Raw genomic sequence first — 112811 nt, 5'->3', positions numbered from 1 at the left:
GGCAGCACGCAGGGCGACAGGAACGAGATCAGCCCGGCGAGCAGAGCGACCGGGATCGCCAGCCAGAGCGCTCCCGAACCGATGATGTCCTGGGGATTCACGCGCTCTCCGCGAGCGCGTCCTTGACGAGCGTGGACAGGATCGAGGTCCCGTCGATGGGTCCGATGATGCGGGCGGCGACGCGGCCCTGCTTGTCGAGCACGAGCGTGGTCGGAGTGGCCTGGATGGGCGTCTCGGCCGCGAAGGCGAGCTTGGCCTGCGCGGTGTCGACGTCGATCAGGCTCGGGTAGGTGATCTCGAACTCGGTCGAGAAGGCCTTGGCCGTATCGGCCTGATCGCGAGTGTTGATGCCGACGAACGACACACCCTGGTCTTCGTACTCCTGCCACACCGACTCGAGATCGCCGGCCTCGACGCGGCACGGAGCGCAGCCGGCGTACCAGAAGTTCACGACCGTGACCTGGCCCGCGATGTCGGCGCTGTCGAAGGCCTCGCCGTCTTCGGTGACGCCCGAGAAATCGATCGGCTCGCCGCGCTCGGCGACGGGGATCTCCTGGATCGCGCCATCGGCGGCGACGTAGCCGGTGTTCTCGCCGCTCAGGAACGACTCGCTCACGGCATCCGGAGCACAGGCGGTCAGGCCGACGGCAAGCACCGCGGCGAGCGCGGCTCCGACCGCACGCCGGGAACGGCGAGTGCGGGAGGGGCGGCCGCTGCGGATCGGGTGAATCCTCGAGGCGAGTGGCACGGTTACGAGTTTACGCCGAGGTTCCTATGGTTAGGCCGGACGCGGGCGCCGCCACCGGAGCCCCTCAGAACCGCGACAGCACGTCGTCGACGCCGGCCCGGAAACGCGGACAGGTGGCGATGTCGTGCGAGCGGCAGCGCAGCGCGTGCTCGGTCATCTCGCGCGAGCGACGCATCTCCTCCATGCGGCGGTCGATGTCGTCGATGTGCGACTGCAGCACCTGATGGCGCCCCCAACTGCTGTCGTCGAGCAGCACCGCGATCTGATCGAGCGTCATGCCCGCGGCCTTGCTGCGCTGGATCACGGCGATACGCACGACGTCGTCCTCGCCGTACCGACGGCGGCCGGCGTCGTCGCGAGCGGGGGTCAACAGGCCGACCGACTCCCAGTGGCGCAGCACGTTGGTGGGCAGATCGACGCGGGCGGCGACATCGCCGACGGACCACGGATGCTCGGCATGTGACTTCATCCCAACATGAAGTCACAAACGGAGCGTGGACGCAAGGTCCGCCGCTCGACCGCCGAAGCGACGCCGTCAGTCCCGGCACTCCCTCGTGATGAGGTCGGCGACCTTCTCGAGGAAGTCGCTCACCACCGCCGACTGCTCGGCGCTCAGGTCCGTCGCGATCCGGTGGACGGCGACCGCCGTGGCGTCGAGCCCCTCGGAGGGATCGATCCGCCGCAGGGGAACGAGAAGCTTCGAGCGACTGTCCGCGGGGTTCCGCTGCGTGGTGATGACCCGCGCGGTCTCGAGCTTCTCGAGCGCCTTCGAGATCGCGGCGGTCGTCACCTGCAACTCGGACGCGAGGTCACCGGGAGTGATCGCCTCGTTGCGATGGTCGGCCTCGGCGATGAGCCGGGTGATCTCGCGAAGCAGCGGACTCGGTCCACACGACGCCTGACGTCGACGCGCCAGCTGGTCCTCTGCCACGCGCACGCGCTCCACGGCGCGGGCGACGTCGAGCGCGTACGACTGATCGATCGCGTTCCAGATGGTGGCGGGAGCCTCCGCGGTGCTCACCTCAGTCCTCCTGATTGATCAGGGACAACCACTTCCCGAAGCGCTCCCCCTCGGCGCCCGCGCCATCCTCGTTCGCAGCGATCTCTTCCCGTTCGATCATGTCCCGCTCCCTCCGTGTGGTGCGACCATCCGGACAATGCTCGCAAATCTAGATTACTAGCCGAACTAGTGATGTCAACCTCGCGCCCCGTCGCTTGACTTCATCCCGACATGAAGTCACAGACTGATCGCGAACACAAGATCCACCGGTCGGAAGGACCCCTCATGTACGACGTGATCGTGATCGGCGCAGGCCCCGCGGGCCTGCAGGCGGCGCTGACGCTGGGACGGATGCATCGCTCGGCGCTGCTGCTCGACTCGGGCGAGTACCGCAACGGCACGGTGCTGCACATGCACAACGTCGCTGCGAACGACGGCACCCCGCCCGCCGACTTCCGGGCGACCGCTCGCGCCCAGCTCGCGGAGTACGCGGACGTCGAGGTGCGCGATGCCCGCGTCGAGCGGATCGACGGAGAACAGGGGGCGTTCACGCTCGAACTCGCCGACGGGGGCACGGTCGCGGCTCGGCGCGTCGTGCTCGCGACCGGCATGGCCGACGAACTGCCCGCGATCCCCGGGCTGCAGGAGCTGTGGGGCGTCGGGGCGTTCAGTTGCCCGTTCTGCGACGGGCACGAGCATGCGGGCAAGCCGATCGCCGTGATCGGCGAGGCCGCCCGCGCCGCCCACCTGATCGGACTGCTCGGCCGGATCGTGTCGTCGATCACGGTCTTCCCCGCCGAGGGTTCCTTCACGGAGGAGGATCGCGCGACCCTCGAGGCGCTCGGCGCCGTCATCGCCTCCTCGGCTCCCCTGTCGATCACGCGGGAGGGAGAGACGGTGATGTTGACCACCGCGGAGGGCGAAGCATCCGTCGCCGGCATCTTCGTCGCCTCGGTGGTCTCGCGCCAGCGCGCCCCGTTCGCCGAGCAGCTCGGACTCGCGATGCTCCCGTCCGGCGCGATCGAGATCGACGACTTCGGCCGCACCTCCGTCGCCGGGGTGTCGGCGGCGGGCGACATCGCGCACCGCGCCTCGCTGCCCGGCGCGATGGCCGCGGTCGCGCTGGCGGTCGCGGCAGGTCAGCTCGCCGCCGTCGGCCACATCCAGTCGCTGATGGCCGAGGGCGCGTAGCTCGCGCGGCCTCGGACGGGACGCCTCAGACGGCGCCGACGTCGACGGCGCCGCCCGTCGCCGCGGGTTCGGCGTAGTCGACCTCACGCCACACATCGCCGACCCGCTCGAACGAAGTCACGCTCGACAGGGCGCAGCGCCGGGTGCGCGGATCGTGCCGCAGCGGGAGTCCGGCGACCGACAGGTGCGTGATCCAGATCGGTGCCTGGTGCGACACGATCACCGCGTCGCCCGCCTCGGTGGTGTGCCAGAGCTCGTCCATCGCGGCGCGCATGCGCTCGGCGACGGAGACGTACGGCTCGCCCCAGCTGGGCACCGAGGGCTGCCGCAGATGCCACCAGTTGAGCGGGTTCATGAGCGAGCGGCGCATCTGCGTGCCCTCGAAGACGTTGGTCGGCTCGATGACGCGTTCGTCGAGCACCGGCTCGAGGTGGAAGCGCTCGGCGAACGGGGCGGCCGACTCCTGCGTGCGCTCCAGCGGCGAGCACCGCAGGGCCTCGACATCGCGACCGAGACCGGCGACGTGCTCGGCCGCGTCGAGCGCCATGCGCCGTCCGTCATCGCTGAGGTGGAAGTCGGGCAGACGGCCGTAGAGCACGCGGCCGGGATTGTGGACCTCGCCGTGACGGACGAGGTGCAGACGGGATGCCGGCACGTCAGGCCTTGCGGTAGCGGGAGTCCCCGAACCCGAGGATGAAGTACCCGATGAACGGGATCAGGAACAGCAGGAAGAACGAGAACGCACCACCCTTGCCGAAGCGATCGCCCACCTTGACCGCGACGACGATCGCGAGGATGACGTTGGCGATCGGCACCAGGTACAGCAGCACCCACCAGCCCGACATCCCGGCGATGCGCAGCAGGAAGATCGCGTTGACGATGGGGATCAGCGCGAGGATGCCCGGATACCCGGCCTTCGTGAACACCTTCCACCAGGCGATCGCCAGCAGCACGTAGAAGATGATGCCGATGACGCTCGTGGTTCCCGAGAAGAACGCGGAGACGAAATCGGGGACGACCGGTACATCGGCGGCGGGGACGAGGGCGAGTTCCATGGGAGCACCTTCCTTTTCCCTGCCACCCTACTGATCCCCTCCGCCCGCCGGAGACACGCCGCGCGCCCCCGTAGAATGGGCGGGTTCGCCCGTTCACAGAACAGAAGGAATACTCCGTGCTTCGCACCCACTCGGCAGGCTCACTGCGAGCCGAGCACATCGGTCAGACCGTCACCCTCGCGGGGTGGGTCGATCGCCGTCGTGATCACGGAGGAGTCGCGTTCATCGATCTTCGGGATGCGTCGGGCATCGCCCAGGTCGTCATCCGCGACGAGGAGATCGCCCACCCGCTGCGCAACGAGTTCGTGCTCAAGGTCACGGGCGAGGTGTCGCGCCGCCCCGAGGGCAACGCCAACCCGAACCTGCCCACCGGCGAGATCGAGCTCATCGCGACCACCGTCGAGGTGCTCAACGAGTCCGCTCCCCTCCCCTTCCAGGTCTCGACGGCGCTGGCCGACAGCGAGACCGTCGGCGAGGAGGCGCGCCTCAAGTACCGCTATCTCGACCTGCGCCGTCCGGCCCCGGCATCCGCCCTGCGCCTGCGCTCCGACGTCTACAAGGCGATCCGTGACGTGCTGCACGCCGACGACTTCACCGAGGTCGAGACCCCGACGCTCACGCGCTCCACGCCGGAAGGCGCCCGCGACTTCCTCGTGCCTGCGCGCCTGAGCCCGGGCAGCTGGTACGCCCTGCCCCAGTCGCCGCAGCTCTTCAAGCAGCTGCTGATGGTCGGCGGCGTCGAGAAGTACTTCCAGATCGCGCGCTGCTACCGCGACGAGGACTTCCGCGCCGACCGCCAGCCCGAGTTCACGCAGCTCGACATCGAGATGAGCTTCGTCGACCAGGAAGACGTCATCCGCCTGATGGAGTCGCTCGTCGTCGCCATGTGGAAGACGATCGGCGTCGAGGTGCAGACCCCGCTGCCGCGCTTGACCTACGCCGACGCGATGGCGAAGTACGGCTCCGACAAGCCCGACCTGCGCTTCGGCCTCGAGCTGGTCGAGGCGACCGAGTACTTCTCCGACACCACGTTCCGCGTCTTCCAGGCCGAGTACGTCGGCGCCGTGCGCATGCCCGGTGGCGCGGGCCAGCCCCGCAAGCAGCTCGACGCCTGGCAGGACTGGGCGAAGCAGCGCGGCGCCCGCGGCCTCGCCTACGTGCTCTTCAACGAGGACGGAACGCTCGGCGGACCCGTCGCCAAGAACCTGTCCGAGGCCGAGCAGGCGGGTCTCGCCGAGCTCGTCGGCGCCGAGGCCGGGGACTGCGTGTTCTTCGCCGCGGGCGCCACGAAGGAGAGCCGCGCCCTCCTCGGTGCCGCGCGCGTCGAGATCGGTCGCCGTCTGGGCTACCTGAACCCCGACGAGTTCGCCTTCACCTGGGTGGTCGACGCTCCGATGTTCGAGCCGGCGGCGGATGCCGTGGCCTCGGGTGACGTGGCCGTCGGCGCCGGAGCCTGGACCGCGGTGCACCACGCGTTCACCGGCCCGAAGCCGGAGTTCGAGGCGACGTTCGACACCGACCCCGGATCGGCCCTCGCCTACGCGTACGACATCGTGTGCAACGGCTCCGAGCTCGGTGGCGGCTCGATCCGCATCCACCGCGAAGACATCCAGAAGCGGGTCTTCGAGGTCATGGGCATCAGCGACGAGCAGGCCGATGAGCAGTTCGGCTTCCTGCTCGACGCGTTCAAGTTCGGCGCGCCGCCCCACGGCGGCATCGCGCTGGGCATGGACCGCGTGCTGCAGCACCTCACGAAGACCGAGTCCATCCGCGAGGTCATCGCGTTCCCGAAGTCGGGCAACGGCTACGACCCGCTCACGGCCGCGCCCGCTCCGATCTCGGCCGAGCAGCGCGCCGAGGCCGGCGTCGACTTCGAGCCGGAGGGCGACGAGGCCTGACCCTCTGCCCCCCCCTGTGGGGGATGCTTCGACAGGCTCAGTAACCCGGTTCCGGGTGCTGGGCCTGTCGCGTCCCCGGGTTCGACTTGAGCTGGGTCCCTGAGCCTGTCGAAGGGCCCTGCCCGAGAGACGGGGTCACTGAGCCTGTCGAAGGGCCCCGCCCCGCGAGACTGGGCCCCTGAGCCTGTCGAGGGGCCCCGCCCCTAGGAGGCCAGTCCGAGGGCCGGGGCGAGGTTCTCGTTCCACACGTCGACGCCGAGCTTGGCGATCAGGGCGATCACCACGACGAGGAAGACCACCCGGATGAACTTCGTGCCGCGCGAGATAGCCATGCGCGACCCCAGGTAGCTGCCCGCGACGTTGGCGACCGCGAGAATCCCTCCGAGCACCCACAGCACCGAGCCGTGCGGGATGAAGAGCAGCAGCGCACCGAGGTTGGTGGCGAGGTTGACGATCTTGGCCTTGGCGCTGGCCTGCAGGAAGTCGTAGCCGAGCAGCGCGACGAGCGCGATCACGAGGAACGTTCCGGTTCCCGGCCCGATCATGCCGTCGTAGAAGCCGATCACGAGACCGGCCGCGCCGGCCATGATGTGGTGCTTGTGCCCGTGGAAGCGCAGCATGGTCGCCGCGCCCATCTGCGGCCGGAAGGCGGTGAAGAGTGCGACGGCGAGCAGGGCCACGACGATGATCGGCTTGAACGCCGCGGCGGGCAGCAGCGTGGCCACCGCGGCGCCGCCGAACGATCCGGCGAGCGCGATGAGGGCCATCGGGATCGCGGTGCGGATGTCGGGTTTCGCCCGCCGGTAGTAGGTGACACTGCTGGTCGCGGTGCCGAACACCGAGGCGAGCTTGTTGGTCGCGAGCGCCTGGATCGGCGCGATCCCGGGGATGAGCAGCAGCGCCGGCAGTTGCAGCAAACCACCGCCCCCGACGACGGCATCGATCCAGCCGGCCGCGAAGGCGGCGATGACGACGAGCAGCAGCATCCCCCAGGTGAGCTGCTCGAGTCCGAGCACGGTGCCGATATCCACCCGGCCATGATTCCAGAGACTCGGGCGCGCGGCGATGTCGCCTCGGCAGACGACCGACCCGCGTACGCCCAGGCGCTTCTCGAGATCCTCGCCGAGCCGTCGAACGACCTGCTCGTCGTCGAGCTCGACAGCGCGATCGTCGGAACGCTGCAGCTCACCTCGATCCCGGGCATGGCGCGTCGGGGCGCCCGGCGGCTGCTCGTCGAGGCCGTGCGGGTGCGGAGCGACCTGCGGTCGTCGGGCATCGGATCGGCCGTGATGCGCTGGGTCGGCGAGCAGGCCGCACCCGCTGTCGGAGCGGCGATCGTGCAGCTCACCTCGGATGCCGCGCGCACCGACGCCCACCGCTTCTACGAGAAGTTGGGGTATATCGGGTCACATCTCGGTTTCAAATACACGGTCGAGACCGCCTGAGCTCCGCGCCAGGACGCGGCGCACCCCACCCCGCCACCACCCGGTCACCCTCCGTTCACCCACGCCGCTCCGGCCGGTAACTCACGGCCCATAGTTTCCTCTCGCAACCCGAACCGGCGCACCGCCGGTCACCCGAGAGGACACTCATGGCACGCTTCACCCGCCGCGCGCGCATCGGCGCCGGTATCGCACTGGTCACCACCGCCGCTCTGGCACTCACCGCCTGCTCCGGCGCCGCCGACGCGACCGACGCCGGCGAAGGATCGACCGACGCCGCGACCGCGACGTCCGTCGCCGACTTCGGCACCTTCGCCGACCTCGAGGCCGCCGCCAAGGCGGAGGGCCAGCTCAACGTCATCGCGCTGCCGCGCGACTGGGCGAACTACGGCGAGATCCTCGACCTCTTCGCCGAGAAGTACCCCGAGATCACCATCAACGAGGCTTCCCCCGACGTGTCCAGCGCCGAGGAGATCCAGGCCGCCGAGACCAACAAGGGCCTCGACACCGCTCCCGACGTGTTCGACATCGGCCTCACGGTCGCGCTCCAGAACACCGACTACTTCGCCCCTTACAAGGTGCAGACGTGGGACGACATCCCCGCCGAGCTCAAGGAACCGACCGGTCTCTTCGTCGGCGACTACGGCGGATACATGTCGGTCGGCTACGACTCGTCGAAGTTCGACGCTCCCGCCGAGCTCGCCGATCTGCTCTCGGCCGACTACAAGGGTGCCGTCGCGATCAACGGCGACCCGACCCAGGCCGGTGCCGCGTTCGCCGCGGTCGGTCTCGCGACCGTCCAGTCCGAGGGCACGCTCGACGACTTCCAGCCCGGCATCGACTTCTTCTCGGAGCTGCAGAAGGCCGGCAACCTGCTCAAGGTCGACGTGACCACGGCGACCGTCGCGAGCGGCGAGACCCCCGTCGTCTTCGACTGGGACTACCTGAACGCCTCGCACAAGGCCGACAACCCCAACTGGGAGGTCGTGGTCTTCGACGGCACCGGCTACGCGGGGTACTACAACCAGGCGGTCAACGTCGACGCCCCGCACCCGGCTGCGGCGCGCCTGTGGCAGGAGTTCCTCTACAGCGACGAGGTGCAGAACCTGTGGCTCGGCGGCGGCGCTCGCCCCGCGCGCATGGAGGCCATGACAGAGGCCGGCACGATCGACGCCGACCTCGCTGCGGCTCTGCCCGAGGTTCCCGAGGAGACGGTCGTCCCCACCGAGGAGCAGTCCACCAATGCCGGCACGCTGCTCGGTGAGAAGTGGGCAGCGGCGGTCCAGTGACGACTCTCGTCGACACGGGGGCGGATGCTCCGGCATCCGCTCCCGCTACCACCGCCGGGCCCGCGCACACCGCGCGGGCCCGGCGGTCCGCGCCTTCCTGGGCCTGGTTGGGCCTCGTGCCCTTCGCGGCCTACATCCTGCTGTTCCTGGCCGTGCCGACGCTTCTCGCGATCGGCTCCGGTTTCTTCACCAAGGACGGCTCGTTCACCTGGACCAACGTGTCGGCACTCGGCGATCCCGTCGTGCTGAACACGTTCGCCAACTCCGCCTGGATCTCGCTCCTGACCGCTGTCGTCGGCGCCGTCGTCGGTGCGCTCGTCTGCTACGCCCTGCTCGGGATGAATCCGCAGGGCGCGATCCGCTCGTCGGTGGATGCCGCGGCCGGAGTCCTCGCCCAGTTCGGCGGCGTGATGCTGGCGTTCGCCTTCATCGCGATGATGGGCATCCAGGGTGTGCTGACGGTGTTCCTCAAGGACACGTTCGGCATCAACATCTACGAGAACGGCACGTGGCTCTACGAACTGCCCGGTCTGATCCTGCCGTACATCTACTTCCAGATCCCCCTCATGGTCATCACCTTCATGCCGGCCCTCGCCGCGCTCAAGCCGCAGTGGGCCGAGGCGAACCTCACCCTCGGCGGCACGCGCACGAGCTTCTGGCTGCGCATCGGGCTCCCGGTGCTCGCCCCGTCGTTCCTCGCGAGCCTGCTGCTGCTCTTCGCGAACTCGTTCTCGTCGTACGCCACGGCCGCCGCTCTCGCGAGCCAGGGCTCGCAGATCGTGCCGCTGCAGATCCGTACCGCGCTCACGAGCGAGACCGTGCTCGGTCGTGAGAACCTCGCGGGCGCGCTCGCGCTGGGCATGATCGTGGTGGTCGGCGTCGTGATGGCCCTGTACTCGTTGATCCAGCGCCGGGCTGCGAGGTGGCAGTCGTGAACCGTCTCGCCCCCTCGCTCACGACCCGCTGGGTCATCGGCATCCTCGTCGGCCTCTTCTTCGCCATCCCGCTCGTGTCGACGTTCCTCTACACACTCCGCGACACCGAGAGCGGGCTCTCGTTCGACCACTGGCTCGCGCTGTTCGACCCCGCTGCATCCGCCGCGATCAAGCCGATCTGGACCGGGCTCGGCAACTCGCTCATCCTCGCCGTCGTCACCGTCGCGATCGTGCTGTTCCTGCTCGCGCCGACGATGATCCTGGTGAACCTGCGCTTCGGCAAGCTCAAGCCGATCTTCGAGTTCGCGGTGCTGCTGCCGATCTCGATCCCGGCGATCGTGCTGGTCGTCGGTCTCGCCCCGATCTACCTGCAGATCGGCCGCTCGGTGGGCACCGGCACGTGGACGCTCGCGTTCGCGTACGGCATCACGGTGCTGCCCTTCGCCTACCGCTCGATCCAGGCGTCGATCGACGCCGCCGACCTGCGCACGCTCTCCGAGGCCGCACGGTCGCTCGGGGCGAGCTGGCCGACGGTCGTGCTCAAGGTGCTGGCGCCCAACCTGCGCCAGGGCCTGCTGGCCGCGTCGCTCATCTCCATCGCGGTGGTGCTCGGCGAGTTCACCATCGCCTCGCTGCTGAACAGGCAGGTGTTCCAGACGGCCATGGTCGTCGTGCAGAAGCAGGACCCGTACGCGCCGGCGATCTTCACGCTGCTGGCACTCGCGCTCGTGTTCCTCCTTCTCCTCCTCATCGGTCGCGTCGCACGCGGCAACGGAAAGGCCCACTCATGACCATCGATCACGCACTCCCCCGCACCCAGGACAACCTGCTGCTCGCCGAGGCGGGCGAGGGCACCCGGGTGCAGCTGCAGAGCATCGTGAAGAGCTACGCGGGCAACCGCGTGCTGCACGGCGTCGACCTCGACATCGCCCCGGGTGAGTTCGTCTCGCTGCTGGGTCCGTCGGGCTGCGGCAAGACCACGCTCCTGCGCGTGCTCGCGGGCCTCGAGGGCTCCGACGAGGGCGCGGTGCTCCTCGGCGGTCAGGACGTCTCGCGCGTCCCGACCAACAAGCGCGACATCGGCATGGTCTTCCAGTCGTACTCGCTGTTCCCGCACCTGCGCGTCGCCGAGAACACGGCCTTCGGGCTGCGCCGCCGCGGGGTGTCGGCATCCGAATCCGCGAAGCGCGCGAAGGATGCTCTCGCCCTGGTCGGTCTCGCCGACTTCGCCGACCGCTACCCGCACCAGCTGTCGGGCGGCCAGCAGCAGCGTGTGGCGCTGGCGCGTGCCCTGGTCACCGAGCCCAAGGTGCTGCTCCTCGACGAGCCGCTGTCGGCGCTCGACGCCAAGGTGCGCGTGCAGCTGCGCGACGAGATCCGCCGCATCCAGCTGCGCCTGGGCATCACGACCGTGTTCGTCACGCACGACCAGGAGGAGGCGCTCGCCGTCTCCGACCGGATCGCCGTGATGAACTCGGGCCGCATCGAGCAGATCGGGTCGCCGGAGCAGCTCTACACGACGCCGTCGACCGCCGGTGTCGCCGCTTTCGTGGGCCTCTCGAGCATCGTCGCCGGCGTCGCCGAGGGCGACCACGTCGTCGTCTGGGGGCAGCGGCTGCCGCTGCAGACGCCCGCCGACGGCCCGGTCGACGTGTACCTGCGCCCCGAGAACGTGTTCTTCGCTTCGGAGGCGGATGCCGCGACCGACGCGATCGTCGAGGAGAGCACCTTCCTCGGCAGCATGCGTCGCACGCTCGTTCGCACCGAAGCGGGAGAGATCGTCCGGGTGCAGCACGCCCCCGGCATCCACCCCGCCTTCGGCGATCGCGTCCGCATCGCGGTCGCACCCGAGCCCGTGGCCGTGCACCCGCGCGCCTGAATCCCCCACACACGATGAGGCCCCCGGAGCATTCGCTCCGGGGGCCTCATCGTGTGCGAACGTCTCACAGCACGCGCGAGAGGAAGTCCTTCGTGCGCTGGTGCTGCGGGTTGCCAATGACCTCGCGCGGGTCGCCCTCTTCGACGATGTGACCGCCGTCCATGAAGATCAGGCGCGAGCCGACCTCACGGGCGAAGCCCATCTCGTGGGTGACCACGAGCATCGTCATACCCTCGTCGGCGAGCGTGCGCATGACCTGCAGCACCTCGCCGACCAGTTCGGGGTCGAGCGCCGACGTCGGCTCGTCGAACAGCATCATGTCGGGGTTCATGCACAGCGCACGCGCGATCGCGACGCGCTGCTGCTGCCCACCCGACAGATGCCCCGGATAGGCATCCGCCTTCTGCGACAGCCCGACTCGGTCGAGCATCGAGATTGCGATCTTCTGTGCTTCGGCCTTGCTCCGCTTCTTCACCCGCTGCTGGGCGACGGTGAGGTTGCCGAGCACATCGAGGTGCGGGAACAGGTTGAAGCTCTGGAACACCATGCCGATGCGGGTGCGCACACGGTCGATGTCGGTCTCGGGGTCGGTGATGTCGATCCCCTCGATCAGCACCTTGCCGCCGGTCGGCTCCTCGAGCAGGTTGACCGAGCGCAACAGGGTCGACTTCCCCGAGCCCGAGGGGCCGATCACGCAGACGACCTCGCCCTTGGTGACGGTGAGGTCGATGCCCTTGAGCACCTCGTTGTCGCCGAAGGTCTTGACGAGACCCTGGATGTCGATCGCCGGAGCGTGGACATCGATCAGTTCTGTGATCATCGTTCTCTCGCCATCCGTCGCTCCAGCCACGCGGTGTATCGCGTGAGCGGAATGGTCACCACCAGATACAGCAGGGCGCCGACGATCAGCGGCGTCGCGTTCGCGTTCGACGTGTTCGCGTCGCGGACGAAGGTGGTGAGCTCCTTCGACCAGATGAAGCTACCGGCGATGAACACGAGTGACGTGTCCTTCAGCAGGAGCACCAGCTCATTCGTCATCGGCGGGATGATGATGCGGAAACCCTGCGGGAGGATGATCCAGAACATCGTCTTCAGCGGCGACATGCCCAACGAGCGCGCCGCCTCCGTCTGCCCCTTCGGCACAGCCTGGACCCCGGCGCGGATGACCTCGGCGATGTACGCCGAGGCCACCAGCATGAGTCCGAGGAGTCCGGCGCCGACCGGCCCGCCCGGCACCTTCCACCCGAAGACGATCGGGACGATGAATGCCACCGAGAAGATCGTCAGAAGGGCGGGAAGGCCGCGGAAGAGCTCGATCCACGCGGTAGCCACCCACCGGAACAACCCGATGCTCGACAGCTTCATCATCGCGAAGAGGATGCCGAGCAGCAGACCACCCGTGAAGGCGATGATCGTGAACAGGATCGTGTTCCGCAGACCGATCGTGATGATGTCGGGGAAGAGCCTCGCGGCGACCTCCACGTTCAGGAACTGGGGGATCGCCCGTTCCCAATTGATCGACAGGGCGATCCCCGCGATGACCGCGAAGAACACCACATACATCACCAGGCGATACAGCTTGGTCCTGGTCGTCCGTTTCAACGCCATTGTGAAGGACCTCCGAAACTCCTACGCACGACGATCAGTTCGCGCTGAAGTAGGAGTCGTAGATCTTCTGGTACTCACCGCTGTCGCGCAGCTCCTGCAGGGCGGTGTTCACCGCGTCGACGAGCGCGTCCTTCTCGCCCTTGGCGAAGGCGAAACCGTAGGACTCCTCGGTGTCGTACGTCTCGACGATCTTGTAGGCGCTGTCGGCCTTCTCGTGCTCGATGTTGACCGGCTGATCCTGCAGAATGGCGTCGATCTGACCGGCCTGCATCGCGGGCCACAGCTCGCCGTCGGAGGGGTACTGCACGAGCTCGGCGCCCGTGGCGTTCTCGGTCGCGTAGGTCTCACCGGTGGTGCCCTGCTGGACGCCCACGTTCTTGCCGGCGAGGTCGTCGATCGACTCGATACCCGAGTCGGTGCGCACGAGCAGCGACTGCAGCGAGTCGTAGTACGGGTCGGAGAAGTCGATGTTCGCCTTGCGCTCGTCCGTGATCGTCATCGCCGAAGCTCCGAGGTCGCAGGTACCTGCGACGAGCGTGGTGCCGGACTGGAGCGCGTCGAAGCCCACGTCCTGGACGGCGAGCTTGAGGTCGAGCTTCTTCGCGATCGCATCGAGAAGATCGATGTCGAATCCGGAGTAGCCGCTCTCGGTGCTCGAGTCCTCGACCTCGAAGGGCGGGTAGGGCACGTCGGAGCAGGCGGTCAGCGTGCCCGCGCTGACGAGACCGTACTCGTCTCCGGCATCCGAGTCCCCGCTTCCGGAGTCGGTTCCGCCGGCGCAGCCTGCGAGCGCGAGGGTTGCGGCAGCCACGAGTGCGAGGCCGGCGAAGGTAGTGCGACGGTGCATAACAGCTCCTGAGAGTCGATGGCAGGGTAAGGCCCACCGAAGTGGGCCGATAGGTGAACATCCTGGCACGTGCCGGGTGGATGCCCTACTAAGAGTGCCCGATCCAGGATTACGGTTTTGTTTCGGTGCGTTACGCGTGCGGGGATCAGATCTCGAAGTCGACGGCGACCCGTGCACTCACGACGGACCGGATGTATCCCGACGCCTCGACGTGCGCGGGGTGCACCTGATACTCGTCGAGCGCCTCGACGGAGGCGAAGTCGGCGACGAGCACGACATCCCAGTTCGACTCCGGCAGCACGACGTTCGCGCCGGCCGAGATCGACAGCAGCTGCGGCACGACACCGTCGAGGGCGTTGAGGCGGCGGGCCACCTCGGCGGCCTGCGCGGCGCGCTCGTCGGCGTCCTCCGAGGCGAGTTTCCAGGAGACGACATGGCGGATGGTCATTTCAGGGCCTCCTCGAGGGCGGTGCGCAGTCGGTCCGGCGAGAGTCGCCAGTGCGCGTGCAGTTCTCCGTCGATCAGGACGACGGGGATCTTCTCCCACCACAGATCGAACAGGGCGGGGTCTTCAGTGATCGAGGCCTCGACGATCTCGATCCGCTCGGCCGCGGCATCCGGCAGCTCGGCGACGACGGCGTCGATGACCTCGGAGGCGACGTCGCAGAGGTGGCAGTCGGGCTTGCCGATGAGGGTCAGCGTGGTCACGCCGAGGGAACCTCGACCGCGCGTCCCTGCGCGATCCATTCGCCCGTGCCGCCCTCGACGTTGGTGGCGTCGTAGCCGCGGGCTTCGAGCGCCTCGACGACGCGAGCCGAACGGCCGCCGGCCTGGCAGATCACGTCGAACGATTCGGCCGGGAGCTCTTCGAGTCGGTTGCCGATCTCGGACATCGGGATGTTGACGGCGCCGGGCACATGGCCCGCCGCGAACTCGTCCTTCTCGCGCACGTCGATGAGCGGCGTGCCCGTGCGGTCGGCGAGTTCGGTGACGGTAATCGACTTCATGGCTTCCTTCGAGCTGCTCGGACCTTCGGCAGAGACACAAAGCGCCCCCATTCGACATGCTCCGAAGAGCTGTCGGGGGCGCTCGTGTCTTGGCCGCTTACTTCTTGTTGCGGCGCTGGTGGCGAGTCTTGCGAAGCAGCTTGCGGTGCTTCTTCTTCGCCATGCGCTTGCGGCGCTTCTTGATGACAGAACCCACGGAAACCTCACTAAGTCAGGGGGTTGGGCGTCGCGATGATCGGACGCCCGGGTACGGGCACGGAAAAATGCCTCGGATCAGTCTAGCAAACCGTCGGGCCTGCGCCGTCACACCGACGATGCGGACTCCCGCACGGTCAGCCGACGTCGGCGATCGGGCGCTGGAGGGCGTCCGCCACGGCGGACTCCGGCACGCGATAGCTGCGTCCGAAACGGATGGCCGGCAGGTCGCCGGAGTGCACGAGCCGATAGACGGTCATCTTCGACACGCGCATGATCCCGGCCACCTCGGCAACAGTGAGGAACCGGACGTCAGGAACTTCGGGCATCCCACATACCCCTTTCTCGAATGAGCACACTCTATGGGTTGGCAGTGACGCGTGTAAACCCTTGGGGCCGGTGTGAACAATGGGACTCACGGTGCCGTCGCTCGTCACAGCAGAGGCATAGCCTCTCTCCGAGGTTCACTCAGCCGGAAGTGTCACACTCGGCGCAGGACCGGGGCAGGCACCGCCTCGGGACACGCGGGCTGGGGCCCGCGGCATCGCCCCCGACGACAGCCCCCCGGTCGCCGGGGGCGAACTGTGTCGAGCGGGGTATCAGGCGCCGAGTCGCTTGAGGGCGGTGGCGACCACGTGCTTCGCGGATGCCGCCGCGCGCCCGACCACTTCCGCCGCGTGCGCGGCACTCTCGGGGATCGGGGCCCCGGGGTAGGCGATGTCGGGGGCGTCGTCGCCGAACGCGTCGACGAGGAAGGGCACCAGCCAGTCGTCGACGACCTCGAGCGGCTCGACCGCGAGGCTGTAGAAACGACGCTGACCGTCTTCGCGCACGGTGACCAGCTCGGCGTCGCGGAGCACCTTGAGGTGCTTCGACACCGTGGGCTGGCTGATGCCGAGGTCGGCGACGATCTGGCTGACGCTCGTGCCCGCTTCTCCTTCGGTGGTGCGCCGCAGGAGGAGCTGGAGGATGTCTCGCCTCGTACCGTCTGCGATCACGTCGAAGATGTCGGTCATGTGTTCAGGGTAGTCGTCCCCGGCACCGAGTACCATGACGAGGGCTCGGTCGCAGGTGCTGAGCCGGCGCCGATCTGCGGCGGAGGCAGACGAAAGGGGACGCGATGTCGGGCATCGTGTCTGCGTCGTCCCCCAAGCAACGCCTGCGCAATGCCGCCGCCCACGGCCGCCACATCCTCACCTCCTCGCCCTCGCGTCTCGCGATCGTGGTGTTCGCGCTGCTGATCCTCGTGTTCACGGTGCTGCTCTCGCTGCCGATCGCTGCGGCCGATCGCACCGTCACCCCGCTCAGCGACGCGCTGTTCACGGCCGTCTCGACCATCTGCGTCACCGGCCTCGCGACCGTCGACATGGCGAACCACTGGTCGCCGTTCGGGCACGTGGTCATCTTCATCGGCGTGAACATCGGCGGTCTGGGCGTTCTCACCCTCGCCTCCCTCATGGGCATGGTGATCTCGAAGCGCCTGGGATTGCGCGCCAAGCTCCTCGCCGCGGGCGACACCAACCCGATGCGCGCGCACGGCGGCGTCGTCAACGAGAGCCAGACGGTCCGCCTCGGCGAGGTCGGCCAGCTGCTGCGTACCGTCGCCTTCTCGGCCCTCATCATCGAGGGCGCGCTCGCCGTGCTCCTCTACCCCGGACTGGTGATGGCCGGGGTGAGTCCGATCGCCGCGCTCTGGGAAGCCCCCTACTTCGCCGCGATGGCGTTCACGAACACGGGCTTCGCCCCCAATGACGGCGGCGTCGCGGTGTTCGCCGACGACTACCTCGTGCTGTCGCTGCTGATGGTCGGCGTCTTCCTCGGAAGCATCGGCTTCCCCGTGATCTACTCGCTGGCCAAGCACGTCTGGCACGTCAAGCGCTGGTCGCTGCACACCAAGCTCACACTCGTGACGACCGTGCTGCTCTTCGTGCTCGGGGCCGCGGTCTTCCTCATCCTCGAGTACCAGAACCCGAAGACCTTCGGCTCGATGGATGCCGCCGACACGACGTTCCAGGCCTTCTTCCTGTCGGCGATGACCCGCTCGGGCGGTTTCAACGTGATCGACATGGCCGACCTCAACGGCTCGTCGCTCGTCGCCGCGAGCATGCTCATGTTCGTCGGTGGAGGATCGGCCTCGACCGCCGGCGGAATCAAGGTCACCACCCTCGCGGTGCTCGCGATCGCGGTGTGGTCCGAGGCGAAGGGTCGCCAGTCCGTCGAGGTGTTCGGCCGGCGCATCCCCAGCGACGTGCAGCGCGTCGCGCTCAGCGTCGTCGCCTGGGGAGCCACGATCGTCGCCCTGTCGACGATCGTCATCGCCCAGATCACGAAGGCCGACATCAGTCACGTGCTGTTCGACGTGATCTCCGCCTTCGCCACCGTCGGACTCTCGACGGGCCTCACCGCCGAGCTCCCCGACGCCGGCTCGTACGTGCTCGCCGCCACCATCTTCATGGGGCGCATTGGTACAGTGACTCTCGCCGCGGCAGTCGCCGCGACATCGCGATCGCAGTATTACTCACTGCCCGTGGAAAGGCCGATCGTTGGTTGAAGTCCTCCGGGGCGACGCTCCCGTCCTCGTCATCGGTCTCGGCCGGTTCGGCGCCGCCTGCGCGGGCGAACTCGATCGCCTCGACCGCGAGGTCCTCGCGATCGACGACAACCTCGAGCTCGTGCAGAAGTGGTCCGACCGCGTCACGCACACCGTGCAGGCCGACGCCCGCAACATCGAGGCGCTGAGTCAGATCGGCGCACGCGACTTCCAGGTCGCCGTGGTGGCGGTCGGCTCGTCGATCGAGGCATCCGTCCTCATCACCGCCAACCTCGTCGACCTCAAGGTCCCGCAGATCTGGGCCAAGGCCGTCTCGCAGTCGCACGGCAAGATCCTCGCCCGTGTCGGCGCGAACCACGTCATCTACCCCGAGCGCGAGGCCGGCGAGCGCGTCGCCCACCTCGTCAGCGGCCGCATGCTCGACTTCATCCGCTTCGACGACGACTTCGTGCTGGCGAAGATGTACCCGCCCAAGTTCATCCGCGGCGTCGGTCTGAACGAGTCCGGCGTGCGTACGAAGTACCGCGTCACGGTGGTGGGCGTCAAGAGCCCGGGCAAGCCGTTCCGCTACGCCGAGGCGAACACGATCGTCACGAACCACGACCTGATCATCGTCTCGGGCACCAACAGCGACATCGAGCGCTTCGCCGCCCTCGACCGCTGACGCGCACGACTCGTTCAGGTCGGGCGAGGGCTCAGGCGTCGATGTCGAGGGTGATGTCGACGACGTCGTCGATGCCGATGCCCTCGCCGTCCTGCAGAGCCTTCTTGATCGGGACGATGTAGCCGCCGTCCTTCGGCCAGAGCGACGTCGTCACACGTGTTCCGCCGATCGTGACGGATGCCGGGATCATCCCCCACCCGTAGGTGACGACCGCGGCGACCTCGCCGATCATCACCGCTTCGGCCTCGGGCACGGTTACGAAGTGGAACGGCGCGGGTCCGCGCCAGAACCAGATCTCGCCCGAGAATCGCAACCGCATGTTCAGGCCCCGGCGGCAAGCTCCCGAGCGCGCGCCAGCGCGGCCGCTGAAGCATCCGCGAACGTCTTCTCGAGGTGCGCATCCTGCAGCACCGCGATCGCACGCTCGGTGGTGCCCTTCGGACTCGTGACCCGTCGGCGCATCTCGCTCGGGGTCTCCCCCGACGCTTCGAGCAGCGCCGTCGAGCCGATGAAGGTCTGCTCCGCCATCAGGCGGGCGTCCGCCTCGCTGAAGCCGAGCCCGAGGCCGACCTTCGTCCATTCCTCGATGAGCAGGAAGACGTAGGCGGGGCCCGAACCCGAGATCGTCGAGAGCGCGTCGATCTGCGACTCCGGCACCTCGATCACGGCGCCGACCGTCTCGAACAGGCGGCGCACGAGCGCCATGTCGTCGGGCGTCGATGCGGGACCGGCGGCGAGACCGGTGACCGCCTTGCCGACCGTCGCCGGGGTGTTGGGCATCGAGCGGATGACGTGCACGTCGGCGCCCAGCGCGTCTGCGAACGTGGCCAGCGTCACACCGGCGGCGAGGCTCACCACGATGGCGTCCGGGGCGAGGTGCGGGGCGATCTCGCGGAGCAGATCCGGCACCATCCCCGGCTTCACGCCGACCAGCACGATTCGGGCGGAAGCGAGTGCTTCGCGGTTGCCGTCGGGGCGCTCTTCGAGGGCGATGGTCGTGACACCCGGAAGGTCGGCGAGGTCGGCGGCGCTCACCCGCGAGCGGTTCGTGGCGGTGATCCCGCCGTCGACGGCGACACCCGAGGCGACGACGCCGCGCAGGATCGCCCCTCCCATCGAACCGGCACCGAGGAACGCGAGAGCGGGGAGAGAGTCAGCCATGTCGTCATCCTACGGCGGGCGCACCTGCGATCCCCAGAGGGGGCGATCTAGACTCGACGCATGAGTGCATCCGGCGGCGGCAAGGCGATCATCGCAGCGTTCCTGGCGAACATGGGCATCGCGCTCGCGAAGCTCGTCGCCTGGCTGCTCTCGGGGTCCGCGTCGATGCTCGCCGAGGCCGTGCACTCGATCGCCGACTCCGGCAACCAACTCCTGCTCCTGCTCGGCGGACGCAAGTCGCGCCGCGAGGCCGACCGCGCGCATCCCTTCGGCTACGGCCGCGAGCGGTACGTCTCGGCGTTCGTCGTGTCGATCATCCTGTTCTCCCTCGGCGGCCTGTTCGCCATCTACGAGGGCATCGACAAGCTCACGCACCCGCACGAACTGGACCCCGTGTGGTGGTGGCTGCCGATCGTCGTGCTCGTGATCGCGATCGGACTCGAGAGCTTCTCACTGCGCACCGCGATCAAGGAGAGCAACCTCGTTCGCGAGAAGGGGCAGTCCTGGGTGTCGTTCGTGCGCCGCTCCAAGGCGCCCGAACTGCCCGTCGTTCTGCTCGAGGACACCGGTGCGCTGGCGGGTCTGAGCTTCGCACTGCTCGGCGTCGGGCTCACCGTCATCACCGGCAACTCGGTGTTCGACGCGATCGGCACGCTCATGATCGGTGTGCTGCTGGTGCTCATCGCGATCGTGCTGGGCATCGAGACCAAGAGCCTGCTCGTCGGCGAAGGCGCCACCACCGCCGACCTCGATCGCATCGTCGACGCGATCGCCGCCGGCGACGAGGTCGAGAAGCTCATCCACATCAAGACCCTCTACCTCGGCCCCGACGAGCTCATGGTCGCGGCGAAGATCGCACTGACCGCCGACAAGTCGGTGCGCGAGGCCGCCGACGACATCGATGAGATCGAGGCACGCATCCGCGAGGCCGTCCCCGCCGCACGCGTGATCTACATCGAGCCCGACGTGTACCGGCCAGCCCTCGATCCGGAGCCCCCGACGGACGCGTTCGTCTTCAAGTCCTCGGACTGACCGGCCAGGCCGCAGCGTCAGCGCTTGCGGGCGAAGAAGTCGCGGAGCAGGGCGGTAGCGGCATCCGCTTCGACTCCCCCGACGACCTCGGCCCGGTAGGGCAGACGGCGATCGCGCAGCACGTCGTACATCGACCCCGCGGCTCCCGCCTTGTCGTCCCACGCCCCGAAGACGACCCGTCCGATGCGCGCCTGCAGGATCGCTCCGGCGCACATGAGGCACGGTTCCAGGGTGACGACGAGGGTGTGCCCCTCGAGATTCCAGGAGCCGACGGATGCCGCGGCCCGGCGCAGCGCCTCGACCTCGGCGTGACCCGTGGGATCGTGCGTCTCCTCGCGGGTGTTGCGCCCCTCGGCGATGATGCGACCGGCGGAGTCGACGACCACGGCACCCACCGGGATCTCGTCCGCGGTGCTCGCCTCCGCCGCGAGCACGAGCGCACGGCGCATCGCGGGCAGGTCGGCGGCGGTCATGGATCGAGCCTACGACAGCGGCGTGCGGCGTCCGCCGCGCGCGGTGCATCCGATGTCGTGCCGGGCCGCTCGGCGCATTAGCCTGTATTCCATGCGTGTTCACGTCGCCGACCACCCTCTCGTCACCCACAAGCTCTCGGTGCTGCGCGATGCGCGTACCCCGTCGCCGGTGTTCCGCCAGCTGACGGAGGAGCTCGTGACGCTCCTCGCGTACGAGGCGACCCGCAACGTCAAGGTCTCCCCGATCGAGATCACGACCCCCGTCACGACGACGATGGGTGTGAAGATCTCCGAGCCCCGCCCGATCGTCGTGCCGATCCTGCGGGCCGGCCTCGGCATGCTCGAGGGCCTGGTCAAGCTGCTCCCGACCGCCGAGGTCGGATTCCTGGGCATGGTGCGCGACGAGGAGACCTTCGAGCCCACGACGTACGCCGAGCGTCTTCCCGACGACCTGAGCGACCGGCAGTGCTTCGCCATCGACCCGATGCTCGCCACGGGCGGCTCGCTCGCCGCGGCCATCCAGTTCCTGTTCGATCGCGGGGCGAAGGACGTCACGGCGATCTGCCTCCTGGGCACGCCCGAAGGCGTCGCAGCGATCGAGGCGCTCGTCGGCGACCGCGATGTGACGCTCGTGCTGGGTGCGCTCGACGAGCGTCTCAACGAGAAGGGGTACATCGTGCCCGGTCTCGGTGACGCGGGCGACCGCCTCTACGGCACGGTCTGAGCCGCAGGCGGCTGCTCAGCCCACGATGAGGCGGTACGCGCGCTCATCCCCGTAGTGCTCGAAGCCGGCGCGCGCGATGATCGGCGCAGAGGTCGAGACGCGCCCCTTCACCAGAGCCGTCGTGGCGCCCCATTGCGCCGCGATCCGGAGGCGCTCGGTCAGGACTGCACGGTAGGCGCCGCGTCCGCGACGGTCTTCGAGAGTCGCCGCACCCCAGAGACGGGCGAAGCCGTCGGCGAGTGTCCACCCTCCCGTGCTCACCGGCTGCCCCGCGAGGCGCGCGAGCACACGCCCGTGGGTGCGCGACTCCAGCGACGCGGTGAGCTCATCGAACTCGGCACGGAGGCCCTCGTCGTCGAGGGCGAGCTGCTCCCACACCGCGACGTTGATCGCGTCGACCGCTCGGATCTGGTCGAGGTCGGTGACCAGCTCGGCGATGGCCCCGTTCGGCGGAGGTACTACGGCCGCGACCTCACCGTCGATCGGTCGTGCGAACACCGCGACGGTGTCGATGTGTTCGGCTCCACGCCGGCGGAGCTCCTCCTCCAGATCGGGCGCGTCCGAGGGGTTGGTCCAGAACGTCAGGGTGTCTTCGCCCCAGCGCACCGTGCGGGAGATCGCGTGGTCGAGAACCTCGTCCGCACGCCGCGAGGAGCGCACCTGCGACCCTCGTACTCCCCCACCGAAGCGAGGGGGGTAGCGGACGAGGAGCAACTCCGCGTTCTCGCTCTCGGATCCTCGGGGAAACCACGCCCACTCCGCGGCTGCTCGAAGTATCTCGTCTCGGGTGTGCACCTTTTCTCCTCGGTCAGTCCGCCGCGCCCACGAGGCGGGCGAAGGCGCTGAGCCGCGCCACTCCCTCGGGCGTGTAGGGAAGATCATCGAGCAGTGCCGGCGAGTGGATCAGGTAGGCCACGCACTGTGCGCGGGAGATCGCGACGTTCAATCGGTTCTGCAGAAGCAGGAACTCGGGACCTCGCGGGGCATCGCGCCCGCTGGAGGCGGCGAGCGAGGTGATCGAGACGACCGCTTCCTTGCCCTGGAAGTTGTCGACGGTTCCGACCGGGACATCGCCGAAGCCCGCGGACGCGAGCGCCTCGTGCACGAGCTGGCGCTGCGCGTTGTACGGCGTGATGACGATGATGTCGGCCGGGGTGAGCGGGCGGGTCGTCACGTTGTCATCGTCGGTGTCGGCGTTGGCGCCGGCGCCGGTGTTGTCGGTGAACGTCCGACCGACGAGATCACGGACGATCCGCACGACCTCGGCGGCCTCCTCGGGCGACTGCGTCGCGTTGCCGCGATGTCTCAGCGGCACGACGTGGAGCCCGGGGTCGATGCCGTCGACGGATCGCTTCTCGGTTCCCGGTGCGGAGGCGAGCTTGCCGGCGTAGGCGAGTTTCGACACCGGCGCGGCGACGAACGGATGCATCCGCCAGGAGCGGGCGAGGAAGTAGCCGTATTCGGGGCGCACGACCGCATCGCCGTCCATCACCCATCCCAGTGCCGAGGTATCGACGGGTTCGGAGTGCGCCCCCTGGCTGACCTGCGGCAGTTGCTGCGGGTCACCGAGGAGCAGCAGGCGCTTCGCGCCCGCTGCGACCGCGATGGTCGACGCGAGCGAGAACTGTCCCGCCTCGTCGATCACGAGCAGATCCAGACCGCCACGCTCGACGCGGGCGGTGTTGCTGAAGTCCCAGGCGGTGCCCCCGACCACGACACCCTCATCGACGTGCTCGGCGAGGAAGGCCGCCATGCCGCTCTTCGGGATCACCGTGTACGCGGGATCGGAGTCGGGGTCCTTCGGCGCCTTCGCGACCTGCGCGGGCGCCACGCCGTCGGCGACGACTCGGGCGAGCAACGTCTCGATGATGGCGTGGGACTGTGCGACGACCCCGATCTTGAACCCGTGCTCGTTCACGAGCCGGGCGATCACGCGTGACCCCGTGTAGGTCTTGCCCGTTCCGGGAGGCCCCTGCACGGCGAGGTAGCTGCGGTCGAGGTCGAGCACGCCCCGGACGATGGCGTCGATCGGGTCGCCGGCGACGGCCTCCACCGGCGGAAGCGGCGCTCCCGAGCGTGTACGCGGCGGGATCCGGCGCAGGATGTCGGTCGCCGGATCCTCCGGGAATCCCGGAGCTGCGGCGTGCACGGCGTCGGCCCATTCGTCGATCGCTCCCTGCAGGGAGACGACCCGCGGCGGCGCGGCGGGCGTCAGGGCGAGGGGGAGCTCGTCCCAGGTCTGCCCCTGGATCGCCGTCTCGGTGATGAGGAATCCGTCGTCGAGAACCTCGGCCACCGACACGGCGTGCGGCACGTGCACCGCGCGCGAGGGGATGTCGACGTCGAACGGCGCCGGTGCCTCGTAGAGTGCGAACGGCTGCGCTCCCACACCCAGCGTCGTTCCCGGCGAGACCTCACCGCGGATCTCGATGTCGCGGGACATCACCCGACGTCCCTCGCCGATGCTCCACTCGCGGCGCACGACCGAGGAACCCGCATCGACGCGCACCACGTCGCGCGTGCCCTCCCACATCGTGACGGGCTCGCGGAGCCGCTGGAAGTGCGACACCCAGAAGCTCTTGGCCTCGCGCGGGAAGTAGTCGATCGCCGCTGCGGCGATGCGATGGACCTGGCCGTCCTGGCCCGCGTCGACGGCGCGCTCCGCGTCGGCGAGGAGGGCCACCGACCGCGGGGAGGGCTCGTAGATCACCTGATCGGCGGCGTCGGGAGGGGCAGGGCTGACGCCCTTCTGCCGCGCGATCTCGATCAGCCAGTTGCGCAGACGGCGCGTCGAGACGCAGTCGTAGCGGTTGTAGTCCGCGAGATCGGCGAGCACCGCGTCGGCATCGCTCTGCTCGCCCGCCGCCGCGAGCTCACGCGCGGCGACGTACTGCACGATCGAGTCGTCGCCCTTCTGCACGTCGCTCGTGCGCACGTCGTCGCCCATGTAGAGCGGCTCGAGCTTCTTGATCGAATACGAACGCGAACCGACGCGAACCGTGCGCAGCACCAGGGGGTAGAGGTCGACGAAGACCCCCTCACGGAGCAGTCGATCGACCTCGCCCTCGCGCACTCCGTGTCGCGCCGCCATCGCCACCAGGTGCGAGGTCTCGTAGGGCGCGTAGTGGTAGATGTGCATTCCGGGGTGGGCGGCCCGGCGCACCGCGACGAAGTCGAGGAAGGTCTCGAACGCGCGGCGCTCCTCGGCGAACGTGTGCGCCCAGATGGCCGTGTACTGGTCGGCGTTGTCGACCCAGCCGAAGAGATAGTCGATGCCCCAGTGCGACTCCCCGATCGGCGCCGGCTCCGTGTAGAGCGGGTCGCCTTCGAAGTCGAAGAAGATGTCGCCGTGGCTCGGCACCGGGAGGGTGTGGATCGCCGGCGCGTAGTGCACGTCGAAGGTGGGGGCACCGCTGGCATCGGCGCGGAGCTGCAGAGCGGCCTGCGCACGGAGCCCTTCGAAGGTGTCGACGTTCATTCCCGCCGGTGCCGCGGGCGCGGCGGCGAGCTCGTCGATCGTCGTGATACCCGCCGCACGCAGTCGGGCGCGCTGGACAGGACGCATGCGCGCGACCATCAACAGGTCGCGGTGCGCGATCACCTGTTCCTCGCACGTCGCACAGCGGCCGCAGGCGACGACCTGCAGATCTCCCCGGTCATCGCCCCAGGCGAGCGGTTCGCCCTCTGCTCCCGCATCGATGCGTCGATCGGAGATCAGCGCGCGCAGGCGGGCGCGACGCACCTGGAAGAGCGGGAGCAAATCGTCGACGGCGTGCGTGCTCAGCGTGCCGTCTCCCAGGATGAGATCGACCTCGTCGGCGCGCGGCACTCCCAGTCGATCGAGTTGATCGACGTATGCCGCGAGCTGCATCAACGCGGTGACGCGCGCCTTGCGCGCCAGTTTCGAGTCCTGCACCCGCCATCGGCCGTCGGCATCGCGTCGCAGGAAATCGGCGAACCCCACGAACTCCTCGGTGGCGAACGCCGCCTGGAAGACGACCTCCGCATCCGAACGCAGAGCCGCCAGGCTCTCCTCGACCGCAGCACCCAGCGCCGCGGCATCCGTCGACGACGCCTTCGCGATCTGGCGCACCGCGTCGTCACCGAGCTCGGCGACGTACCGCGCGAGCACGTTCCGCTCGTGGACGTCACCGAGCAGCGCCGCACGCGCGAGCGTCGCGTCTTCGGGCTCTTCGACCGCCGGAACCCGGCCCAGCTTGGCGTCGATCGCACGGCACCAGGCGAACTCGCATTCGGCTGCGGCCTTGAGGTCGCTGGCGCTCCAGATGACGCGCTGCGCCTGAGTGTCGATCCGCACGATGCTCCATTTCGTCGTGCTTCGACACTAGCTGCGGCATCCGACATCGCCGCCGCTCACGGCACCCGGGTCAGCGCCACCAGGTGTCGTCGGGCGTCACGGGGAGGTTGCGCTTGTGCTGGGTCGCGAGGTAGCGCGCTTCGATCCGGCCGGCCACGTCGGAGTCCACCGGGCGCCCCTCGAGGAAGTCGTCGATCTGCTCGTAGGTGAGTCCGAGCTCGTCCTCGTCGGCGCGTCCGGGTTGTCCGTCGAGCAGATCCGCCGTCGGCACCTTGAACGCGAGCCGGTCGGGGGCGCCGAGGAACTGCAGCAGCGCGCGACCCTGTCGCTTCGAGAGGCCGGAGAGCGGCAGGATGTCGGCGGCCCCGTCACCGAACTTCGTGTAGAAGCCGGTCACCGCCTCGGCGGCGTGATCGGTGCCGATGACGAGGGCGCCCTCGTGCCCGGCCAGCGCATACTGCGTGACCATGCGCACCCGTGCCTTCATGTTGCCCCGGTTGAAATCGCTGATGTCGCTGGTCACGGCGAACTCGATGTCCTCTTCGACGCCGTCGACGCCGTTCTGGATGTTGACCTCGACGGAGCTGTCGGCTGCGATGAAGGCGAGTGCCGCCTCGGCATCCGCTGCGTCGTGCTGCACCCGGTACGGAAGGCGCACGGCCAGGAAACGGGCTTCTCCGCCTTCGGCACGCACGCGCTCGACCGCGAGCTGTGCGAGGCGACCGGCGAGCGTCGAGTCCTGACCACCCGAGATCCCGAGCACGTAGCCTCGGGCGCCGGTGGTTCGGAGGTAGTCGGCGAGGAACTGCACCCGCCGTTCGACCTCGGACTCGGGATCGATCTCGGCGCGAACACCGAGGGCATCGGAGATCTGCTTCTGCAGGGACACGGCTTCCTCCACTCTTCCTCGTCCCAGTATCTCCCGGTCCTGTTACGGAGGGATGACGCATCGCGGATGCCCCGCGGCTTCGCGTCGCCCGCCGGCACCTGGCAGGATGGCGAGGTGAAACTTCTCGTCGCCGCCATGGCATCCGAACTCGAAGCGTTCCCCGAGAACCTCGAAGGATTCGATCAGCTCGTCACCGGCGAGGGCAAGATGCAGGCGACGTACGCCCTCACACGCGCGCTCGACGCGAAGCCCTACGACGAGATCGTCGTCGTAGGCACGGCGGGCGGGATCGATCCGGATCTCGACGCGAGCGTCCACGAGATCGGGAGCGCCCTGCAGCACGACGTGTTCGATCTCGACGGCATCGCGGGCCAGCACGTCTCACTTCCGGCGCGCGTGTCGACGGGTCGCGAGGGCGTGCTGATCGCGACCGGCGACAGCTTCGTGGGCGATGCCGGCATCACGGCGGTCATCCGCCCGTCCGGCGCCGGACTCGTCGATATGGAGACCTACGCGTACATCTGGGTCGCCGAGAAGTTCGGGGTGCCGATCCGGGCGTTCCGCGCGATCTCGGATCGCGCCGAGGAGGGCGCGCTGGTCGATTTCCGGGCGGCGATCGCCCGGTGCAGCGTCCAGCTGCGCGAGGTCATCCGGCAGGAGTACGGCGTCTGAACGGCGCCGCCGTCCGCGCATGTGCGCGCATGCCGCGTCTGCACGCCTGAGCGGATGCCGCGTCAGCGCGTCTCGATGACGCTGGGCCCGGCGCTCGTCGCACGTACGCGGAGCTGCGCCGGGATCTGATCCTGCATCGCCTCGACGTGACTGATCACGCCGACGGTTCGACCGCCCTGCCGCAGTTCGTCGAGCGTGCGCATCGCGACGTCGAGGGTGTCGGCGTCGAGAGACCCAAAGCCCTCGTCGATGAAGAGCGTGTCGAGACGGATGCCGCCGGCTCGGGCCGTGACCACCTCCGCGAGTCCGAGCGCGAGCGCGAGAGAACTCAGGAAGGTCTCGCCGCCCGAGAGCGACTGTGCGGGACGCGTCTGCCCGGTGAAGGCGTCGTGGACGACGATGCCGAGCCCCGATGCGGCGCCGCGTGCGGCGAGGGCGTCGGAGTGCCGGAGCTGGTAGCGGCCCGTGGACATATCGCCCAGCCGACGGTTGGCCGCCTCGACGATCTCCTCGAGCTCGGCGGCGAGCACGAAGGTCTCGAGCGTCATCTTTCGTGTGTTCGGACCCCGACCGGCGATCGAATCGGCGAGGTTCTGCAGCACGGCATGCTCGGCCATCTCCTCGGCGCTGCGATCGTGCTCGTCTGCGGCGGCCGCGGTGAGCGCCGTCAACCGTTCGAGCACACCCGCTGCGGCTCCGGCGGCGGAGACTGCGGTGATCCAGCCGGCTCGGGCGTCGGCGGCGGATGCTTCGAACGGCGCGATGTCGATCGGTTCGTCGGGGAGCGCACGCATCTCGAGCGGCAGGAGGATGCTCTTCTCCTTCTCGCGGCTCACGGCGTGCCGGGTGATCTTCTCCTCGAGTGCGTCGCACTCGCGCGGAGAGCGCAGGGCAGCGCGGGCGTCGTCGATCGTCTCGAAGGGCGAGTCGGCGAGTGCGCCCTGTCGAGCCGTCTCGGCCTCGGCGCGAGCGAGCTCCCGCTGTTCGAGGTCGCGGAGCGCGGAGGCGAGCGCGGTTGCAGCGGCGATGCCGTCGCTGGTGATCGCGATGCGCGATGCGACCGAAGGGAACTCACCTCGTGCCTCGATGATGCGCGCCTCGGCTTCTCGGGCACTCTGCTCCTGGGCGGCGAGCGTCTCGCGTGCCGCCCCCACTGCCGCCTCCGCGGCGGCGCGCTCGTCGTCGAGGGCGTCCGCTCGCGCGGAGATCGCGGCAATGGCGGCGTCATGGGTGGCGAGAGCGCTCTGCGCATCGACCGAGGATCGCCGCTCCGTCTCGAGCGCCTCGAGTTCGGCCAGTGCCGTCTCTGCGGTACGCCCCTCAGCGGCGGCCTCCGCTCCGGCGATCTTCTCGCGGAGCGACACGTGATGCTCGGAGGCGGCACGTTCGCGTCGAGCAGCCAGGTCACGCACGGCCTCGGCAGCCTCGACGTCGTCTGCCGACACCGGGTCGGCGTGCACGGCGGGAGCCGGATGCTCGCGCGACCCGCACACGGGGCACGGTTCCTGAGCCGTGAGAGTCGAGGCGAGTTCTCCCGCGAAGCCGTCGAGGCGCCGTCGACGCAGGGACGCGAGCGCGCTCTGAGCCGTCGCCAACTCGTCGGTCGCCTCCGCGAGCGCACGCTCGGCCGCGGCGCTCTCCTCCCGCAGCTCTTCGCGACGGCGCACGGCCTCCGCGCGGGTGATCGCTTGGTCGCGCCGTCGGGTGAGGTCGTCGAGACGGTCAGCGGTGCGCCTCGCTTCGTCACGGGCGTGGGTTTCCCTGGCGAGCTCGGCGGGCAGGTCGCCCTGCTCCCGGACGAGTTCGGCGACGCGTGCGGCGGCCTCACTCGCCGCGGCACGCGCGCGTTCGATATCCGTGTTGCGGGAAGCGGAGCCCTCCTCGAGCAGAGCGGCCTGCTCCCATGCGCCGCGCTCGCTCAGACGCTCGGCCACCCAGTCGTTCAGGAGTTCGACGGTGGGGGCGTCGAGACCCGCATCGACGGCGCCCCATTCGTCCTCCGCGATCCGCGCCGACTCCGCCGCGGACTCGGCGGCGCGTGCGGCCCGTTCGGCGGCATCGATCACTGCGCGGAGGGCCTCGGCGCTGCGCGCGGACGCGAGCGCGTTTCGATCCTCGTCGATCTGCGGCTGCTCGGCGTCCAGTATCGCGAGCGCGGCACGCGAACGGTCGCGCTCGCTCTGCGCCGCACGTTCTTCACGAACCTCGGCGAGTCGGGCATCCGCCGCCGCGAGTGCGCGCTCGGCATCGTCGCGCTCGGCACGGCGGCGCTCGCTGCGATACGCGGCTCGCGCCTCGGCGCGGCGGAGATTGTCGAGGCGTCCGCCCGTGTCGGCGGCGGGCACGTCCCGCGACGCCGCGGCTCCGGCCGTCGGCCCACCTCCGGAAGCGCCCGTGGACTCGGAAGCGAACGGCCCATCCGACGCCGCAGCCTCACCGGACGTCGCCGTCTCACCGGGGATCGCCGCCTCGGACACCGCGGACTCTGCGGTGTGCGCGCGCTCATCCGCTCCCAGCGCCTCGCGGGAGACGAGCGCCTCGGCCTCGTCGAGCCGCGCTCCGATGGTCGCCAGACGCAGGTCGAGTGCGCGCTCCGACGCTCGACGCCGCTCATCGAATCGCGTCTGCACGTCGTCGAACCGCTCGGTGCCGAACAGCCGGCGGAGAAGTGCCTGGCGGTCCTTGCTGTTCGCGAGCAGGAACTCCGAGAAGCGGTTCTGGGCGAGGAGGATCACCTGCAGGAACTGCTCGCGGCTCAGTTGGAGGATCTCGTCGAGTTCGTGAGCGACGTCGACGGCGCGGGCAGCTCGCCCGATCCAGCCCGACTCCGTGTGCTCCTCGAGAGCCACCGCCGGTGCCTGTTTGGTCAGACCGCCCCCGCGCTTGGCCGGGCGCAGGTACTCGGGCGAACGAGTGACCCGATAGCGACCCGCCGGGGTGCTGAACTCGATCGAGACCTCGGAGATGTCATCCGGCTCGCAGTAGTCGCTGCGCAGCCGCTTCTCGCCGCCCTCGTAACGCGGCACTCCGCCGTAGAGCCCGAAGCACACGGCATCGAGGATGCTCGACTTCCCCGCACCCGTGCGACCGGCGATCAAGAAGATGCCATCGTCGGCGAACGAGTCGAAGTCGACGACCTGGCGCGAGCGGAACGGACCGAATCCCTCGGCCTCCAGGCGGTGCAGGCGCATCTAGACGAGCGCCTCTGCGCGCACCCGGTCGTCGAGCACCTCACGGATGAGCTCGATCTCACGTGCCGTGGGCCCGTGGCCCTCGCGGACGTGCGCGAGGAAGGCGGCGATGCGTTCGTCGTCGCTCACGGCCTCGCGCAGACGCGCCGCGTACGACCCTTCACCGCTCTCGACCGTCGTCGCCGGCAGGTGCTGCACCAGTGCGCAGAACGGAAAGCGCTCACGGAGGCGGCGCATCGGCTCGGTCTGCGGAAGCGCGTCGGTGTAGGTCGCGCACACCCAATCCTCGGCGTGAGCCGCGACGTTGTCGTCGGAGAGGATCTCGTCGAGGGTGCCCGTCAGAGTGACGAGTCGGCGCGGAACCGGGAGGTCGAGCCACTCGACACCCGCGAGCCCGCTCTCTCCGATCTCGACGAGCCAGGAGCCGCGCGGCTTGCTCTGCTCGCCGAAGCTGTAGTGCAGGGGCGCTCCGGCATAGCGCACGCGGTCGCTCAGGCGGTTGCGGCCGTGGATGTGCCCGAGGGCGACGTAATCGGGGCCGTCGAACACCTCGAGCGGCACGACGTCGAGTCCGCCCTGGCGCACCTCGCGCTCGAGCCCCGTCGTCGCATCGACTCCGGCGGCGAAGCAGTGGGCGATCGCGACCGAGCGCCCGTCGTGACGCGCCATGCCCTCGCGGACGAGATGCATGGCATGCGCCATCGTCTGCGCCTGGGTGCGCAGGGGACGTCCCTCGGCATCTCCCTCGGGCCAGTGCTGGCGCACGATCGCGGGCTCGAGGTACGGGATCCCGAAGAAGTTCACCGGACCGTCGACATCGTGAATCGTCACCGGCGCGCCGATCGCCAGCGGATCGGTGAGCACGTGGATGCCCTCGCGCAGCAGCCGGGCCTGGAAACCGAGTCGGGCCGCCGAGTCGTGGTTGCCGCTCGTCACGACGACGCTCGCCCCCGTGTCGTGCAGCGCGACCAGCGCATCGCCGAGCAGGGTGTAGGCGGGACCCGATGGCGTCGCGGAGTCGAAGACATCGCCCGCCACGACCACGACGTCGACCGCGTGCTCCCTCACCTGCGCCGTGAGCGCTCCGAGCACCTCGGCCAGCGCGTCCATGGTCGAGTTGCCATGGAAGGTGCGGCCGATGTGCCAGTCGGAGGTGTGCAGGATGCGCATAATCACACGGTACGAAGGGCCACCGACATTCCGTCCGAGGCGTGCCGCAGCAGCCGTTCCCCGGCGGCGGATCGACGGGGCCGATCGTCGATCCGCCGCCCGATGGGCGACCGGCTCCGCTCAGTGCGCGGAGGGGACGGCCTCTCCGAGCGACGGCAGCAGCTCGCTCTTCGATCCGCGAACCATGGTCGCCGCGATCACCGAGGCGGCGACCATGAAGATCGATGCGGCGATGAACGTCCAGCCGTAGGCATCCGTGAGCCGCTCCGGACCGACCTCTGTCTGCGCGTGTCCACCGACCGCGGCCGCGTAGACCGCCGTGAACACCGACAACCCGATCGATCCGCCGATCTGCATCGCCGAGTTCGCGACCGCCGACGCCACCCCGGCGTCGTGCGGCGCGACCCCCGAGAGCGCCAGGTTCTGCAGAGGGATGAACACGAAGCCCATCCCGATCCCCAGCAGCACCAGCGCCGGGGCGATCTGAACGACGTACGCACCGTCCGGTGTGATTCCCGAGAGCGTGAACAGGCCGACCGCAGCGATCAGCGGGCCGACCACGAGCATCGGGCGCGGGCCGATCACGGGCAGCAGCTTGGTCGCGATCGGCGCGAGCACCATGGTCGCGATCGGGAGCGGGAGGCTCGCGAGCCCGGCCTGGAGCGCTCCCATGCCGAGAACGAACTGCAGGTGGAACGTCAGGTACACGGTCGCGCCGATCATGATCGCGCCGGCGACACCCTGGATGAGGAACGCGCCGCCGCGCACGCGGTCGGCGACCACGCGCAACGGGAGCAGCGGGTGCGCGACCCGACTCTCGACCCAGACGAAGAGTCCGAGGAGCACGCCCCCGAGCACGAGGAAGCCGATCGTCAGGGGCTGCGCCCACCCGCCCTCGGCGAGGCTGAACCCGTAGACGAGGGACCCGAGTCCGAGGGTGACGCTCAAGGCACCCGCGAGGTCGAGGCGCTTGCTGCCCTCGGCCGCGCTCTCGGTCAGCACGATCGCCCCACCGGCCACGCCGATCACGACGAAGACGAGGTTGACGAGCAGGCACCAACGCCAGTCGGCGAATTCGGTCAGGACGCCGCCGAGCAGCATGCCGATGGCCGCGCCGGTGCCGGCGACCGTGCCGAACACGGCGAAGGCGGTGTTGCGCTCCCGTCCAGTCGGGAACGTCACGGTCAACAACGCCAGGGCCGCCGGCGCGAGGAGGGCGGCGAACACGCCCTGCAGGCCTCGCGCGAGGACCAGCTCCCAGCCCTGCTGGGCGAGACCGCCGTAGAGGGAGGCGGCTCCGAAGCCGAGCATTCCGATCAGGAACGCCCGCTTGCGTCCGATGAAATCGGCGATCCGGCCGCCCAGGAGCAGGAGCGCTCCGAAGGCGAGGGCATAGGCCGTCACGACCCACTGACGCTGCACGTCGCTGAGATCGAGAGCGGCCTGAGCACGGGGCAGGGCGATGTTGACGATGGTGCCGTCGAGGACGACGACCAGTTGGGTCAACGAGAGGACGACGAGCGCCCACCATCGGGTCTGAGGGCGGGCGCGCAGGGATGACGACATGGAAAAACCTCCGGTGTCTGGTGAAGGATGCCGGAGGTTTCGAGCCTCGGACCAGCGCGCCGCGGGCGCCTGACCACCTCAGCCGACGGGGCTGAGCAGAGCTCGACTATAACAAGTCGATCGAGAGGTTCGTAAGCGGAAGGTCCCCTGACCCACCCTCGTCACGACGATCGGCACGCGGTGATGCGAGATGCGCGGTGCGCGATCACCTGTGCGGCGTGCGGGGCTGCGCGATGCGAGATCAGGGCTGCCCTCCGCCCACAGGTGCCGGGACTTGCCCCTCCCGGCGGGGGTTGTGCCCGCCTCGTCGTGACTACCGACTTCCGCTACTCCTCCAGGTCGTTCGTCCAGTTCGCCTGCTGGATCCGGTTGTCGAGTTCGCGCAGCTCCTGCGCGACCCGATCCGCGTTCGCCCTCAGCTCCGCTACGGGGAGCGCCGAGATCTGTCGCAGCTCCGAACGCATCTGCCGGGGGAACTGCGTGTTGCCGGATGCCGATGCCGCGGCATCCGCCAGCAGTGAATGCCGGAGCCGCAGCACGTCCCGCGTCGCGAGCGCGTCGGTCATCGTGCCGTCGGTGCCCAGATCGAGCCGTGCATTCGTGGCGTTGATCCGGCGGATCAGATCGCGCAGCCGTGCGAGATCGGCTTCGGCGTCGACCAGCAGTGCGTTCGCATCCTCGGAGGGCTCCTCCCCCTCCTGGAAACGGGCGTTCGCTGTGATCCGCGCGCGAAGCTGTTCGATCCGGCGCTGCAGATCGGCCCGTGCGGTGAGTGCCTCGGCGAGTTTCATACGCCCCATCCTTCCAAATCGACGTCGTAACACAACGTCACGGACGAGGCGGTCACCGTGAGCGCAGCAACGACGCCTTCTCGGGGTGCGCCGAGAACCAGTCGGCGACGTACCAGCAGACCGCGTCGACCTTGCGGTCGCCCCGCTCCTCGATCTCGGCGATCGCGCCCTCGACGACCGTCCCGGCATAGCCGTGGCCGCGGAAAGTCGGGATCGTGAACGCCCGAGTGAGCGCGATGGTGCGACCGTCGTCGCGGTAGTCGAGCACGCTCACGAGCTGCCCGTCGCGGGTCAGCGTGTAGCGGGAGGCGTCCTTCTCGTCGGTGAGGATGAAGCCGGAGGCGAGCGTCGATTTCGTCATCGGAACCACGTTACGCCCGCCGCGCGATCGTGTGGTCGTTTTGACACGGGCCGACACGATCGGACATAATCCCCCCATGACCACCAACGCACGCCCTTTGTCCGCCCAGGAGGCGAACGGGACTGCCGGGATGATGATGCCCGGTCGCGTTGGCATGTGTTGCCGAATGTGCAGCTGAACGAACAGCCACCCGCCCGACCCCGTCCCTCGCGATCTTCGAGGCAGGGGTCCCCGAGCATCCACCCTTTGCTCGCTTCCCGGCTCGCCCCGGTCATTCATGCAACGCATCAGAGCCCATCGGCTCACGTCCTGAGGACTTCATCATCATGTCGAACATCGCACTTCTCGAGCGTCCCGCCACCGCCCCGCTGCGCACCGTTCCCGCACGCACCGAGGCAGATGCACCGTTGAACACCGCCGCTGATCTTCCCGCCGCCCGTTCGCCGCGCGGCTTCGCCCTCTACGTCGGTCTCGACGAGATCAAGGCCGCCGAGGCCGGCGTGAGCCTTCCGCTGCTCGTCGACGCCCTCCGCCGCACGCTCGCCGAGCTCGCCCCCGGCGCCGAGACGCACGCCACGGTGGCCCTCGCCCCGCACGGCTCCGGCGGCAAGGACCTCGACGTGGTGCGTCTCGCCCTGCACGAGCCCGGTGCGATCGCCCGTACCAAGGCCGCGGCCGAGGACGACGCCGTCGACGAAGAGGGCGGCGTGACGGTCGACATCTCGCGCAAGCGCGTGCTCATCGACGGCGAGTCCGCAGCGTTCACCTACAAGGAGTTCGAGCTGCTGCAGTACCTCGTGCTCCGCGAGGGCCGCACGATCGAGCGCTCGGAACTGGTCTCGGCCCTGTGGCAGGCCCAGGACGACGAGACGCCCGGTGAGCGCACGATCGACGTGCACGTTCGCCGACTGCGCGCCAAGCTCGGCCGCTACGAGGACATCGTCCGCACCGTGCGCGGCATCGGCTACCGCTTCGATCGCCACGCCGATGTCGTCATCCGCTACGGACACGGCACCCCCTCGCCCGACCGCTTCTGACCCGCGCACCCATCGCTCTGTCGGACGCCCGACGTAGGGTGGGCGCATGACGATGACAGCGGATGCCGATGCGGCCGAGGCCGCGCGCGCTCCGCACGAGATCGTGTACCGACCGGAGCATCCGCTCGACCTGCTGCGGACCGTGGGGATGCTGCGTCGCGGGCGGAACGACCCCACGACCGTCATCGACGGCGGCGTCATCTGGCGCGCGCTGCGCACCCCCTCCGGCATCGCGACGATCGCACTCCGCGCCTCCTCGGGAGAGGTGCAGGCGACCGCCTGGGGCCCGGGAGCCGGCGATGCTCTCGACCGGGTCCCCCGGCTCTGCGGGGCCGACGACGACGCCGAGGGCTTCGATCCGACCCGGCATCCATTGATCGCCGATGCCGCCCACCGTCACCCCGGTCTGAAGCTCACGCGCACCGACGAGGTGTTCGACGCGCTCGCGTGCGCGATCATCGAGCAGAAGGTCACGGGCATGCAGGCCTTCGGCGCCTGGCGTTACCTCGTCACCCGCTACGGCGAGCGCGCCCCCGGCCCGACCCCGCGGCCGATGCACGCCGCTCCCCCGCATTCCGTCTGGCGCACGATCCCGTCGTGGACCTGGCAGCGTGCCGGCGTCGAGCCGCCGCAGTCGAAGACGCTCGTGCGCGCGGCCCAGCGCGGCGACAGCATCGAACGCGCCACGCGCGCAGCAGAGACCGGCGTCGACCGCGACCGCGTGCTCACCAGCCTGCCCGGGATCGGCCTCTGGACCTCGGCCGAGACGCGCATCCGCGCGCTCGGAGATGCGGATGCCGTGAGCGTCGGCGACTATCACCTGGCGCACCAGGTCGGTTATGCACTGACCGGCACGCGCACGGACGACGACGGCATGCTCGCGCTCCTCGCCCCGTGGGCGGGCCATCGGCAGCGGGTGCTCCGCCTCATCCACGCCAGCGGCGTGCAGGAGCCGCGCCGAGGTCCGCGCCTCGCACCCGAGGACCACCGCGCCCGCTAGCCCTAGGCTGTGACCATGAACCCGTCTCGTCGTCGACTCGCGCTCCGCCTCATCGTCACCGTCGGCCTGCTGGTGCTGGGCGTCGTGATCGGCCTGATCTTCCAGAACGTCTGGCTCGGCGTGCTGCTCGCCGCCATCGTCTGGATCGGGTGGTTCCTCGGCTACGAGTCGCGGCGCGGGCACAACGCCGGCGTCAACGACGAGGACCACGGCATCGAGCTCTGATGCCCCTCCTCGATCATCTCGGCATCACGGTCGCCGACCTCGAACGCGGGCGCGCCCAGTTCGCCCCGGTGCTCGCCGCGCTCGGCTTCGCGATCGGTCACGGCGACGATCACTCGCTCTCCTGGAACAAGGATGACGAGACCGAGCTGATCCTCATGGCACCGCGCGACGACGACCCCGAACCGCACCGTCACGGACGCGTCGGCTGGCAGCACCTGGCGTTCGCCGTCGGCTCCCGCGAAGACGTCGAACGACTGCACGCCATCGCCGTCACGGCCGGTTGGACACCCGTGCGCGAGCCCAAGGAGTACCCGCGCTTCACCGAGCGCTACTACGCGTCTTTCGTCGAGGACGACGGCGGCATCCGCATCGAGTTCATGCACAACCCTCCGCGCGACACCTGACACCGGCGATCAGACGACCGGCGACGCCTCGACCTCGGCGGGACGATCCGTGAACGCCGTCTTCGGTACGAAGACGAGAGTGACGGCAGCCACCAGGGCAGTGACGCCGCACACGATCCACACGGTGAAGTACCCGGCGAGCGACCCGGCGGTGCCCTCGGCCGCCGCACCGGCCGACTCGGCCACGCCGTTCAACAGCGCGATGCCGAACACGCACGATGCGATCGCCCCGCCCACGGTCTTGACCGAGTTCGTCAGGCCGGTCGCCACGCCCGTCTGCATGGCGGGTGCACCGGATGCCGCCGCCGCGGGAAGCGCAGCCACGAGCGCTCCGGAGCCGAGCCCGGCGATCACCATGTTCGTCACGACCTGCGCGTAGGTGTCGTGGAACGGCAGGAACAGCAGGAACCCGATCCCGACCAGGAGCGACGCGCCCATCAGCGTGAGCCGGGGCGTGGTGCGACGGGCGACCAGCGGGAACAGGAGCGCGCCGGCGATCATCGCGATGAGATAGAGCCCGATGATGAGCGAGGTCTGGAAGCCGGAGGTGCCCAGCCCGTAGCCGTGCACACCCGGGTCCGTGCGCGCGAAGGTCGACAGCGGAGCCTGCGCGCCGAGCACGCTGACGCCGAAGAGACCGGCGGTGAGGAACACCGGGCCGAGGGCCGGTGAGCGGAACATGCGCACGTCGATCAGCGGATCGTCGCGGCGGAGCTCCCAGAGCACGAACGGCACGACCAGCACGATCCCGAGCAGCACCACCGCCCACGACCACGGGTTCACGAGGCCGCCCTCGAGGCGCAGCAGGCTGAGTCCACCGGTGAAGCACACGAGGGCGAGCGAGATGAGGATGAGCCCGACCGTGTCGAACGCACCGCCCGTGGGGTCGGGCGACTCCTTCACCCCGAACAGGATGACGAAGAAGCAGACGACGATGAGGATCGCCGGCACGAGGAGCACGACCGTCAGCGGCAGCACGTCGACGAGTGCACCTCCGGCGAGCGCCCCGAGGATCGCTCCCCCCTCGAGGGCGGCGACGAGGAGACCCGCGGCCTTCGCGGTGATCGTGGAGCGCCCCTCCATCCGGCGCGACCGCGACCAGATCAGGGCGATCTCGAGCGGCAGCCAGACGACGTAGAAGCCCATGAGCGTCCACGCGACGAGGAAGACCCCGAACGAGTCGGTGAACGGCAGCACGAGTGCTGCCGCCGCGGTGAGGGCCGTCGAGATCAACAGCATCCGCTTGTGGCCGACCATGTCGCCGAGCTTCGCGAAGGCGGGCACCACCAGGGCCGACAGCATGAGCTGCGTGCCCTCGAGCCAGTTCACGTCGGCGTCGTGGATGCCGAGGTGCCGGGCGATGTCGGTGAGCATCGGGGTGTAGTACCCCTGCAGCACGCCACTGGTGAACTCGACGAACGCGAGGTAGCCGACGACGGCGGCCAGAGTGCCCAGTGTGCGCGTGCGCGTCATCGCGACTCCTGCTTCTCGTGGGGCCCCCGGACCCATCGAGGGGCGACTGAGATCACACTAGCCGTTCGAGGAGAGCGCGATGGAACCGCTCTCCCCGCGCGAGGGCGGCGATCTCGACGTTCTCGTCGACGCCGTGGATCGATGCCCGTTGCGCGTTCGACATCTCGAGGGGAGCGAAGCGATACACCGCTGGAGAGAAGCGATGGAAGTGCCGGGAATCCGTCGCCGCCATCATCACGTACGGCACGGCCGGCACGCCCGGATGCGAGATCTCGAGCGCCTCGGCGAGCAACGCGAACTGCGCGTTCTCGGTCGACGATTCGGGCGACGGTTCGCTCGCCTCGACGACCTCGACCTTCACGAGCGGGTCGCGCACGCGCCGACGCACGCGCAGCACCGCCTGCTGCGTCGTCTCTCCGAGCGCGATGCGCAGGTTGACGGTGGCGGATGCCTGCGACGGGAGCACGTTCGCCGCGGTCCCGCCCGACTGCATCGTGGGCGCGACGGTCGTGCGCACGAGCGCCGCCGGCTCTCCCCCGAGCGCGGCGAAGACCCGCGCCGTGAGCAGCGGCGCGGAGGCGAGCACCCGGAGCAGGTGCCGCGCCGACCCGGGCGTCTGATCGGCGAGGCGCGACAGCATCCGGAGGATCGCCGTCGACGCCCGCGGCCGGAACGTCGTGGGGCCCAGCCGATCGACCGCGCGCGCGATGCGCCGCACCGCCGTGAGGGTCGGTGGGGCGGAGGCATGACCGCCGTCCCCGCGGGCCGAGAGCCGCACGGTCATCACGCCCTTCTCGCCGACGCCGATCATCGCCGCACGCCCGGGTACGAACGGCAGGGGTGCATCGACCACCGCTCCTCCCTCGTCGACGACGAGCCAGGGAACGATGCCGCGGTCGCGCAGCACCGCGGCGATCTCCTGCGCCGCGTGCCCGTAGGTCTCCTCGTTGCCACCGAACGACAGGTAGACATCGCGCGCAGGGACGAAGCCGTCGGCGAGCAGGTTCTCGACGGCTTCGAGCACGACGATCAACGGCCCCTTGTCGTCGAGCGCGCCCCGCCCGTAGACGATGCCATCGGCGATCACACCGGCGAAGGGAGGATGCGTCCAGGCGTCGCTCTCGTCGACCGGGACGACGTCGTAGTGAGCCATCAGCACGACCGGCCCATCGGATGCCTCCGCCCTCCCGCGCCAGTGGAAGAGGAGCCCGAAATCGGTGTGGCGCTCGAGCGCGAGACTCTCGTGCGTCAACGGGTACAGCTCGGCGATCAGGGCGACGAAGGCGTCGAACGGCTCCCGTCCCCGCTCTTCGAGCTCGGCCGAGACGGTCGGCAGCTGGATCATCCGCGAGAGGCGTTCGTCGATGCCGGGGCGCACGGTGGGGGTCACGTTCGCCATCGTATCGACCGCGTCCGCCTCCGCAGGAGCGAGGAGGAGAATGGAGGGGTGAGTCTCTTCGCCTTCGCCCCCTCCCGTGGACCGCGTTGGCCCCTCGCCCTTCAGGCCGCGATCGGCATCGCGGCACCGATCGCCGTGTCGACCGTCCTCGGCCAGGCACCGCTCGGCTACATCGCCGCCTCCGGTGCCTTCACGGTGCTCTACGCGGGTTCCGCCCCGGTGGTCGATCGTGCGCGCGTGCTGCCGATCATCGCCGTCTCGCTGCTCCTGAGCGCCGCCCTCGGCATCCTCGTCGCGGGGAACACCCTCGTCGTGAGCATCGGTGTCGTGGTGGTCGCGACCGTGAGTGCGGCTCTCGCGTTCGGTTTCCGGCTCGGCCCTCCCGGACCGCTGTTCTTCGTGCTGGTCTACGGCCTGTCCGCCCACGTCGTCGCCTCCGGGACGATCGACCCGTTCGTCTATCTCGCAGCCCTCACCGGCGGTTGCCTGTTCTCCTACCTCGTCGCCCTCGCGCCACTCGCGCTCCCCCGCATCCGGCAGATCCGGGCGCGCCCGATGCGGGAGCTCCTGCCCGGGCCGGCCTGGAACGTGGATTCCCGGATGCTCCTGCTCCGCGTCGTGATCGTCGCGATCGCGGGCGTACTGCTCGGCCTCGTGATCGATCCCGATCGCACCTACTGGATCGTCGGTTCGGCCGTCGCCGTGATCGGTGTGGCGGCCGCACGACGCGCCGCCTTCCAGCGCGGGCTGCATCGGATGCTCGGCACCGTGGTCGGCGCCGGCCTCTACGTCCTGCTCGCCCTGCTGCATCCGGCCGGCATCTGGCTGGCCCTGCTACTGGGGCTGCTGCAGTTCTCGATCGAGCTCGTCGTGGTGCGCCACTACGCCCTCGCCCTCGCGTTCATCACCCCGCTCGTGCTGCTGCTGACGGGCGCGGCGACCGGAAGCATCGGGTCGCTCGACGTCGCGGGCGAGCGGATCGTCGACACGATCGTCGGCGCGGTGCTCGGCGCCGCCTCGGGTGTGCTGCATCCGCGGGCGGAGGCGAGGGATGCGTGAGGGCGCGCTTCCCCCTTCACAGATGACGACCTGAGCGAGTTTTCCACCGATCGTGCTGAGCGGTCTGAACAACCGTGCGAGCCTTGGCAGGATGGACGCAACGACTCACACGAGGGGGATGATCGCCATGACCGAGCCGCAGATCTGGACGATGATCGGCGCATTCGCTGCGCTGATGTTCGGCATGATGACGATGGTCTCGACCGTTTTCATCCGCGTGCTGCGAGCAGAGCTCGGCGGCTTGCGCGCCGAGATGAACTCTCGCTTCGAGATCGTCGGGCACCGCATCGACGGACTCGACCGCGACGTACAGGCGCTCGTGAAGCGCAACTTCGGCCTGGACAGGGAGTGACCGACGTTCGCGGCACCGGGTCTTGAGGCATCCAGGTCGTTCCACGCCGCCGATGTGCTCTTCGTCGAGGCCGACGACGTCGACACCGACGCGGTCGCCGCCTGGCTCGCCGAGTCACTCGCGATCCAGTGGGACTACGAGAACATCCGCAGGAATCGCGGCCTCGTCACACGCACCGCGTTCTGAGCGGCGCCTCGCGACCGAGTCTCGGCGGTGGGAACACGAACCTGCGCCCGGCGGTTGCATCGGTGGAGGCATCCGCCGAGAGGAGACGCACATGGAGCTGACGCTCGTGACATCGGCGTTCTGCGGTGCGTGCGCGCGCACTCGCGCCGTCCTCGCCGACGCCGTGCGGTTCCTGCCGGATGCGACCGTGACCGAGATCGACGTGGCACGCGATCCCGACGCGGCGGAGTCCCTCGACATCCGCTTCACCCCGACGGTCATCATCCGTGCGGCGAACGGCGAGACGGTCTTCCGCGCGGAGGGCGTGCCGACCGTCCCGCAGGTGCTCACCGCCGCGGTTCGCGCTCTCCCCGCCTGAACCGGGACGCGCTCGCCGACCTCTCTTGTGCGCGGTGACGGACCGACGCAGACTGATCGTGCCTCGAACCCGGGGCATCCCTCTCACCAGGAGCAGTCATGGCGAATCTCAACCCGTACCTGTCGTTCCGCACCGACGCCCGCCAGGCGATGGAGTTCTATCAGAGCGTGCTCGGCGGAGACCTCGACATCAGCGTGTTCGGGGACTTCCCCGACATGGTGCAGAACCCGAGTCAGAAGAACCTGGTCATGCACGCACAGCTCACCACGCCCGACGGCCTGGTGCTCATGGCGTCCGACACCCCCGACGGGATGCCCTACGAGAAGCCCGCCGGGATCTCGGTCTCACTCAGCGGCAACACGCAGGCGCGCACCCAGGAGGTCTGGGACAAGCTCGCCGAGGGCGCGACGATCACCATGCCGCTCGACGTTCCGCCGTGGGGCGGCACGTTCGGGATGCTCGTCGACCGGTTCGGCATCGACTGGATGCTGCACGGCGACCCCGAGGAGTGACGCGCGTCAACGCAGGGCGTGCGCCTCGATGAACGCGCGCAGCGCGTGCTCGTCGTCGGCCATCTCGGTGACGTGCTGGGGGGCGCCGAGCATCTCGCGGAGTTCCTTCGAGTAATCGAGCTCGACACCGATGGCCTCGTTGATCGTCTCGGCGAACTTGTGCGGCTTCGCGGTCTCGAGGACGAGCATGGGCACACCCTCCTCCACGTACTGACGCGCCACCTTCACGCCGTCGGCCGTGTGCGGGTCGATGATCTCCTCGGTCGAGGCGTACACCGAACGGATGGTCTCGAGGCGGTCGGCGTGCGTCGACGTGCCGCTGACGATCCCGTACTCGAGCGCGAAGCGCGGCTGATCGCCGGCGAAGTCGAAGTAGCCCTGCTCATCGAGGTCGCGCCAGGCGCCGACGACGCGCTCGGGGTCACGGCCCACGAGCTCGAAGATGAAGCGCTCGAGGTTCGATGCCTTCGAGATGTCCATCGACGGGCTCGACGTCGCGAGCGTCTGCGCCGCGTTGCGCGGCCGGTAGACACCCGTGCGGAAGAACTCGTCGAGCACGTTGTTCTCGTTGGCGGCGAGCACGAGGCGGCGGATCGGCAGCCCCATCTGCTTCGCGAAGAAACCGGAGAGGATGTTGCCGAAGTTGCCCGACGGAACGGTGAACGACACCTCGGTCGGGCCGTCGGCATCCGTCGCCCGCAGCCACGCCCAGAAGTAGTAGACGACCTGTGCGGTGATGCGCGCGAGGTTGATCGAGTTCACGGCGCCGAGGTTCTGCGCCCGCTTGAAGTCGAGGTCTCCGGCGAGGTGCTTGACGAGGTTCTGGCAGTCGTCGAACACGCCCTCGACGGCGATGTTGTGCACATTGTCGTCGTCGAGCGAGAACATCTGCGCCCGCTGGAAGGCGCTCATGCGGCCCTGCGGCGAGAGCATGAAGACCGAGACGCGCTCCTTGCCGCGCAGCGCGTGCTCGGCGGCGGATCCGGTGTCGCCCGAGGTCGCTCCGAGGATGTTGAGCACGGATCCCTTGCGCTCCAGCGCGTACTCGAGCACCTGCCCGAGGAACTGCATCGCCATGTCCTTGAAGGCGAGCGTGGGGCCCTCCGAAAGGCCGACGAGCGTGAGACCGTCGCCGATCGAGCGCAGCGGCACCACGTTGCCCGGGAACGGCGCGTAGGCCGCCTCGGTCATCCGGGCCAGGTCTTCGCGCGGGATGTCGGTGGCGAAGAGGCCCAGCACCTCGGTCGCGAGCTGCGGGTAGGTCAGTGCCCGCCAGCGCTCGAGCGTCTCGGTGTCGACGGTCGGCATCTCGGCCGGGACCGCGAGCCCTCCGTCGGGCGCGAGGCCCTCCAACAGCGTCTCGCTGAACGGCTGCGGCTGCATGCCGCCGCGGGTGGAGATGAACTGCACGTTGGCTCCTCGGTTCGGGACTTCGGCACGTCCATTCTCGCAGGACGTCGGACGCGTCGATGACGCGATGACGGATGCCGCCGCTCCGCAGAGGCGATCAGACGAGTTCGGAGACGAGGGTTTCGATCCGGGCGCGGATCTCATCCCGGATCGGGCGCACCGCGTCGATCCCCTGCCCGGCCGGGTCGTCGAGCGTCCAGTCCTCGTAGCGCTTGCCGGGGAAGAACGGGCAGGCGTCGCCGCATCCCATGGTGATGACGACATCCGATGCCTGGACGGCCTCGGTCGTGAGCACCTTCGGCTGCTCGGCGGTGATGTCGATGCCGAGTTCGCTCATCGCCTCGACCGCGACCGGGTTGATCGCGTCGGCGGGCATCGACCCGGCCGAGCGCACCTCGATGCGGTCTCCCGCGATCTCCCGCAGGAATCCTGCGGCCATCTGCGAGCGGCCGGCGTTGTGCACGCACACGAACAGGACCGAGGGCTTAGCGGCAGCGGAGGTCATGATGCCAGGATAAGCGGCTCAGATCCACCCGCGCTCCTCGGCGAGGAGAACCGCCTGCTGGCGGGTCGCGACCGAGAGCTTGCCGAGGATCGCCGAGACGTGATTGCGCACGGTTCCCGGGGCGAGCGAGAGGATGCGGGCGATCTGCCCGGTCGTCTCGCCGCGCCGCCCCGCACGCAGCACGTCGAGCTCGCGATCGGTCAGCGGCGAGCGCTCGTCGCTGAGGGCATCGGCGGCGATCTCCGGATCGACGTACTTGCCGCCGGCCGCGACCTTGCGGATGACCGCGGCGACCTCGTTCGCTCCGCGGGACTTGGGGAGGAAGCCCGACACCCCCGATGCCAGCGCACGACGCAGCACACCCGGCCGCGCGTGGCGGGTGACGACGACGCAGCGGGTCACGATGGCGCGGTTCAGTCGCTCGGCGACCTGCACGCCGTCGAGGCCCGGCATCTCGAGGTCGAGCAGGCACACGTCGGGCTCGAGGCGCAGCGCCTCGGCCACCGCTTCGTCGCCGTCACCGCACTCCGCCACCACATCGATGTCGTCTTCGAGACGCAGCAACGCGGCGAGCGCCGACCGGATCATGCCCTCGTCGTCGGCCAGCAGCACGCGGATCATCGCGCGTCCTCCGCGGGGACGGTCGCGGTGACGACGAACTCGTCGCCGTCGTCACGCACGTCGAGCGCTCCGCCGACCTCGGCGAGACGGCGGCGGATACCGTCGAGGCCCGAGCCATCGGCATCCGATTCCTCACCCTCCGCACGGTCGTTCGCGATCGTGTACCGCCAGTGCGAGCCGTCTCGAGCGAGGGTGAGCCGTGCCCGCGCGCCGCCGCCGTGGCGCAGGGCGTTCGTGGTCGTCTCGCGGATCACCGGCCCGAGGGCGGATGCCGGCGCGGATGCCGCGTCCGGGGCGATGCGCGCTTCGACCTCGAGGCCCGCGGCGGTGAGCAGGTCGCGGGCGTTGGCGAGTTCGTCGCCCAGCGGCACCGAGCGGAAGCGGGTGGCGAGGTCGCGCGTGCCCTGCCGTGCGTCGTCGACGCTGGAGCGCGCCGCGCGGAGCTGCTCCATGCCGGCGTCCGCGTCGACGGGCATGAGTCGCTCGGCGAGTTCGAGCTGCAACGCGATCACCTGCAGATGGTGCCCCTGCAGGTCGTGCACGTCGGTGGCGACGCGCAGACGCTCCTGGGTGGCCGCGAGCCTGACCTCGGAGGCTCTGGCGCGGTCGAGCGTGTTCAGCACATCCCACCACCACAGCGTGCTCACCGTCATGATCGGCAGGAGCGCGGTGTAGAAGATCGGCATCCACCACACGGCTGCCGCCTCGTCGTGTGCATCGATGAATCCGAGCGCCCCCATGACCAGCACCGCCGCGATGGTCACGCGGTACCGCACACCGGCCGGCCAGTTGAGCAGCGCGAGCGACTGGACGATGGGCATGAGCGCGAGCTGCCAACTGCCCAGCGCGATGCCCGCGACGACGCCGAACGCCACTGCGACGGTCATCGGCAGGAGGATGCTCCGCCAGGCGACGCCGGGCTCGGCATCGACGCGGTGCCGGTAGTCGCGCAGCAGGAGCGCGGTGGACGCCCACCAGATCAGGCCGCCGATGGCGACGATCATGCCGGGCACGATGCTCTCGGGCTCGGCGAACGCGAGCACCGTCCAGAAGAACACCAGCATGAGTTCGAGGAACAGCACACCCGCCACCGTGTACCACCAGGTGGCGATGATGCCGCGCGCGAGTTGGCGGGCTCCGGGTGTCGAGGGGGTGCTCACCCCACCACCCTAGAGCCGTGACAGTTGTCACCCCTCGGCCGTGCGGAGCGCGTGGATTCCGGTGACACCGCGGCACTGCCGGGATCGAACCTCAGCGGGTGAACTGGATGCATCGCAACGGAGAGACCGTTGCCGCACAGACCCGGAGGACACCATGAACCTCATCGAGACCTTCCAGAACCTGGTCGCCCAGGTGCCCGAGCTCGTTCAGCCGCTCATCGTCGCCCTCGCGGGCGCCGTCCCGTTCATCGAGGGAGAGGGCGCCGCCTCGATCGGCATCATCGGCGGCATCCATCCCGTCGTCGCCGCCATCGCGGGCATCGTCGGCAACTTCCTCTGCGTGCTGGTGCTCGTGCTCGCCAGTTCCGGCGCACGGCAGGCCATCGTGCAGCGCAACCGCTCCCGTCAGCTCGTCGCGGCAGGCGGCGATGCAGCGGCGATCGAGACGCCGGAGGCGGCGAGCCCGCGCAAGCAGAAGTTCCAGAACGCTCTCGAGCGCTACGGCGTTCCCGGGGTGAGCCTGCTCGGCCCACTGCTGCTGCCGACGCAGTTCACGGCGACGATGCTCGCCGCGACCGGCGTGAGCAAGACGCGGATCCTCTTCTGGCAGGGACTCGCGATCGTCGCCTGGACCACGCTCCTGACGATCATCGTCGGCGGCGCCGTGCACGTGATCGCCTGACGCGAGATCTCCGGAAGGAGATGAGGGGCGGCATGTGGGGACCGCCGCCCCTCGGGTGTGGTGCCCGAAGCACCGACGTGATCGGGGAGATCACTTGAGGGCCCCGGGGAAGGGCCCGTCGAGTACAACGAGGGGCGTCAGGAAATCTGACGCCCCTCGCTCACCTCTTCTCAGAGGTTTCAGGAACCCGCGCGAGCCCGCCGACGCGACACCAGCAGGTAGGCGCTGGCGCCGATCGTGAGGAGCGCTCCGATCAGGCCGGCGATGCCGGTGAACGCCAGCGTGCCTCCGGTGAGGGCCAGCCCGCCACCGCCGCTCGTCGCGCCGCCGGTCGATCCACCGGTCGACGGGCTCGGCGTCCCGTCGTGCGGCGTCGTGGTCGGCGTCGGCGTCTCCGTCGGCTGAACGTCCGCATCGTCGATGACGATCGTGTACTCCTGCGTGTCCGCGCCGTACTGGTTGGTCGCCGTCACCGTGAAGGTGTAGGTACCCGCGGTCGTCGGAGTGCCCGACACGACGCCCGTCGCGGGATCGAGAGCGAGCCCCGGCGGCAGCGCTCCCGCCGTGACGCTGAGAGTGATCGGACCGGGTCCGGTCACCTGCACGGTCTGCGAGTAGTCGTGATCGACCGTCTCACCGGGCAGGCTCACCGTGTCGATCACGGGCGGCTCGGTGTAGGTGAAGCCGCCCGGGTAGGTCGTCGGCACCGAGTAGTTGGTGGGTGTCGTGCCGGCGATGAGGCCCGCAGTGACGACCACGTCGACCGGCCCGTCGACGTGCGGCGGGGTCACGACGGTGATCGGGCACCCCGACGTGTCGAGATCCGTGCCGGGAATGCCATCGAAGGTGACCTCGGTGACGCCGAAGCTCACGGCCAGCGCGGGTCGGGTCGTGCCCGCTGTCGCGATGCTGCCGAGCAGGGGCGGTTCGCCCGCGCCCAGCGCGCCCCAGGTGTAGAGGCGCCCGTCGCTGCCGAGCGCGTACGACGCGCGGTAGTTGATCGCGAGATCGGTGAAGGTCACCCCCGACGGGACATCCGTCATGTCGACGCGCGCGGGTGCTGCGGCGTTCGCGGTTCCCCCGTTGCCGAGCTGACCCGAAGAGTTGAGGCCGATGCTGTAGGTGTTGCCGTCGTCCGCGAGCAGCATCGCGTGCAGTTCGCTCGACACGACCTTCGTGACCTTGGCGCTCGCGGGCATCTCCCCCGCGCTCATGAGCACGGGTTCGGTGACGAACGGCACGGAGGTGTCGCCGATACCGAGCAACCCGGTGCCGTTGTTGCCCCACGCGTACACGCGTCCGTCGGTGCCGACGGCGTAGGCGTTGTACGACCCGGCGGCGATCTGGGTGAAGGTGACGCCTGCGGGCACGGCGCCCTGGCTGATGCGCACCGGTGTCGTGCGGACGGTCGGAGTCGACGCGTTGCCAGTGCCGTCACCGGTCGCGCCGAGGAAGTTCGACCCCCACGCGTAGACCCATCCGTCGCTGCCCAGGGCATAGCCGTTGCCATTGCCCTGGGCGATCTGCGTGATCGTGACGCCGGCGGGGATCTGCCCCTGCGAGAGCGCGACGGGCTCCGTCTGCCAGTTGTTCGTACCATCACCGCTCGACGGCTCACCCCAGCTGTACACCCAGCCGTTGTCCGCGAGCACCGACACGTGTCCGGAGCCGGAGATCACCTCGGTCGCTTTCGCACCCGCGGGGATCGCCCCCCGGTGCACCTTCACGGGCGTCGGGTACTCCCACTGCGCGAACGACCCGATTCCGACCTGTCCCGATGCATTCATGCCCCAGGCGTAGATCTCTCCGTCGGCGGTGACGGCGTAGCCGGTGTGCTGGCCGTAGGCGACCGAGACGACATCGGCATCCGCGGGCATCTCGCCGCGGGTGATGGTCGACGGCGCACTGTTACCGCCCTGCGCCGTCGACCCCCACCGATCCTCGCCCCAGGTGAGCACCGCATCGTCGTCGGTGACGATCATGGCGTTCATACCCCCTGCGGTGAACAGGTCGATCGACGGGACGACGTCACAGTCGATCTCGACGGTCGTCCCACCGCCGGTCGGCCCGGAGTCCGGGGCCACCGCGGCCCACCCTGCGGCCGGGACCATCACCGCCAACGCGACCCCGACGGCCACCCCGCCCCGGACGATACGGCGCTTCTTCTTCTCGTACATGAATTCTCCTCCCCAGTGCGGAGCCCCTTGCCGCGCACCATCCCCCACCGAGATAGACGTGCGGTCGAGCGATTCGTTACGCGAAATCGGAGCGGATCGGGAAATCGTCAGATTCTCGACGGTCACTCGTTTGGGGTGCCGTATGCGCGACGGAAGGCGGATCCGACCTGACAGAATGGACGCGTGCACCCGTCCAGAAGACCCGCCGTCCTGCGCGGGTTCGCGGCATCCGCCGTGGCGATCTTCGTCGCCCTGGCCGGGCACGTCAGCGCCGGCGGGGCGATGCCGGGGCCGCTCGGAATTCTCGTGCCCTGGGTGCTCTCGTTCATGGTGTGCGTGCTCCTCGCCGGTCGCCGGCTCTCGGTCATCCGGTTGAGCATCTCGGTGGCGGTCAGCCAGTTCCTCTTCCACACGCTCTTCGTGCTCGGCACGATCACGCCGTCGGGCGTCGCCACCCCGCACGTGCACGGTGCCCCGCTGGTGCTCCCGACCGCAGGCGCGATCCCGGATGCCGTCGTCGCCGACGGCACCATGTGGATCGGACACGTGGTCGCCGCCGCCCTCACGATCGCCGCTCTGCACCGCGGCGAGAGGCTGCTCCTCGGTCTGCGCGATCTCGCGCAGCAGAGCATCCGCTGGGTGCGGCGCCGCGTCGCGTCGGCGACCTTCGTGCAACCCGCGCGCCCGCTCGCGGCCCCTTCCGTCTTCTCCTCCCCCGTCGCCCTGCGCGATGGACTGCTGCTGTCGACCCTGCGCGGTCGAGCACCACCCCTCTCCCCCGCGATCTGATCCGCGCCTGCGGCCTCTGTGCCGTCAGGCGATCACGCCTGCGCCGGCACGCTGCCGCGCGGGCATCCGAACGCACATGCGGCGTCGGCTTCCCGGCGCCCGTTGAGAGGTCTGTCATCCATGTCCCCTGCCCGCAGATTCGCGGTCGGGATGGCGGTGGCGGCTGTCGCGGTGTTCGCGACGGCCGTGCCGGCATCCGCCCATGATTCGCTCGTCCACAGCACGCCCGAAGCCGGCGAGAGTCTGGCCACGGCGCCCGAGAGCATCACCCTGACGTACTCGGGCGAGCTGCTCGTGCTGGGCGATTCCACCCAGGGCGCGGTCGTGCTCGTGATCGACGAGAGCGGTCGCGATTGGGCGACCGGCGACGTGGAGGTCTCGGGTAACACCGTCACCGCCGCGGTCGAGCCCGGAATGCCCGATGCCGGGTACCAGGTGCGCTGGCAGGTGGTCTCGGAGGACGGGCATCCGATCTCGGGCATCGTCCCGTTCACGATCGGCGACGCCGAACCGATGACGGCGACGCAGGCACCGACGGATGCCGATGCTCCCTCGTACGTTCCGGACGTCTCGGATCCCACGGATCAGTCCACTGATGAGACCGACGGCGGCCTGCGTGTACTGCTCGTCGGCGGCGCGGGTGCGGCGATCGCCGTCGTCGCCCTCGTCCTGTATCGAATCCTCCGCCGTCCGAAGACGGCACCCGCCGCGTCCGCCGAGGGCGACGCCGCGGAAGAGAAGTGAAAGGCATTTCCATGAACACCCCCACGAAGAACCTGTCCCGTCTGACCGCGCTCGTCGCCGTGTCGCTGCTCGCCCTCACGGGATGCGCCGCTGCCGAGAGGCCTACCGAGGCGGCCCCCGCGGGCGAGACCGTCACCATCGAGGACGCCTGGGTCAAGGCCACCGACGAGGACATGTCGGCGGCCTTCGGCACGCTGACCAACAGCGGCACGGATGCCGTCACGATCGTGTCGGCCGAGACCGACGCCGCCGGCATGGTCGAGCTGCACGAGACCGTCGAGAACGAGGCCGGCGAGATGGTCATGCGCGAGATCGAGGGCGGATTCTCGATCCCCGCCGGTGGCTCGCTGGAGCTCGTGCCCGGCGCCGACCACATCATGCTGATGGGGCTCACGGGCGCCCTCAGCGCGGGCGACGAGGTCACCGTCACCCTCACGTTCTCGGACGACTCGACGTACGCCTTCACCGCTCCGGTGAAGGACTACTCGGGCGCCAACGAGAACTACGAGGGCGACGAGGGCGACGACCACGAGGGTATGGACCACTGATGCCCCCGCGCACCGAGGGTGCGCGCTCCGATCGCTCCGGGTCGACCCGGCGGCAGTTCCTCCTCGGAGGGGCTGTCGCCGGTGTCGGCGCGGTCGCGGCGATCGGGGTCGACTACGCCCTGAACCGGCAGGACGCCGGCACCGCAGCCCCCGCTTCGACGCCGATGAACGGCGAGGAGACCGTGCCGTTCCACGGCACGCATCAGGCCGGGATCGACACCGCCGCGCAAGCGCACGGACTGTTCCTCGCCCTCGACCTGCTCGACACGACGGATCGCGACGGCCTCATCCGGCTGCTGCGCATCCTCACCGATGACGCCGCCCGCCTCACGCAGGGGAAAGCGGCGCTCGCGGACTCCGAACCGGAGCTCGCCGCTGCCCCCGCACGCCTGACCGTCACGTTCGGGTTCGGCCCGGGCCTCGTCGCACGCGCGGCGGGCGTGGCGCCGGAGTGGCTTGCTCCCCTGCCGGCGTTCTCGATCGATCGCCTGCAGCCGGAGTTCTCCGACGGCGACCTGCTGCTGCAGATCGCCGCCGACGATCCGCTCACGGTCGCGCACGCGGCGCGGATGCTGTTGAAGGACGCCCGCAGCTTCGCGTCGCTGCGCTGGAGCCAGCAGGGCTTCCGCCGGGCGTACGGCACCGAGCGCCCGGGCACGACGATGCGCAATCTGTTCGGCCAGGTCGACGGCACCGCCAACCCCGAACCGGGAACGACCGAGTTCGACTCCGTCGTGTGGGTCGAGGACGGATGGCTGGCCGGCGGCACCGGGATGGTCGTGCGCCGTACGCGGATGGACCTCGACAAATGGGATCGTCTGGATAGCAGCGGGCGCGAGGCATCCGTCGGCCGCACGCTGGCGAACGGCGCACCGCTCACCGGCACGCAGGAGTTCGACGAACCGGACTTCGACGCGACCACGGCGGTCGGTTTCCCCGTGATCCCCCAGTTCGCGCACATGCGCCGCGCCCGCGGCGACGACGGCGAGAAGATCTTCCGTCGCGCCTACAACTACGACGAGCGTCCGGCAGGCGCGAGCGTGTCGGAGTCCGGCCTGATCTTCGTGTCGTTCCAGGCCGACATCGATCGGCAGTTCACGCCGATGCAGCAACGGCTCGCCGACCTCGATCTGCTCAACGAGTGGACGACGCCGATCGGCTCGGCCGTGTTCGCGATCCCGCCCGGATGCCGCGAGGGCGGCTTCATCGGCGAGACGCTGCTGGGCGGCTCGTCGTGACGGTCACGGAGGCCGCGCCGCCGGCCGCCTCCCGACCGGGCCGCGCGAAGAAGCCCCGGTGGTTCGGAGCCCTGATGCTGCGGTTGCACTTCTTCGCCGGCATCCTGGTGGGGCCGTTCATCCTGGTGGCGGCGCTGAGCGGTGCGCTCTACGCGCTCACGCCGACGCTCGAGCAGGTCGTCTACGCGCACGAACTGCACGCGCCGACGTCGTCGACGTCGCTCACCCTCGCCGAGCAGATCACGATCGCCGAGGAGCACGTCGGTGAGGAGGCGACGCTGTCGGCGGTGCGGCCCGCGCCCGAGCCGGGTGACACCTCGCGCATCCTGTTCGCGCAGGACGGGCTCGCCGCGAGCGAGTCCCGCGCCGTGTTCATCGACCCCGGCACGGGCGAGATCCGCGGAGACCTCACCGTCTACGGCACGAGTGGGGCGCTGCCGCTGCGCACCTGGATCGACAACCTGCACCGCAACCTGCAGCTCGGCGAGATCGGCCGATACTACAGCGAGCTCGCGGCATCGTGGCTGGGGATCGTCGTCGTGGCCGGCCTCGCGCTGTGGATCATCCGGATCCGCAAGGCGCGCGCGAAGCGCGATCTGCTGCGGCCGAACCCGAAGCACACCGGGTATCGGCGGGCTTTCGGCTGGCACGCGTCTCTCGGGGTCTGGGTGGTGCTCGGAGCGCTGTTCCTCTCGGCCACCGGCATCACCTGGTCGCAATTCGCCGGCGCGAACGTCTCGAGCCTGCGCGCCTCGCTCGACTGGGGCACGCCGCAGCTCACGACCGCGCTCGACGGAGCGGATGCCCCGGTCGACGAGCACGCCGAGCACCACGGGGCGGTGTCCGCTCCGACCGGTGCGGCGAATCCCGCCACCTTCGATGCGGTGCTCGCGATCGCGCAGCGCACCAACGTCGACACCGGGCTCGTGGAGATCGCCCCTCCCGCCGCGCCGGGCTCGGCATGGGTCGTGCGCGGGATCAAGACGAGCTACCCGACCGAGGTCGACTCGGTCGCGATCGACGGCACGACGATGCAGGTCGTCGACCGGGTCGACTTCGCCGAGTTCTCGCTGCCGGCGAAGCTCGCGCGGTGGGGCATCGACCTGCACATGGGAGTGATGTTCGGTCTCGCGAACCAGATCGTGCTGTTCGTGATCGCCCTCGCGATCGCCGGGATGGTCGTGCTCGGGTACGTGATGTGGTGGAAGCGGCGACCGCCGCGGTCGGCACGGAGGTTCGGGGGCTCGCCACCGTCGCGCGGGGTGCTGCGCGATGCCCCGTGGTGGGGGCTGGCGGCCGTCGCGGCGGTCGGCGCGGTGGTGGGACTGTGGCTCCCGTTGGTCGGCTGGACCCTCGTGGGGTTCGTGCTGATCGACGTGGTCGCGGGGCTCCTCTCGCGACGTTCGGCGTAGCCACGGCATCCGCGCTTCGGGATCCCGGGGAACTGTGGCCGCGTAGGTTGGGGGAATGGATGCTTCCGATCTGCGCGGCCGCACGATCCTCGTCACCGGGGCGAACGCCGGCATCGGCTACTGGTGCGTCGAGCAGCTCGCGTCCCGCGGGGCGCGGGTACTGCTCGGATGCCGCTCCGCCGAGCGGGCGGCGACGGCGGTCGACGCCGTACGCACCCGGGTGGCGGACGCCGATCTGCGCGTGCTGCCCCTCGACCTCGGATCGCTCGAGAGCGTCGCGCAGGCGGCATCCGGCATCGGCGAAACGCTCGACGCCGTAATCTGCAACGCCGGCGTGAAGGCGGCGACACCCGATGCCCGCACCGCCGACGGGCTCGACATCATGGTCGGCACGAACTTCCTCGGTCATTTCGCCCTGATCGCACAGCTCGGCCGAGCACTCGCGCCCGACGCCCGGGTCGTGGCGGTCGGCTCGCTCGCGCACCGTTTCGCGCAACTCGATCCTGCGCACATCACCGCTCCCTGGCGCGGATCGTCGCTGCGTCAATACGGCCGCTCGAAAGCGGCGCTCATGGCGTTCGCGTTCGAACTCGACCGCCGGTGGTCGGGATCCGGGCGCTCGGCGCTCTGCGCGCATCCGGGCTACGCGGTGGACCCGCTCACGCCCGACCGGCCCGGTCTCGCCGCCGGCTCGCGCCTCGTGCGGGCGCTGGCCCGTCCGACGCGCGCGCTCGTGCAGGGGAAGGACGCCGGCGCTCTGCCGATCGTGCACGCGTCGACGGCGACGGATGCCGCGGGCGGCGACTACTGGGGGCCGGGTGGGCTGCTCGAGTTCCGGGGAGCGCCGAAGCGAGTCGCCGCCTCGGATGCCGTGCGCTCACCCGCGACGGGGGCGGCGCTGTGGTCGGCCGCCGAGACGGCGACCGGGGTCGTCTTCCCGGCCTGAACGATCAGCCCGGGGGCGGGATCAGCCGGCGAGCGGGATCAGCCGGCGAGCTCCGGGATGACGACGTTGACGGAGTACGACGACCCCTCGACCTCGGAGATCGTGACGGTCGCGGCGTACTGATCGCCGCCCTGGATCGCGGTGCACTCGAGGCTGTAGCCGTCGGACACCTCGTGCGATCCGCCCGGGCAGAGCACGCTCGGGCTCGGGAGCACGCCCGCGTCGGTCAGCGCCCGCGCAGCGGTGACGCCGATCTCCTCGGCGGTCAGCGTCAGGGTTCCACCGGCGTCGGTCGCGGGGCTCTCGCTCGGTTCGGGCTCGGGAGCGTTGTTCGGGGCATCCGCGACCTGCACCGAAACCGTGACGTTGGTGCCGTCGACCTTCGTGAGGGTGACGTCGGCGTCGAACTCGGCACCGCTGGCCGGATCGGTGAGGAGGCACGGCACGACCGAGTCCTCCTTCAGGGGAATGCTGTCGTCGCCGCAGTCGATCTCGGGGCGTTGGCCGATCTCGGCCTCGAGCGCGTCCTCCGCGAGCGTCGCGATGTCGTCGGGCGACGCGGTGGCGGATGCCGAGAAGGTGCAGCCCGTGAGCGTCGTGGCGAGCAGGCCGGCAGCGGCGGTGAGAATGGCCAGTCGAGAAGTGCGCATGGAAGTGTCCCCCGTGTCGATGTCCCGGCCAGAGTATCGGCACACCTGGTGCACGTCGCGTTCCCGCGCTCGGCGCCGCGGCATCCGTTCGATACTCGCCGAGCCACCCCTCAACGACCGAGCCACCCCTTTCCGCACCGCCCGCAGAGGGGCGGCTCGCGCAGAAAGGGGTGGCTCGGCGAGAGGTGGCTCGGGGACGGCGCGGCGAGGGTCAGACGGCCGGGGCCGGCTCCTCTTCCTCCGCGCGCGGGGTCACCCGCACGCGGGCGATGCGGCGGCGGTCGAGCTCGGCGACCTGGATCGTCGCGCCCGGCACCTCGACCGTGTCGCCGACGACGGCGAGGCGTCCGAGCTGTTCGGTGATGAACCCGGCGATCGTGTCGGACGAACCGCGGGGCAGCTCGAGACCCGTCGCCTCCTCGAAGTCCTGCAGGTTCAGACGGCCGTCGATCGCGCCGCCCGGGAGATCCATCTCGGCCGTGTCGTACTCGTCGAAGATCTCGCCGACGACCTCCTCGACCAGGTCTTCGAGCGTGACGAGCCCGTCAGTGCCGCCGTACTCGTCGACGACGACCGCGATGTGGTGCCCGTCGGCGCGCATGCGCGTGAGGGTCGGCAGCACGCGAGCGGTCGACGGAATGTACGGGATGTCACGCAGCAGCGTCTGCACGGGACGCGACGGATCGTCGCCTGCCGCCTCGAACAGGTCGCGCACGTGCACGAAGCCGATGATGTCGTCGATCGACTTGTCGGCGACGGGGTAGCGCGAGAACGGCAGATCGCGCACCTGGGCCATCGCCTCGGCGGCCGTGGCGGTCTCGTCGAGCGCGACGACCTCGGGGCGGGGCCGCATGACCTCGCTGATCTGACGTCCGCGCAGCGAGAGCACGTCGTCGAGGATGCGGCGCTCGTCATCAGGGAGACCCTGATGCGAGGCGACGATGTCGCGCACCTCCTCGTCGCTGAGCTCTTCACCGGTCTTGTTCGGGTCTCCGCCGAGCAGACGCACGAGTGCGTTCGTCGACACCGACAGCAGCCAGATCACCGGCCGCATGACGATCGCGAAGCCGTTGAGCGCGGGCGCCACGGCGTACGCGAACTGCGCATTGCGCTGGATCGCGAGGCGCTTAGGCACGAGCTCGCCGAGCACGAGCGACAGGTAGGCGATCACGAGCGTCAGCACGATCGTCGCGATCGTGAGAGAGATCGCCGGATCCAGACCCCACGACTCGAACAGCGGCGCGACGGACGGCGCGATCGAGGTCGCTCCGTAGGCCGCCGATGCGAAGCCGGCCACCGTCACGCCGATCTGCACCGCCGAGAGGAAGGTGTTGGGGTTGCGGGCCAGAGCGGCGACCTTCGCCCCGCGCTTGCCGCGCAGGCCGATCGCGTTGATCTGGCTCTCGCGCAGCGTGACGAGCGCCATCTCCGTCGCTGCGAAGACACCGCCGATCAGGACGAACGCGAAGACCAGGGCGATGTTCCAGAGCAGGTCGCCCATCAGCGGGTCACCTGCTCGGTGCGGGGGTGCGCGCCCGGGGTGAACCGGGCGCTCGTACTGTCAGAGTCCGAAGAGTCAGAACAGTGGGCGTTCAAGGAGGGCTCCTTATTTGTCGGTGTTCTCGGTGGCGGAGGCGACGGCCGCGGGATCGCGGCGCGTCTTGAGGAGACTGGCGACGGTGGCGACCGCGATGGTCGCACCGATGAAGAGCAGCGAGAACCAGATCGGGATCTCGGGCGCCCAGAGCACGGGCTCGCCGCCGTTGATGAAGGGCAGCTCGTTGACGTGCAGGGCGTGGAAGACGAGCTTCACGCCGATGAAGGCGAGGATGACCGCGAGGCCCTGCGCCAGGTAGACGAGACGCTCGAGCAGGCCGCCGATGAGGAAGTACAGCTGGCGCAGACCCATGAGCGCGAAGGCGTTGGCGGTGAACACGATGTACGCCTGGTCGGTGAGCCCGTAGATCGCGGGGATCGAGTCGACGGCGAACACGAGGTCGATGAAGCCGATCGCGATGATCGTGAGCAGCATCGGGGTGACGAAGCGCTTGCCGTTCTTGACGACCGTGAGCTTGTCGTCGTTGTACTCGTCGCTGACCGGCAGGTGCCGGCGCACGAACCTCATGAACCGACCGTTGGCGGGGTCGCTCTCATGGTTGCTGAACGCCTGACGGTAGGCGAGCACGAGCAGCAGCGCGCCGAACAGGTAGAAGATCCACGAGAAGTTCTCGATGAGCGTCGCGCCGACGGCGATGAAGATGCCGCGCAGGATCAGGGCGATCACGATGCCGATCATCAGCACCTTCTGCTGGTACTTCTTCGGCACGGCGAACCCGGTCATCACGATGAGGAAGACGAACAGATTGTCGATCGACAACGCCTTCTCGGTCAGGTACCCGGCGAAGTACTCACCGCCGTAGGTCCATCCCGAAACGACGCCGATGCCGACACCGAAGAGCAGCGCGAGGCTGATGTAGAAGATCGACCAGCGGGCGGACTCGCCGATCGACGGTTCGTGAGGTGTGCGCACGTGCGCGAAGAACTCGTACACGAAGAACGCGATCGTCACGGCGATCGTGATGATCCAGATCAGGGGGGTGACATCCATGAGGACTCCAGACTCGGCGTATGCGGCAGCAGCGCCAAAGTCTTCTCCATTCCTTCGATCAGGAACCGGCGGCCCGGGATGCGAACGCATCCGTAATGACGAAACCACCGTGGCGGAGTACTCCCCTTGGTGAGATCAGTGTAATGCATGCGAGCGGATGCTTCCTGACGAGGTGCCCTGAGGCGCGGAATGATCGCGCCGCCTCTCGTGTTAGTTGAAATGTCAATCAACCGAAAGAAGCACCATGCTGATCGCCTACTGGATCGTCGCCGGCGTCCTCGCCCTCGCCTATGTCGCCGCCGGAGGGATGAAGGTCGTGCAGCCGCGCGAGAAGTTCGTCGCCGCCGGCCTCACCTGGGCACCCGACTTCCCCGCGTTGTCGGTGAAGGCCATCGGCGCATGAGCCTGACACCTGCGGCCGGCGCGTGGCGCGGGGCATCCGTCTCGACCGCCGGCGCGGCACCCGATGACACGCGCATGGACACCGTCGAACTGCTCGTGCGCGATCTCGACGCCATGACCGCGTACTACCAGCAGGCCGTCACGCTCGACGTGCTCGACCAGTCCGGAGCCACGGCCACCCTCGGCCGAGGCACGCAGAAGATCATGCGGCTCCGCCAGGAGAAGGACCTGCCGAACGCGAATCCGCGCGGAGCAGGGCTCTATCACACGGCGATCCTGTTCCAGGATCAGCACCAGCTCGCGGCATCCCTCCTGTCGATGGCCGAGCGCGTTCCGCAGACGTTCACCGGCTCGGCCGACCACCTCGTCAGCGAGGCGTTCTACTTCACCGACCCGGAGGGCAACGGCCTCGAGCTCTACCATGACCGTCCGCGCGACGAGTGGACGATCCTGCCCGACGGCGGGGTGCAGATGGCCTCACTCGCCCTCGACCCGAACGCGTTCCTGCAGCAGTGGCTGACGACGGATGCCGCGACCACCGGCGACACGGCGGCGATCGGTCACGTGCACCTGCAGGTGGGAGACATCCCCTCGGCGAAGGCGTTCTACGCCGGAGTGCTGGGGTTCGATGTGACGGCCGATCTCGGCAGCGCCCTGTTCGTCTCGGCGGGCGGCTACCACCACCACATCGGCATGAACACCTGGCAGAGCGCCGGGGCCGGCCCGCGGGCCGCCTCGCTCGGCCTCGGCGATGTGCGCATCGTCGTGCCCACCCGCGCCGACGTCGAGGCGCTCGCCGACCGCATCCGCTCGCACGGCGTCGACGGCGCCGACGATGGACACGCGCTACGCCTCGCCGACCCGTGGGGCACTCGCCTGGTCATCACGCCGGACGCCGCCTGACGGCATCCGCGCAAAGAGGAAAGGGGCGCGGGCGGCACACACTCCACCCGCGCCCCTGGTCTCACCGGGCTACCGCGTCACGTACGACAGGCTGTCGAAGCGGAGCAGGTCGCCCGAGGTCTTCACGATCTTGATCGTGTGATCCCCCTTCTTCACATCGTCGAGCGTGAAGAGCACCTGCTGCGTGAGGCGGGTGTCGCTGTGCAGGTCGACCGTGTCGACGAGGTTGCCGTCGAGGTAGATCTCGGCGGTGCCCTGATCGGGTCCGGTCGCGCCGGTCAGCGTCAGCTTCTTGCCGCTGAACGTGAACGAGACCGCCGCTCCGTCCTCGGCCGTGGCGTGCACGTCGTCGCGGTGGTCGCCGCGGAACCGCAGCTCGAGCCCGGTGTCGCCATCCGGCAGCGCCGCGAGGAACGCGCTCGCGAACGTGATCTCGTCACCCGCGATCGTGTAGTCCGTGCCGTCGGTGAGCGGTGTGCCGTCGCGCGAGATGCTCTGCAGCTCGCTCGGGTCGCGCAGCAGCGTGACGACGGCATCCGCCGGGGCCGCCCGGTCGAAGGCGAGGTGGTCGACGTCGATCACGCCCTCCTGCACGATGTCGAGGCGGTCGTTCAGCATGAACTGGCCCGACTTCTTCACGACGCGCAGGGTGTGCGAACCGTTCGGAAGATCGCGCACGCTGTAGACCTGCTGCTGCACCCCGCGGCCGTCGGCCTGGAAGGTGTCGACCGTGTCGACGAGCACGCCGTCGAGGTAGATCTCGGCCTCCCCCTGCGAGGAGTGCGTCTCGGTGAACCAGTCGATCCCGGTGCCGACGAACGAGTACTCGAACGCCGACCCGTTGGCCTCGCTGTAGTGCACGTCGTCCTGGTAGTCGCCCATGCCGCGTCCACCGCTCTGACTCCACGTACCGCTGTAGACGATGCCGGGGTCGTTGTTGTTGATCGTGCGTACGTTCGACGGGCCGGGCTCGGGAGCCGTGCCGCCCTGCGACGAGTCGAACGACGAGACCGTCAGGGCCTGGGCGCGGGCGGGCACCTCGGCGCCGCCGTTGCGCGTCCATGCGCCCTCGTAGGTGAGCCGTGCGTCGTCGTCGTTGAGGGTGAGCGTGCTGTTCTTCGCCGGCGTGAAGGTGAACAGGCGGGTGCCGTGCACGGGCACGTCGGTCGCGACGAACTCGCCGGTCGCCTTGCCCAGGTTCTTCTTCTTCCAGAGGTCGCGCACCTTGACCTCGCCCTCGACGCCGAGGTCGGCGAGCGAGACCGTGATGTCGGCATCCGTGCGTCCGAGGTTGAAGACCGCGACCGTGACGGAGCCGTCGGGGTTGGTCGAGAACCACGTCTGGCGCGACGAGCCGGTCGAGACGGGGTGCGCGGGGCGCCCGGCCTGGTTGACCGCGATGACCTCGTCGTTGGTGAGCAGCTCGAGACCGTAGGCGTCGAGGTTCGTCATGTCGTTGCCGAGGTACATCGGCACCGACGACACGGCCCAGAACGTGGCCGCGGTGCGGCGCTCGTCCTTGGTGAGGCCGTCCATCTTGCCGTTGCCGACGTTCAGCGAGTCGAAGTCGTTCCAGCCCGAGTTCGGCCCCGCGTGCCGCCACCATTCGGCGGCCTTCGGGAAGAGCCGGGCGATGTTGTCCCACGTGGTGAGAGCTTCGTTCTCGCAGTAGCACTCGACGTCCCAGTCGATGCGCCAGCCGTCGGCGTGCTCCTTCCAGTAGTCGGCGTAGCGGATGTCGAGGGCCCAGGAGAGCTCGAACCAGATGTTGTTGCGCTTCAGCGCCTGCGACCATGCGGCGACGTCGTCACGGGCGTCGAGCGAGAGGTCGCCGACGCCGGAGCCGGGGGTCACGCTGTCGAACTTGACGAAGTCGATGCCCCATTCGCCGAGCATGTCGGCGATCGAGTCGATGTAGGCCTGACCGCAGGGGGTGGAGAAGTCGATGCGGTGGCCGATGCCCCAGTAGTCGGCCTGCTGCAGCGGCCGCTTGACGACGTCGGCGGTCGTGCACTCGGGGGCGCCGTAGACGGGGTACGCGGCTTCGTAGACCGATTCGGAGATGCCGGGGATGAAGTAGAGGCCGATCTTCTGGCCGTTGCCGTGCACGTGATCGATCACGGCCTGCAGGCCGTTCGGGTACAGCGTCTCGCTCGGGATCGGGCGGCCGTACTCGTCGTTGCTGCCGTTCCAGCCGGCGTCGATGTTGATGTACTCGTAGCCGTGGCTCTGCAGCTTCTCGTGCATGGCGTCGGACTGCGCGATGATCTGGTCGGCGCTGATCCAGGCCTGCCCGTTGCCGGCGTAGACCTGCATGCTGTAGCTGCTCCAGCCCATGTAGGGCTTGTCCGCAAGGGACTCCTCGTCGGTGTTCGTCGCGGCGACGACGCTCGTCGCGAGTGCCGCCGTGACCGGTGTCGCGGAGACCTCGGTGGCGGATGCTGCGGATGCCGTGGCGGCACCTGCTCCGAGCACGAGTGCGCCGACGGCGAAGCCCGCCGCCCATCGCAACCGTGTTGTCGAACGGATGGTGTCGAACATGATTTCCTCTCGGTGGTTTCGACGGTGAAACCCCAGGCGCTCCGTCGCGTTGTCCCCAGGAAAGAACCGGACCCGACGGCCCGGCCAATTACTTGACACCGGTAATTAATCATGAATACGCTGAGACCGCAAGCAAACATCCGAGGTTTTGACAGGAAGATCGATGTCGCTCTCCGCAGCAGAAAACCCCTCGTCCGCCGCCGGAAATCTCCGGCTCTCGTGGGCTGCCCCGGCGACCCGATGGGAGGAAGCGGCCCCGCTCGGCAACGGGCGGATCGGCGCGATGGCCTTCGGCGGCGCCGACGCGCGCTACGCCCTCAACGACTCCACTCTGTGGTCGGGGACGCCCGACGGACCCGCCCGCGCGCTGCGCGACGTGATCGCCGCGGGCGCAGGCCCCGCACGCCTGGCCGAGGTGCGCGCGGCGCTCGATGCCGACGATGTGCGCCGCGCCGAAGACCTCCTCATGGCGTTCGAGGGACCCTACTCGCAGGAGTACCTACCGCTCGGCGACCTGCACGTACGGATCACGGATGCCGAGCCGGACGACCCCGCGCGCATCCTCGACCTCGACGACGCCGTGCTCCTCGAGACGCTGCGCATTCCCGGCGGCACGCTGCGCCGTCGATCGTGGGTCTCGGCCCCCGCGCAGGCCCTCGTGATCGAGATCGACGCCGACGCCGAGTTCACGGCATCCGTCGCGCTGACCACTCCCCTGCACACCGATGGTCTCGTCGTCCGCGACGGCGGGATGACGCTCGGCGTCGTGGCCCCCATCGATGGAGCGCCCCTGCACGAAGGCCCGTTGCAGACGCCGCTGCGGTATGCCGACGACGAGGGCTACGACGCCTTCGCCGCGGCATCCGTCGCCTGGCGCACCGACGGCCGTGTCGAGGTGACCGCCGACGGTGTCGCCGTCCACGGCGCCCGGCGCCTGCTGATCTTCCTCTCCTCCTCGTCTCGCGCCGCGTCGTGGTGGGCCGGCGCGAGCGAGGAGGAGTGGCGGAACGTCTCGCGTGAGACGATCCGGAACCGTGCGGCGGAACAGGCGGATGCCGCCGCTCGCCGCGAGGCATCCGCGCTGTTCGACGAGCACGTCGCCGACCGGCGACGGCTGACGCGCGCGCGGTTCGCGATCGGCGGGCGGCGCGAGGGCACCTGGGACGTCGAGCGCGACCTGCTGCGCGGCGACGACCTCGCCCTCAAGACGACCGTGATCGCCGAGTTCGGCGCGTATCTGCTCGCCTCCTGCTCGCGCGCGGGCAGCCCGGCCGCGAACCTGCAGGGCATCTGGAACGCCGAGCTGCGCCCGGCCTGGTCGTCGAACTACACGATCAACATCAACACCGAGATGAACTACTGGGCGGCTCCCGTGCTCGGCCTCGACGACTCCTTCGAGCCGCTGCTCGCCCTCGTCGAGAAGCTCGCCGAGAACGGCGCCGACGTCGCCCGCGAGCTCTACGGGGCTCGGGGCTGGGTCGCCCACCACAACAGCGACGTGTGGGGCTGGGCGCTGCCGGTCGGCGACGGCCACGGTGCCCCGAGCTGGGCGATCTGGATGATGGGCGGCGTCTGGCTGACCCACAACCTCTGGGATGCCTACGAGTTCGGTGGCGACCGCGACCTTCTGCGTACACGCATCTGGCCCGTGCTGCGGGGCGCCGTCGAGTTCTGCCTCGACTGGCTCGTGCCCGACGCCGACGGACGCCTGCGCACCTCTCCTTCCACGTCGCCCGAGAACTCCTTCTTCGCCTCGGACGGCGAGGGCACCGCGATCGGCCTGACGTCGGCATCCGATCTGCTGCTCGTGCAGGGCCTGCTCGAACGCGCCCTCCAGGCGATCGACGCCCTCGACCTCGACGACCCGACGCTCGCGGCCGAGATCACGAGCGCGCTCGGTGCCCTCGCCCCGGTCGGCATCCGTGCCGACGGGCGCATCAGCGAGTGGTCGGCCGACGTGGTCGAGGTCGAGCCGCTGCACCGCCACCTCACCCCCGTGCTCGGCATGTACCCGCTCGAGGTGACGACGCGCGAACGCACCCCCGAGTTGTTCGATGCCGGCATCCGCCTGCTCGACGCGCGCGGCCCCGGAGCGATGGGGTGGTCGTGGGCGTGGAAGATCGCGCTCCGCGCCCGCATCGGCGACGGCGAGACCGCCGCTTCGCTGCTCGACGAGGCGCTCACGCCGTTCGACGGCGATGCCACGCGGCACGGTCCGGTCGACGGCTCGGAGTGGGGTGGCCTGCTGCCGAACCTCTTCAGCACGCATCCGCCGTTCCAGATCGACGCGAACCTCGGCTTCCCGGCCGCGATCGCCGAGATGTTCGTGCAGAGCCACGGCGGCGTCGTGCGCCTGCTGCCCGCGCTGCCGGCCGCGTGGACGACGGGCGAGGTGCAGGGCATCGGCGTGCGCACCGGCCTCGTCGCCGACGTCGCGTGGTCGGAGGGGCACCTCACCGGGGCGATCCTGCACAACCGCCTCGCCGAGGACCGCACGGTCGACGTCGAGCACGACGGGCACCGCGTGACGCTGACCGTGCCCGCGGGCGGCACTCTCTCGGTGCCGGTCGGCGCCGATGCTCTGAGCGGAGCTGTCGATGCGCGGTGAATTCGTGACGGTCGACACCCCGACCACGCAGACCGAGCCCGCCGACTTCGACGCCTTCTGGGCGGAGACGCTCGACGAGACGCGACAGCATCCGCTCGGTGTCACGATCGAACCGCATCCGACCCGCTTGACCGCGATCGACGTGTTCGAAGTGACGTTCGCCGGATTCGGCGGCACGCAGATCCGCGCCTGGCTGCGCGTGCCGCACGGCGCCACCGCACCGCTCCCCGGGCTCGTGCAGTTCTTCGGATACGGCAACGGCCGCGGCCATGCGCTGCGCGACCTGCGCTGGGCCGCCGCCGGCTACGCGCACCTCGTGGTCGACGCCCGCGGGCAGGGCCACGGCGACACCGACGACGACCACCCCGACGGCGGCCCCTCTGCCGGCGGGTTCCTCACCCGAGGCCTGCGCTCGCCGCACGAGTACTACTACCGCCGGGTCTACGCTGACGCGGTGCGGGCGGTCGAGGCCCTCCGCTCGCTCGACCTGGTCGACGCATCACGCGTGGGCGTCGTCGGCGCCAGCCAGGGCGGCGGCATCGCGCTCGCCATGGCCGGGCTCGTGCCCGACCTCGCCGTCGCGATCATCCAGGCCCCCTTTCTCAGCGAACTGAATCGCGCCGCCGAGCTGAGCAGCGAGGCACCGTACGCCCTGCTGACCCAGTACTTCGCCGACCGCCGGCTCGATCGGGCGGCAGCCCTCGACACCCTCCGCTACTTCGACGCGGTGAATCATGCGAAGCGCGCGAACGCTCCCGCGATCCTGAGCACCGGGCTGCGCGACGGGGTCACGCCCCCGGCATCCGTGCTCCCCGCCTTCACGGCTTACGGGGGCGAGAAGCACATCGTTCTCTGGCCCGACAACGGCCACGAGGCCGGCGGCGACCTCGACGAGGAGAACGCCCTCGAGTTCGCCGCCGCCCGTCTGCGTCCGTGATTCGCTACGGTTGCCGATAACGAACGAGGAATTGATGGACCACGACACGTCGACGCGCACCACCCTCATCCGATCCGCATCGGATGCCGGATCGAAGGTGTTCGCGACCATCCTCACGCGCAGCCCGATCAGCCGTATCGAGATCGCCCGGCACACCGGACTGTCGCAGGCCGCGGTCACGAAGGCCGTGTCGCCGCTGGTCGCAGCGGGGCTCGTCGATGCACCGCCCGCCGAGCACCGCGACGGCAATCCCGGGCGACCCGTCGCCCCGGTGTCGATCGTGCCCGGGGCGATGATCATGCTGGGTGTGAAGGTGAACGTCGACGAGGTCATCGCGGTCGCCACCGACCTCACGACCACGGTGCTCGCCTCCGAGCATCGTGCGCTCGCGGCCCACGACCCGGATGCCGTGCTCGAGGCCATCGTCGAGGTCACCGCCTCCCTCGAGAGCGAGCTCGGGCCGCGATCCGCCGCGATCGCCGGGCTCGGCGTCTCGATCTCGGGCGACGTCGACAGCCGTCACGGCATCGTGCGCGAGTCGGCGATCATGGGCTGGACCGACGAGGACTTCGCCGCTCGGCTGCGCGACCGGATCGGCCGGCCGGTGACCCTCGAGAACGACGTGCACGCGCTGACCGTCGGCGAGCACTGGTTCGGCATCGGCCTGGGCACGGCCTCGTTCGCGATCGTCACGATCGGCCGCGGCATCGGAAGCGGACTGCACGTGAACGGCCAGGTCGTCAGCGGCGCCTACGGGGTCGCCGGCGAGATCGGGCACCTGCCCCTCGCCGATCCCCGACGCGTATGCCCGTGCGGACGCAACGGCTGCGTCGAGGCCGTGGCCGCGACCCCCGCCATTGAAGCGGCCGTCTCGGCCGCGCACGGTCGGATCATCGGCATCGACGAGGCCGTGCGCCTCGCCCACGACGGAGACCCCGCTGCCGAGGCGGCGTTCCGCGAGGCGGCCGAGATCGTCGGCACCGCCATCGCCACGCTCGTGAACCTCACCGGCCCCGAACTCGTCATCATCGGGGGCGAGGGCGTGTCGAACTTCGACCTCTTCGACGAGACGCTGCGCAGCGCCTTCGAGGCGCACGCCTTCGGTGCCGCGGCGCGTTGCCGCATCGTCGCACGCCCGCACACCTTCGAGGACTGGGCCCGCGGCGCCGCCGCGGCCGCGATCCAGTCCCTCGTGCGCTGAGACGGGGTTTCGCGGGGCGGGACCCTTCGACGGGCTCAGGGACCCAGTCTCTCGCGGGCCCCGACGGGCTCAGGGACCCGGTCTCTCGCGGGCCCCGACGGGCTCAGGGACCCGGTTCTCTCGCGGGCCCCGACAGGCTCAGGGACCCGGTTCTCTCGCTGAGGGGTCAAGACACGCCGCGCCGCGGACCGCGCGCAGGGCGTGTCTTGACCCCTCACCGATCCCAGCAGCAGGCTGGGTCGCTGAGCCTGTCGAAGCGTCGCAACCAGTCACCCCACGCAGAACTGCCCGGCGGAAGCATCCGCCGGGCAGTCTTCACCTCACTCGCTCACAGTGCGTCGTAGAGCTCCTGCTGCAGTTCGAGGTAGCGGTCGACGCCCAGGCCGTTCAGGTCGTCGATGTACGACTGCCATGCGCCGTCGTCGTTGATGTCGCGCTGCCCCGTGACGAACTCCGCCTGCGCCTGCGTGATGTAGGTCGCGATGTTCGTCTGCAGCTCGGCGATCTCGGCCGAGGTGTCGGGGTTCGGCCACAGCTTCTCCGACGGGAAGACGAGGCTCTCGTCGGGAGCGAACGGCTCGTAGAGGTTGGTGGCCTCGAGCAGACGACGCTCGTACCCGTCGGGTGCGTAGATGTCCTCCGGCACGACCTGCGAGTTGCGGAACTCGAGCGAGTCCCAGTACTGAGCCATCGAGCGCCAGGCGGAGTTCGAGGTCTCGTCGTACGTGAGCGGCTTGAAGGTCGGCTCGAGCTCGGGGTCGAGCGCGACGTCGCCCGGCTCCGCCGGAACCCAGGCCTCGCCCTCGGGGCCCATGGCGCCGAGCTTGTCGCCCTCATCGGTCACGAGGTAGTCGATCGCCTTGATCGCCTGGATGCGCTCCTCTTCGCTCGACTTGTTCGTGAGCGCGAACATTCCCAGTGAGCTGATCGGCGAGCGGTACGTCGCGTACTGCGTGCCGTCCGGGCCCTTCACCGGCGGCACCGCGTCGTAGTGCGTGTCGCGCCCGTCGGGCGAATCCTGCGTGACGATCTCGTACGGGTGCAGCACCGCCGCGGCACCGAGGATCTCGGCCTCGGCGTTGTCGCCCAGCGCGCGCAGCGACTCCCCGTTCTGGGTGAACGACGCCGTGTCGATGAGCCCCTCGTCGGCGAGCGACGAGATGTACTTCAGGCCTTCGCGCCATCCGTCGGTGGTCGCCGAGAGCGTCACCTTGTCGCCGTCGAGCACCATCGGCGGCGGGCTCGTGGGCGAGCCGTACGGGGCGTAGGTGAAGGCGTTCATGAAATAGTTGATGACCGGTTCGCCCGACGATGCGCTGAGCGCGACCTCGTCGGCCTTGCCGTTGCCGTTCGGGTCGTCGTTCTTGAACGCGCGCAGCATCTCGCGCAGTTCCTCGGTGTCGGTCGGCTGGTCGAGACCCAGCTTGTCGAGCCAGGTGGAGTTGACCCACAGCTTCGACGGGTAGCTGCAGTGGAAGCACTCGGTCCACTGGGTGATCGCGTAGATGTGCCCGTCGGGCGCGGTGACCGACTGCTTCCAGTCGGGCTTCTCCTCGAAGCGCTCCTTGAGGTTCGGCGCGTACTCGTCGATGAGGTCTTCGAGGGGCACGAGCACGCCCTGCTGCCCGTACTTGAGCACCTCGCTGCGCGAGAAGGCGTCGACCCACGGCACGAGGAAGTACGCGTCGGGGTAGTCACCGCTGGCGAGCGACACCTGGCGCTTCTCTCCGGCGACGCTGCCGTCGTAGGTGGTGGTCTGCCAGTCGAAGTCGATGTCGAACTTCTCCTCGAGCAGCTTCGTGAACGCGTTGTCCTTGAGCGAACCGTTGTCGCCCTGCGGGCCGAACGCGACGAGCTTGCCGTTGTCGTCGCTGGGCGACGTGCATGCCGCCAGCGCTCCTGCGGCGAGAGCGAGGGCGCCTACGGCCGCCGCTCCTCGGATGATGCTGTGTCTCATTGCCGGAATCTCCTTTGCCCGGGTAATGGGGGTGTGTGGTGGTGGGTCTGTGAGAGAGGGGTCAGCCCTTGACGGCGCCGACCATGATCCCCTTGTTGAAGTACTTCGCGACGAACGGGTAGGCGACGAGCATCGGGATGGTCGCGATGACGACGGTCGAGTACCGCATGAGGTCGGCGAGTTCACGGCGCCGCAGCTGCTCGGCGACGTCTCCGCCCCCGCCCGAGTCGTTGAGGATCAGGAGTCCTCTCAGCACGAGCTGCAGGGGTTGCAGGTCGGCGTTGCGCAGGTAGAGCAGGGCGTCGAAGTACGAGTTCCACTGCATGATCGCGTACATCAGGGCGATGACGGCGAGCAGGGGCTTCGCGAGCGGCACGACGATGGTCCAGAGGATGCGCAGTTCGGATGCCCCGTCGAGCTGTGCCGCCTCGTACACCTCGTCGGGCACGGCCGAGCGGAAGTACACGATCGCGATGATCACCTGCCAGACGCCGATCGCGTTGGGCAGCAGCATCGACCAGCGGGTGTCGAGGAGGCCGAGGGACTGCACGACGAGGTACATCGGGATGACGCCACCGCTGAAGAGCATCGTGAACACGACGCCACCGGTGATGACCTTGCGTCCGAAGAGCTGCGTCCGCGAGAGCGGGTAGGCGACGGCGACCGTGCCGAGCACGCTGATGAGCGTGCCGACGACGGTGTAGAAGATCGAGTTGCCGAATCCGCGGAGGATCGCGGGGTTGCCGAGCGCCTCTTCGTAGCCGCGGAGCGTGAAGTCGACGGGCCAGAACAGCACGCGGCCGGCCGAGACGGCCTGGGGGCTCGAGACCGAGCTCGCGAGGATGTTCAGCAGCGGCAGCAGTACGACGAGCAGGAAGACCGTGAGCAGGATGTAGGCCGCGGCGATGAACACGCGGTCGGTCTTGGTCTCCTTGACCTTGACGCCGCGGGTGAGCGGGTCGCGCTTCGGCCGGCGCTTCTTGTTCTTCGCGACGACGACCTCCTCGGTCAGGAGCGCCTCGGTGTTGATCGTGGTCACCACAGTCCGTTTCCCGTCACTCGCTTCGACACCGTGTTCACCACGAGCAGCAGCACCAGGCTGATCACGGCGTTGAAGAGCCCGATCGTCGCCCCGAGACTGAAGTTCGCGTTGAGGATGCCCGTTTTGTACACATAGGTCGGGATGATCTCGGACGTCGAGAGGTTGAGGGCGTTCTGCAGCAGGAACGCCTTCTCGAATCCGATCGCCATGATGTTGCCGACGCCGAGGATGAGGATGATGGATGCCGTGGGCAGCAGCGCCGGGATGTCGACGTTCCAGATCTTCTGGAGCCTGCTCGCGCCGTCGATCTTGGCGGCCTCGTAGAGCGAGGTGTCGACCGACGCGAGGGCGGCGAGGTAGATGACGGCCGAGTATCCGGTCGTGGTCCAGATGTCGGTGGCGACGTAGATGTGCCGGAAGAAGTCGGCGCTGGCGAGCAGATCGACCTGCCCCGCGCCGAAGAAGCTGAACGTGCGCCCGAGGAGTCCGACGCGCGGCGAGAGCAGCAGGATCGTCATCGACACCACGACCACCGTCGAGATGAAGTACGGCGCGTAGGTGACCATCTGCACGGTGCGCTTGAAGAAGCGCAGTCGCACCTCGTTGAGCGCGAGGGCGAGGATGATCGGCAGCGGGAAGCTGGCGAGCAGCGTATATGCGGCGAGGATGAACGTGTTGCCGACCAGGCGCGGGAAGACGGGGTTGCGGAAGAGGTTCGCGAAGTTGTCGAAGCCTACCCACGGGCTGCCCCAGACGCCGTCGATCGGGTTGTAGTTCTTGAACGCGATGACCGCGTTGGCCATCGGGATGTAGCGGAACACGATGAACCAGATGATGGGGATCAGCAGCAGGAGGTACAGCTGCCAGTAGCGGCGCAGGCTGCGACGGAACCGGGACTGCCGTTTCCGACGTTCCGCGGGTGCCGCCGCTGTCGCGGTGGGGAGGTCTTGCTCGACACTGAGCGTCATGTCTGCCTTCTCGGGAGAATTACTTTACGTCGTAATATAAACACCGCCGAGGCCAATGCGCAACCCGAACATCCGACGTCTCCCCCGGGTGCTGAGATGATCCGGGCGCACGAAAGGTCGGCATCGCCACGGATACCGACCTCTCGTGCGACCCGAACGGATGCCGTCAGCCGCGAGCGCGAGCGTTGTGCATCGCGATCACTGCGGCCGGCAGCGCGACCCACAGCACGAGGGTGGGCAGCACCCACCACCATGCCGAGTCGCCCTGCTCGACCCAGGCGCCGCCGAGCATGCCGACACCGAAGGCCACGCACGCTCCTCCGCCCGCGCGCAGCGCCACCGACCACTTCGGCGTGACCTCGGCCTCGCGCCAGTACGGCACCCGTCGTCCGGGGTTGGCGCGGACGACGCGGACGATCGATCCCAGGAAGAGAACCAAGCCGATGAGGAAGAAGAGAACTCCGGCGAACAGCATCCGACGACCGTAACAACGTCGTGCACGACCGACAACCGCGGCGCCCGCCGGGCCGTAGCCTTGTCTGCACACCCGCAGAGCGAACGAGGAGCAGTCATGGCCGAGAAGATCGACGAGGCCGAGCGCGCGGCCCGCGCCGCCCACCTCAAGGAGCGGATCTACCTCACGTTCGCCGCGCTCGCCGTCGTCATCACGCTCTCGACTCACGGCCACGTGAGCGCCGGCGAGGCGGCGACGACGCTCATCGTCACGGTGATGGGCACCCTGCTCGCCGTCTTCACCGCTGACCTGATCTCGCACCTCGTCGTACACGAGCGGCTCTTCACGCCGCCCGAGCTGCGGCACGCTCTCGCGTCGAGCTTCGGGGCGCTCAGCACGGTCGTGCTGCCGTTCGTGTTCCTGGGATTCGCGGGGCTCGATGCCTGGTCGACGGATGCCGCGCTGCGCGCCAGCGCGATCGCCCTGCTCGCCTCGCTCATCGTCATCGGCTGGATCGCGGTTCGACGGATGCCGTTGAAGTGGTTCCAGCGCCTCATCGCGCTCGGAGCCGAGGCGGCGCTCGGCCTCGCCGTCATCGGCCTGCAGGTGCTCGCGCACGGGTGATCCTGGCGCGACATATTCGCACACACGCATGTTCCGGCGAGTCAACGCCCTGCCGTGATGGCGGCGACGCACCTATCGTCGCGGTATGAACGCACAACTGAAGATCGCAGGGCAGAACCCTGAACTGCTGGGCCTGGGGTCCGTCCTCGTCGGTTCGCTTCCCGCCGCACTGATGACCGATGACGCTCCCGACCACTACACCGTCGAAGCGGTGTTCACGCGCAAAGCCGATCGCGATGAGGTCGATGCGATCCAGAGCAGCGAGATGCGCGACCACCTGTCCGCGAACGGATACCCGACGGTCGAGCTGCATGTGGCGGACCGTCGCCTCGAGATCGCGAACACCAGTCTGGAAGAGCTTCGCGATGGCCTCGCCTCCGTGCTCGCGCAGCGGCTCGCCGAGATCACGACCGCCCTGCACACGGCCCGTGCGCAGGCGGCCGACCGATTCCAGATCGCCTCCGACCGCGAGCAGGAGCGCGCGGCGCTGGTCGCCGCGCTCGCCGACGCGGTCGTGTTCACCCCTCCCTCCGGAAGCGATCGGTCTTCCGACGACGACTCCCGCATCGAGGACTGGGTCGAAGAAGGAGGCGCCGTCCGCAGCTAGCGGCGACGCCGGAGAAGGAGGTCGTCATGGACGACATCCGCCAGACCATCCGCACCCGTCCGCGCGAGGGCACTGCGCGCGCGACGAGCGCATTCACCGAGCTGGCGCAGCAGGTCCGCCACCAGGGCCTGCTGCGCCGCCGATACGGGTACTACTGGACGAAGCTCATCGCCGCACCACTGGTCGTCGCCGCGTGCCTCGCGGCGTTCGTCTGGATCGGCGAGTCGTGGTGGCAGCTCTTCACGGCCGCCGCGCTCGCGATCGTCTTCACCCAGATCGCCTTCCTCGGCCACGACGCCGCCCATCGACAGATCTTCGTCTCGGGGCGCTGGAACGACTGGATCAGCCTGATCCTCGGCGACCTGCTCGTCGGCATGAGTTACGGCTGGTGGCAGCACAAGCACACCCGCCACCACGCCAACCCGAACAAGCTGGGGTCCGACCCCGACATCGAGTTGCCCGTCATCGCCGTGACGGCCGAGACGGCGGCGAGGCACCGCGGTCCGGTGCTCACCTGGATGCGCGGACACCAGGGCGTGTTCTTCTTCCCGATCCTGCTCCTCGAGGGGCTGTCGCTCCACGCCTCGGGCGTGCGCCGGGTGTTCGCGCGCGGTCGTCTCGAACGGCGATGGGTCGAGATCGCTTTCCTCGGCATCCGCCTCGGAGGCTTTCTGACGCTCGTCTTCCTCGTGCTGTCGCCGGGCATCGCGTTCGTCTTCCTGGCCGTGCAGTTGGGCCTGTTCGGCTTCTACATGGGGATCGCCTTCGCTCCGAACCACAAGGGGATGCCGGTCGTGCCGCGCGACATGACGCTCGACTTCCTGCGGCGTCAGGTCATGATGAGCCGGAACGTTCGGGGCACTCGCCTGCTCGACGTCGTGATGGGCGGGCTGAACTATCAGATCGAGCATCACCTCTTCCCGTCGATGCCCCGCCCTCACCTCCGCCGTGCGGCGCCGATGATCGCGGAGTACTGCCGCGCGCACGACGTGCCGTACACCTCCGTCGGCCTGCTCACCTCGTACGCCATCGTCGTGCGCTACATCAACCAGGTCGGACTCGGCGAGCGCGACGTCTTCACCTGCCCGCTCGTCGAGCAGCGGAGCCTCATCGGCTCCTGAGCCGCCGCCCGCCCATTGCCTCGCCTCTCGGCGGCTGGAAGACTCGGGCGATGACCTCGGATCACGGCTTCCCCGAACACGTCTTCGATTCGCTGGGGGTCGCGCCGGCGCCTTTCCCCGACTTGATCGGTGGGTCGGTCCGCATCGTCGAGAAGCGCCCGACCGACGGACCGGTGACCGTGATGACTCTGGGCGCCTCACGCCTGCCGACCGACAGCGGTGAACAGGTCGAGCTGGCGGTCGAGGTGATCGACGGACAGCAGGGGGCCGCTTTCGCCGCGCTCGAGATCGTCTGCGACGACATCGCCCGCAACCGCCGGGTACCTCCGGTCGGCGCCCCCTGGCGCAACACCGAGCCCTTCCTCTCGGGCACGCGCATCACGGCGATCATGGCGACGGGGTCTCGGTGGGGGAGCTCGTTCGACGAGGTGCGGCACGAGGGTGCCCTCGTCGGCCATGTGCGCACGCTGCGCCTGCTCACCGATACCGAGGCGGCGTACGCCGCGGCACGCGGATGGGAGGCGCTGGTCGCCGAAGCGGGCTCGCTCGACGCGCTGCTCGACGTGACCCGTGACGATGCCGTGGCGGCCCCCGCAGGCATCGCCGGCAACCGTCCCGTGTTCCTCTCGAAGCTGCACGCCGAGCATCCGCCCCGCTGGGTCACGTTCACGGGCGCGCACCTGCAGTCGGTCACCGGACTCGAATCGGATGCCTACATGAACGACTCCGCGAACCACGAGGTGTGGTCGGTCGATTCGTTCCTCGCCCGGTTCCCATGGATCTCGGACTTCGCCCGGCAGGCCCTTCCCGGCCAGACGGCGCTGTTCACGGATGCCTCCGGGGCTTACGTGCTCGAGAACGACTAGGCCCCGGGTCGCCGACGTCTCACTGCGCGGGCAGGCATCCGCCGTCGAGGATGTAGCCGCCGATGTCCACGGTCACGCCCTCCTCGGTGACCTCGCCGAAGACGCATCCGCCGTCGACACCCCCGACGCCGAAGAGCACGTCGCCGTAGTCCTCGCGCACCTGCGAGTCGGGGAGCCCGGCATCCGTCAGGGCGGCCCGCACGGTGTCGACCGTGAACGTGCCCGCGGTGCGCAGACGCTCGAGGTCGACGCGCAGCGCGTCGACGACGGCGGCGCTCGCCTCGTGCGTCGCGCCGTCGATGTCCATGCGGTCGCGGTAGCGGTCGTTGAGGTCCATCGCCTTCTCGGGATCGTAGGGCGCGCACTCGGGCGGCAGATCGACGCCCTCGACCTGCGGGCACGCCGCCGTCGGCGTCACCGTGGGCGTGGGTTCCGCACCCACGCCGCCGCTCGGCTCGGCACACCCCGCGAGCAAGAGCACCGCCCCGATCCCTGCGAGCACCGCCACCACGATCTTCTTCGTCATCCCGACCCCCTCGTCACGACGAGCTTAGGGCTGCACCTCGGTCGGTGTCGTGCCCTCAGTCGAGAGCGATGACGTGACCGTCGAGTCCGGAGGCGAAGGCGGCGAGACCGACCCCGAGCGCCTCGCCCGCGTACGTCGCGGCACCCGTGAAAGACGCAGGGGCATCGGCGAACACGGCTCGTTCCTCGGCTCCGGGCCAGGTGACGGCGATGACGTTTCCGGTGGGCTCGGCAAGTTGCGTGCCGAGTACGAGGAACGACACGTCGAGGTTGGCGGCGGAGGCCCGGTCGATGGCGCCGATGAGCGCGGGACCGATGGCGACGATCACGTCGGGACGATCAGCGAGAGCGGTGGTGACCGACGCGACAGGGTCGGTATCCGCATGCACCTGCACCGTGGCGCGGTGACGGGCGGCCGCGTCCTGCACGGCGGCGAACGCCAGGCGCTCCTCCTCACCCGGGTCGGATGGAACCACGATCGAGATCGTCTCCCCCGCGGGCACCGCTGCGGTCACCGCGGACCGATCGAGCGTCGAGCCGGGCACGAGCTCGACGGGTGTCGAGGCTTCGGTGCTCGCCGACGGGGTGCTCGTGGGCGCCACCGTTGACGACGGCGATGCCTCGGCGACCGGAGAGCAGCCGGTGAGCACGACGACGAGCAGCAGGGCGAGAGCCGACGCAGACGACTTCATGAGTTCCTCGGAGATGTCGAAGATACGGGGATGCCCCGAGCCCGACGGCCCGGGGCATCCGTGATCGTCAGTCGCGGTTCGCGACCAGGCGACGACGGGCGACGAGCACACCGCCGACGACGAGCAGCAGCAGCGCGATGCCGCCGATCGCGAGCGGCAGCTCCGCACCGGTCGTGGCCAGCGCGTCCGAACCGGCCGCTCCGGACGCCGCCGCAGCCGCGATCGTGAACGTCGTCTCCACGGTCGATCCGTCCGGGAGGGTCACGACGATCGTGTGGGCTCCGACCTCGAACGCCACAGGAATCGTCCAACTCGCGGCCAGCGTACCGTCGGCCGCGACCGTGAACGAGCCGAGATCGACGGGGTCGGAGTGCACGACGACCGACACGCTGTCGCCGGGGGTGAACCCGGTGCCCGCGATCGTGATCTTCCCACCCTGCACGGCCTCTCCCGAGACCGTGACGCTCGGCTTCGCGGGGGCGACCACCGGAGCCTCGACGACGCTCACCGTGCGCTCGGCGGTCGCGGTGTTGCCCGCGGCATCCGTCGCCGTGTAGACGAGGTCGTAGGAACCGAGCACGTCGGTGTCGACCGAGCCCTCGACCTCGAGCGACGCGGAGACGTCGCCGTCGCGCTCATCGGTGGCGGTGACGCCGGCGAGGGCGTCGAACTTCTCGCCCTGCACGACCTCCGACTCCGCCGGGAAGGCGATCTCCGGAGCGGTGACGTCGTCGCGCACGAGGGTGACCTCGTCGACGACGCTGTTCACGGGTGACGCCGTGCCGTTGGCCTGGCTGCGCAGCGTCGTGACGGTGATGGAGTCGTCGGTGACCTCGACGTGCGAGTAGTTGCGCACCTTCTCCTGGTTGATGACCGATCCGTACCAGGCGTCGGGCGCCTTCACGTCGTAGTACTTCGAACCGCTGGCGGAGTTCGCGGTGACGTACAGCACCTCGCCCTCACCGGCCGAGACCTCGGCCTGGCCGGGGACCTCGGTCGCGTCGGCGAGTTCGCCGTCCTTGATCAGGTACGTGCGGGTGTAGCTGTGGTCGTGGCCCTGGAGCACGAGGTCGAAGCCGAGGTCCGAGATCGCGGTCGGCAGCGCATTGCGCAGACGCTCGATCTGGGAGTCGTACACGTGCGAGGCGACCGAGTAGATCGAGTGGTGGAAGGCGAGCACCTGCCATTTGGCGTCGGCACCGTGCTCGGCGACGACCTTCTCCATGAAGTCGATGTGGCTCTGGTCGTCGTTGCTGTTCGTGTTGAGGACGACGTAGAGCACGTCCTTGTACATGAACCAGTAGTCGCCGCCGGACGAGGTGCCGCTGGTCGCGGAGCCCGCCGTCTCGTCGAGGTTCGGCACGGTGTAGTGCTGCGCGTAGGCCTTCGAGCCCACGTCGTGGTTGCCGTTGACCGGCACGGTGGGGATGCTGGAGAGCTGCTCCGGCGCGAGGTAGTAGCCGTACTCGGTCTCGCTGGATGCCGTGTTGACCTGGTCGCCGGCCGAGAAGAGCAGCTCGCTGTCGGGGTAGGTCTGCTCGGCGATGTCGAGCGTGTCGGCCCAGCCCTGTCCGTCGCGCTCCGCGTTGCCGGAGGCGCCGATCTGCGGGTCGCCGAAGAAGAGGAAGCCGTAGTCGCCCGAGAACGATGCGGTCGAGAACGACTTCACGTCCGACCAGCCGCCCGCTTCGGATCCCACGCGGTACAGGTAGGTGGTGTTCTCGGCGAGCCCCTGGAGGGCGGCGCGACGGTTGTACTCGTTGCTGCTCGTCAGGCCGCCGGTGGCCGGGACGGTCGTGATGCCGGATGCCGGGAACGCGCTCGCGTCGGTGCCGGGCGCGTACTGCAGCGACTGCGCGGTGTCGACGTTCGTGTACCAGGTCACGTTGCGGGTCGACTCGTCGGCGCCGATCGTGAGGACCACGTCGTCGTACGAAGCGACCGGCTCCACGCCCGCGATCATCGGGGTGAGGCTCTGGAAGTCGAAGTAGATGTCCGAGCTCGTGATGCGGTCCTGGTAGAGCGCGACGGCGATCGTGTTCTCACCGGCGACGAGGTCGTCGGCGTCGATCGTGAAGGTCGAGGTGACGGGGTCGCCGCCACTGTTCCCCGCGTACATGAGGTTGCGCTGCGCTTCGGGCGCCGCTTCGACCTTCTCGTCGACGAATCCGGCGACCTTCTCGCCGTTCACGAAGACCTGCACGGCGTCGTCGTAGGTGAGAGTTGCCGAGAGACCGTCGATGGCCTCCAGCTGCTCGGCGTCGATGTCGACCGCCGTGCGGAAGTGGAAGGTCGGGACGTCGTCCGTCGTGCCGGCGATGTACTGGTTCAGCAGGGTGTTGATGGGGAAGCCCGAGCCGATTCCGGTTGGCTGGCCGTTCTTCGCGCCGAACGCGCCGGCCGCGGTCTTCCACGCGGAGTCATCGAAGCCAGCCTGCGTCCAGACCAGACGATCGGGGGACCCGGCGGCGGGGTCGGTGTTGTCGTCGGAGTAGTGCCACGTGGTCGCGGCCGTGCTCAGGAAGGTGTCGGGCAGCTCTGCCGCGGTGGCGGCAGAGCCCCCGAGCGCGACGACGGCGCCGGAGGCCAACGTCGCGGCGAGGATCGCGGCGCAGACGCGCCGACGGGCGGGGGACGGAACAGACATGCGGAAGGGCACTCCTTGAAGAGTCTCGAGAGGGGGTGTCCGGTCAGGCTAGGGATGCCGCGGGCCCTGCTCCTGTCCACGCGGCATCCGTTCGGTGAACACCGAACAGACGGAGGGTTTCCGGGCGCGTCGGCGCCGATATTCTTGTCCGATCTCACAACAGTTGTCAGTTGGTGAGACACAGAACCCGCGAGTTTCCGGGACCGCATAAGCCGGCACATGAAGCGATTTGTCTCATGACACTTGTCAGAATTTCGGCCACGAAGACGATCGACAATCCTTGCCTACTCACGGGCCCTTGGAGCCAGTCACCTCTAGCAGTGTGGGTTGCCGCTGCGCGAGAGATAGCCAAGGCTGTGGATCGCGAGGCTTGGCGGCGTGCTTCTGTGAGCGTTCACTGGACGTCGGAGCGTGCGCGGCTCTCAGACTGAGGTCGTGATGACGAGTTTGCCCTGAACGCTCACTCGCCGGGTTCGGAACACACTGCGCCTACTCGCTTCGTCGAAGTGGCGCTGCGGGGCATCCGTGCCGCAGCGGGGCAGAACGTGACCCCCTGGCAACACCGTCGTAGACAAGCGCTCAGCTTGAACGCGTCTAGACCTCATCCCCGCCTCGTCGACGCCGCTAGCGAAGCGCTCCTCGTCGGCCACTACTGGCTCGGCGAAGATGGGCCAGGATGGCGACGACGCCGAACTCGTAGCGTGCATCAAAGTCTGCAGAGAACACCTCTGAGTGGAGGCGGTGAAGAGTCGGGAAGGTGCTGGCGGGCAGAGGCTCTTCCGAGGCGTGAGCTTGCGCGGCCTGTTGTTCTTGAGTGATCCCGAGCAAGAAGTAGAACAATGCCCACATGCCGCGCACACTCTCTGTGTCAGGCACGCCCGCCATGACGAGTGCGGCGACAAGCTTCTCAGCGAACTGCCGTGTGTGCTCCTCGAAAGGAGTGTTTCCCGCGGTCAATCGGGCACCGTCGCGGTACATCAGCAGGGTCGATCGGTATCGGCGGAGGGCCTCCTCGACCCGCTGAAACCCGTCGGTGGGTAGGCCGTCCAGCGAGAGGTTGGCTAACACCGCGTCTGACATCAGACCAAGCAGGTGCGCTTTGGTCCCGACCTGGAACGACACCGTGTTCACATTGACCCGCATGCGTCTGGCTACTTCGCGGATGGTGACCGCGTCGAGTCCATCTTCGTTCAGAAGTTCCAGTGCGGCATTGATCACGTCCTCACGGCTGTGTCTGCGTGATGGCACAGTCTGCTCCTTGGTTGGTGTAGATCAGCTACTTGAATTAGGGTAACCTAATCAAGTTAGTGTTAGGGTCCCCTAATCAAGTGCTCTACTGAAGCTGCCTGCCAAGAAAGCTGAACTCCATGTCTTCAAACTGCCGCGGTGATGGCCGACTTGCCTTCGGATGGGATGCGCTCTTCCAGCCAAGGCGCAAACACAAATTGACGCTCATCGAGCGTCGTCTGATCACGAAGCGTGTGCTTCGTGTGACGCTGGGCGGGTTTGGTCTCGAAGGCTTCCGCTACCAAGGTGGGGATCAGCGTTGCACACTGCTGATCCCCTGGCCTGAGGAAGAAGCCTGGCGGTACATCGCGCCAATGCCCACAGACCCGTGGAGCGTTGCCACTCATTGGGGGTTCGCCGCTGCACTCAGCCGTCCGCTCCGTCGCCGACTAACGGTCAGCGGGTATCGCTCGCACGCGCTCGAGATCGACTTCGACATCCTTATCCACGGCGAGAGTCCGCTTGGCACCTGGGCGGGAGGTGCACCACTCGGCTCCGTAGTCGATGTCATCGACAATGGTCGCCGTTACCATGTCCCTACCCAAACCCGGTGGCAGTTGCTTATCGCTGACGAGGCTGGCGCCTCCGCAGCTCTCGCTGTTGCGGCAGAGACCCCGCCATCGGTGCCAACAACGCTCTATGTTCCTCGCGTGGAGGTAGCGGCAGCAGAGCAAGGGCCTGGAGATCACGTCTCGGTCATCTCTGTTCCGATGGGTGGCGAGCAGCGAGCGTCCGGCGAGGAGTTCGCAGCGAGCGTGCTCGCTGGCGGACTCCCGCGTGTTCCTGACCTGGTCGGCATCGCCGGGGAACGCTCTTTCGCACACACGCTCGTTACGCGCCTACGCCGGGCCGGCGTGCCGCGCGGTGCTATCCACGCGGGGAGCTATTGGAAACATCAATAGCGCTTGGCCATCCTCCCTTCGCTGCGGATCGACGCGGTTCACCGAGGGCCTCGTCGATGCTGCAGACACCCGTTCGACAGCCGAAGGGGGCTCGGACGATCTGCATGGCCTCACAGCGTGCTCGGCGCGTTGACCGAGAGCCTCGACCTTCACGCATCTCAGATTACGAAAGAAAACATGCTTAACACGGACACTCTGCCCATACCTGCTCGTCTGCGGCGGGTGCGTGTTCGCCCGTCAGCGTTGCTAGTACTGATTGGCGTCCTTCTTGTTGCGGGCAACCTTCGCGCGGCCATCACCACGGTCGGGCCGGTTCTCCCTGAGATCGCGCGCTCCACCCAGATCAGTGCTCTGCTCTCATCGGCCCTGATCAGCCTGCCGCTGGTGTCGTTCGCGGTAGTGTCGCCCATCGCTCCGCGCATTGCACATCGCCTCGGGCTCGAACGTACGATCGGCGTCAGTCTGCTCCTGCTCGCGGCGGGGCTCATCATTCGTTCGACTCCGCCGTTACTGCTCCTGTGGATAGGGACGATCATCATCGGGGTTTCCATCGCGATTCTCAACGTCGTTCTTCCAGCTCTCATTAAACGTGACTTCCCCGACAAGATCGCGCAAGTCACGGGCGGTTACTCTGCCGTGCAAGCGACGTTCGCCGCTGTAGCAGCGGGAGTTGCGGCTCCGCTCGCTGGGGTGACTGCGCTCGGATGGAGACTCCCTCTGGGCATGTGGGCCGGGCTCGCGATTCTCAGCCTCGGCATCTTCGCACCGCAGTTGCGCAGGCGAACCGTGCTCACCCCGGTCGAGGAAGACATCACGCTCGAGCTTCCGAAAACTCATCACGCTGCGTGGCGTTCGCCTTGGTCGAGCCTGCTTGGTTGGCAAGTGACCTTGTTCATGGGTCTACAGTCGCTGATCTTCTACAGCCTCATCACCTGGTTGCCCTCCATCGAGGCCGACGCGGGCATCCCGGCCTCCGAGATCAATGTCCACCAGTTTGTCCTGAACGCGCTCGGCGTGTTTGCCAGTCTCGTCTGCTCCGTCGTTATCCCCAGAATGCGAGACCAGCGTCTACTCGCGGTCGTAGGCCCGTTGCTCATCGCCGCCGGGCTCATTGGGATCTCTGCTGTTCCGCAGTTTGCCACTATGTGGGTCTGCATGCTGGGGTTCGCCGCGGGGGTGAATGTCGTCCTTGCGCTATCTTTCTTCGGGCTGCGCACCATGCACCATGGCCAAGCTGCGAGCCTGTCAGGGATGGCACAGACCCTCGGCTATCTCGTCGCAGCCGCTGGCCCACTTGCTTTCGGTGCTCTCCATGACGCAACTGGTGGCTGGACAGCCATAGTGGCGGGGTTGGTCGTCATCGGCTTCATCCTCGCCATCCTCGGATACCTCAGCGGAAGAAGACGGTTTATCGGAAACAAAATCCGGACACCGCACTGAACTAGCGCCTATTCCTCCGTGCCTATGGGGTGCGTTGGCTCGCGCACTTTGGTGCCCGGCGAGCCTCAGTCGACTGTGACATGAGGATGCCGGAGGGGTACCACGGGAGGTAGTGCACGGTACCGCAGTGAGATGTCGAGCGAACAGGCAGAGAACAGGATTGATGACATGATCACCAGTCACCACCTCACCAAAAGGTACGGCGAGAAGACCGTCGTCGATAACCTCACCTTCACCGTTCGTCCGGGCGTCGTCACGGGCTTCCTCGGGCCTAACGGGGCGGGCAAATCCACCACTATGCGCATGCTCGTCGGTCTCGACCGACCCACAGATGGTCGTATCACCGTCGGCGGACGCCGGTATCAAGACCTTCCCGACCCAATTCGCCACCTTGGCGTGATGCTCGACGCGAGGGCGGTGAATCCCGGGCGCACCGCCCTCAACCATCTCCTCGTCGTCGCCGAGACACATAACATCGCCCGCGCAAGGGCAATCGAGGTCCTCGAGATGGTGGGCCTCGGAGCCGTCGCAAACAAACGAGCGGGTGGGTTCTCGTTGGGCATGAGCCAACGGCTCGGCATCGCCACGGCTCTTCTGGGGGACCCGGCCACTCTCGTGCTCGACGAACCGGTGAACGGCCTCGATCCAGATGGGGTGCTCTGGCTCCGTCATCTCCTGGTACGACTTGCCGCTGAGGGGCGAACCGTATTTCTTTCCTCACATCTAATGAGCGAGCTCTCCTTGATCGCGAAGGACCTCGTCGTGATCGGGCAAGGCCGCCTGCTCGCGGCGGGAACCGTCGAAGATGTCATCGAGTCAGTGGCGCCGGAGACCACACGCGTCGTGAGTCCTGATGCGTCGCGTCTCGCTGATGTGATCCAACGATCCGGGGTCGAGGTTCGACGGTCAGGCGAGGACACTCTCTTCATCAGCGGCTTCTCGGCTCGGGAAGTCGGCCATATCGCGGCAGGTCAGGGCGCCACGCTGTACGCCCTATCCGCAGAAAGGGCGTCACTCGAGGAGGCATTCATGCAGATCACCCGAAACGCGGTCGAGTACTCGTCCCAGGAGGAGGCCGCAGCATGATGACCGCAGTCACCGTCCCAACCTTTTCCGCAGCGCGTGACCGCGAGCGCATCACCGGCGTCGGACTGCTGCGGTCTGAATGGCGCAAACTATGGACAATTCGATCGCTCTGGGTGACGTTGGCGGCCGCCTTCGCGCTGACGATCGGGCTCTGTTCCTACATGATCATCGACGGCACGACCCTGGGAGGTGCCGACGCAGGACACATCCCGTTCGGCTGGACAGGTATCTATCCGGCCGGAATGCTTGTGCTTGTCGTTTTTGGCGTACTCAGCGTTTCCACCGAATATGCAAGCGGCTCGATCCGCACGAGTCTGACCACCGCGCCCCGCCGCACAGGCGTGATGCTTGCGAAAGCTGCAGTCGTCACCGGGATCTCCACAATCCTCGCCTTCGCCACCACCGTCCTCCTCTATCTGCTGCTCCAGGCGATGGGGACGGTTCCATCGGCCGTGGGGATGTCTCTCTTCGCTCCGGAGATGTGGTGGGGAGTGCTTGGCGGCACGCTCATGTTGCCTTACGGGGCTTTGTTCGGCGTGCTGCTGGGGTGGCTATTGCGCAACGCTGCGGGAGCGATCTGCCTGTACTTCGGCCTGTTCCAAATGGGACCCCAAATCCTGCCGGCGTTCCTCCCCGAGCCCTTGTCCAGCATTACCGACTACATGCCGCTTGCAGCGATCAACATCATGCGATCCGGTGGGATGAGCACGGAACCATACGGGGCCGCTACGGCGATCATCATCCTCTTGACGTGGTTGACTGCCCTCGGCGGCCTGGCATGGTGGCGCTTGAAGAAGTTCGACGGCTAAGCGGAGGGTGAGCGTGACACGACGAGAGGGACTACGTGCCTTCGACACTGCGCATCCTCTGGTTTGGGACGCTGCGCTCACCATCCTGATTGCCCTCGCATGTACGAGCGCCTCGGCGGGTCTGTCACCCGCCGGGGCGCCGTTCCTGTTCGCCGCCTGCGGCGCTGTCGCCTTTCGTCGCCGGGCTCCGTTCGCCGCCCTCGTCGTGGCAACCGCCGCGCTCACCATTGGCGGCGTGGCGAGTGCACTCATCGGGGAGCCTTCGCCCTGGGGGTACCTCGCGATCTGGGTCCTCCTGTACCACGTAGGGCTAAGGCGGTCTGGCGCGCTCGCGGCTAGCGCGGCGCTGATCGGTATCTTGGCTCTCGTCGCGTTCGCGGGCGCAGCCTCGCCCGGGATGCTCGCGCTCGGTGAACGGGGCGCGGCAATGCTGCCAGTTGTCGCGATGAGCGCGGCCACGCTCCTTGCGGGAAGGCAGTTGCGCAGTACCCGGGAGGCGCAACAGCGGCGCCGCGCTGACGTCGCGCGAGAAGCCGCGGCAGAAGAACGGTCGCGGATCTCTCGCGAGATGCACGACCTCATCGGGCACGACCTATCTGTCATCGCGTCTTTGGCCGCGGGTGGACAGAACGTCTTGCGGTCGTCGCCAAACGAAGCGGAACGCGCCTTCGCCGCCATAGGCCAGGTGAGCCGGGCATCAGTCAGTCAACTACGGCAAGTCCTTCGGCTTCTGCGCTCAGGCGATAGTGATGCTCCCGCCCCACTGTCGCCTCAACCGGACCTCTCTCGCCTGAGCGCCTTGATCGACACGGTGCGAAGCGCAGGTCTCCAAATCGATGACGAACGTCGCGGCGACCTCCATAGGTTGCCGCGAGCTCACCAGTTGGCGGTGTATCGCATCATCCAGGAGGCGCTCACGAACTCGCTGCGTCACGGCGGAGAAGGCACCGCCGTCAGGGTGCGTGTCGTCGTTAGCGCTCAAGAAGTGGTTGTATCAATCGCGGACCGCGGCGCCGTGCCTGGCGCAGGTCAACCCGCGGTGTCGACCGATGGCCACGGTCTCGTCGGCATGAGGGAACGTGTCGACGCGCTCGGGGGCGTGTTCCACGCAGGTGCGACCGCCGCCGGCTGGCTGGTCAGAGCGGTGATCCCGAACGAGGGCGGTGAATTCGATGAAAGTACTTCTCGTTGATGACCAAGCGCTGCACCGGATGGGCATGCGGATGTTCCTCACCGGGCAAGACGGGCTCGAGGTCGTGGGTGAGGCGGTGGATGGTGCGGATGCGGTCCGCCAAGCGCTCCGTCTGCGTCCCGACATTGTCGTCATGGACGTACGGATGCCCGGTATGGATGGGATCGAGGCGACCAGACAGATCGTCGCGGATGTTCCCGAGGCCCGGGTGCTTCTCCTAACGACCTTCGATCTCGACGAGTATGTGATCGAGGGGCTGGAAGCCGGAGCGAGCGGATTCCTGACGAAAGACTCGGAGCCTGGCGATATCCTTTCGGCCATCCGCTCCGTAGCGGCAGGTGATGCCGTGATCGCACCGAGTGCGACAAGGCGCCTGCTCTCGCGCTTGGCGGGTGGGCTATCCCAACAGGAGCCACAGAACTTGTCAGCAAAAGCCGCCACTACGCGGCTGAGCGCCCGTGAGCATGAGATCTTCGTCGAGATCGCGCGCGGAGCTACGAACTCCGAGATCGCTGCGACGCTGCACCTCGCGGAATCGACCGTGAAGAGCAACGTAGGACGGATTTTCAACAAGATCGGCGCCCGCGACCGCGTCCAGGCGGTGATTCTGGCGTTTCACGCGGGGCTCGCACCTGGCTCCGCTAAGCACTAGCCCGCATCCTCGTCTCCGCCGCGAGTACGTGACCCATCCCAGAAAGGAACTATCCACATGCGATTCCGTCCTCGCGACAGGCAGAACGATATCCACGGTCGAGACCGCAAGCATCACCGAGATCGTCATCAGCGAACAAATATCCCGGTAGGGCGGGCACGTGAATGGCTCTCGTCTTATGTGTACGGGAACATCACCGTTTTGAGCGCCGCCATCGCAGTGGGTCCCGAGCAGATTCGCCATGGGGCAGCAGTTGGTGCGGTGCTGGCCACCGGCTTTCTGACATTCCTTGCTCACGTACTCGCACACGTCGTCTCCCACGGTCTCGGGCAGGGTGTCGACGAATCGGAGCATCCAGCTAGTCGCGAGGTCGTGCGCGAGGTACTCGCGACGGCCCGCCCCATTGCGACGGCAGCACTGATCCCAGCCGCGCTTTACCTTGTGGCGTGGCTGGGATGGGTGCCACCTATATGGGTGCAGACATCCGCGATCCTCATCCTCGCCGTACGCATCGGGTTCGTCGGACTGTTCATGCAGCGGTTCAGTGGTGTGGCTCTCACGCTTAGGGCTCTCTGGGCTGGCGTGGCTCTGGCTTTTGTTGCTCTAGCAATAGGCATCGTGAAGGTGCTACTTACGCACTAGCTGCCGGTGAGATTCGTGAACGGATCTCACCCCATGTTTTGCTCCGAGTACTGCCACGCCGCCGACACCATCCGGGACGCCGCGATCGCCCAGCTGAGGTCGGAAAGCATCGTTCACGGTCCTCGCCCCCTTTCGGTGACGAGGACCGGGTTGCGCAGCGCTTTTCTGTTCGGATCCCGGATAGATCGCGCCGTTCGCGTTGCCGACAGTTTTGGATGCAACGCCGCGTCCCTAGAGCTGAATAGCGCCGCACGAAGAACTCGGGTGCTGGACTCAGTGAGAGCTGTCCGTCCGGGTCGTCCAGCGGATGTGTCGAGATAGCCCCACGGCGATCGCGGTTGCGACAGCGAACGCGCCAAGCATCACAATGATGTACATGTTCACCCCGGCTGCCGACGGTCCCGAGCTGTCAGGAATCGTGGTGGCGCTCAGGATACTCCCACCGACGATGTTCATCACGACAGACCCGACGCCGAGCATCACCTGCACGAGCGAAGCGACGACGCCCTGTCTCTCCTCCGGCACGAGCGTGGTCGCGAGGTTGAAGCCGGAGGTGACGAGCGCTCCGGCAGTCAGTCCGAGCAGGCCGGCGCAGATGGCCGCGGGGAGGAAGGACCCAGTGGACAAGAGGAGGCCGAAACCCGATCCCAGGCCGATGAAGGCACCGCCGGCGAGCGTGCGTGCAGGGCCGATGCGGGCGCCGAGCCAGCCGGCAAAGATTCCTCCGATCGCCGCGCCCAGTGCTGGGAGCGCGAACATGAGACCGAGTGAGCTCGATTCTCCGGCGAGACCGTAGCCGAGGCCGGCCTCGGGCGGCGTCTGTCCGATCAGGCCCATCAGCTGCAGCAGCGCTTGGTATGCCCCGGTGCCGAGCACGACGACCAAGAGCATCGCAACCATCGGCCGCGTCAGCCGGCGCAGATCGACCACAGGTTGTGGGGTGCGCAGTGCAGAGAACACCCAGGCCGTCAGAAGCGTGACGCCGATCAGAAGTATGACCACCAGTCCGGCGTTCGTCCATCCTGCGGTGGGCCCCAGGCTGATGTAGGCCAGAACACCTGCGAGACCCAACCCGAGCAGTATGGCGCCAAGCACATCGAGTCGACTGCGAGCATGAACGGGCGACTCGGGCAGGAACACGCGCACCGAGATCGCCGCTACGAACGCGAGGGTAGCGGACACGACGAACACCGCGCGGAAGTCGAATGCCTTGACGACCGCTTCGAAGAGGAAGGGCGACGCGATTCCAAGGATCGCCGAGCCGGAGGTGACGATACCGACGGACGTCATGCCGACCCGGGTGGGGAACATTTGTCGGATGTAAACGACGGTGATGAAGACCGAGCCCACCGCCGTGCCCTGGATGACACGACCGAGCAAAAAGATCCCGATGTTCGGAGCGACGAGGCAGATGAGAGCGCCGACACCGCCGGCGAGCAGCGCGAGCACGAGGACGCGGCGCTTGCCGTAGATATCGGCGCTCTTGCCCAAGAGCGGTGCCCACATCGCCCCCGCCAGAACGGCGCTCGCGTTGAGCCAGGCGCTCTGATCCGTGCCGAAGAACTCGGCCATCTGCGGCAGCACGAGCAAGGGAGCGACGATCACGGTGTCGACAAGGGTGTTCGCGACGATGAGGATCGCGACCCACCAGACGAGGCGTCCGCTCCATCCATCGTGTTCTCGTTCGTTGAGGCGTATCGCACTGGCGGGATTCTGTGTCATGGCTCACTCCGGGAGTAGGCGCGACAGGGCGTCGCGAATGTTCTGGACATTGTGGGAGTGCGATGTTGCCACCGGTAGGCGACGCAGGAAACAGTCGCACGAAGCCTGGTTGTTGAAGGAATGTTCGCTCGAGGAGCCGATGATGAATGAAACGACTAACATCGGCTGATGTCGCTCGGCGGCTGCAGCTCGCGGTTGCGCTGAGAGGCATCGGAAGACAAGGTGGCCTCATGACGGTTGATGACTTGCGTGCGCGGCGCCCCGGAGGGCGCACTCGACTTGTCACGGAGCGGTTGCGAGCGGCGGCGCTCGAGATCGTCGCCGAGAGCGGTATCGACGGTCTCCAATACGAGGAACTCGCTTCCCGCGCACAGGTCGGGCGCGCGACGGTCTATCGACGGTGGCCGAACCGCGACGATCTCTTCCGCGACGTACTTACACACTTCGCCGAGACAACTGTGCAGATCGAGAACACCGGCGATATCGTCCGTGACCTCACGACCTTCCTGCAATCCTTCGCCGAGGCGTCCATCACGCCTGCCGGTCGCGCGGTGCTCCAGATCCTCCTACGCCGCACCGATGGGAACGATGGGCTTCACCATGTGGGAGTAGAACTCCTGGATCGCCGCACCGGCGAACTGCAGCGACGTCTCGACCGGGCGACAGAGGCTGGACAGCTGCCCCCTGCGGAGGCCCCCTTTGTCAATATGATGCTCATCGGTCCCGTGCAGTGGTTCGTCCTGCGCCGAGAGCGCCCTTTCCTCCCTGAGGATGCGCAGGCGATCGTGGAACTCGTCGTCGCCGGTTTGTGGCGCGACCACGTCGATTGAGCGTCTGAACCTTCGCGAACCTCGTAGAACGGGCCGGTTCCCAGCGATTTGCGCGATACCCAATCAACTCCCGGCTTATCGAGATACAGTGTCTCATTAACGGGCGGGGTTGGCTCGCTCTGACGAAGGGACTCACCATGGTTGACACCGCGAGCTTCGGTTGGGACGGTCACGTCGCGCCCACACCGTTGGAGGAGTATTCGAAGCGCTACGCCGATTTCTTCGAGATGCGTCGAGAGGATGGCATCCTCGAACTGCGCCTCCACACCGACGGCGGCGAGTACGTGCACAACTGGGCAGCGCACAACGCGTGGAATCGGGTGTGGCAGGACGTCGGCAACGACCCCGAGAACCACGTTCTGATCATCACGGGAACCGGTGAGGCCTGGTTCCGGGGAGATCCCCGTCAGACCTGGCCCAAGCCGCTGGTCGACGAGACTCCGGACTACATCTTCCAGCAGACGATCGATGCGTGGAAGCTGATCGAGAACTTCGTGAACAACATCGACATCCCCACCATCGCGGTGGTGAACGGGCCGGGGATCCACACGGAGTTCGCGCTGATGTGCGACGTGACCCTCGCCGCCGAGGATGCAGACTTCATGGACCCGCATTTCATGGTCGGAACCTCGCCCGGCGACGGGCTCGCTCTCGCCCTGCAGCACTTGATGGGCACCAAGCGGGCAGCCTACGCCGTCTACGGCGGAACGAGCATCCCGGCCCGCAAAGCTCTGGAGTATGGTCTCGTCAGCGACGTGCTGCCCCGCGAAGACCTGCTCCCCAAGGCCTGGCAGCTCGCCCGCGACATCATGAAGCGCCCGCGGTTCGCACGGTGGTCGACGCACAACATCCTCAACCGGCCGTGGCGCAAGCTCGTGACCGAGGACTTCGGGTTCCACTTCTCGCAGCAGTCGCTGGCCACGGTCGCGGCGAAGACGCTCATCCCCGACCCCGAGCTGGTCGCGGACGCGCGCGAGCGTAAGATCTGGTGACCAGGATGGCGGGGGCTAGGGAAGCCGTCATCCGGACTGGCGCGGGAGTTACCGCGTTCCGTGTCGACGGTGCCGGGCCCCCGCTGTTCCTCCTCCATGGGCTCCAGGTCGGGCAGGAATTGTTCGACGAGCTTCGGGTGCACCTGAGATCAGCGTTCACGGTCATCACGTACGATCAGCGAGATCGTGGTAACACCGAGTTCGAACCGTCGACGTACACGACCGATGATCTCGCCGATGATCTCGCTGCGCTTGTCCAGGCACTCGGATATCCGCGCGCGCACGTTCTGGGCACATCGTTCGGGGGGATGGTGGCACAGGCCTTCGCTCTCCGTCACGCAGACCTCTTGGGTGGGCTCGTGCTCGGCGCGACCTCGCAGGCCCCGTTCCGCGCCAAGCGCACCGCTGGCCCTGTCGCCGATCTGCTCCTCGCGCTCGAGCGTGGCGACGAGGCGCGCGCCAGGGCCACCCTCGCGCACCTGGTGCCTGCCGCGACCTCTTCCGCGCCGACGGACGGGGCGCCAGTACGAGCGGATCGTGGTGATCGGTTGATGCGACGTTTCGCTGCTACGCGCGGGTTCGATACACGCGGCCGACTGGACGAGATCGACGCCCGCACGCTGGTCATCCATGGACGTGAAGACGCCGCGGTGCCCATGGCGGATGCCCTGTCGATGGTCAACGAGATCCGTCAGGCGGATGCACTGGTGCTTGCCGGCTGCGGGCACGCGTGGGAGAACGAGCACCCCGCTCGTGCCGCGTCGGCCATCACGGCCTTCCTCGGCGATACGTAATCTTCGCTGACGGCCCGGCGCTGCGTGAGGCCTAACGGTTAGCGCACGCGTCGTCCGCCGAGGATGACGGATCGGATGCGCCCGCGCAGCCCGCGGAGATCGTCGACTTCGCCGTTCACGACGACGAGGTCGGCGATCTTTCCCGGTGCGAGCGCACCGAGGTCGTCCTGCCGCAGCAATGCTGCAGAGTTCGCCGTGGCTGCGCGCCACGCATCCGCCGGCGTCATCGCAGACGCCTGTGTCATCAGCAACAGTTCGTCGAGGTTGCTGTCGGAGGGGTGGCCGTACGGCGGCGAATCTGTCCCCATGGCGACCTTGACGCCTGCGTCGACGGCTCGAGCGAAGCTCGCCCGGTGGGCGCCGACAGCCTCTCGGGCAAGGGCCTGACTTTCGGCGGGGATCGGCACGCCGCGGTCGGCGGCGTCCACGATCGCTTGGGTGGCGGACAGCGTCGGTACGAGCCACGCCCCGGTGCGGAGCAGGAGGTCGATCGCCTCGTCATCGAGGTGATACCCATGTTCGATCGACCGTGCTCCATGTCGCAAGGCGGCCTTGATCCCCTCCGTGCCCTGGGCGTGGGCGAAGAAGTATGTTCCCGCCGCGGCGACCTCTTCCGCAATCACGGCGAGCTCGTCATCGCGGAAGTGTGCGTGGCGGGGATCGTCGCCCGTCGACATGACTCCACCGGTGGTCGCCACCTTGATTGCGTCGGCACCTGCGCGCAGGATTTCCCGCACGCCGCGGCGCACGTCATCCACTCCATCGCGGACCGAGCGCGGTCGTCCCGGGTGTGGCATCATCATCGCCATCGAGCGGCTGCCGCCGGAGGGGAGATGCAGGTCGCCGTGACCGCCGGTCTGAGAGAGCATCACGATTGCGGTCTGCAGTCGTGGTCCTTCGATGAGGTTCTTCGCGATCGCGCGCTTCACGCCGGCATCAGCTCCGGCCGCGTCGCGCGCTGAGGTGATGCCCTGATCGAGGAGGAGCGAAAGGTTGCGTACCGCCTCGTAATAGGGGAGGGAGAAGGGCTCCTGTTCGCTCCGGGCCAAGTCAAAGTCGCTCGCCATGATGTGGACATGGCAGTCGAAGAGTCCGGGGACGATGAAGGCTCCCGTGCAGTCGACCGCCTCATCGCCGTCAAGCCCTATCCCGACATCCACGATGCGGTCCCCGTGAATGGCCACATCGGCCTGCGCGGTCGTGACGCCGTCGAAGACGCGCCCTCCGGTGAAGACGGTACGTGTGTGCATGACTGCTGTTCCTCTCAACACTCGACAACGTTGACGGCGAGGCCGCCCAGCGCAGTCTCTTTGTATTTGTCGCTCATGTCCGCGCCGGTGTCGCGCATCGTCGCGATCACCTGGTCGAGCGAAACGCGGTGCTCTCCGTCGCCCCACAGCGCCATCCGTGCGGCATTGATGGCCTTCGATGCCGCGATCGCATTGCGTTCGATGCAGGGAACCTGCACCAGCCCGCCGATTGGGTCGCAGGTGAGGCCGAGGTTGTGCTCCATGGCGATCTCGGCGGCATTCTCCACCTGGCGTGGCGTGCCGCCGAGAATCTCGGCCAGCCCCGCCGCGGCCATCGACGACGCCGACCCGACCTCGCCTTGGCATCCGACCTCGGCGCCGGAGATCGAGGCGTTCGTCTTATAGAGCGAGCCGACCGCGGCCGCAGTGAGCAGGAATCTCTCGATAACGTCCTCGCGCACCCCTTCGCCGTCGGACGCCGCGGCGGGGGTGTAGTGCAGGGCGTAGTACAGCACCGCCGGAACAATGCCTGCCGCGCCGTTCGTCGGTGCCGTCACCACGCGCCCACCGCTCGCGTTTTCCTCGTTGACGGCGAGTGCGATGAGGTTCACACGCTGCTGCCAGTGTTCGTGACCGTGATCGGGATCCTCCGCGGCCAGACGCGCCGCCCACGCACCCGCCCGCCGCCGAACCTTCAGGCCGCCGGGGAGCACGCCGTCGCGCCCGATCGATGACCGCACGCTCGACTCCATCACGTCCCAGATGTGACGCAGGCCCGCATGGATTTCATCGTCAGGCCGCCGAGCGCGCTCGTTCTCACGCATCACCTCGCTTACGGCGAGTCCTGTCTCCTCGCACCTGGCCAGGAGTTCTGCCCCGGAAGAAAACGGCAACGGGAGGACGTCTCCCGCAGTCGACGCCGAGCCCGGTTCCTCGCCTTCGCGGACGATGAACCCGCCACCCACCGAGAAGTAGGTTTCTGTCGCGAGCGCGGTACCGGTCGCATCGACCGCGGTGAACGACAACGCATTGGTGTGGCGGGGGTGAACAGTCAAGGGGCGGAGGACGAAGTCTTCGACTGCGCAAGGAACGGGATGCTGTCCGCCGAGCGCGACAGTTCCGGTACGTGTAATTTCGTCGAGCCGTGCCGCGACCTCGTCGGGGGTGATCTCGTCGGAGCGCGCTCCCGTCAGCCCCAGCAGCACGGCGGTGAAGGTGCCGTGCCCGGCGCCAGTCGCGGCAAGTGAGCCAAAGATATCGACGCGCACTGTCGACACGCGCGGGAGCAGGTCCCGGACCTCGAGCGACGCGGCGAAGTCGGCGGCGGCCTTCATCGGGCCGACGGTGTGTGAACTCGAGGGCCCGATCCCGACCGTGAAGAGGTCGAAGACTCCGACAGTCGGCTGCGTATGCGTCATACGACATACGCTAGGCAGCTGGTACGGCAGCCGCCTTGATTAGAGGCTTCCCTGCGAAACCGATGATTCTCACGCAGAATCTAGATCAGCATGGGAATCATGGTGTCAGTTGCAAGCCCGCCGGTACCGAGGTAGCGGCCCTCTTTCTTGAGGCTCTGCAAGACCACCGATCGGTCGGCGATCGACACACCAGGCACCCCTTCCTCGATTGCCACCTCGAGTCGTTGAACGTCGGCGAGTGCGCGCATCCACACCGACAGCACCAGGTTGTACGGGCCGATCGTCGATGCCGCCATGCGCACTTCTCCGAGCCTCGTCATGGCAGAGCCCACGCGCTCGGCGACGCCCGCCGGGACCCGTAGGAAGTACCACGCGTGCACCGGCCAGCCGGAGTGAGCGCGAGCAACTTCGGTGCGAACCACCAGGCGCCCCTGTGCGCTGAGGGTAGTGAGCGCTTCGCGTACGCGTCGTTGCCCGACCCCTAGCTCTCTAGCAATGTTCGTCACTGTGGCGCGCCCGTCCTGCCCGAGCGCGTGCAGGAGGGCGTTTTCCAGTTGCGGGTCGACCTCGCCTCGCGCGGCGGTCGGCACATCGAGGGTGCGCTCGACGGCAGACGTCTCATCGGTTGACAAGGAACGCAGCCGCCATTGCCCGGCGTCTGTGAACGGGGAGGACAGGAGCAATGTGCGTGTCGCGCGCACGCCCGAGAGCCGACGCATCCTCCCCATGATGTATTCGCTCAGCGAGTCGAGATCGCTCGCGCCCACGATGGCCAGCAGGTCTCGCCCTCCTGCGGTGTGGTCGATCGTGAAGGCCTCGCGGTCGGCGGCGAGGGAGTGTGCGATCTCGAGAGTGGCGCCGGGTTCGGCTTCAATTTCGAGGATCGCTGACGGCCCCCGTGTTCCGGGGCCTGGATGGCCGGCCACCCAGGCGAGTCCGTGGTCGGACAGTCGTTCCCAGCGGCGGGCCAACGTTACCGAGTCGACGCCGATGATGGGCGCGAGGGAAGCCCATCGGGCGCGGGGGTTGATCTGCAGTGCTTGGATCAGTCTCTTATCGGTCTCGTCGAGACTCGCTAACTGCGTAGAACGGTCAACCTTGTTCATAAAGCTGCATTCTACGTGCCTTCCTCGTCCTCGTGGGTGAACATAACCCATCGCATCGGATCGACAAAGGAGCAATTCGTGTCGCAGAGTCTCGTTCGTGGGCGCCCGGCAATAGGTGTCGTCGGGTTTCTCGTCGTCATGGAATTTGGCAGCGGCGCGCTGCAGGGTTGGTTCTCGCCCTTGCTCGCTGCGATCGGCCAGCAGTTCGGGGTCGGCGCCGGTGCACTGAACTGGGTGAGCGCGATGTACATGCTCATGACCGTCGCCTGCGTTCCCATCCTGGCCAAACTCGGCGATATGTTCGGGCATAAGCGGTTGCTGGTCATTGCGACGGGGCTCGTCGCCGTGGGATCTATCGTCGTTGCCTTCGCACCCACATTCGAGGTATTCCTCCTCGGGCGAGCGCTACAGGCACCGCTGGCGGCGTTCCTACCCCTGGAGTTCGCGATCGTCCGCGCCAGAGACGAGCGATCAGCGAGCCGAAGTATCGGAGTGCTCGTCGGCGCGCTCACCCTCGGCGCCGCGATCGGCTCCCTCATGTCCGGCCTGCTCTTCGGTGCGACCGGCGAACTCACGATCGTATTGTTGGTTCCCGCGGTGTTCATCGCCCTGTGCGTACCTGTTGTTGTGTTGCTCGTGCCCGAGACCACGGTGCGAAAGCGCGGGCGCGTCGACATCGTCGGAGCCGTCCTGCTGACAATTGGGCTGCTCGCGATACTGACAGGAGTGTCGAACGCCAGCACCTGGGGATGGGGAGACGCGCGTACCCTCGCCCTGGCCCTCGGCGGCGCGGCGGTACTGGCGATTTGGGTCGTCGTGGAACGCCGGATCACCGATCCGCTGGTCGATCTCACGATGCTCACACGCGGGGGCATCGGACTGCCGATCATCGCCTCGCTGCTCTTCGGCGCTCAGACCTACGGCGGTCAAACAGCGAGCTTCCTCTGGCTCCTCGGCGACAGCGAGCGCGACGGCTACGGCCTCGGTATCCCACCCGCCGCCGCCGGTGCGATCATCGTGCTCTATGCGCTGGCCGCCTTTGTTGGCACGCTCCTCGGGGATCGGCTCGTGCGACGGATCTCCGCTCACCGCGCGATCGCTCTCGCTGGAGCGACCGCTGCCGTGAGTTTCGCTCTCATGATCGTCTTCGCCGGGGCGGCCGCGCTGTTTATCGCGTCAATGGCGCTCGGGGGCGTCTCCGCCGGTGTCCTACTTGCGGTTCTTCCCGCGGTTGTGGTTCGCAACGCTCCTGCGGACTCCGTGGGAATCGCCTCCGCACTCTTCAACACCGCGCGCACTGCGGCAGGAGCAGCTGCCGGGGCGGTGTTCGCGCTCGTTATGACGCTATTCGTTGCTACAGCTTCCGATAGTGGGGCGACCGTCTCCCGCTCCACCCCCACATCCTTCGTCGCGGTTTGGGCGATCTGCCTGGTGATCTCGCTCGCTCTTGCCGTTATCGGGCTGCGTGTCCGGGTCGCCCGCTCCGCAGGCCCGATCGACGACGCTTCCCACTCAGATGCCCCCGAACCGATTGAGGAACGATGACAGCTCTCCCATTTCTCCCTTTGCCAGCCGCGACTTCCGATGTGCGGGGGGCGGTGATCGCCTCCCGCACGAGTTGGGAAGCAGACGTCCTGGCGCTGAGTGCGCAGATCCATACGCATCCGGAGCTCGCTTTCGCTGAACACCGGGCGGCCTCGTGGGTGGCTGAGACGATGCGTGCAGCCGGGTTCGAGGTTTGGGAGGGCGCGTTCGGTCTCGACACCGCCGTAGAGGCCACGATCGGACAGGGAGATATCACCGTCGCGATCTGCGCAGAGTACGACGCGCTCCCCGGCATGGGCCACGCCTGTGGTCACAACATCATCGCCGCCGCCGGCGTCGGTGCGGCCATCGCGCTGGCCGAGGTCGCTGACGACCTCGGCATCCGCGTGAAGCTGCTCGGAACGCCGGCAGAGGAGCACGGCGGGGGAAAGATCCTCATGCTGGAGGCTGGTGCGTGGGATGACGTCGACTTCTCCCTTATGGTGCACGGTGGGCCCGGCGACGATCTGCGCTGTGCCGACTTGCGCACGCAGGCGGTGGCCCGATTCGACGTGTCCTTCCGGGGGCAGGCCGGTCATGCGGGGGGGCCGAGCCCCGATGGGGTGAACGCGGCGAATGCAGCGACAATCGGACTCGTCGCGCTGGGCCTTCTCCGCCAGCACCTCCCCGACGGAGTCCGTGCTAATGCTTTCATTGACCACGGCGGTGAGGCAACGAACATCATCCCGTTGTCGACGCGAGTGCGAGCCGAGGTGCGCGCGGACACACTCGACGCGCTCGAGAGCACGCAGCGCAGGATCCTTGCCTGTTTCGAGGGTGGGGCGACCGCGACTGGGTGCTCATGGGCGTGGGAGCCTGCCGAACCCACCTATGCCGAACTGGTGCAGAACCCGGTGCTGGCCGAGGCCTGGGACCGCAATATCGCCTCGCTCGGGCGCACGCCGCACCCCTACGCGGCGTCGCCGGGAGGGTCGACCGACATGGGCAATGTGTCGCACGTCGTTCCATCCATCCATCCGCTCATCGCGATCGAGGGATGCTCCTCTGCTCCGCACACACCTGAGTTCGCCGGTGACGCGATCGGCCATGCAGCCGACGCCGCGGTCGTTGATGGGGCACTCGCGATGGCACTCACCGCTGTCGACGTCGTAGCGCTCCTACGGGCGGGGCATCAGCTGACCAGCGCCGACGCGTCCGCTGCGGCATCGAACCGATGATCCGCAGCCACAAGCTCGCGAGACGGCGCGGCCGGCAGACGGGCTGCGCGGCTGTCTGTAGACACCGCGGTGCCGCTGGCAGCTAGGACCGGGAGAGAGAACCCAACCTTCGTCCCCGGACGACTCACGACCCGCGAGGGCGGGAGCTAGAGACAAACCCATGGCTGAGTGGTCTCGGCATCCCGCCCTCGCGTTTGTTCCCCCAAGTCCGTCAGCGTCATCGCGGACACCGTTCGGACGCCGGTGTCCGAACGGTGTCCGCGGAGGTCTTCCGTGGCGTGGGTGCCAACTTGACGTGAAAGCTACTCCGCTGTCGGGCGCGGCACCGACACCCGCCGCTTAGCGACAACTCCGATGAGAATCTGCAACTCCGGTGAGACGATCTGCAGGTAGGTGAGATTTCGGCAGATCCGGCGAGACAGGACAATTCTCCACCGACTTTCCGTAATCAAACCGTTGCATTCGTTATCTCGCCGTTATACAGTGATCACACGGTGAATGTTTGCTGTGGCACTCACCGAATGTGATTGCAGGACACTCTTGGTGCAAGGGACAAGGGCCGGTCGGGAGCCTCTCCGATCGGCCCTTACTGCTGCCCCCAGGGCCGGTATCCTGTAGGGATGACCGATCGCAAGCTCGCCCTCGCCGCCTGGGAGAGCCTGTTCCGCGCGCAGCACGAGGTCTTCCACGACATGCTCGCCGACTTCGACGGCACCGACATCAGTCAGGCCGAGTACGACGTCATGCTCACGGTGACCCGCTCCCCCGACATGACCGCCCGTCTGCGCGACATCACGGCCAACATGCTGATCAGTCAGCCGAGCGTCTCGCGCCTCGTCGATCGCATGGTCACGAACGGCCTCGTCACCAAGTGCGCCGACCCCGACGACGGTCGCGGATCGCTCATCACCGCGACGGATGCCGGTGCGCGCGCGTTCCGCGCAGTCGCCACCGTGCATGGGCGATCCATCGCCGAACGCATGTCGGCCCTCGACGACGACGAACTGCGCACGCTCCGCGCACTCTCCGACAAACTGCGCCGCTCCTGACACGGGGAGTTCTCCCCTCGGCATCCGTTCCTGTGATCTGGCAGGGTGGGAGCTGAGTCCCGCACGCCGCGGGAACGCAGACTTCCCCTTCGGGGGATCAGGGAGGTCACCCATGGAGCTCGCCGGAATCGTCGGCATCCTCGTCATCGTCGGCATCGCCGTCGTCATCGTCGTCGTCGTCCTGCTCATCCTGCTGCTGTTCGCACGCAGCTGGATCAAGGTCGCCCGCGCCGATGAGGCACTGGTCATCTCGGGACGCAAGCAGAAGGTGCAACGCGCCGTCGTCGGCGCCGACGGCACCAGCCGCCCCGAGATGTCGGAGTCGCCGGTCACGGTCATCGTGAACGGCAAGTCGCTCGTCAACCCGATCACGCAGCGCCACGAGATCATCTCTCTGCGCTCGCGCCAGGTGTCGCTGAACGCCGAGGCGCAGTCGCTCGACAGCGTCACGCTCAACGTCGACGGCGTCGCGATCGTCAAGATCGGCTCCGACCCCATCCTCGTGCGCCGCGCCGCCGAGCGTTTCGCCTCGCAGGACAAGGCCATCGAGCAGTTCACCACCGAGCAGCTCGAAGGTGCCCTGCGCGGCATCGTGGCCACGCTCTCGGTCGTCGAGCTCATGCGCGAGCGCAAGAAATTCTCCGACCAGATCGCCGCTGACGTCTCGCAGGAGCTCGCCGAGCAGGGCCTGATCCTCGACTCGTTCCAGATCAAGGGCATCACCGACAAGGTCGGCTACATCCAGTCGCTGGGTGCTCCTGAGATCCAGGCGAAGCGCCAGTCGGCCGAGATCTCGCAGACGAACGCCGACCGTGCGATCAACCAGAAGTTCATCGCCAACCAGGAAGCGAACCTGGTCGAGCAGACCGCCCTCGACACCAACACCGCCAACGCGAACGCCGGCATCGGTCGGGCGCGCGCCGAGGCCGAGCAGGCCGAGAACCTCGCCCGCGAGCAGGCGCAGCAAGCCGTTCTGCAGCAGCAGGCCGAGAACAAGCAGGCGCAGCTCGACGCCGACGTCAAGCGCGTCGCCGATGCGCAGCGGTACGAGGCCGAGACCCGCGCCCAGGCAGAGCTCTACACGCGTGAGCGCGCCGCCGAGGCAGCCGCGATCGAGCAGGTCAAGCAGGCCGAGGCCCGCACCCGCATCGCCGAGCAGCAGGCGCAGGCCGACAAGGCCCGTGCCGACGGTGAGGCCGCAGCCGCGGTCGCCAGCGCGAACGGTGAGGCCGAAGCGCTGCGCTCCAAGGCGGAGGCCGAGGCCGAAGCCCGTCGCCTGCGCGCCATCGCCGAGGCCGACGCGATCCGCGCCGAGGGTGAAGCCCGTGCCGCGGCCGTCGAGGCAGAGGCCAAGGCCATCGCCTCCAACCAGGACGCCTTCCTCTCGCAGCGCGTGCTCGAGGTGCTGCCGTCGATCATGGCCGAGTTCGCCAAGGGCTACTCGGCGATCGGCAACGTATCGATCATCGGCGGCTCCGGCGAGGACGGCGCCTCACACGTCGTCGGCGCCGACAGCGCGAAGGCGCTGCGCTCGGTGTTCGACAGTGTGCACTCGGCGACCGGTCTCGACCTCGCAGGCATCATCCAGGGCCAGGCCGTGGGCCGCGGATTCGGAGCAGGAGTGGCCGAAGCATCCGCCGCCGCTCCTGCCGCCGCACCGACGCAGCGCGTGCCGAACCCGACGACTCCCCCGCCGCCCGCCGACGACGCGGAGTAGTCACCAGCAGGACACAGCGGATGCCGCGGCCGATTCGGTCGCGGCATCCGACGTTTCCGCCGTACCCAACTCAGGAAGAACTGGGCCGCGCAGTCTGTTTCCACCCCGGTCCAGGCCGATTCCGGCCGGTTTTCCTGAGATAAGTACGCCCGCCGCGACCCGCACCACGTCTACTCGCCCTTCTCGACACAGGCAGACTGGAACCATGACCCCCGCCGCCGCCTTCGACCTCGCCGCGATCGGCGCGGGGCTCTCGTTCGCCTCCGCGATCGACGAGCTCCAGGCGGCGCTCGACACGAGTGCGTCGGTGGTCGTGAGCGCCCCTCCCGGCACGGGCAAGACCACGCTCGTGCCGCCGCTGCTCGCAACGCGATCGTCGGGCCGCGTGATCGTTACCCAGCCGCGCCGCGTGGCAGCCCGGGCCGCCGCTCGCCGGCTCGCTCAGCTCGACGGATCGCCGCTCGGCACGCGCGTCGGGTTCACCGTCCGCGGCGAGCGCGCCGTCTCCCGGGAGACACAGGTCGAGTTCGTCACGGCCGGGGTGCTGCTGCGCCGCCTGCTCGACGACCCGGATCTCACGGGTGTGGATGCCGTGATCATCGACGAGGTCCACGAGCGCGCGCTCGAGACCGACCTGCTGATCGGCCTGCTCTCGGAGGTGCGCGAGCTGCGCGACGACCTCGTACTCATCGCCATGTCGGCAACACTGGATGCCGAGCGCATCGCCGCCGTGATCGGCACCGACGACGAGCCCGCGCCGATCGTCGACCACCGGGTTCCCGCCTACCCGCTCACCGAACGGTGGGCGTCGAGCCCCGCTCCGCGCCTCGACGAACGCGGGGTGACCTGGGCGTTCCTCGATCACGTCGCGCGCACCGCGGCATCCGCTGCTCTCGATCTGCACCGCGACGATCCCGCTGCCGACGCGCTGGTCTTCGCACCGGGCGCGCGTGAGGTGTCGGAGATCGCTCGCCGCATCCGCGACACGACCGACGTGTTCGACGTGCGGGAGCTGCACGGTCGGATGCCGGCGGCCGAACAGGATGCCGTGATCCGCGGCCGCCGCCCTGCCGAAGAACCCCGCATCATCGTCACGACATCACTCGCGGAGTCCTCGCTGACCGTGCCGGGCGTGCGACTGGTGGTCGACGCCTGCCTGGCCCGCACTCCGCAGCGCGACGCCGGGCGCGGGATGACGGGCCTCGTCACCACCGTGGCCTCCCGTTCGTCGAGCGTGCAACGCGCCGGCCGCGCGACCCGCCAGGGAGCGGGGACGGTCGTGCGCTGCGTCGACGAACGCACCTATGCCACGGCGCCTGCGCGTCCGACTCCCGAGATCGCCTCGACCGATCTCGCCGATGCCGCTCTGCTGCTCGCCTGCTGGGGCGCACCGGAAGGCAAGGGTCTGCGACTGATCGACCCGCTCCCCTCCGAGAGCCTCGCCGACGCCCTCACGGTGCTGCACGGCCTGGGCGCGATCGACGACGACGGTCGCGCGACGCCGGAGGGCCGAGCCCTGGCACGCATCCCGACCGATCCGCGGCTCGCCCGCGCTCTGCGTGACGGCAGCCCGGTCGTGGGCTCTCGCCTCGCCGCCGAGGTCGTCGCGCTGCTGGGCGGCGACGTGCGCACGGCGGACTCCGACGTCGCGCAGGCGCTCATCGCCCTGCGGGGCGGCCGAACACCGGAGGCCCGCCGGTGGCGCAGCGACGCGGATCGCCTCGAGCGCCTGACGACCTCGGCAGCGGGTGTGCGCTCCGATCTCGACGGTGTCGGCCTGGTGATCGCCCTGGCGTTCCCCGAGCGGATCGCCCGCCGCGTCGACCGCACGGCGAACGGGGCGACGTTCCTGCTGGCCTCCGGCACCCGCGCGGGAGTGAGCGGCTCGCTCGCGGCCGTCGAGTGGCTGGCCATCGCCGACGTCACGCGGGCGTCCGGGCGCGCGGCGGCCGGTTCGGGGGCGGTCGTGCGATCGGCTGCGATGCTCACCGAGGAGCAGATGGAGCAGGCGGCGAGCCACCTGCTCACCGACCGCGTCGAGGCGGAGTTCGTCGGCGGTCGCATCCAGGCGCGTCGCGAGCGCCGGGTGGGCGCCATCCTGCGCTCTTCGGCTCCCGTGCGCGCGTCTGCCGACGAGGGGCAGGATGCCGTGCGCCGCACGCTGCAGCGCGACGGGCTGAGCATGTTCGCCTGGTCGGCATCCGCCGTCGAGCTGCGGAGCCGCCTGGCGCTGCTGCACCGGGAGCTGGGCGCGCCGTGGCCGGACGTCTCGGATGCCGGACTCCTCTCGGCCCTCGATTCCTGGCTCGCACCCGAGCTCGACGCTCTGGCCAGCGGTACCCCCGCGGCCCGGCTCGACCTGACCTCGGCACTGCGGCGCCTGCTCCCGTGGCCCGAAGCCGGGCGTCTCGACGAGCTCGTACCGGAGCGGCTCGAGGTGCCGAGCGGCTCTCGCGTCCGCATCGTGTATCCGACCCTTGACGATCCGGATGCCCGACCGGTCGTCGCCGTGAAGCTGCAGGAGTGCTTCGGCTGGGCCGAGACTCCCCGGTTGGTCGACGGCCGCGTGCCGGTGCTCTTCCACCTGCTCTCCCCCGCCGGGCGACCGCTCGCCGTCACCGACGACCTGACCTCGTTCTGGTCGGGGCCCTATGCGCAGGTGCGGGCCGAGATGCGCGGCCGCTATCCGAAGCATCCGTGGCCCGAGGATCCCTGGGCGGCCGCCCCGACCCGACACACGAAGAACCGCGCCGCACGCTGAGCCGGCCGCCGCGCTTTCGAATCGCTCACTTTGCGGTTTCGACGCCGGATGTTCCACCGAGTGAGCGATTCGAAAGCCGGAAGAGAGCCACCCCTCAGCACTCGATGACGTTGACCGCGAGGCCGCCCTCGCTCGTCTCCTTGTACTTGGTCGACATGTCGAGTCCGGTCTGGCGCATGGTCTCGACGACCGCGTCGAGCGAGACGTAGTGGCTGCCGTCGCCGCGCAGGGCGAGGCGGGCGGCGGTGACGGCGGTCGAGGCGGCGATCGCGTTGCGCTCGATGCAGGGGATCTGCACGAGGCCCCCGATCGGGTCGCACGTGAGCCCGAGGTGGTGCTCCATCGCGATCTCGGCGGCGTTCTCGATCTGGCGGTTGGTGCCGCCCATCACGGCGGTGAGTCCGCCGGCGGCCATCGCGCAGGCCGATCCGACCTCGGCCTGGCAGCCGCCCTCAGCGCCCGAGATCGAGGCGTTGGCCTTGAAGAGCGACCCGAGAGCCGTGGCGGTCAGCAGGAAACGACGGATGCCGCGGCGGCGGTTCGCCTCGGCGGTCTGCTCCTCGTCCAGCGCGTCGGAGGCGGCGAGCGCCCGAGCATCCGATTCGAATCCCAGCAGCGCGCTGCCGACCAGCTCGCCGTACGGGGTGACGGCGTTGCCCGCCCCGAGGCCGGAGTCGGCGAGGAACCGCCACCAGTACATCGCGACGGCAGGAAGGATGCCGGCGGCACCGTTCGTCGGGGCGGTGACGACGCGTCCGCCCGCGGCGTTCTCCTCGTTGACGGCGAGCGCGAAGGCGCCGAGCCATTCGCCCGGGAGTTCGCGGTGGCCGTCGGCCTCCGAGGCGTCGAGCTGCCCGCGGATGACCCCGGCACGTCGCTTCACCTTGAGGATGCCAGGCAGCACACCGTCGGAGTGCAGGCCGGCGTCGACGCATCCGGCCATCGCGTCCCAGATCGCGTCGAGCCCCGCGGCGACCTCTTCTTCGCTGCGCAGGGAGGTCTCGTTGAGGCGCGCGACCTCGGCGATCGAGAGGCCGCGCTCGTCGCAGAGCGCGAGCAGTGATGCGGCATCCGCGTAGGAATAGGGGAACCCGGAGGTCGTGAGCGCGGCCTCCTCGCCCTCGCGACGGATGAACCCACCGCCGACGGAGTAGTAGGTCTCCTCCACCACCGCCTCACCGTCGCTCGCCCACGCCGTGAGCGTCATGGCGTTCGGATGCCCGGGCAGGCGCGTGCGCGGGGCGAAGACGATATCCTCCTTCGCGAAAGCGACCTCATGGGCGCCGGCGATGACGAGGGGTGCGCCCGCGGGATAGTCGCTCCAGGCCGATCGCACGTCGGCGGGGTCGCAGGTCTCGGGTGAGAGTCCGCGGAGGCCTGCGACGACGGCATCCGGGGTTCCATGGCCGATGCCGGTAGCCCCCAGCGAGCCGAAGAGCGTGCACCCCACACGAGAGACGCGATCGAGCGAGCCTGCGGCGGCGAGCCGCTGCGCGAAGTCGAGAGCCGCCCGCATCGGTCCGACCGTGTGGGAGCTCGAGGGCCCCACTCCGATGGAGAAGAGGTCGAAGGCCGAGACGTACGCTGTCACCCCTCCAGGCTACGCCGGATCGTCGATGTCGGTTCACCTTCGTTAACCCGCTGACTCACTACTGTGGGCGTGTGAGTGATGACACCGGAATCCTGATCTTCCTCGCCGTCGGCGTTCTCGTCGTGATCGGCATCGTCGTCTTCGGCGTGCTGAGCTCGCGCCGCAAGAAGAAGGCGACCAGCCGCACGTTCAGCGTGCGCTCCGGCCGCATCGGCACGCAGCCGTTCCTCGAGAGCAGCGACCTCGCCCTCGACGACACGCGCCAGGAGGAGCTCTTCCGCCTCACCTACGAGATCGGCGGCTCGCTGCAGATCCCCTCCGACGACGAGCCCGACGACCGCACCGTGCACATCTCGCGGATCGGCCGCAGCCTGCGCGCCGGATTCCCGCAGGCGAAGATCGGCCTGTCGGTGTACTTCCGCGAGTGGGAGAACAGCGAGTTCCCCGCGCGCTTCCCCGTGCGCGGCGACCACGGCACGACGGCGGTGACGATGGATGCCGCGGGCGTGACGGCCCTCGATGCGAACAGTTCGATCGTCTGGACCTCGCCCTGGTCGACCTTGCGGTTCTCGAACGGACCCGACCTGGTGCTGCTCGACGGCGCCGGCAAGACCGTGCGCCTGCAGCCGGCGGATGCCCAGCCCGAGGTCGAGGAGATCGTCATCAAGTACGGCACGCTCCAGCAGATGCACTTCTGAGCGCGCGTCAAGCCCCTTCAAGCGGGGCAGGTGCGACGGCATCCTGAACGTCAGACATCGCGAAGGGAGCGATCATGACGAACAGCACCCCCGAACCCACCGACGACCTCTCCGCCGAGGCGCAGACGCCCACGCCGACTCCGGCATCGGATGCCGAGGGCGAAGTGACCACGCCGGATGCGGCCGAGTCACCCGAAGACGCCGATCCGAGCGAGGTGCCGAGCACCGAAGACCTCCAGGAGCCGAGCACCGAGAAGGACCCGGGCGAGGAGCCCAAGGCCCCGAAGCGCGACGAGCCCGAACCCGACCATGAGGCGGTCGGCATCGGGGTCGTCGACACGGAGGACTGAGTCCTCCCGCGCTGAGGGGTCAAGACACGCCGCACCGCTCACCGGTCACGCGGCGTGTCTTGACCCCTCACGGAGGGTGGGTGCCTATTCGACGAGCTTGCCCGCCGTGTCGACCTCGCGCATGAGCTCGGCGATCTCCTCGGGGATCTCGGGGATCGCCTCGCGCGTCACGCCGTCACGCGGCGACCAGACGAGGTTCACCTGCAGCGTCGGGTCGGTGTCGGGGAAGTCGCTGCGGTTGTGGCATCCGCGGGTCTCGCGACGCTCGAGCGCCGCCTCCATCGTCGCCCGCGCCGCGAGCGCCGACGCCTTGAGGTCGAAGGCGTGCGCGAGGTCCTGGAACCCGGCGATGTCGGGGTGGATGCCGATGTCTTCCATACGCCCCTCGATGAGGTCGAGTTCGGCGAGGCCCTGACGCAGCCCCTCCTCCGAGCGCACGACGCCGGCGTGCTCGGTCATGGTGTTGCGGATCGCGCGCTGCAGGGCGCGCACGTTCTCGCGTCCGTCGGCGGCGAGGAGGTCGTCGATCTCGGCGCGTGCGCCGGCGACGGCATCCGCTGACCTCTTCTGCGCCTCGAGGGAGGCCGCGTGCTCCATCGCGGCCTGGCCGACGATGCGTCCGTAGACGAGCAGTTCGATGAGCGAGTTGCCGCCGAGGCGGTTGGCGCCGTGGAGCCCGCTCGAGGCCTCACCGATGGCGTAGAGGCCGTCGACGTCGGTCTGGTGGTCTTCGGGCCGCACCCACACGCCGCCCATCGAGTAGTGCGCGGTCGGCGCGATCTCGATCGGGTCGGTGGTGATGTCGAGCATCTGCAGCTCCATCATCGTCTGGTAGACGCGGGGCAGGCGGGTCATGATCGTCTCGCGCGGCAGGTGCGAGACGTCGAGCCAGACGCCGCCGTTCTCGGTGCCGCGCCCCTCTTTGATCTCGGTGTACGCAGCGAGCGCGACGCGGTCGCGGGTCGACAGCTCCATGCGCTCGGGATCGTACTTGGACATGAAGCGCTCGCCGAGGGCGTTGCGCAGTATGCCGCCCTCACCGCGCGCCGCCTCGGAGATGAGGGTGCCGGCGGCGTTCTCGGGCTCGATGATGCCGGACGGGTGGAACTGCACGAGCTCGGGGTCGCGCAGGCGGGCACCGGCGTCGACCGCGAGGCGGAAGGAGTCGCCGGTGTTCTCGTCGCGGCGCGAGGAGGTGCGGCGCCAGATGCGGTTGTGGCCGCCGGCGGCGAGGATGACGGCATCCGCGTGGATGAGGTAGCGGGTGCCGTCGGCCTGGTCGAAGCCGTAGGCGCCGAAGACGACGTTGTCGCGCACGAGCAGGCGGGTGATGTAGACGTTGTCGAGGATAGGGACCTCGAGCTGCTCGGCCTTGCGCACGAGGGTGCGCTGGATCTCGAGGCCGGTGTAGTCGCCCGAGAAGGCGGTGCGGCGGAAGGTGTGCGCGCCGAAGAAGCGCTGCGAGATGCGTCCGTCGTCTTCGCGGGCGAAGTCCATGCCCCAGCGTTCGAGGTCGTGGATGCCGCGTTCGGCGCCCTGCGTGACGATCTCGACGGTGTGGGGGTTGGCGAGCAGGTAGCTCTCCTTGATGGTGTCGGCGGCGTGCTGCTGCCAGCTGTCGTCGGCGTCCATGGTGCCGAGGGCGGCGTTGATGCCGCCGGCGGCGAGGGAGGTGTGGGCATCCTGTCGGGGGCGTTTGCCGACGGCGAGGACGTCGATGCCGTGTTCGGCGACCTCGATCGCCGCGCGCAGCCCGGATCCGCCGGTGCCGATGACGAGGATCGTGGTGGAGATCTGACGTTCGCGAGTACTCATGCTCTCGACGCTAGTTAGGTCACCCTAATAACTCCAATGCATAGTTCCTCTTCGAACCATGTTGGTAGCCTATGGACATGAACCTCGAGCAGTTGCGCGGATTCGTCGAGGTCGCCCGCCTCGGGCACTTCACGCGGGCGTCCGAATCGCTGCACCTCGCGCAGCCGTCGCTCAGTCGGCAGATCTCGACGCTCGAACGCGAACTCGGTGCCGAACTCTTCCATCGTGCGCGCGGCCACATCGCCCTCACCTCCGCCGGCGAGACGCTGCTCCCCCGCGCCCAGCGCATGCTCGCCGAGGCCGAGGCGATCAAGGAGGAGATGGGCGAGCTCGCCGGCATCCGTCGTGGACGCGTGCGCCTGGGTGCCCCGCCCACCCTGTGCATGAGCCTCGTCGCCGAGGCGCTCGCGGCCTTTCACGTCGCGCACCCCGGCGTCGAGCTGCAGCTCGCCGAGGCCGGATCGCGCGCGCTGGTCGAGCAGGTCGCCGTCGGCGCGGTCGACATGGCGCTCATCACCGAATCGGCCGGCCCGCCGCCCGCGGGCGTGAGCCTGACGCGGATGCCGCTGCTGGCCGAAGAGCTCGTCGTCGTGTCGTCGGCGTCTCAGCCGCCGGTGTCGACGGCATCCGCCATCGGCCTCGACGAGCTCGCCACCCTGCCGCTCATCGTCTTCGACGAGACGTACGAACTGCGCGCGACGACGGATGCCGCGTTCCGCAGCGAGGGCCTCGAACCCGTGCCCGTGCTCGCCGGCGCCGAGATGGACGCCGTGCTGCGCTTCGTCGAACGCGGCCTGGGCGTCGCCGTCGTGCCCGCGATGGTGCTGCTCGATCGACCCGAACTGCGCTCGATGCGCCTGTCGCACCCCATGATGACCCGCACGGTCAGCCTCGCGCACCGCTCGGACGTACGGCCGGCGATCGCCGTGTCGGCCATGCGGAAAGTGATCGTCGCGACCGCGGTGGAGGTCGCGCGGCGGGATCCGGCGATCACGAGCCTGGTGGAGGGGTAGGGGTCTAGCGCTCCTCAAACGGGTCGCCCGGCCGATCTTCACGCGAGCGCACGAGAGCCTCCGCTTCACTCGTCAAGTACTGTCGCCAGCTCTCCGTCATGGCCGCCAAGCCAGAAGGGGCGCCTTCCTCCAACGGCATGTATCTCACGAACGGTGCCACCGACTCCGGGTAGCCGAAGTCGGCGTAGATCAGTTCGACGAACTCGAAAGGATCCTTCAGATTCTCCCTGAGTTCGTACGTCGCGAGCAGCTCGAGATAGAGCCACTTTCGGACAGACAGCTCCGGCTCGAGCGTCGCCTGTTCTCCCACACCGAGGATCTCCCGAATATCCGCGATCGCGCTGCCATCGAGCTCCGAGAGCTCCTGGATGACCGGGTCGACAGGCGATTCGAGATCAGCGCGCTTCGCCAGAGCGACGACAGTCGTCGGCTTCACGATGCCAAGCGATAGCCCGAGTCGCAGGTCGTCAACCGTGAGATCAACTCCGGAGCGACTGAGAAACCGAATGTCGAGTTCAAGCCTCATCGACTCACCACCCGTTCACGTCCTTCGGGATCGGCACGAACCGCCCACTCACCACTGTTCCTCCGCCGGCGCGGACCCGGGGTTCAGCAGCTCGCCGACAGCATCCAGCACGATGCGGGCAGACGCCTCGGCCTCCAGTATCTCCAGTTCCTGACCCAGAGTGAGGTTGCGGCGCTCGCGTAACTCGGCGTAGCCGGCCCACGCGGCGTCGAGCGCGTGCAGCTGCTGCGCTGCGTCCCACACATCGCTGTCGCTCACGCGACCGGAGACGTAGAAGTCGCGGAGAACTGTGCGCGGGAGCATCCGTCGGCTGTCGTTCTCCAGCGCCTCGATCGCGCGCGTCCGCGCGACCTCCGTGCGCGCAACGCTCCCGCCGCCGATGCGCCAAATCGAGAGGCCGAGCCCGAGGACCGTGAGGAGGCCGAACGTGAGGAGCAGAAGTCGCATCCACAAGGGCGGATCGTGCATGCCGTCCGCCAGAACGGTCGTGCCGACGAGTACGCCCGCGCCGAGCAACACGATCAACCCCGCGGCGATCCCGCGCGTGACGATCTTGGCGTTATCCGCACGAGTGTCGATGTTCTCGATCTCGCGGAGGGTCTTGTCGCGCGTGCGCGGGTCGAAGACGTAGGTGGCGAGCCATTCCGACCAGCCGGGTTCGCTGGCGATCGGCCCGAGTTCGCGCGCCTCCACAGCGGGCGGCTCACCCGGGTTCGACCGGCGCCGCCAGAGCGGACCTGCGATCGACGGCGCCAGGTGTTCGTCTCGCGAGTTGTTCATGAGGTAGGTCGCGCGCCACTCTTCAGGGCATCGCGCCAGTGTTCTAACGATCTCGGCGGCGCTGGCTTCGGCAGGTGACCCGTCCCCGGGGAATCGCAGGAAGACCTGGAACGGATGCTCCGGGTCCCGGTCGAGGAGAGATGAGAGCCACACTCTGATCCGCGCAGGATCGTCGTGGTCGGGACCGACCCAGTCGAGCTTCACCCCGCGCTCGCTGAGGAGCTCGTGATCCACCCGACCGAACACCAGGCGCCGTGCGGCATCCATCGGAGTCTCCCACGAGCGATCGGCCCGGACGCGCTCGACCTCCTTTTCGTATGCGCCAACGGGGAAGGAGACACCCGCGTCAACGCCGTTCGGCACGCCGCTCACCCAATCCCAGTGAACGGCCTTGCCGTCGGGCGAGATGTCGATATCGACCCAGTCGCACTCGGAATCCCCACATCCCGGGCACGATGAGATCAGCGCACGCCGCTCGTCGACCTCGACCGTGAAGTGGTCGATGTCGACGGGGTGGAGGCCGGAGGAGAGGCTGGCGGCGACTGAGACGTCATTGATGTAGATGCACAGCTCCACGCCCGTGCTGCTCGCCTCCGACGGCTCGATCGCGAAGCGGATGCTGTCACTTGCGATGCGCTCCCAGCGACGCCCGTCAATCACGCGCGACACCCATCGTTCTCGTCTGGGCGGGTGGGGAATGCCGAGCTCTTCGCACGTAGCGAGGAGAAGCCGCTCGGTGGCGACCTCGTCGTTGGCCGGCTGCCCGGCGAGAATCCGGAGGCTCGGGCTGTCGAGGTCGTCGACGAGGGCGGCCACCGCGGCATCGATGACGCGGAGGCTCCAATCCTCGCCCCTCGCGTGCACCGCGCGGACGATCGCGTCGAAGAATCGGAGTTCGGGGGTTTCAGTCATTGAGGGACCTCCTATTCCCCACCGCATCAGCGACCCCACATGACTTCACCATCGCAGCCAATGCTCCTTCTTCCACCCCAGAAGACACCGACGGCACCGCCTCGACCGCGATCACACGCCGGACGAACATCCAGATCAGGCCAACGCCCACGAACAGCGCGCTCCCCAGCACCATCCACATCGGCACGGCGCGGGCCCAGCCCTCGACCTGCACCTCGTCGACGACGAACCAGAGCCAGAATGTGACTGGCCCGCACGATGCGGCGATCGCCCCGCTGACGGAGAGGTGCCACGGAACGCCCGTCTTGCGAATCATCAGCCGCACCAGCACGCAGACCACCACTGCGACGGTGAACGCCACGGGAAGAGCAGCAATGTTGCGCGCGAGGGCGTCGCGGCGCTCTTGTGCGAGAAGCTCCCAGGCGGCGGTGAAGGACGGTGTCCACGACCCGACGGAGATCGCCAGCGCGAGCGCCGCGAGCCCGAGATATGCGAACGCCGCGATGATCGTCTGCCAGACCGCACGCGTGCGCAGGGACATTACCGACGCGCCACCTATGCCTGCTTCTGGTCGCACCAGAATCACCCCCTCATGAATAAGACGACCTACTGCGTCGAACATGACGGCGCTACGCCACCTGTTACGCGAACGAGACGAGAAGCCTCGAGTGCTTCAGCGTGCGAACACCATCGGGAGCATCAGCTCCAGCGCCTGCATGGTGAAAACGACGGTCCAGTACGTCATCGCCACGAAGGCCAGCGACTGCGAGATCACCGACACCATCAGCGGCGCACGCTCGGTGCTGCACCGTCTGAGACGACCGATTACCCGCACCATCGAACGAGTACGACGCAGAACCCGCATTCGAGCCGGTCGTCTTCGACGACGTGAGCTGACCGGCGGCGTTGAACTGTGCCGTCAGATGAGAATCCCCCGCCTCAGCGCCCGTGACATCCCACGACGTGCGGTTACCCGCCTCGTCATAGCCGTACGCGTTCGTCTCACCATCGGATGCCTCCGACTGTGCCAGCCAGCACAACCGACTTGCACGTTGATTTCACTCCCCGCTCCCGGCGTGGCGCACCCACACCGTCCGTGAAAACTCCCAACTGAGCGCGCGATCCCGCATGGAGCGCGAGCAAACGTACTCGGCGGAGTACGAGTCGCCCCATGGTGTCCGAGGGTAGGGGCATCGATATTCTTCTCGATCGCTGGGGAGCGAGAAGAATCCATCCGCAAACAAGTAGATCGACGGTGGCTCGTCTGACGTGTCTCGTGCTGGCATTGCTAGGTCAGGCAAGTTGGTGTCGACGTCGGACGAGTACCCGTACGGAAGGGCGAGCCGCGCATGCGACGAAGAGGGACGATGTCGCGCTACAAGCGAAAAGAGGTCGAGAACCGCGACTCGTGACATGACGTCCACGCCGGAGATTTCGTCAGCGTGGGCACTGACGAAAGTCCCTCGGGACTGGTTCAGCTCATCGCTCGCATGAGCAATCCATTCGAGGACTCGCGAATTAGCCACGTGGAATCACCCATCCGTTCCGCTGCAACCAGGCGATCTGGTCACGCGTCAAGTTCGCCACACCGTGCTTCCACGTGCCGTCGACGTTCAAAGCCGCTCCGTTCGAGAAATGGACGTGCTGCTGCTCGCCCGTCACCTTACCTGTGTCGACTCGTCGGATGCCGGAGGGAGCTTGACCTCGATTGATTTGTTGATTGAGCTGGTTCGGCGACGAAGGCCTCGATCCACCTGCGTTAGCGCCATTGCCGCTCGGCGTTTCGTTGAACATCGTTTGGGCGCCGTCGCCCACCGCGGCTGCCCCGCCGACGATTGCAACGCCGCCGAGGATCGTTCCTGCGGAAATCGAGACGGCGCCGGCGGCGGCGGTCGTGCCTGCGCTCGTCACAGCGACGGCACCTGCCGATGCGAGAATCGTTGCGCCGCAGATGCCTGCTGTGGCGGCAATACACGCGATTCCGAGCCCGACAAGAAGCGCACCACCGACGATCCAACCGGCCGCGGCCCATTGTTCCGATGTCCATGGACTTGCGGAGAACGGCCCACCCTGGGACGACAAAGGCACGGGGCCCGCACAGGTTTCATACGAGTAAACACACGGCGGGTGGCTCGCTGCGGTCCAGTCATCCGACTCACCCGACGGGTTCGAGACCTTGCCCTTGGGCAGCGACTTCACCACCTTCGAGACCGAGTTCGCCAATGAATTCATGTTCATCGCCGCGGATGCGGCAGCGAGCCCGCCCTTCGTCGTCGACTTCTTCACGTTGGTCTTGCCGAACCCCGCCGCAAGCCCACCCTTCTTCGAGGCATACCCAAGGTGGTCACTGAACGCGACCGGCGAGTTCTCGACATACGCGAACCGGTTCAACGACTGCGGGCGCACCAACAACCCGCGCCACTCATCCGGCTGCACCCACGACCCGGTCGCCGTGTCGTAGTCACGGG

At 68.4% G+C, this 112811-nt stretch carries 111 protein-coding genes (1 of these 111 running past the window's edge); 55 read left to right on the top strand and 56 right to left on the bottom strand.

The window, feature by feature from the left end; all coding sequences use genetic code 11:
• From ACTJKK_RS14940 to ACTJKK_RS14925, 4 genes are all read right to left on the bottom strand, one after another.
• Nucleotides 1-101, bottom strand: the start of a protein-coding gene (locus tag ACTJKK_RS14940; protein ID WP_404597553.1) for a cytochrome c biogenesis CcdA family protein. The gene continues 670 nt to the left of window position 1, outside the view; only the first 101 of its 771 coding nucleotides appear in the window; it begins with the start codon at nt 99-101; its stop codon lies beyond the left edge, outside the window.
• Nucleotides 98-748, bottom strand: a complete 651-nt coding sequence (locus ACTJKK_RS14935; protein ID WP_247623245.1) for a TlpA family protein disulfide reductase — start codon at nt 746-748, stop codon at nt 98-100. Before ACTJKK_RS14935 ends, ACTJKK_RS14940 begins: the two co-directional genes overlap by 4 nt.
• Nucleotides 749-812: 64 nt before the next feature.
• Nucleotides 813-1217, bottom strand: coding sequence for a MerR family transcriptional regulator (locus ACTJKK_RS14930; protein WP_247623246.1), 405 nt, complete (start codon nt 1215-1217; stop codon nt 813-815).
• Nucleotides 1218-1283: 66 nt separating this feature from the next.
• Entirely contained in the window at nt 1284-1769 is a 486-nt protein-coding gene (locus tag ACTJKK_RS14925; RefSeq protein WP_247623247.1) for a MarR family transcriptional regulator, read from the bottom strand.
• Nucleotides 1770-2033: 264 nt separating this feature from the next.
• Between ACTJKK_RS14925 and ACTJKK_RS14920 the strand changes: the two genes are divergently transcribed.
• Nucleotides 2034-2939 (top strand): NAD(P)/FAD-dependent oxidoreductase, encoded by a 906-nt coding sequence (locus ACTJKK_RS14920; protein ID WP_440748552.1) that lies wholly within the window; start codon nt 2034-2036, stop codon nt 2937-2939.
• A 25-nt stretch (nt 2940-2964) separates the two neighbouring features.
• On the opposite strand, the gene ACTJKK_RS14915 is transcribed toward ACTJKK_RS14920, so the two are convergent.
• Nucleotides 2965-3594, bottom strand: a complete 630-nt coding sequence (locus ACTJKK_RS14915) for a histidine phosphatase family protein (protein WP_404597557.1) — start codon at nt 3592-3594, stop codon at nt 2965-2967.
• Between the two features lies 1 nt (nt 3595).
• Nucleotides 3596-3994, bottom strand: a complete 399-nt coding sequence (locus tag ACTJKK_RS14910) for a DUF5684 domain-containing protein (RefSeq protein WP_247623250.1) — start codon at nt 3992-3994, stop codon at nt 3596-3598.
• Between the two features lie 116 nt (nt 3995-4110).
• Between ACTJKK_RS14910 and aspS the strand changes: the two genes are divergently transcribed.
• Nucleotides 4111-5892, top strand: coding sequence for an aspartate--tRNA ligase (aspS, locus tag ACTJKK_RS14905; protein ID WP_440748551.1), 1782 nt, complete (start codon nt 4111-4113; stop codon nt 5890-5892).
• Nucleotides 5893-6095: 203 nt separating this feature from the next.
• On the opposite strand, the gene ACTJKK_RS14900 is transcribed toward aspS, so the two are convergent.
• The gene (locus tag ACTJKK_RS14900) at nt 6096-6878 is read right to left on the bottom strand and encodes a sulfite exporter TauE/SafE family protein (RefSeq protein ID WP_247624724.1); all 783 of its coding nucleotides are present in this window, start codon (nt 6876-6878) and stop codon (nt 6096-6098) included.
• A 51-nt stretch (nt 6879-6929) separates the two neighbouring features.
• On the opposite strand from ACTJKK_RS14900, the gene ACTJKK_RS14895 reads away from it, so the two are divergent.
• The 5 genes from ACTJKK_RS14895 to ACTJKK_RS14875 all read left to right on the top strand — a co-directional run bounded on the left by ACTJKK_RS14895 (nt 6930) and on the right by ACTJKK_RS14875 (nt 11437).
• Nucleotides 6930-7337 (top strand): GNAT family N-acetyltransferase, encoded by a 408-nt coding sequence (locus ACTJKK_RS14895; protein ID WP_440748550.1) that lies wholly within the window; start codon nt 6930-6932, stop codon nt 7335-7337.
• Nucleotides 7338-7483: 146 nt separating this feature from the next.
• Nucleotides 7484-8623, top strand: coding sequence for an ABC transporter substrate-binding protein (locus ACTJKK_RS14890; RefSeq protein WP_440748549.1), 1140 nt, complete (start codon nt 7484-7486; stop codon nt 8621-8623).
• Nucleotides 8602-9558, top strand: coding sequence for an ABC transporter permease (locus ACTJKK_RS14885; RefSeq protein WP_440748548.1), 957 nt, complete (start codon nt 8602-8604; stop codon nt 9556-9558). Before ACTJKK_RS14890 ends, ACTJKK_RS14885 begins: the two co-directional genes overlap by 22 nt.
• Nucleotides 9555-10349 (top strand): ABC transporter permease, encoded by a 795-nt coding sequence (locus ACTJKK_RS14880; protein WP_247623254.1) that lies wholly within the window; start codon nt 9555-9557, stop codon nt 10347-10349. Before ACTJKK_RS14885 ends, ACTJKK_RS14880 begins: the two co-directional genes overlap by 4 nt.
• Entirely contained in the window at nt 10346-11437 is a 1092-nt protein-coding gene (locus ACTJKK_RS14875) for an ABC transporter ATP-binding protein (RefSeq protein ID WP_247632809.1), read from the top strand. The genes ACTJKK_RS14880 and ACTJKK_RS14875 overlap by 4 nt, the downstream gene beginning before the upstream one ends.
• A gap of 64 nt (nt 11438-11501) precedes the next feature.
• On the opposite strand, the gene ACTJKK_RS14870 is transcribed toward ACTJKK_RS14875, so the two are convergent.
• The 9 genes from ACTJKK_RS14870 to ACTJKK_RS14830 all read right to left on the bottom strand — a co-directional run bounded on the left by ACTJKK_RS14870 (nt 11502) and on the right by ACTJKK_RS14830 (nt 16110).
• On the bottom strand, nt 11502-12257 hold the full coding sequence (locus tag ACTJKK_RS14870) for an amino acid ABC transporter ATP-binding protein (protein WP_247623257.1): 756 nt from the start codon (nt 12255-12257) through the stop codon (nt 11502-11504).
• Complete coding sequence (locus tag ACTJKK_RS14865) at nt 12254-13045, bottom strand: amino acid ABC transporter permease (RefSeq protein ID WP_247623258.1); 792 nt, start codon at nt 13043-13045, stop codon at nt 12254-12256. Before ACTJKK_RS14865 ends, ACTJKK_RS14870 begins: the two co-directional genes overlap by 4 nt.
• A gap of 34 nt (nt 13046-13079) precedes the next feature.
• Complete coding sequence (locus ACTJKK_RS14860) at nt 13080-13892, bottom strand: transporter substrate-binding domain-containing protein (RefSeq protein WP_247623259.1); 813 nt, start codon at nt 13890-13892, stop codon at nt 13080-13082.
• Between the two features lie 145 nt (nt 13893-14037).
• Nucleotides 14038-14340, bottom strand: coding sequence for a Dabb family protein (locus tag ACTJKK_RS14855; protein WP_440748547.1), 303 nt, complete (start codon nt 14338-14340; stop codon nt 14038-14040).
• Complete coding sequence (locus ACTJKK_RS14850) at nt 14337-14600, bottom strand: glutaredoxin family protein (RefSeq protein ID WP_247623261.1); 264 nt, start codon at nt 14598-14600, stop codon at nt 14337-14339. Before ACTJKK_RS14850 ends, ACTJKK_RS14855 begins: the two co-directional genes overlap by 4 nt.
• Nucleotides 14597-14899: a rhodanese-like domain-containing protein gene (locus ACTJKK_RS14845; protein ID WP_247623262.1), complete on the bottom strand. Its 303-nt coding sequence runs from the start codon at nt 14897-14899 to the stop codon at nt 14597-14599. Before ACTJKK_RS14845 ends, ACTJKK_RS14850 begins: the two co-directional genes overlap by 4 nt.
• Nucleotides 14900-14996: 97 nt before the next feature.
• Nucleotides 14997-15095, bottom strand: a complete 99-nt coding sequence (locus tag ACTJKK_RS14840) for a 30S ribosomal protein bS22 (RefSeq protein WP_003792170.1) — start codon at nt 15093-15095, stop codon at nt 14997-14999.
• 136 nt (nt 15096-15231) lie between these two features.
• Complete coding sequence (locus ACTJKK_RS14835; RefSeq protein ID WP_247623263.1) at nt 15232-15423, bottom strand: helix-turn-helix domain-containing protein; 192 nt, start codon at nt 15421-15423, stop codon at nt 15232-15234.
• 270 nt (nt 15424-15693) lie between these two features.
• Nucleotides 15694-16110: an ArsR/SmtB family transcription factor gene (locus ACTJKK_RS14830; RefSeq protein WP_247623264.1), complete on the bottom strand. Its 417-nt coding sequence runs from the start codon at nt 16108-16110 to the stop codon at nt 15694-15696.
• 104 nt (nt 16111-16214) lie between these two features.
• On the opposite strand from ACTJKK_RS14830, the gene ACTJKK_RS14825 reads away from it, so the two are divergent.
• Both ACTJKK_RS14825 and ACTJKK_RS14820 read left to right on the top strand, forming a co-directional pair.
• Nucleotides 16215-17645 carry a TrkH family potassium uptake protein gene (locus ACTJKK_RS14825; RefSeq protein WP_440748546.1) on the top strand — a complete coding sequence of 477 codons (1431 nt, stop codon included), beginning with the start codon at nt 16215-16217 and terminating at the stop codon, nt 17643-17645.
• Nucleotides 17638-18309, top strand: coding sequence for a potassium channel family protein (locus ACTJKK_RS14820; protein ID WP_391476855.1), 672 nt, complete (start codon nt 17638-17640; stop codon nt 18307-18309). Before ACTJKK_RS14825 ends, ACTJKK_RS14820 begins: the two co-directional genes overlap by 8 nt.
• 31 nt (nt 18310-18340) lie before the next feature.
• Here ACTJKK_RS14820 and ACTJKK_RS14815 read toward each other — a convergent pair whose 3' ends face one another.
• Both ACTJKK_RS14815 and proC read right to left on the bottom strand, forming a co-directional pair.
• The gene (locus tag ACTJKK_RS14815; protein ID WP_440748545.1) at nt 18341-18628 is read right to left on the bottom strand and encodes a DUF1905 domain-containing protein; all 288 of its coding nucleotides are present in this window, start codon (nt 18626-18628) and stop codon (nt 18341-18343) included.
• Between the two features lie 2 nt (nt 18629-18630).
• Complete coding sequence (gene proC / locus ACTJKK_RS14810) at nt 18631-19470, bottom strand: pyrroline-5-carboxylate reductase (RefSeq protein WP_440748544.1); 840 nt, start codon at nt 19468-19470, stop codon at nt 18631-18633.
• Nucleotides 19471-19530: 60 nt separating this feature from the next.
• On the opposite strand from proC, the gene ACTJKK_RS14805 reads away from it, so the two are divergent.
• Nucleotides 19531-20502: a cation diffusion facilitator family transporter gene (locus tag ACTJKK_RS14805; RefSeq protein WP_247632813.1), complete on the top strand. Its 972-nt coding sequence runs from the start codon at nt 19531-19533 to the stop codon at nt 20500-20502.
• A gap of 17 nt (nt 20503-20519) precedes the next feature.
• Here ACTJKK_RS14805 and tadA read toward each other — a convergent pair whose 3' ends face one another.
• On the bottom strand, nt 20520-20975 hold the full coding sequence (tadA, locus tag ACTJKK_RS14800) for a tRNA adenosine(34) deaminase TadA (protein ID WP_440748543.1): 456 nt from the start codon (nt 20973-20975) through the stop codon (nt 20520-20522).
• Nucleotides 20976-21066: 91 nt separating this feature from the next.
• On the opposite strand from tadA, the gene upp reads away from it, so the two are divergent.
• Complete coding sequence (gene upp / locus ACTJKK_RS14795) at nt 21067-21699, top strand: uracil phosphoribosyltransferase (RefSeq protein WP_247623271.1); 633 nt, start codon at nt 21067-21069, stop codon at nt 21697-21699.
• 15 nt (nt 21700-21714) lie between these two features.
• Here upp and ACTJKK_RS14790 read toward each other — a convergent pair whose 3' ends face one another.
• The 3 genes from ACTJKK_RS14790 to nadE all read right to left on the bottom strand — a co-directional run bounded on the left by ACTJKK_RS14790 (nt 21715) and on the right by nadE (nt 26906).
• Nucleotides 21715-22359: a hypothetical protein gene (locus tag ACTJKK_RS14790; RefSeq protein WP_440748542.1), complete on the bottom strand. Its 645-nt coding sequence runs from the start codon at nt 22357-22359 to the stop codon at nt 21715-21717.
• A gap of 148 nt (nt 22360-22507) precedes the next feature.
• Entirely contained in the window at nt 22508-26017 is a 3510-nt protein-coding gene (locus ACTJKK_RS14785; RefSeq protein ID WP_440748541.1) for a TM0106 family RecB-like putative nuclease, read from the bottom strand.
• Nucleotides 26018-26087: 70 nt separating this feature from the next.
• The gene (nadE, locus tag ACTJKK_RS14780) at nt 26088-26906 is read right to left on the bottom strand and encodes an ammonia-dependent NAD(+) synthetase (RefSeq protein WP_440748540.1); all 819 of its coding nucleotides are present in this window, start codon (nt 26904-26906) and stop codon (nt 26088-26090) included.
• Between the two features lie 114 nt (nt 26907-27020).
• On the opposite strand from nadE, the gene ACTJKK_RS14775 reads away from it, so the two are divergent.
• Entirely contained in the window at nt 27021-27578 is a 558-nt protein-coding gene (locus tag ACTJKK_RS14775) for a phosphorylase family protein (RefSeq protein ID WP_440748539.1), read from the top strand.
• A 62-nt stretch (nt 27579-27640) separates the two neighbouring features.
• Here ACTJKK_RS14775 and ACTJKK_RS14770 read toward each other — a convergent pair whose 3' ends face one another.
• From ACTJKK_RS14770 to ACTJKK_RS14750, 5 genes are all read right to left on the bottom strand, one after another.
• Nucleotides 27641-30769: an AAA family ATPase gene (locus tag ACTJKK_RS14770; protein WP_440748538.1), complete on the bottom strand. Its 3129-nt coding sequence runs from the start codon at nt 30767-30769 to the stop codon at nt 27641-27643.
• Nucleotides 30770-31939: an exonuclease SbcCD subunit D gene (locus ACTJKK_RS14765; RefSeq protein WP_440748537.1), complete on the bottom strand. Its 1170-nt coding sequence runs from the start codon at nt 31937-31939 to the stop codon at nt 30770-30772.
• Nucleotides 31940-32059: 120 nt separating this feature from the next.
• The gene (locus ACTJKK_RS14760; RefSeq protein ID WP_440748536.1) at nt 32060-33505 is read right to left on the bottom strand and encodes an MFS transporter; all 1446 of its coding nucleotides are present in this window, start codon (nt 33503-33505) and stop codon (nt 32060-32062) included.
• A 326-nt stretch (nt 33506-33831) separates the two neighbouring features.
• Complete coding sequence (locus ACTJKK_RS14755) at nt 33832-34296, bottom strand: DIP1984 family protein (protein ID WP_336640911.1); 465 nt, start codon at nt 34294-34296, stop codon at nt 33832-33834.
• A 52-nt stretch (nt 34297-34348) separates the two neighbouring features.
• Nucleotides 34349-34657: a GNAT family N-acetyltransferase gene (locus ACTJKK_RS14750; RefSeq protein ID WP_440748535.1), complete on the bottom strand. Its 309-nt coding sequence runs from the start codon at nt 34655-34657 to the stop codon at nt 34349-34351.
• Between the two features lie 326 nt (nt 34658-34983).
• Here ACTJKK_RS14750 and ACTJKK_RS14745 point away from each other — a divergent pair, with 326 nt between their 5' ends.
• Genes ACTJKK_RS14745 through ACTJKK_RS14730 form a run of 4 tightly spaced genes read left to right on the top strand, consistent with a single transcriptional unit; the run spans nt 34984 to nt 37323 of the window.
• The gene (locus tag ACTJKK_RS14745; protein WP_247623280.1) at nt 34984-35694 is read left to right on the top strand and encodes a winged helix-turn-helix domain-containing protein; all 711 of its coding nucleotides are present in this window, start codon (nt 34984-34986) and stop codon (nt 35692-35694) included.
• A gap of 46 nt (nt 35695-35740) precedes the next feature.
• Nucleotides 35741-36694 carry a DNA-3-methyladenine glycosylase family protein gene (locus ACTJKK_RS14740; protein ID WP_440748534.1) on the top strand — a complete coding sequence of 318 codons (954 nt, stop codon included), beginning with the start codon at nt 35741-35743 and terminating at the stop codon, nt 36692-36694.
• A 15-nt stretch (nt 36695-36709) separates the two neighbouring features.
• Nucleotides 36710-36919: a hypothetical protein gene (locus tag ACTJKK_RS14735; RefSeq protein WP_247623282.1), complete on the top strand. Its 210-nt coding sequence runs from the start codon at nt 36710-36712 to the stop codon at nt 36917-36919.
• Nucleotides 36919-37323, top strand: a complete 405-nt coding sequence (locus tag ACTJKK_RS14730) for a VOC family protein (protein WP_440748533.1) — start codon at nt 36919-36921, stop codon at nt 37321-37323. Before ACTJKK_RS14735 ends, ACTJKK_RS14730 begins: the two co-directional genes overlap by 1 nt.
• Before the next feature lie 9 nt (nt 37324-37332).
• Here the strand turns inward: ACTJKK_RS14730 and ACTJKK_RS14725 are convergent, their stop codons facing one another.
• Both ACTJKK_RS14725 and ACTJKK_RS14720 read right to left on the bottom strand, forming a co-directional pair.
• The gene (locus ACTJKK_RS14725) at nt 37333-38796 is read right to left on the bottom strand and encodes an MFS transporter (protein WP_440748532.1); all 1464 of its coding nucleotides are present in this window, start codon (nt 38794-38796) and stop codon (nt 37333-37335) included.
• 52 nt (nt 38797-38848) lie between these two features.
• The gene (locus tag ACTJKK_RS14720; RefSeq protein ID WP_440748531.1) at nt 38849-40195 is read right to left on the bottom strand and encodes a M20/M25/M40 family metallo-hydrolase; all 1347 of its coding nucleotides are present in this window, start codon (nt 40193-40195) and stop codon (nt 38849-38851) included.
• A gap of 48 nt (nt 40196-40243) precedes the next feature.
• On the opposite strand from ACTJKK_RS14720, the gene ACTJKK_RS14715 reads away from it, so the two are divergent.
• The 5 genes from ACTJKK_RS14715 to ACTJKK_RS14695 all read left to right on the top strand — a co-directional run bounded on the left by ACTJKK_RS14715 (nt 40244) and on the right by ACTJKK_RS14695 (nt 42662).
• Complete coding sequence (locus ACTJKK_RS14715) at nt 40244-41254, top strand: FUSC family protein (protein WP_440748530.1); 1011 nt, start codon at nt 40244-40246, stop codon at nt 41252-41254.
• Between the two features lie 127 nt (nt 41255-41381).
• Entirely contained in the window at nt 41382-41606 is a 225-nt protein-coding gene (locus ACTJKK_RS14710; RefSeq protein ID WP_440748529.1) for a hypothetical protein, read from the top strand.
• A gap of 54 nt (nt 41607-41660) precedes the next feature.
• A complete protein-coding gene (locus ACTJKK_RS14705; RefSeq protein WP_440748528.1) occupies nt 41661-41792 on the top strand; it encodes a hypothetical protein in 132 nt (43 codons plus the stop codon).
• A 91-nt stretch (nt 41793-41883) separates the two neighbouring features.
• Nucleotides 41884-42150: a glutaredoxin family protein gene (locus ACTJKK_RS14700; RefSeq protein ID WP_247623288.1), complete on the top strand. Its 267-nt coding sequence runs from the start codon at nt 41884-41886 to the stop codon at nt 42148-42150.
• 98 nt (nt 42151-42248) lie between these two features.
• Entirely contained in the window at nt 42249-42662 is a 414-nt protein-coding gene (locus tag ACTJKK_RS14695) for a VOC family protein (RefSeq protein WP_440748527.1), read from the top strand.
• 6 nt (nt 42663-42668) lie between these two features.
• On the opposite strand, the gene thrC is transcribed toward ACTJKK_RS14695, so the two are convergent.
• From thrC to ACTJKK_RS14675, 4 genes are all read right to left on the bottom strand, one after another.
• A complete protein-coding gene (thrC, locus tag ACTJKK_RS14690) occupies nt 42669-44072 on the bottom strand; it encodes a threonine synthase (protein ID WP_247955651.1) in 1404 nt (467 codons plus the stop codon).
• A gap of 97 nt (nt 44073-44169) precedes the next feature.
• Complete coding sequence (locus tag ACTJKK_RS14685; RefSeq protein WP_247632831.1) at nt 44170-44577, bottom strand: arsenate reductase ArsC; 408 nt, start codon at nt 44575-44577, stop codon at nt 44170-44172.
• An 18-nt stretch (nt 44578-44595) separates the two neighbouring features.
• The gene (locus tag ACTJKK_RS14680; protein WP_247623293.1) at nt 44596-45198 is read right to left on the bottom strand and encodes a response regulator transcription factor; all 603 of its coding nucleotides are present in this window, start codon (nt 45196-45198) and stop codon (nt 44596-44598) included.
• On the bottom strand, nt 45195-46358 hold the full coding sequence (locus ACTJKK_RS14675) for a sensor histidine kinase (RefSeq protein WP_247632832.1): 1164 nt from the start codon (nt 46356-46358) through the stop codon (nt 45195-45197). Before ACTJKK_RS14675 ends, ACTJKK_RS14680 begins: the two co-directional genes overlap by 4 nt.
• 154 nt (nt 46359-46512) lie before the next feature.
• On the opposite strand from ACTJKK_RS14675, the gene ACTJKK_RS14670 reads away from it, so the two are divergent.
• The gene (locus tag ACTJKK_RS14670; RefSeq protein WP_247623295.1) at nt 46513-47040 is read left to right on the top strand and encodes a small multidrug efflux protein; all 528 of its coding nucleotides are present in this window, start codon (nt 46513-46515) and stop codon (nt 47038-47040) included.
• A 179-nt stretch (nt 47041-47219) separates the two neighbouring features.
• Here ACTJKK_RS14670 and ACTJKK_RS14665 read toward each other — a convergent pair whose 3' ends face one another.
• A complete protein-coding gene (locus ACTJKK_RS14665; RefSeq protein ID WP_440748526.1) occupies nt 47220-49217 on the bottom strand; it encodes a putative Ig domain-containing protein in 1998 nt (665 codons plus the stop codon).
• 183 nt (nt 49218-49400) lie between these two features.
• On the opposite strand from ACTJKK_RS14665, the gene ACTJKK_RS14660 reads away from it, so the two are divergent.
• From ACTJKK_RS14660 to ACTJKK_RS14635, 6 genes are all read left to right on the top strand, one after another.
• A complete protein-coding gene (locus tag ACTJKK_RS14660) occupies nt 49401-50006 on the top strand; it encodes a hypothetical protein (protein ID WP_440748525.1) in 606 nt (201 codons plus the stop codon).
• Between the two features lie 150 nt (nt 50007-50156).
• The gene (locus ACTJKK_RS14655; RefSeq protein WP_440748524.1) at nt 50157-50750 is read left to right on the top strand and encodes a copper resistance CopC family protein; all 594 of its coding nucleotides are present in this window, start codon (nt 50157-50159) and stop codon (nt 50748-50750) included.
• Nucleotides 50751-50761: 11 nt separating this feature from the next.
• A complete protein-coding gene (locus ACTJKK_RS14650) occupies nt 50762-51298 on the top strand; it encodes a copper chaperone PCu(A)C (protein ID WP_440748523.1) in 537 nt (178 codons plus the stop codon).
• Nucleotides 51298-52536 carry a Dyp-type peroxidase gene (locus ACTJKK_RS14645; RefSeq protein WP_440748522.1) on the top strand — a complete coding sequence of 413 codons (1239 nt, stop codon included), beginning with the start codon at nt 51298-51300 and terminating at the stop codon, nt 52534-52536. The genes ACTJKK_RS14650 and ACTJKK_RS14645 overlap by 1 nt, the downstream gene beginning before the upstream one ends.
• Nucleotides 52485-53948: a PepSY-associated TM helix domain-containing protein gene (locus ACTJKK_RS14640; protein ID WP_440748572.1), complete on the top strand. Its 1464-nt coding sequence runs from the start codon at nt 52485-52487 to the stop codon at nt 53946-53948. Before ACTJKK_RS14645 ends, ACTJKK_RS14640 begins: the two co-directional genes overlap by 52 nt.
• Before the next feature lie 55 nt (nt 53949-54003).
• Entirely contained in the window at nt 54004-54894 is an 891-nt protein-coding gene (locus tag ACTJKK_RS14635; RefSeq protein WP_440748521.1) for an SDR family NAD(P)-dependent oxidoreductase, read from the top strand.
• Nucleotides 54895-54932: 38 nt separating this feature from the next.
• On the opposite strand, the gene ACTJKK_RS14630 is transcribed toward ACTJKK_RS14635, so the two are convergent.
• From ACTJKK_RS14630 to ACTJKK_RS14620, 3 genes are all read right to left on the bottom strand, one after another.
• Entirely contained in the window at nt 54933-55544 is a 612-nt protein-coding gene (locus ACTJKK_RS14630; RefSeq protein WP_440748520.1) for a DUF4333 domain-containing protein, read from the bottom strand.
• Nucleotides 55545-55755: 211 nt separating this feature from the next.
• The gene (locus tag ACTJKK_RS14625) at nt 55756-57045 is read right to left on the bottom strand and encodes a hemolysin family protein (RefSeq protein WP_247632840.1); all 1290 of its coding nucleotides are present in this window, start codon (nt 57043-57045) and stop codon (nt 55756-55758) included.
• Between the two features lie 105 nt (nt 57046-57150).
• On the bottom strand, nt 57151-58152 hold the full coding sequence (locus ACTJKK_RS14620) for a TerC family protein (protein ID WP_440748519.1): 1002 nt from the start codon (nt 58150-58152) through the stop codon (nt 57151-57153).
• Nucleotides 58153-58396: 244 nt separating this feature from the next.
• Between ACTJKK_RS14620 and ACTJKK_RS14615 the strand changes: the two genes are divergently transcribed.
• Both ACTJKK_RS14615 and ACTJKK_RS14610 read left to right on the top strand, forming a co-directional pair.
• Nucleotides 58397-58555, top strand: a complete 159-nt coding sequence (locus ACTJKK_RS14615; protein ID WP_440748518.1) for a hypothetical protein — start codon at nt 58397-58399, stop codon at nt 58553-58555.
• A complete protein-coding gene (locus ACTJKK_RS14610) occupies nt 58552-59457 on the top strand; it encodes a VOC family protein (protein WP_440748517.1) in 906 nt (301 codons plus the stop codon). The genes ACTJKK_RS14615 and ACTJKK_RS14610 overlap by 4 nt, the downstream gene beginning before the upstream one ends.
• Nucleotides 59458-59526: 69 nt before the next feature.
• Here the strand turns inward: ACTJKK_RS14610 and ACTJKK_RS14605 are convergent, their stop codons facing one another.
• Nucleotides 59527-61998 carry a X2-like carbohydrate binding domain-containing protein gene (locus ACTJKK_RS14605; protein WP_440748516.1) on the bottom strand — a complete coding sequence of 824 codons (2472 nt, stop codon included), beginning with the start codon at nt 61996-61998 and terminating at the stop codon, nt 59527-59529.
• A gap of 163 nt (nt 61999-62161) precedes the next feature.
• On the opposite strand from ACTJKK_RS14605, the gene ACTJKK_RS14600 reads away from it, so the two are divergent.
• Genes ACTJKK_RS14600 through ACTJKK_RS14590 form a run of 3 tightly spaced genes read left to right on the top strand, consistent with a single transcriptional unit; the run spans nt 62162 to nt 66744 of the window.
• Complete coding sequence (locus tag ACTJKK_RS14600; RefSeq protein ID WP_440748515.1) at nt 62162-64606, top strand: glycosyl hydrolase family 95 catalytic domain-containing protein; 2445 nt, start codon at nt 62162-62164, stop codon at nt 64604-64606.
• Nucleotides 64596-65543 carry an acetylxylan esterase gene (locus tag ACTJKK_RS14595; RefSeq protein WP_440748514.1) on the top strand — a complete coding sequence of 316 codons (948 nt, stop codon included), beginning with the start codon at nt 64596-64598 and terminating at the stop codon, nt 65541-65543. Before ACTJKK_RS14600 ends, ACTJKK_RS14595 begins: the two co-directional genes overlap by 11 nt.
• Nucleotides 65544-65577: 34 nt before the next feature.
• Nucleotides 65578-66744, top strand: a complete 1167-nt coding sequence (locus ACTJKK_RS14590) for an ROK family transcriptional regulator (RefSeq protein ID WP_247955634.1) — start codon at nt 65578-65580, stop codon at nt 66742-66744.
• A gap of 328 nt (nt 66745-67072) precedes the next feature.
• Here the strand turns inward: ACTJKK_RS14590 and ACTJKK_RS14585 are convergent, their stop codons facing one another.
• From ACTJKK_RS14585 to ACTJKK_RS14570, 4 genes are all read right to left on the bottom strand, one after another.
• A complete protein-coding gene (locus ACTJKK_RS14585) occupies nt 67073-68701 on the bottom strand; it encodes an extracellular solute-binding protein (RefSeq protein WP_247632849.1) in 1629 nt (542 codons plus the stop codon).
• Nucleotides 68702-68762: 61 nt separating this feature from the next.
• Nucleotides 68763-69740, bottom strand: coding sequence for a carbohydrate ABC transporter permease (locus ACTJKK_RS14580; protein ID WP_247632850.1), 978 nt, complete (start codon nt 69738-69740; stop codon nt 68763-68765).
• Nucleotides 69737-70711 (bottom strand): ABC transporter permease, encoded by a 975-nt coding sequence (locus tag ACTJKK_RS14575; protein WP_247632851.1) that lies wholly within the window; start codon nt 70709-70711, stop codon nt 69737-69739. The genes ACTJKK_RS14580 and ACTJKK_RS14575 overlap by 4 nt, the downstream gene beginning before the upstream one ends.
• Before the next feature lie 166 nt (nt 70712-70877).
• Nucleotides 70878-71186, bottom strand: coding sequence for a hypothetical protein (locus ACTJKK_RS14570; protein WP_440748513.1), 309 nt, complete (start codon nt 71184-71186; stop codon nt 70878-70880).
• A 96-nt stretch (nt 71187-71282) separates the two neighbouring features.
• Between ACTJKK_RS14570 and ACTJKK_RS14565 the strand changes: the two genes are divergently transcribed.
• From ACTJKK_RS14565 to ACTJKK_RS14550, 4 genes are all read left to right on the top strand, one after another.
• Nucleotides 71283-71789 carry a hypothetical protein gene (locus tag ACTJKK_RS14565; protein WP_440748512.1) on the top strand — a complete coding sequence of 169 codons (507 nt, stop codon included), beginning with the start codon at nt 71283-71285 and terminating at the stop codon, nt 71787-71789.
• Between the two features lie 85 nt (nt 71790-71874).
• On the top strand, nt 71875-72396 hold the full coding sequence (locus ACTJKK_RS14560) for a hypothetical protein (protein ID WP_440748511.1): 522 nt from the start codon (nt 71875-71877) through the stop codon (nt 72394-72396).
• A 26-nt stretch (nt 72397-72422) separates the two neighbouring features.
• A complete protein-coding gene (locus tag ACTJKK_RS14555) occupies nt 72423-73517 on the top strand; it encodes a fatty acid desaturase family protein (RefSeq protein WP_440748510.1) in 1095 nt (364 codons plus the stop codon).
• Between the two features lie 50 nt (nt 73518-73567).
• Nucleotides 73568-74383: a suppressor of fused domain protein gene (locus ACTJKK_RS14550; RefSeq protein WP_440748509.1), complete on the top strand. Its 816-nt coding sequence runs from the start codon at nt 73568-73570 to the stop codon at nt 74381-74383.
• Between the two features lie 19 nt (nt 74384-74402).
• Here ACTJKK_RS14550 and ACTJKK_RS14545 read toward each other — a convergent pair whose 3' ends face one another.
• The 4 genes from ACTJKK_RS14545 to ACTJKK_RS14530 all read right to left on the bottom strand — a co-directional run bounded on the left by ACTJKK_RS14545 (nt 74403) and on the right by ACTJKK_RS14530 (nt 79465).
• Nucleotides 74403-74909 (bottom strand): hypothetical protein, encoded by a 507-nt coding sequence (locus ACTJKK_RS14545; protein ID WP_440748508.1) that lies wholly within the window; start codon nt 74907-74909, stop codon nt 74403-74405.
• Between the two features lie 55 nt (nt 74910-74964).
• Nucleotides 74965-75600, bottom strand: a complete 636-nt coding sequence (locus tag ACTJKK_RS14540) for a hypothetical protein (protein WP_440748507.1) — start codon at nt 75598-75600, stop codon at nt 74965-74967.
• A gap of 67 nt (nt 75601-75667) precedes the next feature.
• Nucleotides 75668-78247: a fibronectin type III domain-containing protein gene (locus ACTJKK_RS14535; RefSeq protein WP_440748506.1), complete on the bottom strand. Its 2580-nt coding sequence runs from the start codon at nt 78245-78247 to the stop codon at nt 75668-75670.
• Nucleotides 78248-78871: 624 nt separating this feature from the next.
• Complete coding sequence (locus ACTJKK_RS14530; protein WP_247955627.1) at nt 78872-79465, bottom strand: TetR/AcrR family transcriptional regulator C-terminal domain-containing protein; 594 nt, start codon at nt 79463-79465, stop codon at nt 78872-78874.
• A gap of 149 nt (nt 79466-79614) precedes the next feature.
• Between ACTJKK_RS14530 and ACTJKK_RS14525 the strand changes: the two genes are divergently transcribed.
• The 7 genes from ACTJKK_RS14525 (at nt 79615) to ACTJKK_RS14495 (ending at nt 86257) form a co-directional block, all read left to right on the top strand.
• Nucleotides 79615-80436 (top strand): siderophore-interacting protein, encoded by an 822-nt coding sequence (locus ACTJKK_RS14525; RefSeq protein ID WP_407665504.1) that lies wholly within the window; start codon nt 79615-79617, stop codon nt 80434-80436.
• A gap of 117 nt (nt 80437-80553) precedes the next feature.
• Complete coding sequence (locus ACTJKK_RS14520; protein WP_440748505.1) at nt 80554-81876, top strand: MFS transporter; 1323 nt, start codon at nt 80554-80556, stop codon at nt 81874-81876.
• A 168-nt stretch (nt 81877-82044) separates the two neighbouring features.
• The gene (locus tag ACTJKK_RS14515; protein WP_247957580.1) at nt 82045-82962 is read left to right on the top strand and encodes an ATP-binding cassette domain-containing protein; all 918 of its coding nucleotides are present in this window, start codon (nt 82045-82047) and stop codon (nt 82960-82962) included.
• The gene (locus ACTJKK_RS14510; RefSeq protein WP_247955624.1) at nt 82959-83771 is read left to right on the top strand and encodes an ABC transporter permease; all 813 of its coding nucleotides are present in this window, start codon (nt 82959-82961) and stop codon (nt 83769-83771) included. The genes ACTJKK_RS14515 and ACTJKK_RS14510 overlap by 4 nt, the downstream gene beginning before the upstream one ends.
• Before the next feature lie 13 nt (nt 83772-83784).
• Nucleotides 83785-84963 (top strand): sensor histidine kinase, encoded by a 1179-nt coding sequence (locus ACTJKK_RS14505; protein ID WP_440748504.1) that lies wholly within the window; start codon nt 83785-83787, stop codon nt 84961-84963.
• Complete coding sequence (locus tag ACTJKK_RS14500; RefSeq protein ID WP_247955622.1) at nt 84944-85615, top strand: response regulator transcription factor; 672 nt, start codon at nt 84944-84946, stop codon at nt 85613-85615. The genes ACTJKK_RS14505 and ACTJKK_RS14500 overlap by 20 nt, the downstream gene beginning before the upstream one ends.
• 201 nt (nt 85616-85816) lie before the next feature.
• Nucleotides 85817-86257 (top strand): hypothetical protein, encoded by a 441-nt coding sequence (locus tag ACTJKK_RS14495; RefSeq protein ID WP_363558441.1) that lies wholly within the window; start codon nt 85817-85819, stop codon nt 86255-86257.
• Nucleotides 86258-86530: 273 nt separating this feature from the next.
• On the opposite strand, the gene ACTJKK_RS14490 is transcribed toward ACTJKK_RS14495, so the two are convergent.
• Complete coding sequence (locus ACTJKK_RS14490) at nt 86531-87862, bottom strand: MFS transporter (protein WP_440748503.1); 1332 nt, start codon at nt 87860-87862, stop codon at nt 86531-86533.
• A 410-nt stretch (nt 87863-88272) separates the two neighbouring features.
• Here ACTJKK_RS14490 and ACTJKK_RS14485 point away from each other — a divergent pair, with 410 nt between their 5' ends.
• From ACTJKK_RS14485 to ACTJKK_RS14475, 3 genes are all read left to right on the top strand, one after another.
• The gene (locus ACTJKK_RS14485; protein WP_247955619.1) at nt 88273-88809 is read left to right on the top strand and encodes a TetR/AcrR family transcriptional regulator; all 537 of its coding nucleotides are present in this window, start codon (nt 88273-88275) and stop codon (nt 88807-88809) included.
• Between the two features lie 137 nt (nt 88810-88946).
• Nucleotides 88947-89801, top strand: coding sequence for an enoyl-CoA hydratase/isomerase family protein (locus ACTJKK_RS14480; protein ID WP_247955618.1), 855 nt, complete (start codon nt 88947-88949; stop codon nt 89799-89801).
• Between the two features lie 5 nt (nt 89802-89806).
• A complete protein-coding gene (locus tag ACTJKK_RS14475) occupies nt 89807-90595 on the top strand; it encodes an alpha/beta fold hydrolase (protein WP_440748571.1) in 789 nt (262 codons plus the stop codon).
• 38 nt (nt 90596-90633) lie between these two features.
• On the opposite strand, the gene ACTJKK_RS14470 is transcribed toward ACTJKK_RS14475, so the two are convergent.
• The 3 genes from ACTJKK_RS14470 to ACTJKK_RS14460 form a co-directional block, all read right to left on the bottom strand.
• Nucleotides 90634-91845 carry an amidohydrolase family protein gene (locus ACTJKK_RS14470; protein ID WP_440748502.1) on the bottom strand — a complete coding sequence of 404 codons (1212 nt, stop codon included), beginning with the start codon at nt 91843-91845 and terminating at the stop codon, nt 90634-90636.
• Nucleotides 91846-91859: 14 nt separating this feature from the next.
• Entirely contained in the window at nt 91860-93263 is a 1404-nt protein-coding gene (locus tag ACTJKK_RS14465) for an L-serine ammonia-lyase (RefSeq protein ID WP_247955616.1), read from the bottom strand.
• A gap of 80 nt (nt 93264-93343) precedes the next feature.
• Nucleotides 93344-94369 (bottom strand): Lrp/AsnC family transcriptional regulator, encoded by a 1026-nt coding sequence (locus ACTJKK_RS14460; RefSeq protein ID WP_247955615.1) that lies wholly within the window; start codon nt 94367-94369, stop codon nt 93344-93346.
• A gap of 78 nt (nt 94370-94447) precedes the next feature.
• On the opposite strand from ACTJKK_RS14460, the gene ACTJKK_RS14455 reads away from it, so the two are divergent.
• From ACTJKK_RS14455 to hrpB, 5 genes are all read left to right on the top strand, one after another.
• Complete coding sequence (locus ACTJKK_RS14455) at nt 94448-95914, top strand: MFS transporter (RefSeq protein WP_247955614.1); 1467 nt, start codon at nt 94448-94450, stop codon at nt 95912-95914.
• Nucleotides 95915-95967: 53 nt separating this feature from the next.
• Nucleotides 95968-97131, top strand: coding sequence for an amidohydrolase (locus ACTJKK_RS14450; protein WP_247955613.1), 1164 nt, complete (start codon nt 95968-95970; stop codon nt 97129-97131).
• 620 nt (nt 97132-97751) lie between these two features.
• Nucleotides 97752-98180, top strand: a complete 429-nt coding sequence (locus ACTJKK_RS14445) for a MarR family winged helix-turn-helix transcriptional regulator (RefSeq protein ID WP_247623366.1) — start codon at nt 97752-97754, stop codon at nt 98178-98180.
• 112 nt (nt 98181-98292) lie between these two features.
• Nucleotides 98293-99897 (top strand): SPFH domain-containing protein, encoded by a 1605-nt coding sequence (locus ACTJKK_RS14440; protein ID WP_440748501.1) that lies wholly within the window; start codon nt 98293-98295, stop codon nt 99895-99897.
• Nucleotides 99898-100102: 205 nt separating this feature from the next.
• The gene (hrpB, locus tag ACTJKK_RS14435) at nt 100103-102658 is read left to right on the top strand and encodes an ATP-dependent helicase HrpB (protein WP_440748500.1); all 2556 of its coding nucleotides are present in this window, start codon (nt 100103-100105) and stop codon (nt 102656-102658) included.
• 94 nt (nt 102659-102752) lie between these two features.
• On the opposite strand, the gene ACTJKK_RS14430 is transcribed toward hrpB, so the two are convergent.
• On the bottom strand, nt 102753-104249 hold the full coding sequence (locus ACTJKK_RS14430; RefSeq protein ID WP_440748499.1) for an L-serine ammonia-lyase, iron-sulfur-dependent, subunit alpha: 1497 nt from the start codon (nt 104247-104249) through the stop codon (nt 102753-102755).
• 71 nt (nt 104250-104320) lie between these two features.
• Here ACTJKK_RS14430 and ACTJKK_RS14425 point away from each other — a divergent pair, with 71 nt between their 5' ends.
• Together ACTJKK_RS14425 and ACTJKK_RS14420 are read left to right on the top strand one after the other, a co-directional pair.
• Nucleotides 104321-104947 (top strand): hypothetical protein, encoded by a 627-nt coding sequence (locus ACTJKK_RS14425; RefSeq protein ID WP_440748498.1) that lies wholly within the window; start codon nt 104321-104323, stop codon nt 104945-104947.
• Nucleotides 104948-105021: 74 nt separating this feature from the next.
• The gene (locus ACTJKK_RS14420; protein ID WP_247955609.1) at nt 105022-105297 is read left to right on the top strand and encodes a hypothetical protein; all 276 of its coding nucleotides are present in this window, start codon (nt 105022-105024) and stop codon (nt 105295-105297) included.
• 84 nt (nt 105298-105381) lie between these two features.
• On the opposite strand, the gene ACTJKK_RS14415 is transcribed toward ACTJKK_RS14420, so the two are convergent.
• Complete coding sequence (locus ACTJKK_RS14415) at nt 105382-107112, bottom strand: L-aspartate oxidase (protein ID WP_440748497.1); 1731 nt, start codon at nt 107110-107112, stop codon at nt 105382-105384.
• A 77-nt stretch (nt 107113-107189) separates the two neighbouring features.
• Between ACTJKK_RS14415 and ACTJKK_RS14410 the strand changes: the two genes are divergently transcribed.
• Complete coding sequence (locus tag ACTJKK_RS14410; protein ID WP_247955607.1) at nt 107190-108125, top strand: LysR family transcriptional regulator; 936 nt, start codon at nt 107190-107192, stop codon at nt 108123-108125.
• A gap of 4 nt (nt 108126-108129) precedes the next feature.
• Here ACTJKK_RS14410 and ACTJKK_RS14405 read toward each other — a convergent pair whose 3' ends face one another.
• From ACTJKK_RS14405 to ACTJKK_RS14390, 4 genes are all read right to left on the bottom strand, one after another.
• Nucleotides 108130-108651, bottom strand: coding sequence for a DUF2247 family protein (locus tag ACTJKK_RS14405; protein WP_440748496.1), 522 nt, complete (start codon nt 108649-108651; stop codon nt 108130-108132).
• Between the two features lie 48 nt (nt 108652-108699).
• Nucleotides 108700-110343 carry a hypothetical protein gene (locus ACTJKK_RS14400; RefSeq protein ID WP_440748495.1) on the bottom strand — a complete coding sequence of 548 codons (1644 nt, stop codon included), beginning with the start codon at nt 110341-110343 and terminating at the stop codon, nt 108700-108702.
• Nucleotides 110336-110884, bottom strand: a complete 549-nt coding sequence (locus tag ACTJKK_RS14395; RefSeq protein WP_440748494.1) for a hypothetical protein — start codon at nt 110882-110884, stop codon at nt 110336-110338. The genes ACTJKK_RS14400 and ACTJKK_RS14395 overlap by 8 nt, the downstream gene beginning before the upstream one ends.
• Nucleotides 110885-111861: 977 nt before the next feature.
• A partial coding sequence (locus ACTJKK_RS14390; RefSeq protein WP_440748493.1) for a hypothetical protein occupies nt 111862-112811 on the bottom strand: 950 nt, incomplete at its 5' end.

Source organism: Microbacterium sp. 22179 (genome assembly GCF_052045715.1).
Classification (GTDB): domain Bacteria; phylum Actinomycetota; class Actinomycetes; order Actinomycetales; family Microbacteriaceae; genus Microbacterium; species Microbacterium galbinum.
This window is presented reverse-complemented; position numbering and strand designations above follow the sequence as displayed.

Excerpts from the sequence above, each read along its gene's own strand:
- ACTJKK_RS14560 (WP_440748511.1), top strand. The coding sequence starts at position 71,875 with ATGAACGCACAACTGAAGATCGCAGGGCAGAACCCTGAACTGCTGGGC.
- ACTJKK_RS14395 (WP_440748494.1), bottom strand. The coding sequence starts at position 110,884 with ATGTCCCTGCGCACGCGTGCGGTCTGGCAGACGATCATCGCGGCGTTC.
- ACTJKK_RS14510 (WP_247955624.1), top strand. The coding sequence starts at position 82,959 with ATGATGACCGCAGTCACCGTCCCAACCTTTTCCGCAGCGCGTGACCGC.
- ACTJKK_RS14750 (WP_440748535.1), bottom strand. The coding sequence starts at position 34,657 with ATGACGAAATCGACGCTCGCCTCCGGCTTCATCCTCACCGACGAGAAG.
- ACTJKK_RS14920 (WP_440748552.1), top strand. The coding sequence starts at position 2,034 with ATGTACGACGTGATCGTGATCGGCGCAGGCCCCGCGGGCCTGCAGGCG.
- upp (WP_247623271.1), top strand. The coding sequence starts at position 21,067 with ATGCGTGTTCACGTCGCCGACCACCCTCTCGTCACCCACAAGCTCTCG.
- ACTJKK_RS14440 (WP_440748501.1), top strand. The coding sequence starts at position 98,293 with ATGGAGCTCGCCGGAATCGTCGGCATCCTCGTCATCGTCGGCATCGCC.
- ACTJKK_RS14835 (WP_247623263.1), bottom strand. The coding sequence starts at position 15,423 with ATGCCCGAAGTTCCTGACGTCCGGTTCCTCACTGTTGCCGAGGTGGCC.
- tadA (WP_440748543.1), bottom strand. The coding sequence starts at position 20,975 with ATGACCGCCGCCGACCTGCCCGCGATGCGCCGTGCGCTCGTGCTCGCG.
- ACTJKK_RS14725 (WP_440748532.1), bottom strand. The coding sequence starts at position 38,796 with ATGACGCGCACGCGCACACTGGGCACTCTGGCCGCCGTCGTCGGCTAC.
- ACTJKK_RS14645 (WP_440748522.1), top strand. The coding sequence starts at position 51,298 with ATGCCCCCGCGCACCGAGGGTGCGCGCTCCGATCGCTCCGGGTCGACC.
- ACTJKK_RS14805 (WP_247632813.1), top strand. The coding sequence starts at position 19,531 with ATGAGTGCATCCGGCGGCGGCAAGGCGATCATCGCAGCGTTCCTGGCG.
- ACTJKK_RS14610 (WP_440748517.1), top strand. The coding sequence starts at position 58,552 with ATGAGCCTGACACCTGCGGCCGGCGCGTGGCGCGGGGCATCCGTCTCG.
- ACTJKK_RS14405 (WP_440748496.1), bottom strand. The coding sequence starts at position 108,651 with ATGAGGCTTGAACTCGACATTCGGTTTCTCAGTCGCTCCGGAGTTGAT.
- ACTJKK_RS14755 (WP_336640911.1), bottom strand. The coding sequence starts at position 34,296 with ATGAAACTCGCCGAGGCACTCACCGCACGGGCCGATCTGCAGCGCCGG.
- ACTJKK_RS14420 (WP_247955609.1), top strand. The coding sequence starts at position 105,022 with ATGACGAACAGCACCCCCGAACCCACCGACGACCTCTCCGCCGAGGCG.
- ACTJKK_RS14895 (WP_440748550.1), top strand. The coding sequence starts at position 6,930 with ATGATTCCAGAGACTCGGGCGCGCGGCGATGTCGCCTCGGCAGACGAC.
- ACTJKK_RS14745 (WP_247623280.1), top strand. The coding sequence starts at position 34,984 with ATGTCGAACATCGCACTTCTCGAGCGTCCCGCCACCGCCCCGCTGCGC.
- ACTJKK_RS14625 (WP_247632840.1), bottom strand. The coding sequence starts at position 57,045 with ATGGGCGACCTGCTCTGGAACATCGCCCTGGTCTTCGCGTTCGTCCTG.
- ACTJKK_RS14445 (WP_247623366.1), top strand. The coding sequence starts at position 97,752 with ATGACCGATCGCAAGCTCGCCCTCGCCGCCTGGGAGAGCCTGTTCCGC.
- ACTJKK_RS14570 (WP_440748513.1), bottom strand. The coding sequence starts at position 71,186 with ATGCTGTTCGCCGGAGTTCTCTTCTTCCTCATCGGCTTGGTTCTCTTC.
- ACTJKK_RS14815 (WP_440748545.1), bottom strand. The coding sequence starts at position 18,628 with ATGCGGTTGCGATTCTCGGGCGAGATCTGGTTCTGGCGCGGACCCGCG.
- ACTJKK_RS14635 (WP_440748521.1), top strand. The coding sequence starts at position 54,004 with ATGGATGCTTCCGATCTGCGCGGCCGCACGATCCTCGTCACCGGGGCG.
- ACTJKK_RS14600 (WP_440748515.1), top strand. The coding sequence starts at position 62,162 with ATGTCGCTCTCCGCAGCAGAAAACCCCTCGTCCGCCGCCGGAAATCTC.
- ACTJKK_RS14575 (WP_247632851.1), bottom strand. The coding sequence starts at position 70,711 with ATGACGCTCAGTGTCGAGCAAGACCTCCCCACCGCGACAGCGGCGGCA.
- proC (WP_440748544.1), bottom strand. The coding sequence starts at position 19,470 with ATGGCTGACTCTCTCCCCGCTCTCGCGTTCCTCGGTGCCGGTTCGATG.
- ACTJKK_RS14470 (WP_440748502.1), bottom strand. The coding sequence starts at position 91,845 with ATGCACACACGTACCGTCTTCACCGGAGGGCGCGTCTTCGACGGCGTC.
- ACTJKK_RS14410 (WP_247955607.1), top strand. The coding sequence starts at position 107,190 with ATGAACCTCGAGCAGTTGCGCGGATTCGTCGAGGTCGCCCGCCTCGGG.
- ACTJKK_RS14855 (WP_440748547.1), bottom strand. The coding sequence starts at position 14,340 with ATGACCATCCGCCATGTCGTCTCCTGGAAACTCGCCTCGGAGGACGCC.
- ACTJKK_RS14590 (WP_247955634.1), top strand. The coding sequence starts at position 65,578 with ATGGACCACGACACGTCGACGCGCACCACCCTCATCCGATCCGCATCG.
- ACTJKK_RS14730 (WP_440748533.1), top strand. The coding sequence starts at position 36,919 with ATGCCCCTCCTCGATCATCTCGGCATCACGGTCGCCGACCTCGAACGC.
- ACTJKK_RS14475 (WP_440748571.1), top strand. The coding sequence starts at position 89,807 with ATGGCGGGGGCTAGGGAAGCCGTCATCCGGACTGGCGCGGGAGTTACC.
- ACTJKK_RS14460 (WP_247955615.1), bottom strand. The coding sequence starts at position 94,369 with ATGAACAAGGTTGACCGTTCTACGCAGTTAGCGAGTCTCGACGAGACC.
- ACTJKK_RS14860 (WP_247623259.1), bottom strand. The coding sequence starts at position 13,892 with ATGCACCGTCGCACTACCTTCGCCGGCCTCGCACTCGTGGCTGCCGCA.
- ACTJKK_RS14710 (WP_440748529.1), top strand. The coding sequence starts at position 41,382 with ATGACCGAGCCGCAGATCTGGACGATGATCGGCGCATTCGCTGCGCTG.
- ACTJKK_RS14875 (WP_247632809.1), top strand. The coding sequence starts at position 10,346 with ATGACCATCGATCACGCACTCCCCCGCACCCAGGACAACCTGCTGCTC.
- ACTJKK_RS14595 (WP_440748514.1), top strand. The coding sequence starts at position 64,596 with ATGCGCGGTGAATTCGTGACGGTCGACACCCCGACCACGCAGACCGAG.
- ACTJKK_RS14650 (WP_440748523.1), top strand. The coding sequence starts at position 50,762 with ATGAACACCCCCACGAAGAACCTGTCCCGTCTGACCGCGCTCGTCGCC.
- ACTJKK_RS14550 (WP_440748509.1), top strand. The coding sequence starts at position 73,568 with ATGACCTCGGATCACGGCTTCCCCGAACACGTCTTCGATTCGCTGGGG.
- ACTJKK_RS14465 (WP_247955616.1), bottom strand. The coding sequence starts at position 93,263 with ATGACGCATACGCAGCCGACTGTCGGAGTCTTCGACCTCTTCACGGTC.
- ACTJKK_RS14770 (WP_440748538.1), bottom strand. The coding sequence starts at position 30,769 with ATGCGCCTGCACCGCCTGGAGGCCGAGGGATTCGGTCCGTTCCGCTCG.
- ACTJKK_RS14720 (WP_440748531.1), bottom strand. The coding sequence starts at position 40,195 with ATGGCGAACGTGACCCCCACCGTGCGCCCCGGCATCGACGAACGCCTC.
- ACTJKK_RS14400 (WP_440748495.1), bottom strand. The coding sequence starts at position 110,343 with ATGACTGAAACCCCCGAACTCCGATTCTTCGACGCGATCGTCCGCGCG.
- hrpB (WP_440748500.1), top strand. The coding sequence starts at position 100,103 with ATGACCCCCGCCGCCGCCTTCGACCTCGCCGCGATCGGCGCGGGGCTC.
- ACTJKK_RS14655 (WP_440748524.1), top strand. The coding sequence starts at position 50,157 with ATGGCGGTGGCGGCTGTCGCGGTGTTCGCGACGGCCGTGCCGGCATCC.
- ACTJKK_RS14870 (WP_247623257.1), bottom strand. The coding sequence starts at position 12,257 with ATGATCACAGAACTGATCGATGTCCACGCTCCGGCGATCGACATCCAG.
- ACTJKK_RS14540 (WP_440748507.1), bottom strand. The coding sequence starts at position 75,600 with ATGAAGTCGTCTGCGTCGGCTCTCGCCCTGCTGCTCGTCGTCGTGCTC.
- ACTJKK_RS14930 (WP_247623246.1), bottom strand. The coding sequence starts at position 1,217 with ATGAAGTCACATGCCGAGCATCCGTGGTCCGTCGGCGATGTCGCCGCC.
- ACTJKK_RS14765 (WP_440748537.1), bottom strand. The coding sequence starts at position 31,939 with ATGCGCATCCTGCACACCTCCGACTGGCACATCGGCCGCACCTTCCAT.
- ACTJKK_RS14670 (WP_247623295.1), top strand. The coding sequence starts at position 46,513 with ATGAACCTCATCGAGACCTTCCAGAACCTGGTCGCCCAGGTGCCCGAG.
- ACTJKK_RS14845 (WP_247623262.1), bottom strand. The coding sequence starts at position 14,899 with ATGAAGTCGATTACCGTCACCGAACTCGCCGACCGCACGGGCACGCCG.
- ACTJKK_RS14740 (WP_440748534.1), top strand. The coding sequence starts at position 35,741 with ATGACGATGACAGCGGATGCCGATGCGGCCGAGGCCGCGCGCGCTCCG.
- ACTJKK_RS14890 (WP_440748549.1), top strand. The coding sequence starts at position 7,484 with ATGGCACGCTTCACCCGCCGCGCGCGCATCGGCGCCGGTATCGCACTG.
- ACTJKK_RS14605 (WP_440748516.1), bottom strand. The coding sequence starts at position 61,998 with ATGTTCGACACCATCCGTTCGACAACACGGTTGCGATGGGCGGCGGGC.
- ACTJKK_RS14525 (WP_407665504.1), top strand. The coding sequence starts at position 79,615 with ATGTCTTCAAACTGCCGCGGTGATGGCCGACTTGCCTTCGGATGGGAT.
- ACTJKK_RS14585 (WP_247632849.1), bottom strand. The coding sequence starts at position 68,701 with ATGAGACACAGCATCATCCGAGGAGCGGCGGCCGTAGGCGCCCTCGCT.
- ACTJKK_RS14640 (WP_440748572.1), top strand. The coding sequence starts at position 52,485 with ATGCCGCGAGGGCGGCTTCATCGGCGAGACGCTGCTGGGCGGCTCGTC.
- ACTJKK_RS14545 (WP_440748508.1), bottom strand. The coding sequence starts at position 74,909 with ATGACGAAGAAGATCGTGGTGGCGGTGCTCGCAGGGATCGGGGCGGTG.
- ACTJKK_RS14565 (WP_440748512.1), top strand. The coding sequence starts at position 71,283 with ATGGCCGAGAAGATCGACGAGGCCGAGCGCGCGGCCCGCGCCGCCCAC.
- ACTJKK_RS14535 (WP_440748506.1), bottom strand. The coding sequence starts at position 78,247 with ATGTCTGTTCCGTCCCCCGCCCGTCGGCGCGTCTGCGCCGCGATCCTC.
- ACTJKK_RS14415 (WP_440748497.1), bottom strand. The coding sequence starts at position 107,112 with ATGAGTACTCGCGAACGTCAGATCTCCACCACGATCCTCGTCATCGGC.
- ACTJKK_RS14695 (WP_440748527.1), top strand. The coding sequence starts at position 42,249 with ATGGCGAATCTCAACCCGTACCTGTCGTTCCGCACCGACGCCCGCCAG.
- ACTJKK_RS14830 (WP_247623264.1), bottom strand. The coding sequence starts at position 16,110 with ATGACCGACATCTTCGACGTGATCGCAGACGGTACGAGGCGAGACATC.
- ACTJKK_RS14620 (WP_440748519.1), bottom strand. The coding sequence starts at position 58,152 with ATGGATGTCACCCCCCTGATCTGGATCATCACGATCGCCGTGACGATC.
- ACTJKK_RS14500 (WP_247955622.1), top strand. The coding sequence starts at position 84,944 with ATGAAAGTACTTCTCGTTGATGACCAAGCGCTGCACCGGATGGGCATG.
- ACTJKK_RS14480 (WP_247955618.1), top strand. The coding sequence starts at position 88,947 with ATGGTTGACACCGCGAGCTTCGGTTGGGACGGTCACGTCGCGCCCACA.
- ACTJKK_RS14910 (WP_247623250.1), bottom strand. The coding sequence starts at position 3,994 with ATGGAACTCGCCCTCGTCCCCGCCGCCGATGTACCGGTCGTCCCCGAT.
- ACTJKK_RS14825 (WP_440748546.1), top strand. The coding sequence starts at position 16,215 with ATGTCGGGCATCGTGTCTGCGTCGTCCCCCAAGCAACGCCTGCGCAAT.
- ACTJKK_RS14630 (WP_440748520.1), bottom strand. The coding sequence starts at position 55,544 with ATGCGCACTTCTCGACTGGCCATTCTCACCGCCGCTGCCGGCCTGCTC.
- ACTJKK_RS14665 (WP_440748526.1), bottom strand. The coding sequence starts at position 49,217 with ATGTACGAGAAGAAGAAGCGCCGTATCGTCCGGGGCGGGGTGGCCGTC.
- ACTJKK_RS14760 (WP_440748536.1), bottom strand. The coding sequence starts at position 33,505 with ATGTCGTCATCCCTGCGCGCCCGCCCTCAGACCCGATGGTGGGCGCTC.
- ACTJKK_RS14680 (WP_247623293.1), bottom strand. The coding sequence starts at position 45,198 with ATGATCCGCGTGCTGCTGGCCGACGACGAGGGCATGATCCGGTCGGCG.
- ACTJKK_RS14700 (WP_247623288.1), top strand. The coding sequence starts at position 41,884 with ATGGAGCTGACGCTCGTGACATCGGCGTTCTGCGGTGCGTGCGCGCGC.
- ACTJKK_RS14615 (WP_440748518.1), top strand. The coding sequence starts at position 58,397 with ATGCTGATCGCCTACTGGATCGTCGCCGGCGTCCTCGCCCTCGCCTAT.
- ACTJKK_RS14515 (WP_247957580.1), top strand. The coding sequence starts at position 82,045 with ATGATCACCAGTCACCACCTCACCAAAAGGTACGGCGAGAAGACCGTC.
- ACTJKK_RS14555 (WP_440748510.1), top strand. The coding sequence starts at position 72,423 with ATGGACGACATCCGCCAGACCATCCGCACCCGTCCGCGCGAGGGCACT.
- ACTJKK_RS14865 (WP_247623258.1), bottom strand. The coding sequence starts at position 13,045 with ATGGCGTTGAAACGGACGACCAGGACCAAGCTGTATCGCCTGGTGATG.
- ACTJKK_RS14900 (WP_247624724.1), bottom strand. The coding sequence starts at position 6,878 with ATGCTGCTGCTCGTCGTCATCGCCGCCTTCGCGGCCGGCTGGATCGAT.
- ACTJKK_RS14735 (WP_247623282.1), top strand. The coding sequence starts at position 36,710 with ATGAACCCGTCTCGTCGTCGACTCGCGCTCCGCCTCATCGTCACCGTC.
- ACTJKK_RS14685 (WP_247632831.1), bottom strand. The coding sequence starts at position 44,577 with ATGACCTCCGCTGCCGCTAAGCCCTCGGTCCTGTTCGTGTGCGTGCAC.